The sequence below is a fragment of the Enterobacter sp. 50793107 genome (assembly GCF_001463365.1).
Taxonomy (GTDB): Bacteria; Pseudomonadota; Gammaproteobacteria; order Enterobacterales; family Enterobacteriaceae; genus Enterobacter; species Enterobacter cloacae.
In genome coordinates this window covers 57401-147854 of record NZ_LNII01000070.1, presented here as the reverse complement: position 1 = coordinate 147854, position 90454 = coordinate 57401, and the positions used below count along the sequence as shown (strand labels likewise).

General features: G+C 55.7%; 96 protein-coding genes, 2 pseudogenes and 1 other annotated feature (1 of these 99 only partly in view). Of the genes and pseudogenes, 50 read left to right on the top strand and 48 right to left on the bottom strand.

Annotated elements, in window-relative coordinates:
* A pseudogene (locus tag APU11_RS10260) lies at positions 1-183 on the bottom strand (cyclic diguanylate phosphodiesterase); the annotation flags it as partial.
* A gap of 260 nt (positions 184-443) precedes the next feature.
* Between APU11_RS10260 and APU11_RS10255 the strand changes: the two are divergent.
* Together APU11_RS10255 and APU11_RS10250 are read left to right on the top strand one after the other, a co-directional pair.
* Positions 444-1916 (top strand): sensor domain-containing diguanylate cyclase, encoded by a 1473-nt coding sequence (locus APU11_RS10255; protein WP_038420900.1) that lies wholly within the window; start codon positions 444-446, stop codon positions 1914-1916.
* 279 nt (positions 1917-2195) lie between these two features.
* Complete coding sequence (locus APU11_RS10250; RefSeq protein ID WP_008500746.1) at positions 2196-2444, top strand: GlsB/YeaQ/YmgE family stress response membrane protein; 249 nt, start codon at positions 2196-2198, stop codon at positions 2442-2444.
* A gap of 129 nt (positions 2445-2573) precedes the next feature.
* Here the strand turns inward: APU11_RS10250 and APU11_RS27955 are convergent, their stop codons facing one another.
* Positions 2574-2672: a YoaK family small membrane protein gene (locus APU11_RS27955; protein ID WP_014883431.1), complete on the bottom strand. Its 99-nt coding sequence runs from the start codon at positions 2670-2672 to the stop codon at positions 2574-2576.
* Positions 2673-2717: 45 nt separating this feature from the next.
* Complete coding sequence (locus APU11_RS10245) at positions 2718-3746, bottom strand: sensor domain-containing diguanylate cyclase (RefSeq protein WP_058651472.1); 1029 nt, start codon at positions 3744-3746, stop codon at positions 2718-2720.
* A 307-nt stretch (positions 3747-4053) separates the two neighbouring features.
* Between APU11_RS10245 and APU11_RS27685 the strand changes: the two genes are divergently transcribed.
* Both APU11_RS27685 and APU11_RS10235 read left to right on the top strand, forming a co-directional pair.
* A complete protein-coding gene (locus APU11_RS27685) occupies positions 4054-4308 on the top strand; it encodes a DUF333 domain-containing protein (RefSeq protein ID WP_038979863.1) in 255 nt (84 codons plus the stop codon).
* Between the two features lie 80 nt (positions 4309-4388).
* Positions 4389-4694 carry a hypothetical protein gene (locus tag APU11_RS10235; protein WP_013097068.1) on the top strand — a complete coding sequence of 102 codons (306 nt, stop codon included), beginning with the start codon at positions 4389-4391 and terminating at the stop codon, positions 4692-4694.
* Here the strand turns inward: APU11_RS10235 and APU11_RS10230 are convergent, their stop codons facing one another.
* Positions 4695-5039 carry a DUF488 domain-containing protein gene (locus tag APU11_RS10230; protein WP_060578453.1) on the bottom strand — a complete coding sequence of 115 codons (345 nt, stop codon included), beginning with the start codon at positions 5037-5039 and terminating at the stop codon, positions 4695-4697.
* 101 nt (positions 5040-5140) lie between these two features.
* Here APU11_RS10230 and APU11_RS10225 point away from each other — a divergent pair, with 101 nt between their 5' ends.
* Positions 5141-5848, top strand: a complete 708-nt coding sequence (locus APU11_RS10225; RefSeq protein ID WP_014831497.1) for a CTP synthase — start codon at positions 5141-5143, stop codon at positions 5846-5848.
* A gap of 33 nt (positions 5849-5881) precedes the next feature.
* On the opposite strand, the gene APU11_RS10220 is transcribed toward APU11_RS10225, so the two are convergent.
* A complete protein-coding gene (locus tag APU11_RS10220; protein WP_058651474.1) occupies positions 5882-7057 on the bottom strand; it encodes a CynX/NimT family MFS transporter in 1176 nt (391 codons plus the stop codon).
* A gap of 99 nt (positions 7058-7156) precedes the next feature.
* On the opposite strand from APU11_RS10220, the gene APU11_RS10215 reads away from it, so the two are divergent.
* Positions 7157-7948, top strand: a complete 792-nt coding sequence (locus APU11_RS10215; RefSeq protein WP_038979869.1) for a helix-turn-helix transcriptional regulator — start codon at positions 7157-7159, stop codon at positions 7946-7948.
* Here the strand turns inward: APU11_RS10215 and APU11_RS10210 are convergent.
* The gene (locus tag APU11_RS10210; protein ID WP_045261610.1) at positions 7932-8378 is read right to left on the bottom strand and encodes a DUF441 domain-containing protein; all 447 of its coding nucleotides are present in this window, start codon (positions 8376-8378) and stop codon (positions 7932-7934) included. The two genes, APU11_RS10215 and APU11_RS10210, sit on opposite strands and share 17 nt — an antisense overlap.
* A gap of 145 nt (positions 8379-8523) precedes the next feature.
* Between APU11_RS10210 and yoaI the strand changes: the two genes are divergently transcribed.
* Complete coding sequence (gene yoaI / locus APU11_RS28830; protein ID WP_020690334.1) at positions 8524-8628, top strand: small membrane protein YoaI; 105 nt, start codon at positions 8524-8526, stop codon at positions 8626-8628.
* A 21-nt stretch (positions 8629-8649) separates the two neighbouring features.
* Here yoaI and APU11_RS10205 read toward each other — a convergent pair whose 3' ends face one another.
* The 3 genes from APU11_RS10205 to yeaG all read right to left on the bottom strand — a co-directional run bounded on the left by APU11_RS10205 (position 8650) and on the right by yeaG (position 12557).
* Entirely contained in the window at positions 8650-9150 is a 501-nt protein-coding gene (locus APU11_RS10205; protein ID WP_013097062.1) for a YbaK/prolyl-tRNA synthetase associated domain-containing protein, read from the bottom strand.
* A 114-nt stretch (positions 9151-9264) separates the two neighbouring features.
* A complete protein-coding gene (locus tag APU11_RS10200) occupies positions 9265-10548 on the bottom strand; it encodes a YeaH/YhbH family protein (protein WP_013097061.1) in 1284 nt (427 codons plus the stop codon).
* Between the two features lie 74 nt (positions 10549-10622).
* On the bottom strand, positions 10623-12557 hold the full coding sequence (gene yeaG, locus APU11_RS10195; protein WP_013097060.1) for a protein kinase YeaG: 1935 nt from the start codon (positions 12555-12557) through the stop codon (positions 10623-10625).
* Positions 12558-12988: 431 nt separating this feature from the next.
* On the opposite strand from yeaG, the gene APU11_RS10185 reads away from it, so the two are divergent.
* A complete protein-coding gene (locus tag APU11_RS10185) occupies positions 12989-13735 on the top strand; it encodes a MipA/OmpV family protein (protein ID WP_013097055.1) in 747 nt (248 codons plus the stop codon).
* Between the two features lie 97 nt (positions 13736-13832).
* On the opposite strand, the gene APU11_RS10180 is transcribed toward APU11_RS10185, so the two are convergent.
* Together APU11_RS10180 and gapA are read right to left on the bottom strand one after the other, a co-directional pair.
* Positions 13833-14717: a D-hexose-6-phosphate mutarotase gene (locus tag APU11_RS10180; protein ID WP_013097054.1), complete on the bottom strand. Its 885-nt coding sequence runs from the start codon at positions 14715-14717 to the stop codon at positions 13833-13835.
* Positions 14718-14789: 72 nt separating this feature from the next.
* Positions 14790-15785, bottom strand: a complete 996-nt coding sequence (gene gapA, locus APU11_RS10175) for a glyceraldehyde-3-phosphate dehydrogenase (protein ID WP_013097053.1) — start codon at positions 15783-15785, stop codon at positions 14790-14792.
* A gap of 341 nt (positions 15786-16126) precedes the next feature.
* On the opposite strand from gapA, the gene msrB reads away from it, so the two are divergent.
* Both msrB and APU11_RS10165 read left to right on the top strand, forming a co-directional pair.
* A complete protein-coding gene (gene msrB, locus APU11_RS10170; protein ID WP_058651475.1) occupies positions 16127-16540 on the top strand; it encodes a peptide-methionine (R)-S-oxide reductase MsrB in 414 nt (137 codons plus the stop codon).
* Positions 16541-16581: 41 nt separating this feature from the next.
* Positions 16582-16860, top strand: a complete 279-nt coding sequence (locus tag APU11_RS10165) for a YeaC family protein (RefSeq protein WP_013097051.1) — start codon at positions 16582-16584, stop codon at positions 16858-16860.
* Positions 16861-16920: 60 nt separating this feature from the next.
* On the opposite strand, the gene APU11_RS10160 is transcribed toward APU11_RS10165, so the two are convergent.
* The 4 genes from APU11_RS10160 to sppA all read right to left on the bottom strand — a co-directional run bounded on the left by APU11_RS10160 (position 16921) and on the right by sppA (position 21936).
* Positions 16921-18177, bottom strand: coding sequence for a glycoside hydrolase family 18 protein (locus APU11_RS10160; protein WP_013097050.1), 1257 nt, complete (start codon positions 18175-18177; stop codon positions 16921-16923).
* A 171-nt stretch (positions 18178-18348) separates the two neighbouring features.
* Positions 18349-18990, bottom strand: coding sequence for a bifunctional nicotinamidase/pyrazinamidase (gene pncA, locus APU11_RS10155; protein ID WP_058651476.1), 642 nt, complete (start codon positions 18988-18990; stop codon positions 18349-18351).
* A 9-nt stretch (positions 18991-18999) separates the two neighbouring features.
* Positions 19000-20016 carry an asparaginase gene (gene ansA / locus APU11_RS10150; RefSeq protein ID WP_013097048.1) on the bottom strand — a complete coding sequence of 339 codons (1017 nt, stop codon included), beginning with the start codon at positions 20014-20016 and terminating at the stop codon, positions 19000-19002.
* Between the two features lie 63 nt (positions 20017-20079).
* On the bottom strand, positions 20080-21936 hold the full coding sequence (gene sppA, locus APU11_RS10145; RefSeq protein ID WP_020690337.1) for a signal peptide peptidase SppA: 1857 nt from the start codon (positions 21934-21936) through the stop codon (positions 20080-20082).
* Between the two features lie 167 nt (positions 21937-22103).
* Between sppA and APU11_RS10140 the strand changes: the two genes are divergently transcribed.
* The 3 genes from APU11_RS10140 to APU11_RS10130 all read left to right on the top strand — a co-directional run bounded on the left by APU11_RS10140 (position 22104) and on the right by APU11_RS10130 (position 25727).
* Positions 22104-22655, top strand: coding sequence for an NAD(P)H nitroreductase (locus APU11_RS10140; protein WP_013097046.1), 552 nt, complete (start codon positions 22104-22106; stop codon positions 22653-22655).
* Between the two features lie 116 nt (positions 22656-22771).
* A complete protein-coding gene (gene selD / locus APU11_RS10135) occupies positions 22772-23815 on the top strand; it encodes a selenide, water dikinase SelD (RefSeq protein WP_014831513.1) in 1044 nt (347 codons plus the stop codon).
* A gap of 4 nt (positions 23816-23819) precedes the next feature.
* Positions 23820-25727: a DNA topoisomerase III gene (locus tag APU11_RS10130; protein ID WP_058651477.1), complete on the top strand. Its 1908-nt coding sequence runs from the start codon at positions 23820-23822 to the stop codon at positions 25725-25727.
* Positions 25728-25785: 58 nt separating this feature from the next.
* Here the strand turns inward: APU11_RS10130 and gdhA are convergent, their stop codons facing one another.
* Positions 25786-27129 carry an NADP-specific glutamate dehydrogenase gene (gene gdhA, locus APU11_RS10125; protein WP_020688396.1) on the bottom strand — a complete coding sequence of 448 codons (1344 nt, stop codon included), beginning with the start codon at positions 27127-27129 and terminating at the stop codon, positions 25786-25788.
* Positions 27130-27357: 228 nt separating this feature from the next.
* Between gdhA and APU11_RS10120 the strand changes: the two genes are divergently transcribed.
* Positions 27358-27630 carry a YnjH family protein gene (locus tag APU11_RS10120; protein WP_013097042.1) on the top strand — a complete coding sequence of 91 codons (273 nt, stop codon included), beginning with the start codon at positions 27358-27360 and terminating at the stop codon, positions 27628-27630.
* Here the strand turns inward: APU11_RS10120 and APU11_RS10115 are convergent.
* Complete coding sequence (locus APU11_RS10115; protein ID WP_045295809.1) at positions 27590-28006, bottom strand: pyrimidine (deoxy)nucleoside triphosphate diphosphatase; 417 nt, start codon at positions 28004-28006, stop codon at positions 27590-27592. The two genes, APU11_RS10120 and APU11_RS10115, sit on opposite strands and share 41 nt — an antisense overlap.
* Positions 28007-28081: 75 nt before the next feature.
* Here APU11_RS10115 and APU11_RS10110 point away from each other — a divergent pair, with 75 nt between their 5' ends.
* Both APU11_RS10110 and APU11_RS10105 read left to right on the top strand, forming a co-directional pair.
* Positions 28082-28651: a carboxymuconolactone decarboxylase family protein gene (locus tag APU11_RS10110; RefSeq protein ID WP_057071569.1), complete on the top strand. Its 570-nt coding sequence runs from the start codon at positions 28082-28084 to the stop codon at positions 28649-28651.
* Positions 28644-29261: a CDP-alcohol phosphatidyltransferase family protein gene (locus APU11_RS10105; protein ID WP_029881998.1), complete on the top strand. Its 618-nt coding sequence runs from the start codon at positions 28644-28646 to the stop codon at positions 29259-29261. The genes APU11_RS10110 and APU11_RS10105 overlap by 8 nt, the downstream gene beginning before the upstream one ends.
* Here the strand turns inward: APU11_RS10105 and APU11_RS10100 are convergent.
* From APU11_RS10100 to xthA, 6 genes are all read right to left on the bottom strand, one after another.
* Positions 29258-30565 carry a sulfurtransferase gene (locus APU11_RS10100; RefSeq protein ID WP_058651478.1) on the bottom strand — a complete coding sequence of 436 codons (1308 nt, stop codon included), beginning with the start codon at positions 30563-30565 and terminating at the stop codon, positions 29258-29260. The genes APU11_RS10105 and APU11_RS10100 overlap by 4 nt on opposite strands.
* A gap of 73 nt (positions 30566-30638) precedes the next feature.
* Positions 30639-31259 carry an ATP-binding cassette domain-containing protein gene (locus APU11_RS10095; RefSeq protein WP_058651479.1) on the bottom strand — a complete coding sequence of 207 codons (621 nt, stop codon included), beginning with the start codon at positions 31257-31259 and terminating at the stop codon, positions 30639-30641.
* Positions 31259-32788: a hypothetical protein gene (locus APU11_RS10090; protein ID WP_058651480.1), complete on the bottom strand. Its 1530-nt coding sequence runs from the start codon at positions 32786-32788 to the stop codon at positions 31259-31261. The genes APU11_RS10095 and APU11_RS10090 overlap by 1 nt, the downstream gene beginning before the upstream one ends.
* The gene (locus APU11_RS10085; RefSeq protein ID WP_058651481.1) at positions 32761-33930 is read right to left on the bottom strand and encodes an ABC transporter substrate-binding protein; all 1170 of its coding nucleotides are present in this window, start codon (positions 33928-33930) and stop codon (positions 32761-32763) included. The genes APU11_RS10090 and APU11_RS10085 overlap by 28 nt, the downstream gene beginning before the upstream one ends.
* Before the next feature lie 6 nt (positions 33931-33936).
* Positions 33937-34620, bottom strand: coding sequence for a TVP38/TMEM64 family protein (locus APU11_RS10080; protein ID WP_058651482.1), 684 nt, complete (start codon positions 34618-34620; stop codon positions 33937-33939).
* A gap of 6 nt (positions 34621-34626) precedes the next feature.
* On the bottom strand, positions 34627-35433 hold the full coding sequence (gene xthA / locus APU11_RS10075; RefSeq protein WP_013097033.1) for an exodeoxyribonuclease III: 807 nt from the start codon (positions 35431-35433) through the stop codon (positions 34627-34629).
* 433 nt (positions 35434-35866) lie between these two features.
* Here xthA and APU11_RS10070 point away from each other — a divergent pair, with 433 nt between their 5' ends.
* The 7 genes from APU11_RS10070 (at position 35867) to ves (ending at position 43565) form a co-directional block, all read left to right on the top strand.
* The gene (locus APU11_RS10070) at positions 35867-37087 is read left to right on the top strand and encodes an aspartate aminotransferase family protein (RefSeq protein WP_029882003.1); all 1221 of its coding nucleotides are present in this window, start codon (positions 35867-35869) and stop codon (positions 37085-37087) included.
* Entirely contained in the window at positions 37084-38118 is a 1035-nt protein-coding gene (gene astA, locus APU11_RS10065) for an arginine N-succinyltransferase (RefSeq protein WP_040019660.1), read from the top strand. Before APU11_RS10070 ends, astA begins: the two co-directional genes overlap by 4 nt.
* Entirely contained in the window at positions 38115-39602 is a 1488-nt protein-coding gene (astD, locus tag APU11_RS10060) for a succinylglutamate-semialdehyde dehydrogenase (protein ID WP_058651483.1), read from the top strand. The genes astA and astD overlap by 4 nt, the downstream gene beginning before the upstream one ends.
* Positions 39589-40914 (top strand): N-succinylarginine dihydrolase, encoded by a 1326-nt coding sequence (astB, locus tag APU11_RS10055; protein ID WP_058651484.1) that lies wholly within the window; start codon positions 39589-39591, stop codon positions 40912-40914. Before astD ends, astB begins: the two co-directional genes overlap by 14 nt.
* A gap of 10 nt (positions 40915-40924) precedes the next feature.
* Positions 40925-41890 carry a succinylglutamate desuccinylase gene (gene astE / locus APU11_RS10050; RefSeq protein WP_058651485.1) on the top strand — a complete coding sequence of 322 codons (966 nt, stop codon included), beginning with the start codon at positions 40925-40927 and terminating at the stop codon, positions 41888-41890.
* Between the two features lie 337 nt (positions 41891-42227).
* Complete coding sequence (gene spy, locus APU11_RS10045; RefSeq protein WP_014831529.1) at positions 42228-42719, top strand: ATP-independent periplasmic protein-refolding chaperone Spy; 492 nt, start codon at positions 42228-42230, stop codon at positions 42717-42719.
* Between the two features lie 288 nt (positions 42720-43007).
* Positions 43008-43565 carry an environmental stress-induced protein Ves gene (gene ves / locus APU11_RS10040; RefSeq protein ID WP_013097026.1) on the top strand — a complete coding sequence of 186 codons (558 nt, stop codon included), beginning with the start codon at positions 43008-43010 and terminating at the stop codon, positions 43563-43565.
* Here the strand turns inward: ves and cho are convergent.
* Together cho and nadE are read right to left on the bottom strand one after the other, a co-directional pair.
* Positions 43543-44421: an excinuclease Cho gene (gene cho / locus APU11_RS10035; RefSeq protein ID WP_013097025.1), complete on the bottom strand. Its 879-nt coding sequence runs from the start codon at positions 44419-44421 to the stop codon at positions 43543-43545. The two genes, ves and cho, sit on opposite strands and share 23 nt — an antisense overlap.
* 149 nt (positions 44422-44570) lie before the next feature.
* Complete coding sequence (gene nadE / locus APU11_RS10030; protein WP_013097024.1) at positions 44571-45398, bottom strand: ammonia-dependent NAD(+) synthetase; 828 nt, start codon at positions 45396-45398, stop codon at positions 44571-44573.
* 232 nt (positions 45399-45630) lie between these two features.
* Here nadE and osmE point away from each other — a divergent pair, with 232 nt between their 5' ends.
* From osmE to chbG, 7 genes are all read left to right on the top strand, one after another.
* Positions 45631-45975: an osmotically-inducible lipoprotein OsmE gene (gene osmE, locus APU11_RS10025; protein ID WP_003857836.1), complete on the top strand. Its 345-nt coding sequence runs from the start codon at positions 45631-45633 to the stop codon at positions 45973-45975.
* Between the two features lie 281 nt (positions 45976-46256).
* On the top strand, positions 46257-46574 hold the full coding sequence (gene chbB, locus APU11_RS10020) for a PTS N,N'-diacetylchitobiose transporter subunit IIB (protein WP_013097023.1): 318 nt from the start codon (positions 46257-46259) through the stop codon (positions 46572-46574).
* A 79-nt stretch (positions 46575-46653) separates the two neighbouring features.
* Positions 46654-48012, top strand: a complete 1359-nt coding sequence (chbC, locus tag APU11_RS10015; RefSeq protein WP_014831533.1) for a PTS N,N'-diacetylchitobiose transporter subunit IIC — start codon at positions 46654-46656, stop codon at positions 48010-48012.
* A 48-nt stretch (positions 48013-48060) separates the two neighbouring features.
* On the top strand, positions 48061-48408 hold the full coding sequence (gene chbA, locus APU11_RS10010) for a PTS N,N'-diacetylchitobiose transporter subunit IIA (RefSeq protein WP_058651486.1): 348 nt from the start codon (positions 48061-48063) through the stop codon (positions 48406-48408).
* A gap of 29 nt (positions 48409-48437) precedes the next feature.
* Positions 48438-49256 carry a transcriptional regulator ChbR gene (gene chbR, locus APU11_RS10005; RefSeq protein ID WP_013097020.1) on the top strand — a complete coding sequence of 273 codons (819 nt, stop codon included), beginning with the start codon at positions 48438-48440 and terminating at the stop codon, positions 49254-49256.
* Positions 49257-49366: 110 nt separating this feature from the next.
* Positions 49367-50722 (top strand): 6-phospho-beta-glucosidase, encoded by a 1356-nt coding sequence (locus tag APU11_RS10000; RefSeq protein WP_029882007.1) that lies wholly within the window; start codon positions 49367-49369, stop codon positions 50720-50722.
* A gap of 11 nt (positions 50723-50733) precedes the next feature.
* Complete coding sequence (chbG, locus tag APU11_RS09995) at positions 50734-51483, top strand: chitin disaccharide deacetylase (protein ID WP_058651487.1); 750 nt, start codon at positions 50734-50736, stop codon at positions 51481-51483.
* A gap of 89 nt (positions 51484-51572) precedes the next feature.
* Here chbG and katE read toward each other — a convergent pair whose 3' ends face one another.
* Positions 51573-53822 (bottom strand): catalase HPII, encoded by a 2250-nt coding sequence (gene katE / locus APU11_RS09990; RefSeq protein ID WP_060578451.1) that lies wholly within the window; start codon positions 53820-53822, stop codon positions 51573-51575.
* Positions 53823-54010: 188 nt separating this feature from the next.
* Here katE and cedA point away from each other — a divergent pair, with 188 nt between their 5' ends.
* Complete coding sequence (gene cedA / locus APU11_RS09985) at positions 54011-54259, top strand: cell division activator CedA (RefSeq protein ID WP_071829998.1); 249 nt, start codon at positions 54011-54013, stop codon at positions 54257-54259.
* 53 nt (positions 54260-54312) lie between these two features.
* On the opposite strand, the gene tcyP is transcribed toward cedA, so the two are convergent.
* The 4 genes and pseudogenes from tcyP to hxpB all read right to left on the bottom strand — a co-directional run bounded on the left by tcyP (position 54313) and on the right by hxpB (position 58078).
* A complete protein-coding gene (tcyP, locus tag APU11_RS09980; RefSeq protein WP_038419159.1) occupies positions 54313-55704 on the bottom strand; it encodes a cystine/sulfocysteine:cation symporter in 1392 nt (463 codons plus the stop codon).
* A 127-nt stretch (positions 55705-55831) separates the two neighbouring features.
* Positions 55832-56422 carry a metal-dependent hydrolase gene (locus APU11_RS09975; RefSeq protein ID WP_013097014.1) on the bottom strand — a complete coding sequence of 197 codons (591 nt, stop codon included), beginning with the start codon at positions 56420-56422 and terminating at the stop codon, positions 55832-55834.
* 93 nt (positions 56423-56515) lie between these two features.
* Positions 56516-57277: pseudogene (gene kduD / locus APU11_RS09970) on the bottom strand (2-dehydro-3-deoxy-D-gluconate 5-dehydrogenase KduD).
* Positions 57278-57406: 129 nt separating this feature from the next.
* The gene (hxpB, locus tag APU11_RS09965) at positions 57407-58078 is read right to left on the bottom strand and encodes a hexitol phosphatase HxpB (RefSeq protein ID WP_013097012.1); all 672 of its coding nucleotides are present in this window, start codon (positions 58076-58078) and stop codon (positions 57407-57409) included.
* 148 nt (positions 58079-58226) lie between these two features.
* On the opposite strand from hxpB, the gene APU11_RS09960 reads away from it, so the two are divergent.
* Entirely contained in the window at positions 58227-58763 is a 537-nt protein-coding gene (locus APU11_RS09960) for a YniB family protein (protein WP_013097011.1), read from the top strand.
* A 33-nt stretch (positions 58764-58796) separates the two neighbouring features.
* Here the strand turns inward: APU11_RS09960 and APU11_RS09955 are convergent, their stop codons facing one another.
* From APU11_RS09955 to pfkB, 3 genes are all read right to left on the bottom strand, one after another.
* On the bottom strand, positions 58797-59657 hold the full coding sequence (locus tag APU11_RS09955; protein ID WP_013097010.1) for a fructosamine kinase family protein: 861 nt from the start codon (positions 59655-59657) through the stop codon (positions 58797-58799).
* Between the two features lie 105 nt (positions 59658-59762).
* Positions 59763-60053: a type V toxin-antitoxin system endoribonuclease antitoxin GhoS gene (ghoS, locus tag APU11_RS09950; RefSeq protein WP_013097009.1), complete on the bottom strand. Its 291-nt coding sequence runs from the start codon at positions 60051-60053 to the stop codon at positions 59763-59765.
* Between the two features lie 103 nt (positions 60054-60156).
* Positions 60157-61089, bottom strand: coding sequence for a 6-phosphofructokinase II (gene pfkB, locus APU11_RS09945; protein WP_020688369.1), 933 nt, complete (start codon positions 61087-61089; stop codon positions 60157-60159).
* Between the two features lie 295 nt (positions 61090-61384).
* Between pfkB and APU11_RS09940 the strand changes: the two genes are divergently transcribed.
* Both APU11_RS09940 and APU11_RS09935 read left to right on the top strand, forming a co-directional pair.
* Complete coding sequence (locus tag APU11_RS09940) at positions 61385-62143, top strand: YdiY family protein (protein WP_013097007.1); 759 nt, start codon at positions 61385-61387, stop codon at positions 62141-62143.
* Between the two features lie 261 nt (positions 62144-62404).
* Positions 62405-62614, top strand: a complete 210-nt coding sequence (locus APU11_RS09935; protein ID WP_023620708.1) for a hypothetical protein — start codon at positions 62405-62407, stop codon at positions 62612-62614.
* A gap of 107 nt (positions 62615-62721) precedes the next feature.
* Here the strand turns inward: APU11_RS09935 and yniD are convergent, their stop codons facing one another.
* Positions 62722-62829, bottom strand: coding sequence for a small membrane protein YniD (yniD, locus tag APU11_RS27945; protein ID WP_008500658.1), 108 nt, complete (start codon positions 62827-62829; stop codon positions 62722-62724).
* An 85-nt stretch (positions 62830-62914) separates the two neighbouring features.
* Positions 62915-63007 (bottom strand): stress response membrane protein YncL, encoded by a 93-nt coding sequence (gene yncL / locus APU11_RS26745; RefSeq protein ID WP_023620707.1) that lies wholly within the window; start codon positions 63005-63007, stop codon positions 62915-62917.
* A gap of 306 nt (positions 63008-63313) precedes the next feature.
* On the opposite strand from yncL, the gene thrS reads away from it, so the two are divergent.
* The 14 genes from thrS (at position 63314) to selO (ending at position 76009) form a co-directional block, all read left to right on the top strand.
* Positions 63314-65242 (top strand): threonine--tRNA ligase, encoded by a 1929-nt coding sequence (thrS, locus tag APU11_RS09930; RefSeq protein ID WP_013097005.1) that lies wholly within the window; start codon positions 63314-63316, stop codon positions 65240-65242.
* 3 nt (positions 65243-65245) lie between these two features.
* Positions 65246-65788 carry a translation initiation factor IF-3 gene (infC, locus tag APU11_RS09925; RefSeq protein WP_023616141.1) on the top strand — a complete coding sequence of 181 codons (543 nt, stop codon included), beginning with the start codon at positions 65246-65248 and terminating at the stop codon, positions 65786-65788.
* Positions 65789-65885: 97 nt separating this feature from the next.
* Positions 65886-66083, top strand: a complete 198-nt coding sequence (gene rpmI, locus APU11_RS09920; RefSeq protein ID WP_001124225.1) for a 50S ribosomal protein L35 — start codon at positions 65886-65888, stop codon at positions 66081-66083.
* Between the two features lie 50 nt (positions 66084-66133).
* Complete coding sequence (gene rplT, locus APU11_RS09915; RefSeq protein ID WP_000124850.1) at positions 66134-66490, top strand: 50S ribosomal protein L20; 357 nt, start codon at positions 66134-66136, stop codon at positions 66488-66490.
* Positions 66491-66668: 178 nt separating this feature from the next.
* Positions 66669-66793: a sequence feature (Phe leader region), on the top strand.
* Entirely contained in the window at positions 66674-66718 is a 45-nt protein-coding gene (gene pheM / locus APU11_RS28480; protein ID WP_001386830.1) for a pheST operon leader peptide PheM, read from the top strand. It overlaps the preceding feature by 45 nt.
* 62 nt (positions 66794-66855) lie before the next feature.
* The gene (gene pheS / locus APU11_RS09910) at positions 66856-67839 is read left to right on the top strand and encodes a phenylalanine--tRNA ligase subunit alpha (RefSeq protein WP_013097003.1); all 984 of its coding nucleotides are present in this window, start codon (positions 66856-66858) and stop codon (positions 67837-67839) included.
* A 15-nt stretch (positions 67840-67854) separates the two neighbouring features.
* The gene (pheT, locus tag APU11_RS09905) at positions 67855-70242 is read left to right on the top strand and encodes a phenylalanine--tRNA ligase subunit beta (protein ID WP_058651489.1); all 2388 of its coding nucleotides are present in this window, start codon (positions 67855-67857) and stop codon (positions 70240-70242) included.
* 4 nt (positions 70243-70246) lie between these two features.
* Positions 70247-70546, top strand: a complete 300-nt coding sequence (gene ihfA / locus APU11_RS09900) for an integration host factor subunit alpha (RefSeq protein WP_013097001.1) — start codon at positions 70247-70249, stop codon at positions 70544-70546.
* Between the two features lie 103 nt (positions 70547-70649).
* Positions 70650-71630, top strand: coding sequence for a vitamin B12 ABC transporter permease BtuC (gene btuC, locus APU11_RS09895; protein ID WP_038419164.1), 981 nt, complete (start codon positions 70650-70652; stop codon positions 71628-71630).
* Between the two features lie 22 nt (positions 71631-71652).
* A complete protein-coding gene (locus APU11_RS09890; RefSeq protein ID WP_020688363.1) occupies positions 71653-72204 on the top strand; it encodes a glutathione peroxidase in 552 nt (183 codons plus the stop codon).
* On the top strand, positions 72204-72959 hold the full coding sequence (btuD, locus tag APU11_RS09885) for a vitamin B12 ABC transporter ATP-binding protein BtuD (protein ID WP_058651490.1): 756 nt from the start codon (positions 72204-72206) through the stop codon (positions 72957-72959). Before APU11_RS09890 ends, btuD begins: the two co-directional genes overlap by 1 nt.
* A 74-nt stretch (positions 72960-73033) precedes the next feature.
* A complete protein-coding gene (locus APU11_RS09880) occupies positions 73034-73498 on the top strand; it encodes an NlpC/P60 family protein (RefSeq protein ID WP_023620702.1) in 465 nt (154 codons plus the stop codon).
* Positions 73499-73791: 293 nt separating this feature from the next.
* Positions 73792-74502 carry an EAL domain-containing protein gene (locus APU11_RS09875; protein ID WP_020688361.1) on the top strand — a complete coding sequence of 237 codons (711 nt, stop codon included), beginning with the start codon at positions 73792-73794 and terminating at the stop codon, positions 74500-74502.
* 64 nt (positions 74503-74566) lie between these two features.
* Complete coding sequence (gene selO, locus APU11_RS09870; RefSeq protein WP_058651491.1) at positions 74567-76009, top strand: protein adenylyltransferase SelO; 1443 nt, start codon at positions 74567-74569, stop codon at positions 76007-76009.
* Positions 76010-76048: 39 nt separating this feature from the next.
* On the opposite strand, the gene APU11_RS09865 is transcribed toward selO, so the two are convergent.
* From APU11_RS09865 to APU11_RS09845, 5 genes are read right to left on the bottom strand one after another with little or no spacing between them, the layout of a single operon-like run.
* On the bottom strand, positions 76049-76819 hold the full coding sequence (locus tag APU11_RS09865) for a 3-hydroxybutyrate dehydrogenase (protein ID WP_058651492.1): 771 nt from the start codon (positions 76817-76819) through the stop codon (positions 76049-76051).
* A 10-nt stretch (positions 76820-76829) separates the two neighbouring features.
* Positions 76830-78221, bottom strand: coding sequence for a GntP family permease (locus APU11_RS09860; protein ID WP_013096992.1), 1392 nt, complete (start codon positions 78219-78221; stop codon positions 76830-76832).
* A gap of 43 nt (positions 78222-78264) precedes the next feature.
* Positions 78265-79446: an acetyl-CoA C-acetyltransferase gene (locus tag APU11_RS09855; protein ID WP_038980282.1), complete on the bottom strand. Its 1182-nt coding sequence runs from the start codon at positions 79444-79446 to the stop codon at positions 78265-78267.
* A gap of 9 nt (positions 79447-79455) precedes the next feature.
* The gene (locus APU11_RS09850; protein WP_020688356.1) at positions 79456-80112 is read right to left on the bottom strand and encodes a CoA transferase subunit B; all 657 of its coding nucleotides are present in this window, start codon (positions 80110-80112) and stop codon (positions 79456-79458) included.
* A gap of 2 nt (positions 80113-80114) precedes the next feature.
* Entirely contained in the window at positions 80115-80822 is a 708-nt protein-coding gene (locus APU11_RS09845) for a CoA transferase subunit A (RefSeq protein ID WP_013096989.1), read from the bottom strand.
* A 140-nt stretch (positions 80823-80962) separates the two neighbouring features.
* Between APU11_RS09845 and APU11_RS09840 the strand changes: the two genes are divergently transcribed.
* The gene (locus APU11_RS09840; protein ID WP_013096988.1) at positions 80963-81874 is read left to right on the top strand and encodes a LysR family transcriptional regulator; all 912 of its coding nucleotides are present in this window, start codon (positions 80963-80965) and stop codon (positions 81872-81874) included.
* Here the strand turns inward: APU11_RS09840 and APU11_RS09835 are convergent.
* The 8 genes from APU11_RS09835 to ppsR all read right to left on the bottom strand — a co-directional run bounded on the left by APU11_RS09835 (position 81853) and on the right by ppsR (position 89996).
* Positions 81853-82632, bottom strand: coding sequence for a heme ABC transporter ATP-binding protein (locus tag APU11_RS09835; protein WP_058651493.1), 780 nt, complete (start codon positions 82630-82632; stop codon positions 81853-81855). The genes APU11_RS09840 and APU11_RS09835 overlap by 22 nt on opposite strands.
* Positions 82625-83617: an iron ABC transporter permease gene (locus tag APU11_RS09830; protein WP_013096986.1), complete on the bottom strand. Its 993-nt coding sequence runs from the start codon at positions 83615-83617 to the stop codon at positions 82625-82627. The genes APU11_RS09835 and APU11_RS09830 overlap by 8 nt, the downstream gene beginning before the upstream one ends.
* Entirely contained in the window at positions 83617-84438 is an 822-nt protein-coding gene (locus tag APU11_RS09825) for a hemin ABC transporter substrate-binding protein (RefSeq protein ID WP_058651494.1), read from the bottom strand. Before APU11_RS09825 ends, APU11_RS09830 begins: the two co-directional genes overlap by 1 nt.
* Positions 84435-85463 (bottom strand): hematinate-forming heme oxygenase ChuS, encoded by a 1029-nt coding sequence (gene chuS / locus APU11_RS09820; RefSeq protein ID WP_058651495.1) that lies wholly within the window; start codon positions 85461-85463, stop codon positions 84435-84437. Before chuS ends, APU11_RS09825 begins: the two co-directional genes overlap by 4 nt.
* A gap of 45 nt (positions 85464-85508) precedes the next feature.
* Positions 85509-87494, bottom strand: coding sequence for a TonB-dependent hemoglobin/transferrin/lactoferrin family receptor (locus APU11_RS09815; protein ID WP_038980292.1), 1986 nt, complete (start codon positions 87492-87494; stop codon positions 85509-85511).
* A gap of 76 nt (positions 87495-87570) precedes the next feature.
* The gene (gene hemP, locus APU11_RS09810) at positions 87571-87753 is read right to left on the bottom strand and encodes a hemin uptake protein HemP (protein ID WP_020688348.1); all 183 of its coding nucleotides are present in this window, start codon (positions 87751-87753) and stop codon (positions 87571-87573) included.
* A gap of 210 nt (positions 87754-87963) precedes the next feature.
* The gene (aroH, locus tag APU11_RS09805) at positions 87964-89010 is read right to left on the bottom strand and encodes a 3-deoxy-7-phosphoheptulonate synthase AroH (protein ID WP_058651496.1); all 1047 of its coding nucleotides are present in this window, start codon (positions 89008-89010) and stop codon (positions 87964-87966) included.
* Positions 89011-89162: 152 nt separating this feature from the next.
* On the bottom strand, positions 89163-89996 hold the full coding sequence (ppsR, locus tag APU11_RS09800) for a posphoenolpyruvate synthetase regulatory kinase/phosphorylase PpsR (protein ID WP_023620693.1): 834 nt from the start codon (positions 89994-89996) through the stop codon (positions 89163-89165).
* A gap of 335 nt (positions 89997-90331) precedes the next feature.
* Between ppsR and ppsA the strand changes: the two genes are divergently transcribed.
* Positions 90332-90454 carry the 5' end (the start) of a phosphoenolpyruvate synthase gene (gene ppsA, locus APU11_RS09795; protein ID WP_013096979.1) on the top strand. It continues 2256 nt past the right edge of the window, so only the first 123 of its 2379 coding nucleotides appear in the window; it begins with the start codon at positions 90332-90334; the stop codon falls past the right edge of the window.

The window sequence follows — 90454 nt, the reverse complement described above, 5'->3', positions numbered from 1 at the left end:
GGTTGTTACCTCTTTAAGGGCCAGCGCGATGCTTTCGGATAATCCTTCGGAATAGTGCAAAAGCGTCTGGGCGATCTCACGCTGTTTATCCTTCTGCTGGCTGATGATAACCGCATTCACCGCATACAGAGACAGAATGACCAGAATCGTTGATACGATAGCAACGGCAATGATTTTTTTCATTTTCCGGTTATCCTGTCAGCTCCCTGATGGGGTGAATCTTAACACAGCCGGGGCAGGGTACAAGCCTGGTACTCACGGGAGAGAGCGGCAGGCGCCAGGGGATCTCCGTAATAACCCTGACGCAAATTTTAGTGAAGCAAAATAATAACCGCTTCTTATTGTGCGCTTAAGTGCAATTTATTTTCCTCTTATCCTGACCTTTGTTACAGTGACACGAGTTGTCAGCCAGGGATGTCAGGCGTGATAAGGTGGAAAAGCTCGTGCATGTGAAAAATACTTTTTACACAACAACCATTACTGTCATCATTGTCTCGTTGATCATCTCGTTGTCGCTTGCGGTCCAAATTACCACGTCCAGACAGCAGTCAATTCAGCAAATTAATACCGGCGTTGCTAACCTGAGCCATACCCTGGATGTTTATACTGAGGGGATCATGCGTCAAAGCGAAATGCTGATCACCACCATTTCAGACATGATCGACATTTATGGTATGACCCCGGAACAGGCGACCAATATTCAACGGATAATAGAAAATCAGGATAATCTTCTTAGCCAGATTAACAATGTGGTTATTTACGATGTCAATGGTGACATCTTTACGGCATTGTACGGACGTTTTTCCGGGCCGCGAAAAGGGGCTGACAGATCGTTTTTTATCTATCACAAGGAAAATAAAAGTCAGCAGATTTTTATTGGCCAGCCGGTCGTGAGCAGAACGAACGGGAAATGGGTGATTACGATCAGTCGACGGCTTGAAACGCAGACCGGAGACTTTAACGGCGTTGTCGTGGTGACGCTTGGAATCGAAAATTTTCTGGCACTCTACGGGCAGATTAATATTGGCCATGCTGGTGTCATTGGCCTCACGACACAATCCGGCGTGTTGCTGGTTCGTTATCCGTTTAAAAATAACTACATTGGCGCGATTGTTTCAGACTCACCCCTGTTCAGAGAATACCTGAAGGTACAAAATTCAGGGATTGCCAGCTCGGTTTCGCGGTTTGATAAAGTCGAACGCATTTTCGCTTTTGAGAAAAACAAACGTTACGGATTGGTTACCACCGTTGCAGTGAGTAAAGAAGAAGCACTTGCAGCCTGGCGTAAGCAGGCCATTCAGCTCGCCGTACTCATTCTTATTTTTACCGTGGCGCTTATCGTCGCGTCTTATTTCCTCTATTCGGATCTGTCCAGAAAAACCAGAGATAACAAAGAGCTCAAGATAATAGCCTCTGAAGATGCGCTGACGGGGCTTTTCAACCGCCGCACGTTTGATGAAAAAATTCTGTCTGAAATCGCCACGTGTGCGGATAACGACACGCCAATTTCTATCCTCATTGTCGATGTCGATTATTTCAAAAAATACAATGATAACTACGGTCACCCAGAAGGAGACCGATGCCTTACCCTACTGGGGAATAGCCTCAGAGAGAGCCTCACCCGCAACAACCAGCTTGTGGCGCGTTATGGCGGCGAAGAGTTTGCGCTGATCCTGCCAGACGCCGATATTCAGGAAGCCATCCGCCTGGCCCAGACGATCATCCGCAATGTATTTTCACTGCATATTGAGCATGCCTTTAGCCCCTTTGGACGGGTAACGGTCAGCGTCGGGGTGTCAACCGCACGTGCCGTTGACATTGCAGGCAGCCAGCAGAACATTATTATTGCGGCTGACCAGGCGCTCTATCAGGCAAAACGCGCAGGACGCAACCGCTATGCCTTTATCGCCGTGTAAGCGGGCAAAAAAATGCCCACTAAAGCGTGGGCAAAAATACTGGAAGCAATGTGAGCAATGTCGTACTGAATACCTGAGCATTTAACTCAACTATTCAGTGTTGAGAAAGATAATCTTTCTCATCTTAAGTTGCAACCCCACATTTCGTGTGGTGCAGTTTTGGATACTAAATGCGCACTCTCTCGCTGTGATACTAATCACAAATTTCCTTTCCCGGATCCTGTGCTATCCTTTTTGTGTCGTTGATTTAATGACAAAAACCATACAGAGAGGAAAGTTATGGGAATTTTATCCTGGATTATCTTTGGGCTTATTGCGGGTATTCTGGCGAAGTGGATCATGCCGGGCAAAGATGGCGGTGGTTTTATCGTTACCGTGATACTGGGTATTGTCGGCGCGGTCGTCGGCGGCTGGATCAGTACGCTGTTCGGGTTTGGCAAAGTTGACGGTTTCAACTTCGGCAGTTTTGCTGTCGCCGTGATCGGCGCGCTGGTTGTTCTGTTTATCTACAGAAAAATCAAAAGCTAAGTTTGATAAGCGTTAAAAAAGGCTGCCAGATGGCGGCCTTTTTACGTTGCGGTGTTACCACCAGCCAAATTGCGTGCCAGCAACGGCGACGATTGCGACGAGCAGCATAATGAGGGTGGTTTTTCTCATTTATGCTCCCGGAGCCGCGTAACCACCGACAAAAAACCATGCTAAAAAAACCACCGCCGTTATAAAAATAACGACCGGGAAGAGGATCCCTATTCTCATGCCATCACCTGTTTTGGTTTTCAGAATGCCGTAGAGTGTACGGGGTTAATCCAAAACGTGAAAGCGCGTTTTGCCTTTACCCTTTTTATCCTGATACATCGCAACATCCGCGACGCGTAATGCGCTGTCCGGATCCATCCCGGCAGGATCAACTTCGACAACTCCCAGGCTTGCACCCGGGTACACAATACTCACACTGCCCAACCCGTATTGGCCGGCAATCCGGTCGCGAAGCCGCGCCCTGAGCTGGTTAATCTGGCCATCGTCAGCCTGATTTTCCGCTTTACTCAGGCAGGCTACCAGGAACTCATCGCCCCCCAGGCGGCCGATAATCTCGTCTTCGGTCTTTTCATCTGACAGACGTTTGCCGACTTCAATGAGGAATTGATCGCCTGCTTCATGCCCGTACTGGTCGTTAATCCGTTTAAAATCATCCAGATCGATAAAAGCGATAATTACGTTGCGTTTAAGGTGGCGGCCTAAAGAAAACAGAGTGTTGAGATCTTCAAAGATGGCGCGGCGGTTGGGTAAACTGGTGAGAACGTCGGTAAAGGAGTAGGCGATGAGCGCTGCATTCGCTTCTCGAAGTTGAGAAAGCAACGACTCTTTCTGAATATACTGGGCAATCAGCCCGGCAAAGAGTTTCAGCACGTGTTCGCCGCGTTCACTGAGCAGCTTCTTTTCCGTGCTGGTCGCACAGAGTGTGCCGTACAGGGAACCATCCGCCAGGTGAACCGGCACGCTCATGTACGTGGTAATACCGAGCGCTTTCGCGGCGTCGCAATCCGCCCAGCGTTCAGGAACCTCGTTACTGAAAATGGTGTCACTGTCCAGAGCGCGTTTGCACAATGTATCGCCCCAGGGCACGCTTAGTCCCTCCGGGATCTGCATCTGCTTACTGTTTCGGGCATACAAAATATGCTGAAGACGGGCATTGATATCGACCTTCGTCAGGTAGGTCGACTCCATTTCGGTCACAAGTTCCAGCATCTCCAGCAACTGGCGAACGAGACTTTCAAGGGATTGTTCCGTGGTGAGCGTTTCTGACACTCGGGCCAGGATGATATCTGACATGACGTAGGTTGACTCCCATGCACAAGACGTCTGCATCTGCATGTTATGCTGAAAATTTCGACTTCAGCCATAGTAAAACATGAATGGTGAGAATTTTATATATCCATCAGAAGCAGGCAGGGGAGAAAAAGGCCCCGTTGTTGAGACCGGGGCAAAGACATCTTGATTACGGAATGATGTTCTCTGGTCATAAGGAGAACACGCCTCACTATAGTGTTGAAAAGTGCAGTTAAAATGGAGAAATGATGGAGAAAGCGACGGCGACCCGTTACCCTTATCTTCTGATGATGTAAAAAGGATCAACACGATGAGATTTCTGCTTTTGGCTCTCGCGCTACCCCTGGCGGCCTGTACCACAAAAACGTCTCCACCTGTTGCCCCACCGCCGCCGCATAGGGTGGGGATGGCTAACCCTGCCTCTGTCTATTGTCTGGAAAAAGGGGGAGAGCAGATCCCAATCCAGAGCCCGCAGGGCGTGCGTACGGAGTGTAAATTGCCCGGTGGCGAAGTGATCGACGAATGGGAGCTCTACCGCCGCGATCATCCGCAACCCGCCAGGTGACAGCAGGACAAAGATTGCGATACACTTCTCTTTAGGATTATTCTTAGCCAGTTTCTGGCCACCGTTATCGTGAGAGAAGTATGTTTCAGCTTAAACCGGGCAGCATGGCGTTGATCATTGGTGCCCGCACGGCCTCAGGCCGTCGCAATGTGGGTAAATCCGTTGAGTTGTTTGGCCTTTGCCAGCCCGGCCAGCGCTTCGTTAACCCGGTCAATGGCGTGATGACGCAGCTGCCCGCGACAGCGGATCGCGCGCTCTGGCTGGTGACGGGCGATGTCTACGCCTTTGATAATCAGCACGGTTTTGCGTTTGTGCGCGCCGAACATCTGCTGCCGCTCACGCCGGATGAGGCACCGCAAACCTTCGATGCGCTGACGGCCAGTTAATCACAAATGGCGCAGCCAGTCGGCTAAGACTATTGCGTGATTCTGTTCGGTATTTTTCGCGGCGTAGAGAAGGGTTAAGGTTTGCTGTCTCGCGAGGGTTGCAAGACGCAAACCTTCGTCTTTATGCTGCGCCAGCTCTTCCCGATACGCCTGGCTGAAGGCAGCGAAATCAATGGTTTCACTGTGAAAGGCCTTACGTAACCCGTCAGAAGGCGTAAGCGCTTTGCACCATTCATTATGCACAAGGTCTGCTTTTTTCACCCCTCGCGGCCACAGTCTGTCCACCAGCACCCGATAACCATCCTCCGGGGCTGCCTGTTCATAGACGCGCTTGCACTGAATCATCATTTCCCCCTCCCAATTTAAGGTATTGTGATTATTGCAGAAGATCGGTAGTCTGAGGTTCCTTATGTTATCTGATAATACTCTGGCATAAGGAACCTTTCATGGAACACCTCCCGGTTAAAACGACGCTGCGCATTGCGCTGGTTGGCGATTACAATCCCGATGTGATTGCGCACCAGGCGATCCCGCTGGCCATTGATGATGCTGCTGCAGTACTGGATCTCACCGCTGATTACGACTGGCTAGCGACGACGGAGCTGACCAGCCCTGAAGACCTGGTGGGTTACGATGCCATCTGGCTGGTTCCTGCAAGCCCCTACAAAAACACCGAAGCCGCCTTTATCGCTGCACGCTACGCGCGCGAAAACAGCATTCCATTTCTCGGCACCTGCGGCGGTTTTCAGCATGCATTGATTGAGTATGCGCGTAATGTGCTCGGCTGGAGCGATGCGGCGCACGCCGAAACGGACACCGAAGGCTCAATGGTGATTGCGCCGCTGACCTGCTCGCTGGTGGAAAAAACCGATGCGATTGAACTGCGTAACAACACGCTTATTGCGAAAGCCTACGGCAAGCCGGAAATCGAAGAGGGATATCACTGCAACTACGGCGTATCCCCGGAATTTGCGCAGGAGCTGGAGAGCGGTGATATGCGCGTGACGGGCTGGGACGAGCAGGGGGAAATCCGTGCCGCAGAGCTGGTTACCCATCCGTTCTTCGTGATTACCTTATTCCAGCACGAGCGTGCAGCGCTGGCGGGGCGTCCGGTGGTGTTAGTACAGGCGATGCTGCGTGCGGCACGGGGATAAATAACAGGCAGACCGTCAGGTCTGCCACTGTTTTTAGCGGGGCGTGATCTCCCGGTCGCGCCCGGCAAGCATGCCGCAGATGGCCATCAACACCGAGGCAAGCGCGCAGGCCAGAAGGGGGATCTGCCAGTCACCGGCGGTATCGTGAATTTTCCCCATCAGCGGAGGCCCGCAGGCGGCCAGCAGATAACCAATCGACTGCGCCATACCGGACAGTGCCGCCGCCTGATGGGCAGAGCTGGCGCGCAGGCCGATGAACGTCAGACCGAGGATCATCGTTGCTCCGGTGCCAAAGCCAAACACCAGCGTCCACACGACCGCCAAAGCCGGTGCAAACCAGAAACCGGCCGCACTCACTGCGCACATCAGGGCTACGGCACCGGCGATCCCGCGTTGATCGTTCAGACGATGCAGGATCAGCGGCACGGCAAGGCCCGGAATGGCCGTGGCCAGCTGTAAGAGCCCGTGCATGGAGCCTGCCTGCGCTTCGCTGTAGCCGTGGCTGAGTAATATCGCGGGTAACCAGCCGATGATGACGTAGTAAATCAGCGAGTTAATGCCGAGAAAGAGCGTCACCTGCCAGGCGAGGACAGAACGCCATATGGCGCGGTTGTGCAGCGCCCCTGCACCGGTCACCGTAGCGACCTGCTTCTGGCGCCACTGCGGCAGCCAGAGCAGCAGCGCCAGCAGGGGAAAGATCATCAGCATTAGCAGCGCGCCATGCCAGCCTGCGGCTCCTTGGGCGAGAGGAACAATCAGCGCCGAACCGAGCGCCGCCGAAACGCCCATCGTCAGGGAATAGGCCCCGGTAAGGCGGGCAACCTGGCCGGGAAAGTCGCGTTTGATTAAGCCCGGTAATAGCACATTCCCGAGCGCGATACCGCAACCGATCACCGCCGTGCCGGTAAACAGCAGGGCCGCAGAGGGCAGAGAGCGCACGGCAATCCCGGCGCAGATCAGCAACAGGGCGAGGAACAGGCTGCGCTCCATGCCGATACGCCGTGCTACGCCCGCGGCAAGCGGCGAGACAAGGGCAAACGCTAATAGTGGCAGGGTGGTTAGCAGGCCGGTTTGCGCGGTGGTTAATCCATATTCAAGGCGAATGGTATCGAGCAGCGGCGCTGCGCCGGTAAAGGTGACGCGAAGCGTCGTGGCAATCATCAGAATGCCGGCGATCAGCAGCGCGCCTTTGCGAGTAGCAGTAGTCATTGTTTTCTCATACGTTCAGGCGAGCGCACACAATACCGATTTTCGCCGTGGTTGAAATCAGGCTAAAATGACAGTTTATCGCTAATATCGGACAACCTGATGAACGGTCTGGGACTCGACGGCTACGATCCCGATAGCCAATTCGATGCCGCGGTCGCGTTTCGCATCCGCGTGGTAGCGCAGGAGCAATATATTCCGCTCCATCAGCACCGCAAAGGGCAGCTGATTCTGGCGCTGGGTGGTGCAATCACCTGTGAGGTAGAAAATGCCATGCTGATGGTACCGCCCCAGTATGCCGTGTGGATCCCCGGGCAGATGCCCCATAGCAACAGGGCCACGCCAGGCGCGCAGCTCTGCTTTTTGTTTATTGAACCGGGTGCCGTCAGTCTGCCGGACCGGTGCTGTACCCTGAAAATATCGCCGCTGGTGCGGGAGCTGATTCTGTCGCTGGCGGGAAAAACGCGTGAGCAACTGCCGCTTGCCACCACCTCGCGTCTGGTGGATGTGCTGTTTGATGAACTGCCGCTCCAGCGACAGGAGCATTTACAGCTGCCCGTTTCCCCTCATCCAAAAATTCGGTTGATGAGCGAAAAGATGGCGGAAGAGCCCGCCGCGTGGCAGACGCTGGCGCAATGGGCGAACCACTTTGCCATGAGTGAGCGCAACCTGGCGCGGCTGGTGGTCAAAGAGACGGGCTTAAGCTTTCGCCGCTGGCGTCATCAGCTGCAGTTGATTGTGGCGTTGCAGCTGCTGATTGGCGGGAAGTCAGTTCAGCAGGTGGCGCAGTCACTTGGTTATGACTCCACCACCGCCTTTATTACGATGTTTAAAAAGGGGCTGGGGCAAACGCCCGCGCGCTATATTGCCAGCCTGACTACGACTTCCCAATAAACAGCGAAACCAGCCCGGCGGCAATGAGCGGGCCCACCGGAACGCCGCGAAAGAGCGCCACGCCCAGCACCGTTCCCACCAGCAGGCCAGCCACCAGCGAGGGCTGGCTGCTCATCAACGTGACGCCGCGACCACCCAGCCATGACACGAAAATCCCCACCGCGATAGCCACCAGTGATTTCCAGTTAACAAACGAGTGCAGCAGCGTTGAGGCCGGAAGCGTGCCGCTGGCAATGGGGGCCATCACCCCAATGGTCAAAATGATTATCCCGATCGTCAGGCCTTGTTTTTCTATCCACGGGAAAAAAGAGTTTAACGGGGTGACGCGCACAATGATCAACACCAGGATCGAGATGGCGACGGTGGTGTTATGGCTGATAAAGCCGAGTGCAGCGAGTGCCAGTAGAATAAGCAGAGTAGGGTCAAACATGAGGAGTCCTTGCCAGAATAGTAAGCCTGCTTACTTTACGCGGAAAAACGGCTAACGACAGTGTTTTAAAAAAAATAGGAGATTGTCATATCCTTGTCATTTTCAGGGGATAAAACGGCATCAGGCATCGCAAAGGGTCGCTAAGATGAACGATCACATGTTTGTTGAAACGCTGATTATCTCCTCATCGTTTTTCGCTATTGCGGTGATTTTGATCGCATCAGTTCTGTTTCTGGAAAAGAGAGGCTGACAGAGGCGTCAGCCATCACGGTCACGCTTTACGAAACGTCACCAGTTCAGGGCGGGCAATGCGCAGATAATCCTGGGTATCCATGATCACGGATTTTTCCAGCAGACCGGCATTGAACGCGATTTCGTCAAAACGCTCGAACAGGAGCGGGTCGGCGACCAGCGTCAGATCCGGATGGAAGCTAAACGGTGGGATAGCGCCAAACACGCAGGCGGTCAAATGATCGACTTCGGCCGGGCTTGCGAGAGAGGCTTTTAAGCCGCCGAAATGGCTGGCAAGCTGGCTCAGGTCGGCCTGCTGGTCAGCGGCCAGGATCGCCAGAACGTGTTTTTTTACGCCGTTTCCCTTCACTTTGCAGACCAGCGCTTTTGCGCCTTGCCCCAGATCGGTTCCGCGGATTTCGCTTACCGCTTCGCATTTTCCTACGGCCTCGTGCTCCATCACGCGAAAGCGCGCACCTTGCTGCGTTAACAGCGAAATGAGTTGCTGGTGGGTAGCCGTACCCTTAACCTCATCAGACATAGTCAGTTTACCTGTTATCTGCCAATACGCAGTTTCCAACAGTAACACAGATCATTTTGCGAAGGGGATGGACGAAGGGGAAAGAAAACAGCCAGCGTGTTGCTGGCTGTGGGGTCAGGCATTGCTGGTGGCCGATTGCTTGTGGAACAGCTCCCGGAACACCGGATAGATATCATCCTGGTCACGGATGTGTTGCATGGCGAAATTTTCGAACATCGATTGCAGATGTTCATATTCACGCCACAGCGTCTGGTGAGCACGACGCGTGATTTCGATATAGCTGTAGTAACGCACCACCGGCAAAATTTTCTTCGCCAGAATGTCGTGACACAGCGGCGAATCATCCGCCCAGTTGTCGCCATCCGACGCCTGCGCAGCATAGATGTTCCACTGAGCCGGATCGTAACGCTCTTTCACCACCTCATCCATCAACTTCAGGGCGCTCGATACGATGGTGCCGCCGGTCTCCTGCGAGTAGAAGAACTCATGTTCATCCACCTCTTTGGCCTGGGTGTGGTGGCGAATATAAACCACTTCCACGTTCTTATAGGTTCTGCTCAGGAACAGATAGAGCAAAATGTAAAAACGCTTCGCCATATCCTTGGTGGCCTGGTCCATTGAACCGGAGACGTCCATCAGACAGAACATGACAGCCTGGCTCGAAGGCTCCGGCCGTTTTTCGTAGTTTTTATAGCGCAGGTCGAAGGTATCAATAAACGGTACCCGCTCAATCTTCGCCCTCAGCTCGGCAATCTCTTTACGCAGGCGCTCCTCTTCCAGCAGTTGCGCCGGTTCTGTGTTTTCTACCACCTTCAGGCTGCTTTCCAGTTCGCGCAGCTCCCGCCGTTTACCGGCCGTCATGGCCGTGCGCCGCGCCAGCGAGTTCTGCAGCGAACGAACGACGCTGATATTGGCCGGTACGCCGTTCGCGGTATAACCCGCGCGATGGGTTTTGTATTCGTTAAGCTGACGGTGCTGGTTCTTTTTCAAATTAGGCAGCGCCAGATCCTCAAAGAGCAGGTCGAGATACTCATCTTTTGAGATCTGAAAGACGAATTCATCCTGACCTTCACCATCCTGACTGGCCTGTCCTTGACCGCTTCCTGAACCACCGCCGCCTCCTTGTGGGCGCTCGATTCTGTCGTTCTGAACGAAGTGGTCATTACCTGGGTGTACGCGATGGCGCAGGCCGCCACGCCCCTGATGAAACATCGGTTCGCTGATGTCATCGGTGGGGATGGAGACAGACTCGCCGCTGTCGACGTCGGTTACCGAGCGTTTGTTGATGGCCTCGGAGATCGACTGTTTAATTTGCGCTTTGTAACGGCGCAAGAAGCGCTGGCGATTCACCATGCTCTTGTTTTTGCCGTTCAGACGCCGGTCAATAAACCAGGTCATATACCCCCCGTACTGCATTTGCCAACTTGCATTTTGTCGGCCCGGTGAGCGTTAAACGCTACCGGGCACTTGTTTTAAGACGATTTCCGTACGCGCAGATACCATTCGCAAAGCAAACGAACCTGTTTGCGGGTGTAGCCTTTTTCCATCATACGGTCGACAAAATCGTCGTGTTTTTTCTGCTCGTCAGTTGAGGTTTTGGTGTTAAACGAAATGACGGGTAACAGCTCCTCGGTATTAGAGAACATTTTCTTCTCGATGACCGTGCGCAGTTTCTCGTAGCTGGTCCAGTTCGGATTACGACCATTGTTATGCGCTCTGGCACGCAGTACGAAGTTCACAATTTCGTTACGGAAGTCTTTCGGGTTGCTGATCCCGGCAGGCTTCTCAATTTTTTCCAGCTCCGCGTTCAGGGATTCACGGTCAAACAGCTGTCCGGTATCCGGGTCGCGGTACTCCTGATCCTGGATCCAGAAGTCAGCATAGGTGACGTAACGGTCAAAGATGTTCTGGCCGTATTCTGAATAGGATTCCAGGTAGGCCGTCTGGATCTCTTTGCCAATGAACTCGGCATATTTCGGGATCAGATAACCTTTCAGGAACTCAAGGTAACGTTCCGCCTGCTCCTGTGGGAATTGCTCGCGTTCAATCTGCTGCTCCAGCACATAGAACAGGTGGACCGGGTTGGCCGCCACTTCCGCATGGTCGAAGTTAAACACGCGGGAGAGGATCTTAAACGCGAAACGTGTGGACAGACCGTTCATGCCCTCGTCGACACCCGCGTAATCGCGGTACTCCTGATACGACTTCGCTTTCGGGTCGGTATCTTTCAGGCTTTCCCCGTCATACACGCGCATTTTGGAGTAGATGCTGGAGTTTTCCGGCTCTTTCAGACGCGACAGGATGGAGAAGCGCGACAGCGTTTCCAGCGTGCCCGGTGCGCATGGGGCATGCATCAGCTCACTGTGGTTAAGCAGTTTTTCGTAAATTTTGATCTCTTCGGAGATCCGCAGGCAATAAGGCACTTTAACGATGTACACACGGTCAAGGAACGCCTCATTGTTTTTGTTATTTCGGAAGGAGACCCACTCGGATTCGTTCGAGTGCGCCAGGATGATGCCGTTGAACGGCAGGGCAGAGATACCTTCCGTCCCGTTGTAGTTCCCCTCCTGGGTGGCCGTCAGCAGTGGATGCAGCACTTTAATGGGTGCTTTAAACATCTCGACGAATTCCATAATGCCCTGGTTTGCCCGGCACAGTGCGCCAGAGTAGCCGTAGGCATCCGGGTCATTCTGGGCGTAGTTTTCCAGCTTACGGATATCGACTTTACCGACCAGCGCCGAGATGTCCTGGTTGTTCTCATCACCTGGTTCCGTTTTGGCGATGGCGATCTGCTCCAGAATGGATGGCCACACTTTCACGACGCGGAATTTGGTGATATCGCCACCAAACTCATGCAGGCGTTTCGCCGCCCACGGCGACATGATGGTGCCGAGATAACGACGCGGAATGCCGTACTCTTTATCCAGAATTTGCGCATCTTCCTGCGGGTTAAACAGGCACAGCGGATGGTCGTTCACCGGGCTGCGTTCACCGTTGGCGCTCAGCACATAGATAGGCACGCGCTGCATCAGCGATTTCAGCCGTTCAGCCAGCGACGATTTACCGCCACCCACCGGGCCGAGTAAATAGAGGATCTGTTTCTTCTCTTCCAGACCCTGAGCAGCATGCTTCAGGTAGGAGACGATTTGCTCGATGGCATCTTCCATGCCATAGAACTCTTCAAACGCCGGGTATCGGGCGACCACCCGATTCGAAAAGAGACGGGAAAGCCGTGGTTCCTGGGCAGTATCAACCATGTTTGGCTCACCAATAGCCATCAATAGCCGTTCTGCCGCGTTGGCATAGGCACTGCGATCTTGCCGACAGATGGTAAGAAACTCCTGCAGTGTGAACTCTTCGTCCTTGGCAGCTTCATAGCGCTGGCGATAGTGATCGAATATATTCATGGCATGCCGTCCTTTCGTTTTTTAGCACAGGATAAGAGCCGTTCGTATGAGTAGTGGAGGCTCCCGGAAGAGAATCTCTCGCACCTCACTGCCAGAGCAGCAACCTGTGTGCCAGGTCAGACGCTAAGAACCGCGGGGCGTGCAGGAAAACTCTTCTTAAATTAAAGCGTAGATGGCATTTGCAAAACTTGCATGCTGATAAAATCTAATTTCAATGACATATCAATAACTCATCCAAAAATATCCATTGCCGTTATATGTCATACGGGCATTTTTCACCCTGCGGTCACAGAAGTGAAAACGGCCTGTCATCTGAAAAATGAAAAATAACGGGTTAATCAAACTGATTAGCAGGCAAAAAATTTGGGGAAGTACGGGTCTGGCGGTTACACTTCTCCCGCTGATTATTTGACTACAGGAAAGAATGGATTGTGACCAAACTCAAACTTCTGGCATTGGGCGTACTCGCCGCGACCGCAGTTAGCACCGCACAGGCGGAAAGCCAGTGGACGGTAGGTGCGGGCGTTGGCGTCATTAACAGCCCGTATAAACAGTATGATCGTGATGTTTATCCCGTTCCGGTTGTCACCTATGAAGGCGATAACTTCTGGTTCCGTGGACTCGGCGGCGGCTACTATCTGTGGAACGATACGGCCGATAAGCTCTCCATTATGGCCTACTACGATCCGACGCACTTCAAACCGGGTGACAGCGACAGCCACGCCCTGCGTCGACTCGACAAGCGTAAGAGCACCATGATGGCGGGTCTCTCTTATGTGCATAACACCGAGTATGGCTTCCTGCGTACCGCGCTGGCGGGAGACACGCTGGATAACAGCAACGGCTTTATCTGGGATCTGGCCTGGCTCTATCGCTACACGAACGGTGCGTTAACCCTGACGCCAGGTATTGGTGTGCAGTACAACAGTGAGAACTACAACGACTACTACTATGGCGTCTCTAAGAATGAGTCCCGTCGTAGTGGTCTGAAGAGCTACAGCGCAGATGATGGTTGGGATCCGTACCTGGAGCTGACCGCGAGCTACAACTTCCTGGGTGACTGGAACGTATACGGTACTGGCCGTTACGAGCGTCTGAGCGACGAAGTGAAAGACAGCCCAATGGTCGACAAGTCCTGGGCGGGTATTTTCTCTGTCGGTGTGACCTACAAGTTCTGATTGTGCATCAAAACAGTGCAATCTTTGCATTATAACGGGGCGCTTGCGCCCCGTTTGCATTGTGCTGGTGCGGTCATAACCATACCGCGTCAAAGGCTTAGCGCTTCACAATGCGAATAGTCTGCCCTAAGCGAGACGGTTTTTCTTCGCTGGCTTTTTGCGCCGTAGTGACGCAGGCCGTTTCAACGCAGACAAACGTTTTGTAACCGTCATCGGGCACGTCGGCCATGCTCACTGAGAGCGCCGGACCTGGGTTCCAGCCCACCACGTTGCTGTGATGATGGTGAATCACTTCGATGCCACGGTTGAGGGCACTGTCGTGGATCACGTTGCACGCTTCCGGATGCAGGTAAACGCGGTCGGTACGGTCAGGGAAGGTCTGCACGCCGTCGCTGAGTTTCCCTTCTTTTGCATTGTCCACTTTGTCGATATAGGTATCGCCAAGGCCGCTCACTTTTACCGCGCTGATATCACCCACGTTGAAGTAGGTGTGCAAGGCAGAGGTCGTTTCAAACTCGCCGTGCGCTTCCAGCTCAATCTCGCAGGTTTTACCCAGCTTGAAGCGGGCGTACAGGGTAAACTCGTGCGGCCACAGCGCACGGGTCTCGTCATTGGCCTGAAGCTCAAAGGTCAGCACGGCACCGTTATCATCTTCGTTATGCGCTTTCAGGGTCCACTGCTGGTTGCGGGCAAAACCATGAGAAGGCAGTCCCTGCTGCGCTGACGGCCCAAACCATGGCCAGCAGACAGGCACGCCGCCGCGGATCGCCGCTCCTTTTTTGAAAGAGGTCGCATCGCTCAGCCACAGCACTTCCGTTTCACCTTCCGGTTTCCAGGAGAGCAGGTGGGCGCCGTTCAGCGCAACGGAGGCTTTCACACGCGGGTGGTCAACGACGATAACATCAGCGCCATCAATCTGGCGACGGGAGAGCACAGGGGTAAGTTGTTCGACTACCGGAAGTGCAAAAATTTTATTAATCATTAAGCAATCCTCTGTCTTATAAATAAAAAAGGCGACCGAAGTCGCCTTTTTGGATCAAGCACTCATTCCAGTTTATTTGGAGATGTGAGCGATCAGGTCCAGTACTTTGTTAGAGTAGCCAGTTTCGTTGTCGTACCAGGATACCAGTTTAACGAAGTTGTCGTTCAGTGCGATACCTGCTTTAGCATCGAACACGGAAGTGCATACTTCGCCGTTGAAATCGGTAGATACAACGTCGTCTTCGGTGTAACCCAGAACGCCTTTCATTGGGCCTTCGGAAGCAGCTTTGATTGCTTTCTTAATGTCTTCGTAAGAAGCAGCTTTTTCCAGACGAACGGTCAGGTCAACAACGGATACGTTAGGAGTTGGAACGCGGAACGCCATACCAGTCAGTTTGCCATTCAGTTCTGGCAGTACTTTACCTACCGCTTTAGCAGCACCGGTAGAGGATGGGATGATGTTCTGAGCCGCGCCACGGCCGCCACGCCAGTCTTTGTGAGACGGGCCATCAACGGTTTTCTGAGTAGCGGTGGTCGCGTGAACGGTAGTCATCAGACCTTCGATGATGCCGAAGTTGTCGTTGATAACTTTTGCCAGCGGTGCCAGGCAGTTGGTGGTGCAGGATGCGTTAGAAACGATATCCTGGCCAGCGTAAGTTTCGAAGTTAGCACCACGAACGAACATTGGGGTGTTGTCTTTGGAAGGACCAGTCAGAACAACTTTTTTCGCACCCGCGGTGATGTGTTTACGCGCAGTTTCGTCGGTCAGGAAGATACCGGTTGCTTCAGCAACAACGTCAACACCGATTTCGTTCCATTTCAGGTTAGCTGGGTCTTTCTCAGCAGTAACGCGGATGGTTTTGCCATTAACAACCAGGTGGCCGTCTTTCACTTCAACGGTGCCGTCGAAACGACCGTGAGTTGAGTCGTACTTCAGCATGTACGCCATGTATTCAGCGTCCAGGAGATCGTTGATACCAACGATTTCGATGTCAGAACGTTTCTGAGCAGCACGGAAAACAATACGGCCGATACGGCCAAAACCGTTGATACCTACTTTGATAGTCATATATTCCACCAGCTATTTGTTAGTGAATAAAAGGTTGCCTGTAAAATTACAAAAACCTTACGCAGCGTCAAGCGGAATCGTGTCAATCATTGCGACAAATCAATCCTGTGACTAACGTTTGTGCGACTGACTCGCCTCACTTTCCCTTTGAGCTAGCAACCACATGGGGGCTGCGCCCGGAATTTTAAAGGCCTCGCAGGATAAATATGTGAGCATGATCACAATTGCCTGACCGCCTTTTCGCGACACATAAGTTTAGATCAAAAGTGCACGCAAGGGTGTTAATGTTTTGTTAGAATCCGGGTTAAAAGGTGTCTGTTTCTACAGCGAGATGTAAGCATATGTCGAACCAACGTAACCCTGACGATTTGAAAAAAAACCTCACAGAAATGCAGTTTTACGTGACGCAGAATCACGGCACGGAGCCGCCATTTACCGGGCGTTTACTGCATAACAAACGCGATGGCGTATACCATTGCCTGGTCTGTGACGCCCCGCTGTTCAATTCACAAACGAAATACGATTCTGGCTGCGGCTGGCCGAGCTTTTACGAGCCGGTGAGTGATGACGCGATCCGCTACTTAACTGACTCGTCGCACGGGATGGTGCGTACCGAAATTCGCTGCGACAACTGCGATGCGCACCTGGGGCATGTCTTCCCGGATGGCCCTCAGCCAACGGGCGAGCGTTTCTGCGTTAACTCGGCTTCTCTGAGCTTTAGCGACGATGAAAACGGCGACCAGATTAAAGGTTGAAAAAACGATTCAGCAAATTATTCCTTTGAAAGGGAGAGATCGTGAATATTGATGACATGATTAACGGTATGACGCCGGAAGTTTATCAGCGTCTGGTCACCGCCGTTGAGCTGGGGAAATGGCCTGATGGTGTTGCCTTAACCCCGGAGCAAAAAGAGAACAGCCTGCAGCTGGTCATGCTGTGGCAGGCGCGCAACAATACCGATGCGCAGCACATGACAATCGATACCAACGGCCAGATGGTGATGAAGAGCAAGCGTGAACTGAAGGAAGAGTTTGGTATCACGCCAAAGCCGATTGCGACGATGAAAATACAATAACGGTGTAGGTTGATGTCCTCACTCAACCCTCTCCTTGTGGGAGAGGGTTTGATTGCCTCACTACTTGTGCGAGATCCCGAGCGACTCTGCCAGCTGCTTCGCTAACTGGTTATTATCATCCGCCCCATACTCCCAGAACATTGCGCCTGCCAGACCTTTCTCTTTGATATAGTCCGCTTTGATAGCGACGGAACGTGGATTCTCATATGAGAGGGCAAACAGATCCTTCCCGTCGGCGCCCTTCACGGAAAGCCACGGCACTTTCGCCTGGTCGTCCCAGTGTTCAGTAAAGCGCTTTTGCGGGTCGTTTAGCAGTTTCTTCACGATATCGTTGTACTTCACGTAGGTATCTTTGGTCAGGTCATAACCGAGTGATCTGAACAACCCGATCTCCTGAGGGCCGAAGTAAGGCTGTGTCACCGGATTGTTTTGCGCATCGGGCTTGCTCCAGTCAATGCCCGGTTCTACAGCGCGTTTTGGTACGCGCCCATAGAAACCAATCCCAAGGTTCATCTGCTGTGGCTTCAGCCCCGCGGCCAGATAATTGTTCACCACAAAATCAACGCTGTATTTATCTGCTGCCGCCACGGTCGGCCAGGCGCTGGAGTCATACAGGTTCGCGTTAAAATACTGAGTGCCGTACGCCATGTCGTAGGTCATCAGGTTGATATAGTCGAGAAGGGGAGCAATGGCTTTCACATCGACCCAGCTTTTCGGACTTTCCGCATTGGCCCCAACCGCAATCGTGACCAGTTTTTTCTGCCCGAAGGCGGCACGCAGCTCTTTCAGCAGGAAGGTGAAGTTATCCCGGTCTGCAGGCGTGCTTGCGACCAGCCCCCATGCGCCGTTTACCGGGTACTCCCAGTCAAGGTCGATCCCGTCCAGACCGTATTTCTCAACAATCTCCTGCGCCGAGCGGATAAACACCGCGCGGCTCTCTTTGGTGGCTGCTGCGCCCGAGAAACCACGGGCACCCCAACCGCCGACGGAAAGCAGAACGTTTAAATTCGGGTTTTGTTTACGAAGCTGTGGGATAAGCGCCAGGTCGGACGCCACTTTCGGAGATAACCAGATCTGATGCAGCTTCGCCGGATCTTTCAGTGCGGCGTTGGTTTCGTCTTTTTCGTTATTGTAGATAAGGCCAAACGAATAGTTCAGGTGGGTGATCTGGCGGACATCAAGCGTATTGATATCGCCGCCGGGTCCGGCAGTGACATCACCACCGCCGTTGAAGTAGCCCACGGACATCAGGGGAGCGGCGTAAGCAACTGACGCGCAAAGCAAGGGTAAAGCTGCCAGCAATGGCAAACGTTTCATAGGTGTTCCTCTTTGACAGAATAAAAATAACCACGCCACAGAAAAAGCGTGGCGAAAAAACAGCCTGAAAAGCATAGCATTGCCGCTTCGCTGGTGATGCGAGGGAGTTCACTTTATGGGGATCGGAGTGGAAATGCCGGGAAAGGCGAAGCCGCCCCCCGGCATAAAAGACTACGCCTGCGTCTCCAGCCAGTCTGCCAGCGTATACAGCGTCGCGCCTTCAGCGGCCATATCCATAAACGCCTGCGCGCTGTCCTGCGGTTGAATGTTCACCCCGCGACAGCCGTCGGTGATGACGCTGACCGTATAAACCAACTGGAGCGCGTCCAGCACGCTAAACTTCACGCAGTAATCGGTTGCCAGACCCAGCACAATCAGCTCGGTGATTTCGTGGTGACGTAACCACGCGTCCAGCGCCGTTTTCTGACGATGTCCGTTATCGAAAAAGGCGCTGTAGCTGTCAATAGCCGGGTTTTCGCCTTTATGAAACACCGCGTCGATGGCTTTCTGATTCAGCAGCGGATGTAGCGCGGCGCCTTCCGTTTGCTGCACGCAGTGATCGGGCCAGAAGGTTTGCGCCAGACCGTCGAGCTCACCCTGGCTGAAGGGTTCAACGCCGTGCTGGCTGGCAAAACTGCCATGGTTGGCCGGATGCCAGTCCTGGCTTGCGACAACGGCTTCACCGCGCAATTTACACCAGTCAATCAGGGTATTGGCCACGTCGACCGTGCTGTCACCTTCTGCGACGGCCAGTGCGCCGCCCGCGCAGAAATCATTTTGCAAATCGACCAGTAACAGGGCGCGTTGCTTCATGAGGCCTCCTTATTCGTCCGGGGTCAGTTCGCCGCGCAGGTTTTGCATCATGGCGCTGCGAATGGACTGGATGTCCAGATCCTGACTCAGTAAATAATGAAGTTTAGTCAGTGTGGCCTCGACGGTCATATCGAATCCGCTGATCACCCCCGCATGCGCCAGAGCGTTACCGGTGGCATAGCCGCCCATATTGACCTTGCCGGACATACATTGCGTCAGGTTAACCACCACAATCCCGCGCTCGCTCGCTTCCTGCAGCTCTTTCAGGAATTCACTGTTCTGCGGCGCGTTACCCACACCGTAGGAGCGCAAAATCAGCGCTTTTACCGGCTGGCGCAGGAAGTTACGCACCACATCAGCAGAGATGCCCGGATAAATGGTTACCACACCGATCGGCTGCGGAGTGATCGGGTGAACGATCAGCTCGCCTGAGGTGGTCGGCGCAGGCGGCGTGCCCAGACGACGAATATGAATACCCGCTTCCAGCAGCGGTTGCAGGTTTGGAGAGGCGAAGGCGTCAAACCCATCGGCGTGCGCTTTGGTGGTACGGTTGCCACGATACAGACGGTTGTTGAAGAACAGCGAGACCTCGTTAATCGGGTAGTTCGCCGCCACATAGAGAGAGTTAAGCAGGTTAATCTGTCCATCCGAGCGCAGTTCCGCCAGCGGAATTTGCGAGCCGGTGACAATCACCGGTTTGCTCAGGTTTTCCAGCATGAAGGAGAGCGCCGAGGCGGTAAAGGCCATGGTGTCGGTACCATGCAGGATCACAAAGCCGTCGTACTGGTCGTAATGGGCTTTGATGTCATCCGCGATATGCTGCCAGTCTTCCGGCGTCATGTCGGAGGAGTCCATCAGCGGCTCGTACTCGTGGATGGTAAAGTCAGGCATTTCCGGGCGGTGGAATTCCGGCATCAGGGCAAGCTGACGTTGAAGATGACCGGACACAGGAATATAGCCGTTTTCAGAGCGCTGCATCCCGATGGTACCGCCAGTGTAGGCTACATAAATCGATTTCTTCTGCATGGTAGTGATTTCTTGTTCTTCAAAAGAAAAAAATCCCCTCTTCACCGGAAGAGGGGACGGGGTTTAACGTACGTTTGCGCAGGTCAGGCAAAACGCGTAACGACTTTGTGGATCATTAAACGCCGCGAGCTTATCGCTTTCCGCTTTCATCGCTTTAGCGGCCGTGGCGACAGGCGCTGGCAGATAAGCCTGCAGCGCTTCCGGCAACATGGCGCGCACGGAGACGGACATGCTGTCCATCACCATATCGAAGAACGACGGCTCATCCTGATAGTATTCAACATGCCACTGTTTGAGCTTCGCCAGTTCGGCGGCTTTCTTCACCGCGTCATCAAAGTCACCCAGGCTGTCGACCAGGCCGTTGCTCTTCGCATCCTGTCCTGTCCAGACGTGGCCCTGAGCAATTTCGTCGATCTGCTGCGGCGTCTTTTTACGCGAGTCAGCGACCAGCGTGATAAAGCGCTTGTAGCCATTCTCAATGCTGAGCTGCATCATCTCGGACACTTCAGGTGGCAGGGATTTGGTTACCGACACATCCGCCAGCGGTGAAGTGGCCACACCATCCGTATGCACACCCAGGTAATCCAGGCTGTTCTCTACCGTGTTGATCACCCCGAAGATGCCAATTGATCCGGTCAGGGTGCTTGGGTTAGCGACGATGTAGTTAGCCGGGGTTGAGATCCAGTAACCGCCGGAAGCCGCCATGCCGCCCATGGAAACCACCACCGGTTTACCTGCTGCACGCGCAGCGGCCAGCTCGGCGCGGATCACTTCAGAGGCGCTGACGCTGCCCCCCGGGCTGTTCACACGCAGCACAATCGCTTTCACTTTCGGGTCAAGACGCGCGTCACGGATCTGCGACGCGGTGGTATCACCCCCGACGTTCCCCGGAGTCTCCTGACCGTCCATGATTGCGCCATTGGCGAAGACGACCGCAACGCTGTCACCGCTCTCATCCGGTTTTTTCGCCGCGTAATCGTACATGCTGATCGCGCTGTAATTTTTATCCTCTTTGCTCCAGCCGAACTGTTTGCTCAGGGACTTTTCGATCTCCGCGCTGGTTCCCAGGGCATCGACCAGCTTGTTATCAAGCGCATATTTCGCGGTATCGCCGTCAACCTTGCGCAAGCCGTCCAGCACGCCCTGAGCACCAGGGAAGACCTGTGCAGGGGTAATCTGGCGGTTACTGGCAACTGTGGTCAGGTAGTTCTGCCACAGCTCACCAATCCAGCGGCTGTCCGCTTCACGGGCGGCAGGAGACATGTCATCACGGATAAATGGCTCAACGGCAGATTTATACGTACCGACGCGGAACACGTGGGTGGTGACCTTCAGCTTGTCGAGCAGAGATTTGTAGTAAAGCCCGTTCGTGGCAAAGCCGTGCAGGTCGACCGTACCCTGAGGTGAAAGCCAGATTTTATTGGCAAAGCTCGCCAGATAATATTGCCCCTGGCTGTAGCTGTCGCCTATTGCGATCACCGGTTTACCGCTGTCACGGAATTCACGCAGGGCTTTGCCGATGTACTGCATAGAAGGCTGGTCGGCCCCGGCAAAATCTTTCAGATCCAGCACGATACCCGTAATGTTGCGATCATCTTTTGCCTGACGAATGGTATCGACAATATCGAACAGGGAGTTTTCCTGCAGGCGGTCCGAGGTAGCGCCGAACAGCTGACGACCAATCACTCCCAGACGATTGCTGGTGGAAGGCTTATCGACAATCACGCCGGTGATGTCGAGCAGCAGCGCGCCGCGCGTCGAATGCTGTGACTGGTTTGCGTTACTGATGTGCATCCAGATGCCCGCGCAAACCAGCACCAGGAGGATGAAAACGAGGTTCATCACCAGGTTGCGGACGAAATTGAGCAGTCGCCACGTCCATTTAAAGAAACCGGCAAAGATTCGCCAAAGGGTTCGCATGTATTCTCCCTAACCAGAAAATGACTGTTTCCGTCGCCACTGGACGGTAATGTTGGGTTATCGTAATGACCCAACCGCCACTTGTCAGCAGGAATCGCCTGCCAGGCTGTAACAAAATCTGCCGTCGTGTTAATTTTGTGAGTAAATTTCAAGAAAGGAGTTAACCAATGGACGCACTTGAACTGCTTGTTAACCGCCGTAGCGCGTCACGTCTGGCGGAACCTGCGCCAGCGGGTGAGCAGCTGGAGAACATTCTGCGTGCCGGTATGCGTGCGCCGGATCACGGCACACTTCAGCCGTGGCACTTCTTTATTATTGAAGGTGAAGGCCGCGAGCGCTTCAGCCAGCTGCTGGAGCAGGGGGCGGTTGCCGCCGGTCAGGATGAGAAAGGGATCGATAAAGCCCGTAATGCGCCGTTCCGTGCGCCGATGATTATCGCCGTCGTGGCGAAGTGTCAGGCGGAGCATAAAGTGCCGGTATGGGAGCAGGAGATGTCGGCGGGATGCGCGGTGATGGCGATGCAGATGGCCGCTGTTGCACAAGGCTTCAACGGTATCTGGCGTACCGGGCCACTAACTGAAAGCCCGGCGGTGCGCGACGGACTCAACTGCGGCGAGCATGACAAAATCGTCGGTTTCCTCTATCTCGGCACCCCTCAGCTTAAAGCCTCCAGCACCATTAGCGTGCCGGACACCACGCCTTTCGTCAGCCGTTTCTGATAACGCGCGCTAAACTGTCTGGATTCTGAGCATCTGCCGCAGAATTCAGACAGTCATACTTACCTCTTTAAGGAATGAGCGCTACCATAGCGCGATTGCATTGACAGGAGATGTCCATGAGCGAGCAAACCATTCGTTTAACGCAATACAGCCACGGAGCCGGTTGCGGTTGTAAAATTTCCCCCAAAGTGCTGGAAACCATCCTGCACAGTGAACAGGCGAAGTTTGTCGACCCGAACCTGCTTGTTGGCAACGAAACGCGTGACGATGCAGCGGTTTATGACTTGGGTAACGGCACCAGCATTATCAGTACCACTGACTTCTTTATGCCGATTGTCGATAACCCGTTCGATTTCGGGCGCATCGCAGCGACCAACGCCATCAGCGATATCTTCGCGATGGGCGGTAAACCGATTATGGCGATTGCGATTCTGGGCTGGCCGATCAACACCCTTGCGCCAGAAATAGCCCGCCAGGTGATTGAGGGCGGACGCTTTGCCTGCCAGCAGGCGGGGATTGCCCTGGCCGGTGGTCACTCTATTGATGCGCCGGAGCCAATCTTCGGTCTGGCGGTCACGGGCGTGGTGCCTACCGAGCGCGTCAAACGCAACAGCACCGCGCAGGCGGGTTGCAAGCTGTTCCTCACCAAGCCGCTGGGCATTGGCGTGCTGACCACCGCCGAGAAAAAATCCCTGCTGAAACCCGAGCATAAAGGTCTGGCAACGGAAGTGATGTGCCAGATGAACCTGGCCGGTGCCGCTTTCGCCAATATCGACGGCGTGAAGGCGATGACCGACGTCACCGGTTTTGGCCTGTTGGGGCATCTCTCTGAAGTGTGTCAGGGCGCGGGTGTGCAGGCGCAGGTCTGGTATCAGGACGTGCCGAAGCTGCCAGGCGTGGAAGCGTACATTGCCCAGGGCGCCGTGCCGGGCGGTACTCAGCGTAACTTTGCCAGCTATGGTCATCTGATGGGCGAAATGCCTGAAGAGTGGCGTAACCTGCTGTGCGATCCGCAAACCTCGGGTGGTCTGCTGCTGGCAGTCACGCCGGAGTCAGAAGCCGAGGTGCAGGCAACGGCCGCCGAGTTTGGTATTACCCTGACGGCGATCGGCGAACTGGTGACCGCGCGCGGTGGCCGACCGATGATTGAGATCCGTTAATTCGATGCGGTTGTTTATTGCCGAAAAGCCGAGTCTGGCTCGTGCCATCGCCGATGTGCTGCCGAAGCCGCATCGCAAAGGCGACGGCTTTATTGAATGCGGTAACGGGCAGGTGGTCACCTGGTGCATTGGTCACCTGCTTGAGCAGGCACAGCCAGACGTCTACGACAGCCGCTATGCCCGCTGGAACCTCAACGATCTGCCTATCGTGCCGGAAAAATGGCGCCTGCAACCGCGCCCCTCCGTCACCAAACAGCTCAACGTCATTAAGCGCTTTCTGCATGAAGCGTCTGAAGTTGTCCACGCCGGTGACCCGGACAGGGAAGGACAACTGCTGGTGGATGAAGTGCTGGACTATCTGGAGCTGGCGCCGGAAAAACGCCAGCAGGTGCAGCGCTGCCTGATTAACGACCTCAACCCGCAGGCGGTGGAGCGGGCGATTTCACGTCTGCGCGCCAACAGCGAGTTTATCCCGCTGTGCGTGTCCGCGTTAGCCCGCGCGCGCGCAGACTGGCTGTACGGGATCAACATGACCCGCGCCTACACGATCCTTGGGCGGAATGCCGGCTATCAGGGGGTACTCTCCGTAGGCCGCGTGCAAACGCCGGTGCTGGGGCTGGTGGTGCGCCGTGATGAAGAAATTGAAAACTTCGTCGCCAAAGATTTCTTCGAAGTGAAAGCGCACATCGTCACCCCGAAAGAGGAGCGTTTTACCGCCGTCTGGCAGCCGAGCGATGCCTGCGAATCGTATCAGGATGAAGAAGGCCGTCTGCTGCACCGTCCGCTGGCGGAGCACGTGGTCAACCGGATCACCGGTCAACCTGCCATCGTCACCAGCTATAACGATAAACGGGAATCCGAACCCGCACCGCTGCCGTTTTCACTTTCTGCCCTGCAGATTGAGGCCGCGAAGCGCTTTGGCCTGAGCGCGCAGAACGTGCTGGATATCTGCCAGAAGCTCTACGAAACCCACAAGCTCATCACCTATCCGCGTTCAGACAGCCGCTACCTGCCTGAAGAGCACTTTGCCGGACGCCACGCGGTGATGAACGCCATCGGCGTGCATGCGCCGGATCTGCTGCCGCAGCCGGTCGTCAACCCGGATACCCATAACCGCTGCTGGGACGATAAAAAAGTCGATGCCCACCATGCGATCATCCCGACGGCGCGGGCCAGCAACGTCAACCTGACGGAGAACGAAGCGAAGGTCTATAACCTGATCGCGCGTCAATATCTGATGCAGTTCTGCCCGGACGCGGTGTTCCGCAAGTGCGTCATTGAGCTGGAGATCTCCAAAGGCAAATTTATTGCCAAAGCGCGTTTTCTGGCGGAAGCGGGCTGGCGTACGCTGCTTGGCAACAAAGAGCGTGACGAAGAGAACGACGGCACTCCGCTGCCGGTAGTGGCTAAAGACGACGAGCTGCTGTGTGAGAAAGGGGAAGTGGTAGAGCGCCAGACGCAGCCACCACGCCATTTCACCGATGCGACGCTGCTCTCCGCCATGACCGGGATTGCCCGTTTTGTACAGGACAAAGAGCTGAAAAAGATCCTGCGCGCCACTGACGGGCTGGGAACTGAAGCGACCCGCGCGGGGATCATCGAGCTGCTGTTCAAACGCGGCTTCCTGGAGAAAAAAGGGCGCTATATTCACTCCACCGAGCCGGGCAGGGCATTAATCCACTCCCTGCCGGAGCTGGCCGCCAGGCCGGATATGACGGCGCACTGGGAATCGGTGCTGACGCAAATCAGCGAGAAACAGTGCCGTTATCAGGACTTTATGCAGCCGCTGGTGGGGACGCTGTACCAGCTGATCGATCAGGCACGCAGCACGCCGGTGAAGCGGTTCAGAGGAATGGTGGCACCGGGTGGTGGTGCGAAGAAACCGTTTAAAAAGAAAAAGAGCGCGGCCTGATACCCTCGTTTTTTTCCCCTCTCCCAAAGGGAGAGGGCACCCGGCCGCACGTTAAAACTTAAATCACACCTTGTCCAATCATCGCGTCCGCCACCTTCACGAACCCGGCGATATTCGCACCACGCACGTAGTTGGTTTGCGAGGCCTCACCGCCGTACTCTACGCAGGCGTGGTGAATATCCAGCATGATGTGGTGCAGACGGGCATCCACTTTCTCTGCTTTCCAGCCCAGACGCGCGGCGTTTTGCGCCATCTCCAGACCGGACGTTGCCACGCCGCCGGCGTTGGCGGCTTTGCCCGGTGCAAACAGTACGCCTGCTTCCAGGAACAGATCGGTCGCCTCGATGGTGGTTGGCATATTCGCCCCTTCGGCTACCGCTTTTACGCCATTGCTGATTAAGGTGCGGGCGGCTTCAACGTCCAGTTCGTTCTGGGTTGCACACGGCAGGGCGATATCCACCGGCACGCCCCACGGTTGTTTACCCTCAAGATAGGTCAGACCAAACTCGCGGGCATAATCGGCCACGCGGCCATCGCGACTGGCTTTGATTTCACACAGACGCGCCAGTTTCTCAGCCGTGAAGCCGGCTTCATCCACGACGGTACCGCTGGAATCAGACGCGGTGACCACGCGGGCACCAAACTGCATTGCTTTTTCGATGGCATATTGCGCCACGTTGCCGGAGCCGGAGACCGCCACGCGCATGCCTTCGAAGCCTAAGCCGTGGCGTTTCAGCATCGCTTCGGTGAAATAGACCAGACCGTAGCCGGTCGCTTCCGGGCGGATCAGGCTGCCGCCAAAGGAGAGTCCTTTGCCGGTAAAGACGCAGGCGCTGTTGTTTGAGAGCTTTTTCATCATTCCGGCCATAAAGCCCACTTCACGCCCGCCCACGCCGATATCACCAGCAGGGACGTCGGTGTCCGGGCCAAGGTGGCGATAAAGCTCGGTGATCAGCGCCTGGCAGAAGCGCATCACTTCGCCTTCGCTTTTGCCTTTCGGGTCAAAATCGCTGCCGCCTTTACCGCCGCCCATCGGCAGGGTAGTGAGCGCGTTTTTAAAGGTCTGCTCAAAGCCAAGGAATTTCAAAATCGACAGGTTCACTGAAGGGTGGAAGCGCATCCCGCCCTTAAACGGCCCGATAGCCGAGTTAAACTGCACGCGCCACGCGCGGTTCACCTGCACCTGATTGCGGTCGTCCACCCACGCCACGCGGAACTGGATCACGCGCTCAGGTTCGACGAGGCGCTCAAGCAAAGACATCTGACGATAACGTGGGTTTTGTTCCAGGAAGGGCCACAGGGTGGTCATTACTTCACGTACGGCCTGCGCAAACTCGCTCTGATGCGGGTCGCGCTGCTGAACATGGGTGAGAAAACTTTCCAGAGTGCGTGTCTGATCCATAGATATAAGAACCTCTTATGATAATTTCCGTATGTGTCTTATACGATTTGTGTTGTTTTTTTGACTATACCACCCGTACCGCTTTGCGAAGCAAGCAGAAATTTATGTCGAAAGGGAAATTAATGACCAGTGCGGCGTCATAACCAAAAGCGATGACGAGATAAATTAAAGGTTCCGCGATGATTAACCGTTATAGTCATTATCAGGACACAACAGGAAGAGAAGTCTATGAACCGTTACGTGATGACCGCGTTATGTTTGATGCTGAGCGCTGGCGCGCAGGCTGACCGCATTCGCCCGGATGTGGAAGTGAACGTACCGCCGGAGGTCTTTAGCTCCAGCGGCCAGAGAGCGCAGCCCTGTAACCAGTGCTGCATCTATCAGGATCAGAACTACTCAGAAGGGGCGGTGGTGAAAGCGGACGGCATCCTGCTGCAGTGCCAGCGCGATGAACGCACCATCAGTACGAATCCACTGGTCTGGCGTCGCGTAAAAGAATAAAGGCTTCCAGCAGCGGAATATCCGCCGGGGCTAAGGGGTAGTCAAACGCCTCTTCAGGCGTACACCACACCAGGGCGCTGTGGTAGTGCGCCGTTAGCTCACCACTGAAGTGGGGCACGTGCCAGGCGTGTAAATGGATTAACCGCTGTGACACTTCCCGCTGGTGGCTTGCCACGTAGTACGACGGTCGCGCGTGGATCCCTAACTCCTCCTGCAGCTCGCGGATCAGCGCTTCGGGCTGCGTTTCTCCGGCTTCCACCTTTCCACCGGCAAACTCCCACAGGCCCGGCTGATCGGCATGCATGGGGCGCTGCGCCAGTAAAATTTTATTGTCTTTTTCGATGATTGCCGCAACGACATCGAGTGTTTTCAGCATGGTCGTCAATACTTGATAGCGAAAAACACCATATTATCGTGCCCTTTCCAGGAGTCCAGTCATCAGGAGAATCACGTGAAAGAGACATCCACCTGGGTTGCCCCGGTTGAATCCCTTCCCGCCAGCCTCAAACCTATTGCCGCCATGCAGAAAAAACACTTTGGCGCAGTGCTTAACCCCACGCGCTGGTGGGGACGTATGCCGCGCCTGTTCTGGCTGGTGGCGCTGTTTGTCGGGTTTCTGGAGCGACGCAACGCCCGCCTGACGCCGGTGCTGCGCTCGCTGCTGATGACGCGGGTATCCCAGCTCTGTCACTGTGCATTTTGTATTGATGCCAATAGCCTGCGTCTTGCCGAACGCGCGGGCGCGTTGGATAAAGTGCAGGCCGTGAGTCAGTGGCGTGACGCCGCGCTTTTCAATGAGCAGGAGCGCGCGGCGCTGGCCTACGCGGAGGCCGTCACCGCCACGCCGCCGCAGGTGGATGAGGCGCTCAAAAGCGAGCTCAAACGCCTTTTTACCGATGAGACGATTAGCGAAATGACGGCGCTGATTGCGTTTCAAAACCTTTCGGCCCGCTTTAATGCCGCCCTTGATATCCCGGCGCAGGGACTGTGCGACACGTTTAAAGGAAAGCCGCATGCTTGATCGACATATTCATCCCCGGGTAAAGCCCGCCCTTAACCGGCTGGCCTCCTGGCTGGATAAACCCGGCATCACGCCCGATGGCTTAACGTTAACCGGATTTGCCGCAGGCGTGCTGACGCTACCGTTTCTGGCGCTTGGCTGGTATCCGGCGGCCCTGGTCGCCATTGTGGCTAATCGCCTGCTGGATGGCCTGGACGGCGCACTGGCACGCCGCAGAGGGCTGACGGATGCGGGCGGGTTTCTGGATATCGCGCTCGATTTTCTGTTCTACGCGCTGGTGCCGTTTGGTTTTGCCCTCGCGGCTCCCGCTGAGAATGCGCTGGCCGCGGCCTGGCTACTGTTCGCCTTTATCGGAACCGGCAGCAGCTTTCTGGCCTTTGCCGCTCTGGCGGCGAAACACAATATCGATAACCCCGGCTATGCGCACAAGTCGTTTTACTATATCGGCGGATTAACGGAAGGGACGGAGACCATCGTGCTGTTTGTGTTGTGCTGCCTGTTTCCGGCGCACTTCACGCTTCTCGCGTGGGTATTTGGCGCGTTGTGCTGGCTGACCACCACAACGCGCATCTGGAGCGGGTATCTGACGCTGCGTTCACTCACGCCCTAGCGCGAACTGTCGGGTCCGCGTTCGCCAGACGACACCGGGTTTTGCGGGTGGCTGCTCCATTCGTACCAGCCACCGTCATAGACGGAGATGTTTTTCCAGCCCATCGCCCGGGCATACATAAAGCCCTCTGAAGCTCGCCAGCCGGTACCGCAATAAAAGGCCACGTGCTGTTCCGGCAGGATGTTCCAGCTTTTCCACATGGCGGCGATGTCATCGGCGCTGCGCATGGTGCCGTCCGGGTTATGGAAATCTTCCATATGGGTGGCATCGCTTCCGGCATGACCCCAGCGGGCACCGGCAATTTCACCTTTGGGTTTGATGTAGCTGTAGCCGCTGGTTTCGCCAGTAAACTCCGGCCACGAGCGAATGCTGACCAGCGAAGCATCCTGGCGATGCAGCATCCCGCGCGCCTGCGCCATATCGATCATCAGCTGTGGCTGACCGGGGAGCGGCGCGCCGAAATCGGGAGCGGGTTTGACATCAGCAGGCATCCCTCTTTCCACCGGCAGGTTGGCCTCTGACCACGCTTTCCAGCCACCATTAAGAATACGCACGTCCTTCACGCCCGCGTAGAGCATAATTTGCGCCACGCGGGCGGCGGCATAGACATCGCGACCATACAGAATGACGGTGGTATCGTGACGGATCCCGTGTTTTGCCAGCATCGCTTTCAGTTTGTCGTCAGAAACCTTATTCCACAGCGGCTCGCTTTCCACTTCGTTGGTATCAATATAATCCGCGCCGGGAATGTGGTTCAGTAGATAGAACTTCGGCGCACCCCAGGCGGCTTCAATCACTTTCCAGTCACCGGCCGGGGCGGCTGCCACCGGTTTGCCCTGCGAAAGCTGATAAATCCACTGCGGGTAAACGAGCTGTTCAAAGTGCGGCAGGCGCTGCAGACGCTCAGGGGACTGCAGGGCATCACTGAGAACGGAAACCCGGGGATAACCGGCTTTCTTCAGGCGGGCGCTCACCGCCTGGTTGTCAGCGTCACTGCCGTAGAGGGCGATAGTCGTTGTGGGGGTAAGCTGATGCTGTTTTGCCCAGCGGCCAATCTGGTCGTCGCTCATCGCGCTCAGCCAGGTGGTAGAGAGGTTAAGCGCAGCGGGCTCGTGCCCGGAGGGGGCGCTCAGCGTTTGCGGCCAGCCGTTATAAAACGCACTGGCACGGGTATCGATCGCCGCGCCGTGCTGTTCCTGAAGCTGAGCCAGTGTGAGCGAATGGGGCATATCAGCGGCCATGCAAGAGAGTGAGGCGAGGCCGCAAAGCAGGGCCAGCGCGGTCAGTTGAGAAACACGTTTCATCGAATAACCTGACGTCAGTAAAAGAGGGGGGCATTGTCGTCTCTCCTGAAAGGTAAAACATTGCGTTAGCACATTATTGCCAGCGAGAAATCTCAATCACCTCGCCACCCGGCGGAATATCTTCATCGTCATGCGTGACCAGCACTACCGGGATATTGCGTGCGCGCAGGGCATCAAACACCCATGTCCGAAAGGACGACCGCAGTGATTTATCAAGGCGGCTAAACGGTTCGTCCAGCAACAACGCCTGTGGCTCGGCAAGCAGAGCCCGCAGCAGGCTCACCCTGGCACGCTCCCCGCCGGATAGCGTGGCCGGATCGCTGGCATAGTGGCGATTTAGCCCGGCTGAATCCAGAGCCTGTTGCACCTTTTCCCGGCGTGCGCGTCCGGTTATTCGCGCCGGTAACGCCAGCAGCAGATTTTGCCCGACGCTGTACTGGTCAAACAGCAGTGCGTCCTGAAAGAGAATACCGATCCCGCGTTGCTCGACAGGCAGCCCGTCACAGCGGCGATCGTCAAGCCACAGCTCGCCCTGCGCCTGAAAGTCGTCAGACAGTGCCCCAACCATCCATGAGAACAGGGTCGATTTCCCGCTGCCGGACGGCCCCATCAGGGTGACAATTTCACCGCGAGGGACATAAAAGTTAACTTCACGGAACAGCAGCGCAATGGTGAGATTGTTGACCTTCAGCATTAACGTAATCCTCGTCGATAATGGCCTGCGAGCCGGGATAACAGTGCGGCAACGCCGAAGACGGCCCCTGTCACCAACAGAAGCCACAGCGCCCGGTTAGCCAGAATCGGGATGCTGCCGCCGCTGCTGAGCGCCACGGTTTCGGTGGTAAGGGTGCTGAAACGCCCCGCGCCGAGCCAGAGTGTTGGCATGTATTGCGCCATGCTGACCGAAAATCCGGTTGCAAACGCCAGCAGCGCGGGGCGCAACAGCAGGGGACATTTGATCAGGCAGAAGACTTTTGTCCGCCGCCAGCCAAGCGTTCTGGCCGTGAGGAGAAGCCGCGGATCGATGCGCCGCCAGGCGGGTTGCAGTATCAGCAGCATCCACGGCAACACCCACAGCAGATGACTCCAGAGCACGGCGGCGTACTGCCCGTCGATACCCAGCCATAACGCCACCCTGTATTGCCCGGAAACCAGCGGCAGCGCAGGAAGGGCGAGAGGGAGCCAGACCCACAGTGCACCACGCCGCGGCCCCCATTCCAGCCAGAGCAGTATCATGATCAGGCCTATCAGGCTGGCGAGCAGGCCGAACGATAAGCTGGCACGCACGGCGCTAACATCATCCCACTGGGCCAGCATCAGCAGCACGCCGGCGCAAAGCATGCCGCATGCGGGGAGGATTCCGCTGAGCATACGGGCGGGCGGCGCGAGGGGGAACGTGCGTCGCACCCCTGTCAGCGCAGGCAACGTGCGACGCCACGCCTTCCAGATACCGAACCCCAGCGCCGAAAGCGCGGCCAGCAGCGCGAGCATCAGCAGGCAGAGCAGCATTCCTTTCGTTTGCTGCTGCACGTCGCCCTGGGTCAGCCACTGCCAGGCCAGTACCGCCAGGGTAGGCGGATTCCCCGGCCCCAGGATGATGGCGACATCCACAACAGAGAGGGACCAGGCGAGCACCGCCAGCATTGTGGCACCCAGCGCCGGCGCGATCTCCGGGATCACCAGCCAGCACAGTCGCTGGAACCGCCCGTATCCCAGGGTTTGCAACACGACATTCTGGCGGGCCAGTATGGTTTCAGGTAACACCGCGTATATCGCCCACAGCACGAAGGCGCTCTCCTTGACGGCGAGAGTTAGCCCCAGCCCAATCCCGTAGCGATCCAACATCGGGGAGCAGCGTGTACAGAGCTGATAAAACAGACCGCCTTCGGCAAAAGTCAGCAACACGCTGGTGGCGAAAGCAACGTGGGGAACGGCCAGCAGCCACGGCAAACGGGTGCACAGAAGACGCCAGCGCTCACCGGGCCAGAGCGTGGTGACGAAAATCAGGGCGATAAACAGGGCGCCGAGAGTGGCAATCAGCGTGGATACCAGGGTGGCAGCGAGCGCCTGCGGGATCTGCGGGTCGTCAAACAGGCGTTGCCAGTTTTCTGCCGACAGCGCCGGCGTCAACAGCATGGCGGCGGCGGGAACAAGCGGCAGATACACTGCCGCCATCGCCAGCCAGATGAGTGCGCTCAGCGGGTGCCGTAACGACGCAGCCATTCCTGCTCCAGCGCGTTAACCCAGGCTGCGTGTGGCTCCGCAAGCATCTGCGGAAGCCCTTGTGGCGTGTGGGCCTGAAGCTGTTTTGCTTCATCTGCGGGCAGCGTGTTCGCCTGCAGTACGCTCGGATCGCCCCAGATAGCCGGGTCGGCTTTGCGGATCTGCGCCTGAGGTGAGAGCAGGAAATTGGCAACCACCCTGGCCCCCGCACTGGCGCTGGCGTTCGCCGGGATGGCAACAAAATGAACGTTACCGATCATCCCGTTGTGAAAACCAAAGCTGTAGCTGTCGGCAGGCAGTTCACCGCTGGCCACTTTTTGCAGCGCATGTGCCGGGTTAAAGGTCAGCGACAGGCTCAGACTGCCGCGAGCGAGCAGGGTATCCATCCGCGCAGGTGAAGGCGGGAAATCTTTTCCTTCTCGCCACAGCAGCGGGTGGAGTTTGTCGAGGTAGTCCCAGAGCGGCGCGGTAACCTGTGCAAAGGTGTCATCGGGCGCGCGTTTCAGCGCATCGGGTCGGGAGGTGAGCGTGAGAAGCAACTGTTCCAGAAACGCGGTGCCGGTAAAATCAGGCGGACGAGGATAGCTGATTTTACCCGGATGCTGCTGGGCCCAGGCCAGTAATCCCTGCGGGTCTGACGGTGGAGTCGGCATGCTCGCTTTGCGGGCGATAAAGGTGAGCTGCGCGCCACCCCACGGAGATTCTGCACCCTCGGTTGGCAGGGCGAAATCTTCCGTGACCGGTTTGCCCGTGTCGACATAACGCCAGTTAGGCAGCGTCTGTGCCCATCCGGTTTGCAGCAGGTTAGCCTCTTTCAGCGTGCGGAAATTCTCACCGTTAACCCACAAAAGATCCACCGAGCCATGGGTCTTACGCCCGGCGGCAGCTTCTGTCTGGATCCGTTTTACCGCATCCGCCGCATCGGCCAGGTGGACAATGTTGAGGTTGATTGCGTAGTGCGTTTTCATCTCGCCGCTGACCCAGTCGAGGTAGCGGTTAACCGCCTGATCGCCTCCCCAGGCGTTAAACCAGACGGTCTGGCCTTTGGCCTGTTGTTGGATAACGTGCCAGCTGTCGGCGGCACACAGAGGAGTGGTCAGCAGCAGACCGGTCAGAAACGCGCAAAAACGCACACGGCGCATAATGCCTCACTTTTTAAACGAAGAGGGGAGTCGGGAAAACAGCCATCGGCTCATCAGCGGTAATAACCCCAGTAGTGTAAAGGCTAACAGCATGCCCGGCGACAGAATATCGCGCAGCGAGGTGATTTTTCCCAGCTCGCGGCCGGCGTTGAGGAAGATAACCGTTGCGGGCAGCATGGCGAGCTGGCTGACCCACCAGTACCGACGCACCCCAATGCGGGTCAGCCCCATCAGCAGATTGACCAGAAAAAACGGGAACAACGGCATCATGCGCAGGGCGAATAGATACCCTGCGCCGTCACGCGCCATCCCGGCGTTCACCGTTTTCATCTGTTGGGCAAACCGTCGCTGAACCCAGTCGCGCAGCAGATAACGGCTGGCGAGCATCGCGAGCGTGGCGCCGAGCGTGGAGGCAAACGACACCAGCAGCGTCCCCTTCCACAGCGTAAATAGCGCGCCGCCCAGCAGGGTCAGTATCGCGGCACCGGGGATAGACAGGGCGGAAACCACCACATAGAGGGCAAAAAAGATCAGCGCACTTTGCTGCGGGGCGTGTTCGACGCAGGCGAGCAAGGTCTGCTGATGCGTTTTGACGGTTTCAAGAGAGAGCGTGCCCGGAGTAAGAGTGAGCCACGTCAGCATAAAGGCGCCCAGCAGGGCGCACAGTACGACAATTTTTCGAATGTTCACACGGGGTTACAGCTTGAATTTCGCCCACACCGGCGCGTGGTCCGACGGTTTTTCCATGCTGCGGATATCGTAGTCGATCCCGGTTTCAATGCAGCGTTCCGCCAGCGGGGAGCTTGCCAGCAGCAGGTCTATGCGCAGCCCGCGGTTGTCATCAAAGCCTTTTGAGCGGTAATCGAACCATGAGAAGCGATCCTGGGTGTCCGGGTTAGCCGTGCGGAAGGTATCCACCAGACCCCAGCTCAGCAGACGATCCATCCACTCGCGCTCTTCCGGCAGGAATGAACATTTGCCGGTGCGCAACCAGCGTTTGCGGTTCTCTTCACCAATGCCGATATCCAGATCGGTCGGGCTAATATTCATGTCGCCCATGATCAGCACCGGATTCTCTTTTTTCAGTTCGGTGGTCAGATAATCCTGCAGATCCTGATAAAACTTCGCTTTCGCCGGGAATTTGGTCTCATGGTCACGGCTCTCCCCCTGCGGGAAATAGCCGTTGATCACGGTGATATTGCCGAGCGCTGAAGGAATTTCCGCCATGATGATACGGCGCTGCGCTTCTTCGCCATCACCCGGGAAGCCGCGGCGGACGGAAACCGGCGTCTCTTTGGTCAGCAGGGCAACGCCGTAATGCCCTTTCTGTCCGTGATAAAAGACGTTGTAACCCAGTTTCACCACCTCTTCGAGGGGGAACATATCGTCGTGAACTTTTGTCTCCTGCAGGCCGATCACATCAGGCTGATGTTGTTCAACAATCGCTTCAAGCTGGTGAGGGCGGGCACGCAGGCCGTTGATATTAAAAGAGACAAATTTCATAGTCGCTGCCAGTGCAAGGTGAATAGTGCATGGATGGTAGCAGAATTTGCGTCGTCTGTTACGGGGATTGACCAATAACTGCGACAGATAATGCCAACGGTGCAATATTTGCACCATTCTGACGCGCTTCGCCCTTAAAAGGGGCGTAAATGGCCAATAAATTTCGCGAGCGATCACAATTCCAGAATTATATTTGGCCTCTGCATACTCTTTCTGATTTTCATGCGGCAAAGCGCCGCTTGTCGTAAAAATATTCACTTTTTATGCACTAAAAGTGAATAACTCCATATTGTAACTTATTGATATTCTGTTACCCCCACCCGTTTATGCATTTTTATCGCTGGCTGGCACGAAGGCTGCAATCTACATTCACAGTGCAAACACTCAATTATTTAACATTCAAATAACCTTTTATTTACCGGATGAGGTCGCTATGTCTCTGTCAATTACGCGTGAAAATTTCGATGAATGGATGATGCCGGTTTACGCTCCGGCGGCTTTTATTCCGGTTCGTGGGGAAGGCTCGCGCCTGTGGGATCAGCAGGGTAAAGAGTATATTGACTTTGCGGGCGGGATTGCGGTTAACGCGCTGGGCCATGCACACCCGGCGCTACGCCAGGCGTTAAACGACCAGGCGGCGAAGTTCTGGCATACCGGGAACGGCTATACCAACGAACCGGCGCTGCGTCTGGCGAAAAAACTGATCGACGCGACGTTTGCGGAGAAAGTCTTTTTCTGCAACTCGGGCGCGGAGGCGAACGAAGCGGCGCTGAAGCTGGCGCGCAAATATGCGCACGATAAATTCGGTGTGCACAAGAGCGGGATTGTGGCCTTTAAGAACGCGTTCCATGGCCGCACGCTCTTTACCGTCAGCGCAGGGGGGCAGCCGTCCTACTCGCAGGACTTTGCGCCGCTGCCGCCGGATATCCGCCACGGGGTGTATAACGATCTGCAGTCAGCCCGCGAGCTGATCGACGACACCACCTGCGCGGTGATCGTTGAGCCAATGCAGGGAGAAGGCGGTGTGCTGCCCGCACAGAAAGCGTTCCTGCAGGGGCTGCGCGAACTGTGCGATCGTCATAACGCGGTACTGATTTTCGACGAAGTGCAGACCGGCGTTGGCCGTACCGGTGAGCTGTATGCGTATATGCACTACGGCGTAACGCCGGACGTTCTCTCAACGGCGAAAGCGCTGGGCGGCGGCTTCCCGATTGGCGCGATGCTGACCACCGATAAATTCGCCAGCGTAATGGTCGTGGGCACGCATGGCACCACCTATGGCGGTAACCCGCTGGCAACGGCCGTGGCCGGACAGGTTCTGGATATCATCAATACCCCGGAAGTGTTGAAGGGGGTTAAACAGCGTCACGACTGGTTTGTGGAGCGTCTGAACGCCATTAACAGCAAGACCGGTCTGTTTAAAGAGATTCGCGGCCTGGGGCTGTTAATTGGCTGCGAACTGACGCCGGAGTTTGCCGGAAAAGCTAAACTTATTTCACAGGAAGCGGCGAAACAGGGCGTGATGGTGCTGATTGCCGGTGCCAACGTGGTGCGTTTTGCCCCTGCGCTGATTGTCAGCGAGGAAGAGGTGAGCACCGGTTTAGACCGTTTTGCGCTGGCCTGTGAACGTGTGAAATCCGGGGTGTCATCATGATGGTCATCCGTCCCGTTGAGCGCGGCGATCTCGCCGGGCTCATGCAGCTTGCCGGTAAGACGGGGGGCGGGCTAACCTCGCTTCCTGCCGATGAAAAAACGCTGTCGGCGCGCATTGAGCGCGCCCTGCTAACCTGGCAGGGGACGTTGCCAAAAAGCGAACAGGGCTATGTGTTCGTGCTGGAAGATACCGACACGGGGACCGTAGCCGGGATCTGCGCCATCGAAGTGGCCGTTGGTCTTAATGATCCGTGGTACAACTACCGCGTGGGCACCATGGTTCATGCCTCAAAAGAGCTGAACGTCTATAACGCGCTGCCGACGCTGTTTCTCTGTAATGACCACACCGGTGCCAGCGAGCTTTGTACGCTGTTCCTTGATCCGGCGTGGCGTAAAGAGGGCAACGGGTATCTGCTCTCCAAATCGCGCTTTATGTTTATGGCCGCTTTCCGCGATCGTTTTAACGAAAAGGTGGTGGCTGAAATGCGCGGTGTGATCGACGATAAAGGCTATTCGCCGTTCTGGGAGAGCCTGGGCGAGCGTTTCTTCTCGATGGAGTTCAGCCGGGCAGACTATCTGTGCGGCACCGGACAGAAAGCGTTTATCGCTGAGCTGATGCCGAAACACCCTATCTATACCCATTTCTTAACCCCGGAAGCACAGGCGGTGATTGGCGAAGTCCATCCGCAAACGGCGCCTGCCCGCGCGGTGCTGGAGAAAGAAGGCTTCCGCTACCGTAACTATGTCGACATCTTTGACGGCGGGCCGACGCTGGAGTGCGACATCGACCGCGTGCGCGCGATCCGTAAAAGCCGACTGGTTGACGTCTCTGAAGGTCAGCCTGCGCCGGGTGACTGGCCGGCGTGCCTGGTGGCGAACGAAAATTACACCAACTTCCGCGCCATGCTGGTGCGTACCAACCCGAAATGTGAACGTCTGGTGCTGACGGCTGCAGAACTGGATGCCCTGAAATGTAATGCCGGCGATACGGTTCGCCTGGTGCGACTCTGCCCTGAGGAGAAAACAGCATGACTTTATGGATCAACGGAGACTGGGTAACGGGCGAAGGCGAACAGCGAGTGAAGACCAATCCGGTCGGCAACGAGGTGCTCTGGAAAGGTAATGATGCCAGCGCCGGGCAGGTTGAACAGGCCTGCCACGCCGCGCGCCGCGCGTTTCCGGCGTGGGCGAAACAGCCGTTCACCGTGCGCCAGGGGATTGTCGAAAAGTTTGCCTCTCTGCTGGAAGCGAATAAAACCGAGCTGACCCGCACGATCGCCCTGGAGACCAGCAAGCCACGCTGGGAAGCGGCGACTGAAGTGACGGCGATGATCAACAAAATCGCTATCTCGGTAAAGGCGTACCATACCCGCACCGGCGAGCAGCATACCGAAATGGCTGACGGCGCGGCCACGCTGCGCCATCGCCCCCACGGCGTACTGGCGGTGTTTGGCCCCTACAACTTCCCGGGGCATCTGCCAAACGGGCATATTGTGCCTGCACTGCTGGCGGGAAATAACGTCATTTTCAAACCGAGTGAATTAACGCCGCTGACCGGTGAGGTGGTGGTGAAGCTCTGGGAGCAGGCGGGTTTGCCGCCGGGCGTGCTGAACCTGGTGCAGGGCGGGCGTGAAACCGGCCAGGCGCTGAGCGCGTTAAGTGATATTGATGGCCTGCTGTTTACCGGCAGCGCCGGGACGGGCTATCAGCTGCATCGCCAGCTGGCCGGGCAGCCGGAAAAAATTCTGGCGCTGGAGATGGGGGGGAACAACCCGCTCATTGTTGAAGATCCTGATGATATTGATGCGGCAGTCCACCTGACCATCCAGTCGGCCTTTATTACTGCCGGCCAGCGCTGCACCTGTGCGCGTCGTCTGCTGGTGAAGCGCGGGGCGCAGGGCGATGCGTTCCTCAGGCGTCTGGTTGAGGTGAGCGCGCGTCTGGTGCCTGCGACGTGGGATGCCGACCCGCAGCCGTTTATCGGCGGGCTCATCTCCGAACAGGCGGCGCTGAACGTTCTGAAAGCCTGGCAGGACCATGTCTCACGCGGCGCGAAAACCTTGCTGGAGCCGAAGCAGGTTCAGCCGGGCACGTCGCTGCTGACGCCGGGCATTGTTGAGATGAGCGGCGCGAGCAACGTGCCGGATGAAGAGGTCTTTGGGCCGCTGCTGTGCGTCTGGCGCTATGACGATTTTGACAGTGCCATTGCGATGGCCAACAACACCCGCTACGGCCTGTCGAGCGGTCTGATTTCACCGCAGCGCGAGAAGTTTGATCAGCTGCTGCTCGAAGCGCGCGCCGGGATTGTTAACTGGAACAAACCGCTGACCGGTGCCGCGAGTACCGCCCCGTTTGGCGGCGTAGGGGCTTCCGGGAACCATCGCGCCAGCGCGTGGTATGCCGCAGATTACTGCGCGTGGCCGATGGCGAGCCTGGAAACACCCGCGCTGACGCTGCCGGAAACGCTGAGTCCGGGTCTGGATTTTAGTCAGGGAGATCGCCATGAAAGCGCGTGAAGTCAATTTTGACGGCCTGGTGGGACTGACGCACCACTATGCCGGGCTCTCCTTTGGTAATGAAGCCTCGACGAAACACCGTTTTCAGGTCTCCAACCCGAAACTGGCGGCAAAGCAGGGGCTGCTGAAAATGAAGGCGCTATCGGACGCGGGTTTTCCGCAGGCGGTGATCCCGCCGCAGGAGCGTCCAAACGTGGCGGTGTTACGTCAGCTTGGTTTTAGCGGCACTGATGAACAGGTGGTGGAGAAAGCGGGAACGCAGACGCCACACCTGCTCTCGGCGGCGAGTTCCGCCTCCTCAATGTGGGTGGCCAATGCGGCGACCGTTGCGCCCTCTGCCGATACGCTGGATGGCAAGGTCCATTTGACGGTGGCGAACCTGAACAACAAATTCCACCGCGCCACCGAAGCGGAGACCACGGAGCGCGTGCTGCGCGCCATTTTCCATAATGACGCCCATTTTGCTGTCCATCCGGCTCTGCCGCAGGTGGCGATGTTTGGTGATGAAGGTGCTGCCAACCATAACCGTCTGGGCGGCGATTACGGCGAACCGGGGTTACAGCTGTTTATTTACGGGCGGGAAGAGGGCGGCCATTCTGCGCCAACCCGCTACCCGGCCCGACAGACGCTGGCGGCAAGCCAGGCCGTGGCGCGTCTGAATCAGGTCAATCCGTCGCAGGTGATTTTTGCCCAGCAGAACCCGCATGTGATCGACCAGGGCGTGTTCCATAACGACGTGATTGCCGTCTCTAACCGCCAGGTTCTGTTCTGCCACGAGCAGGCGTTCGCCCATCAGGAGAAACTCCTCGCCACGCTGCATGAACGCGTGCCCGGGTTTACGCCGATTCAGGTGCCGACGCAGGCGGTGAGCGTGCAGGATGCGGTTGAGACCTACCTCTTCAACAGCCAGCTGTTGAGCCGGGACGATGGCAGCATGATGCTGGTGCTGCCGCAGGAGTCCAGCGATCACCCGGGCGTGTGGCGTTATCTGACTGAACTGGTGAAAGCCGATAACCCGATTGCGGAACTGCGCGTCTTTGATCTGCGCGAGAGCATGGCAAACGGGGGCGGTCCGGCCTGTTTACGCCTGCGCGTGGTCCTGACGCCCAACGAAATGCAGGCCGTTAACCCGGCAGTGATGATGAATGAGACGCTGTTTAACATCCTGAACGACTGGGTGGACCGCTACTATCGTGACCGGTTAACGCAGGCCGATCTGGTTGACCCGCAGCTGCTGCGCGAAGGCCGCGAGGCGCTCGACGCGTTAACCTCAATCCTGCAGCTGGGTTCGGTTTACCCGTTCCAGCGCTAAAGGAGGCGCTATGGAAAATTTACTGGCGCTGACGCTGACTGACGAAACGCCCTCACAACGTGAGGGGGAGGGGCCCTCATTCCACTGGCGGTGGCTGGGGCGCGGTGTGCTTGAACTGACACCGAGCGCCAGGAGTGAACTGTCGCTTCTGCTCTCAACCGGCATTCACGGCAATGAAACGGCGCCCGTCGAGATTGTCGACCTGCTGCTGGGCGCGTTGTATAGCGGGGAGATCGCGCTGCACTGCCGTCTGCTGGTGGTTCTGGGAAACCCGCCTGCGCTGGCGCAAAACAAACGCTATCTGGTGAGCGACATCAACCGCATGTTCGGTGGTCGCTGGTCGCAATTCCCACAAAGTGATGAAACGGCACGGGCGCAGTGGCTGGAGCAGATCGTCACCTCCTTTTTCACCGACGCGGGGCCATTGCGCTGGCATCTCGATCTGCATACGGCGATCCGCGCCTCGTATCACGTACGTTTTGGCGTACTGCCGCAGCGTAATCAGCCCTGGGAGGAAGATTTTCTGAGTTGGCTGGGGGATGCGGGGCTGGAAGCGCTGGTCTTCCATCAGTCGCCGGGGGGGACCTTCACGCACTTTACCTGCGAACGCTTCGGCGCGCTGGCCTGCACGCTGGAGCTGGGAAAAGCGCTGCCGTTTGGGCAAAACGATCTTACGCGCTTTGCCCCGACGCATCTTGCGCTGCATGCGCTGCTGGGGGGGAAGGAGCCGGAGCACACCAGCCAGCCCGTCGAGTGTTATCGGGTTGTGCAGCAGATCACCCGCCGTAGCGAGGCTTTCCAGCTACATATGGCGGCCCACACGCTCAATTTTACGCCGTTTCGCAAGGGGGCATTACTGGCGGAGGACGGCGACGAGCGCTATGAGGTGCAGAAAACAACCGAATATGTGCTGTTCCCCAACCCGTCTGTGGCCTTTGGTCTGCGGGCCGGGCTGATGCTGGAAAAAGTGTCCTGATCGTGTCCCCTCCTGTCTGCGGGAGGGGAATATTAAAACTATATTCTTAGCGATTAAGGCGATCGCATTTTCTTTGCAGAATATTCCTGGATAATTGCTTTATTATTAAACGGCAGTTGGTTATACTTCTGCACAATCTCTTAATAATCAGCTTATTGCATATTTTAGTTGCAACTCTCCACGCTTTATCCTTATTTCCTCCATATTTGGCGAAAATTTGTTTTTTACACTTTCATTGTTTTACCGTTGCTCTGACTAATTGACGATAAACCCCGTAAAGTTAATCTCGTCAACACGGCATAGCGCCGAAGAATAACTGAAAGTAAGGAAATAAATTATGCGTAAGTTTACTGCACTGTTTGTTGCTTCTACCCTGGCTCTGGGCGCTACCAGCATGGCGTTCGCCGCAGATACCGCAACCACCACTGCCGCGCCTGCTGAAGGCAAAATGATGATGCATCACAAAGGCAAGCCGGGTATGCACGAGATGATGATGTTCAAAGATCTGAACCTGACGGATGCGCAGAAACAGCAGATCCGCGACATCATGAAAAGCCAGCGTGACCAGATGAAACGTCCTCCGTTGGAAGAGCGCCGCGCGATGCATGACATTATCGCCAGCGACAGCTTCGATAAGGCAAAAGCCGAAGCGCAGATCGACAAAATGGCTGAGCAGCATAAAGCCCGCATGCTGGCTCATATGGAAACCCAGAACAAGATCTACAACATTCTGACGCCGGAACAGAAAAAACAATTTAATGCCAATTTTGAGAAGCGTCTGACAGAACGTCCGGCAATGGAAGGTAAAATGCCAGCACCAACCGAATAAACGGTTCACTCTCTTAAGACCGCCGGGATCCTGTCTACAAAAGCGCAAATGCTGTGGACAGGACCGGCGGTTTTTTCTTTCTTACCCTCTTGTCTGCCGCAACAGGCGCGGTATTCTCCTGTCATCGCTTCAGAGAATTCATGACGTTAGATTTTTTATCAGCGTCCCGCTAAGGCTTGCCCGCTCTGCTGCCGATACTACGTCTGTAACTATTCAATCATAACAAACAAGACAGCAACGATAGCGATATCCTTGCCCTGGCGCTCGTTGCGCCATTCAGGAGTGGTGATGGAGTTCTTTGATATCCGTAAAATGCCGGTCAGTCTCTGGCGCAATGGTGCTGGTGAGACGCGCGAAATTTGTTGTTTTCCTCCCGCGACGCGCGATTTTTTCTGGCGTGCCAGCATTGCGACGATCGCCAGCAATGGCGAATTCTCCTCCTTTCCCGGTGTTGACCGGGTTATCACCCTGCTGGAAGGGGGGGAAGTGACGCTCGATGCCGGTCAGGCGTTTTGCCATACCCTGAAGCACCATCAGCCCTTTTGTTTTTCCGGCGACCAGCCGGTAAAAGCGCTGTTAAGCGACGGGCAGATGTCGATGGACTTCAACATCATGACCCGGCGGGATTGCTGCCAGGCGAAAGTGCGGGTGGCGGACCGCACCTTCACTACCTTTGGCTCACGCGGGGGTGTGGTCTTCGTCTTAAGCGGTGCGTGGCAGCTGGGGGATAAATTGCTGACAGCCGATCAGGGCGCGAGCTGGGAGGAGGGAACCCACACCCTGCGTTTGCTGGAATCGCACGGCAGGTTATTATTCAGCGAAATCAACTGGCTGCCTGGTCATTAAGCACAATAACGTCAAACTCGCCGGTCAGCACGGGCTTACAGAGAATTTTGTAGCCATCATGGTCGAAGCCGGCGGGTGTGCGTAACAGGGTGGCGGCCTCCTGCAGATTATCGACCGCCCCCAGCCAGAACCAGTTATGAACAATGTGGTACTGTGTCATTGTCTCTCCCACCTCTTTTAGCGCAACGGCCCCTTCCCATGGCCAGCACTTCACGCTGATGGCCGCCAGCCCGCCAAGAAGCCGGGCGTGATGATCCTCGACGCTCTCTTTGCCGCAGCAGGCACCCGCACAGCGTTTGAGCGCAGAGCGGAAACAGGCGCGTCCACGAGTGGTGGCCTCCAGCCCCAGCAGGCTGTAGCAAAGCTGCTGCTCGTCCGCCAGCGTTTGCAGCGCCTGTAGCGCAGCACGTTTGTTGGCGAACAGGCCGTACAGATTCGGTGCGTGCGAAAAATCGACGTCGCGCGCATAGACAACCTGCGGTTTGCCCGCGGTTATCTGCAGCGAGCAGAGCTGACGATTGCGGCGCAGACGCTTATTAAACAAGGGCTGTTGCTCTTTGATCAGCCGGGCTTCCAGTAAGAGCGCTCCCATTTCCCCTGCCGTCGGATACCAGCTGATGCGTCGCGACTGGCGGAGCATGGCGGCTTCGTCCGGCGTGCGCAGATGGGACAGCACCCGGCTGCGAATATTCACGCTTTTGCCGATATAGAGCGGCAGAGTGTCGCTTTCGCCATGAAAGATGTACACGCCCGGCTGTTTAGGCAATTCCTCAAGCCAGGGGCGGAGATGTTCGGGATATTCATAGATAGCCGCCGCTTCAAACTCCAGACGCGGGGCAGATTGACGCCTGCTCACATACGACTCCATATACTGTTCAGCTATACAGTGTAGCAGGTGTGGGGTGGTTAAAAAAGAGCCGGGTCGCCTGATGCTCTCACCCCAACCCTCTCCCTCGGGAGAGGGCGCAAACACTAAAAACGGTAACCTGGGTTACCGTTTTGCTTTTATTTCTTCCAGAAATCGTCAAACACGGTAATGGGTGGGCGGCGTTTGTGCTCGGTTTTCAGATACCAGCCTTCGATAATCTTCGCGATACTCTCGTCCAGTTTCTTGCCTTCCAGATAATCATCGATGTTGTCATAGGTCACACCGAGCGCCGCTTCATCCGGCAGGGAAGGGCGATCGTCTTCCAGATCCGCCGTTGGCGCTTTCTTGTATAAATGCTCCGGGCAGCCCAGCGCAGCCAGCAACTGTTTACCCTGACGCTTGTTTAAACGGAAGATAGGGTTAATGTCGGTGCCCCCGTCGCCATATTTGGTGAAGAAACCGGTGATGGCTTCTGCCGCGTGATCGGTCCCGACAACCACGCCTTTGGTCATGCCTGCAATGCTGTACTGCGCTTTCATACGTTCGCGCGCTTTTTCATTGCCGCGCACAAAATCGCTCAGCTCAATGCCCGCTTCACGCAGCGCCTGCTCACTCGCCAGCACCGATCCTTTGATATTGACCGTCAGTACGCGGTCTGGCTGGATAAAGGCGATGGCATCCTGACAATCCTGTTCGTCTGCCTGCACGCCATACGGAAGACGCACGGCGATAAACTGCAGCGCTTCATCTCCCGTCTCTTCGCGCAGCTCTGAAATGGCCATCTGGCAGAGTTTGCCGGTCAGCGTCGAGTCCTGTCCGCCGCTGATGCCCAGTACCAGCGTTTTCAGAAACGAGTTCGTTTTTAAATAGGATTTTAAAAAATCAACGCTTCGGCGGATCTCTTCATTTGCATCTACCGCAGGCTTCGCGCCCAGCGCCTGAATAATCTCGTGTTGCAGAGCCATCACGCCCTCCATATGCAGACCATAAACAGAATGTGTTAACTGTTAAAACTAACCCTTCAGGCGTAAAACGACAAGGATCACAGTTTCGAGTGCGCTATTTTGCGGCGTTTTAGCAGCTTATCGTTGTTTTATTAGAATTTTCCGAAATTCGTCTGGCGTAACTCGCAAAGTTGAACAATAGTACTTTTTATCCCATGCTTAGATAACACGCTGATAAACAAGAGGACGGAATATGAACAAGAACGTAGCAGGAATTCTTAGCGCAGCGGCGGTACTGACTATGCTGGCAGGGTGTACGGCTTACGATCGCACCAAAGATCAGTTTACACAGCCGGTAGTGAAAGATGTCAAAAAAGGCATGACCCGTTCGCAGGTGGCTGCGATTGCCGGTAAGCCTTCGTCAGAAGTGACCATGATCCACGCGCGTGGTACCTGCCAGACCTATATCCTGGGTCAACGTGATGGTAAGGCAGAAACCTACTTTGTTGCTCTGGATGACACCGGTCACGTCATCAATTCCGGTTACCAGACCTGTGCGGAATACGATACCGATCCGCAGGCACCTAAGGCGCAGTAACCCTGCTTGCCTGAGGATGTTAACAAGCCGGCCTTTGGGCCGGTTTTTTTATGCATACGTAAATCTTATTTCTTTGCGCGAATTATTTGCCTGAAATGTGAAGGTAGTCAACAAGCCAGGTCAATGAGAGACAATTTAGGCCTGTGCAGAATTATCCCCCCTCTGTACCATTACGTATACTCACTCCAACGATAAACAACAGTCAGCACATTACCTGTCAGCCAGGAGAGCGAGTCGAGTGATAGCAAGACGGCAGGTAGTCATAAAAGAGGGAAATCATGATGGAAAAGAAACATATCTACCTGTTCTGCTCTGCAGGCATGTCAACGTCACTGCTGGTGTCGAAGATGCGTGCACAGGCCGAAAAGTATGAAGTGCCGGTGGTGATCGAAGCGTTCCCGGAAACGCTGGCGGGTGAAAAAGGCCAGACCGCAGATGTTATTTTACTGGGTCCGCAGATCGCTTACATGTTGCCAGAAATTCAACGTCTGTTACCGAATAAACCGGTCGAGGTAATCGATTCAGGGTTGTACGGTAAGATTGATGGTTTAGGTGTACTGAAAGCTGCTGTGGCAGCAATTAAAAAAGCTGCTAATTAATTTTTATTTTTCCCGTCAAAGAGTTATTTCACACACAATACGCCGCGACATACGTTGCGGCATTTAAGGGTATTTTCCTATGAGTAAAGTCATCGCTTCACTTGAAAAGGTACTCCTTCCTTTTGCTGTTAAAATAGGAAAGCAGCCTCACGTTAACGCCATCAAAAACGGCTTTATTAAATTAATGCCGTTGACGCTGGCCGGGGCAATGTTCGTTTTAATTAACAACGTTTTTCTGAGCTTTGGTGAAGGTTCCTTTTTTTATTCATTAGGAATTCGGTTAGACGCTTCAACCATTGAAACCCTTAACGGTTTTAAAGCCATCGGCGGCAACGTATATAACGGTACGTTGGGTATTATGTCGCTGATGGCGCCTTTCTTTATTGGGATGGCATTAGCCGAAGAACGTAAGGTGGATCCACTGGCCGCGGGGTTATTGTCCGTTGCCGCCTTTATGACCGTCACCCCATACAGCGTGGGTGAAGCTTATGCTGTGGGTGCCAACTGGCTGGGTGGGGCAAACATTATTTCCGGTATCGTTATCGGTCTGGTGGTTGCCGAGATGTTCACCTTTATTATCCGCCGCAACTGGGTAATTCGCCTGCCGGATAGCGTACCGGCCTCTGTTTCCCGTTCATTTTCCGCGTTGATTCCAGGCTTCATTATTCTCTCCATCATGGGGATTATTGCCTGGGCGCTCTCTCACTGGGGCACAAACTTCCACCAGATCATCATGGACTCTATCTCTACGCCGCTGGCGTCGATGGGTGGCGTGGTCGGTTGGGCGTACGTGATTTTCACCTCCCTGCTGTGGTTCTTCGGCGTACATGGTTCACTGGCACTGGCCGCGCTGGACAGCGGTATCATGACCCCATGGGCACTGGAAAACGTTGCACTTTATCAGCAGTACGGCTCCGTTGATGCGGCGCTGGCAGCCGGTAAAACCTTCCATGTGTGGGCGAAGCCGATGCTGGACTCTTATATCTTCCTGGGGGGTACCGGGGCGACGCTGGGTCTGATCATCGCGGTCTTTATTGTCTCTCGTCGCGCTGACCATCGTCAGGTTGCGAAGCTGGCGCTGCCGTCAGGCATCTTCCAGATTAACGAGCCGATTCTGTTTGGTCTGCCTATCATCATGAACCCGGTGATGTTCATTCCATTCGTCCTGATTCAGCCGCTGCTTGCGGGGATCACTCTGACGGCCTATTACCTGGGCATTATCCCGCCTGTTACCAACATTGCGCCGTGGACCATGCCGGCGGGGCTGGGGGCGTTCTTCAACACCAACGGTAGCGTCGCGGCCTTCCTGCTGGCGATATTCAACCTCGGGATTGCAACACTGCTCTACATGCCATTCGTGGCGATAGCCAACAAAGCCGCGACCGTGATTGATGAAGAAGAGAGCGAAGAGGATATCGCCCTCGCACTGAAATTCTAAATATTGCCTGGCGCGGGGTAACCCGCGCCAGCGAAAAGGAGCTTAAAGATGTTAGATTTGGATAGTATCGTAGCCGAAGACGCCGTAGAGAGCGATCTGGAAGAAGTGGTGATGGGGCTTATCATCAACTCCGGGCAAGCACGTAGCCTGGCGTATGCCGCCCTGAAGCAGGCCAAGCAGGGCGATTTTGCCGCCGCTAAGACCATGATGGATCAATCCCGTATCGCGCTGAATGAAGCGCACCTGGTGCAGACTAAGCTTATCGAAGGCGACCAGGGGGAAGGGAAGATGAAAGTCAGCCTGGTGCTGGTGCATGCACAGGATCACCTGATGACCTCGATGCTGGCACGCGAGCTGGTGGCAGAGTTAATTGAGCTTCACGAGAAGCTGCAGTAAGTCAGACTGAGTAGCAGGAGGTCAGCACGATGGAAATTAAAACCGCACTTGAACAGCAGCTGTTTAATGGCAAGAATTTTCACGTGGTTATTTACAACAAGACGGAGAGCGCCAGTGGTCTGCATCAGCATGACTACTACGAGTTCACGATTGTTCTGACCGGCCGCTACTATCAGGAGATTAACGGCAAGCGTGTCCTGCTGGAGCGCGGTGATTTTGTTTTCCTGCCGATGGGATCTTATCACCAGAGCTTTTACGAATTTGGGGCCACCCGTATTCTGAATGTTGGCGTCAGCAGACGTTTCTTTGAGAAACACTATCTGCCGCTGGTGCCGTTCTGCTTTGTGGCGTCACAGGTCTATCGCGTGAAAAACGAATTTATGACCTGGATCGAAACGGTGATCGCCTCGCTCAACTTCCGCGACAATGAGTTCGATGAATTTATTGAAACCGTGACGTTCTATGTGATGAACCGCCTTCGCCATCACCGCGAAGAGCAGCAGGTGAGCGACGACATTCCGCAATGGCTGCGCAGTACCGTCGAGTTGATGCACGACAAAGGGCAGTTCAGCGAGAATGCTCTGGAAAATATGGTGTCACTGTCCGGAAAATCCCAGGAATACCTGACCCGGGCGACACAGCGTTATTATCGTAAAACACCCGTGCAAATTATTAATGAAATCCGCATTAATTTTGCCAAAAAACAGCTGGAAATTACCAACTACTCTGTCACCGATATTGCTTATGAGTCCGGTTACAGTAGCCCCAGCCTGTTTATTAAAACCTTTAAGAAATTTACCTCATTCACACCAAACAGTTACCGGAAGAATTTGACGGTAATTAATTAGTGCCTGGCGAGTTTATTCGCCACGAATATTGACTTGATTGCTTGCCCAAATAGCGGGAAGAGTCCGCTATACCTTGCAGGCGATTAACCTGATACGCTAAGGGAGATGTTATGCAAAAGAAATTAAAAGTCGTGACCATTGGCGGCGGCAGCAGCTATACCCCGGAATTACTGGAAGGTTTCCTGAAACGTTATCATGAATTACCGGTCAGTGAATTATGGCTGGTGGATGTTGAAGAAGGGCAGGAAAAGCTAAATATTATTTTTGACCTGTGCCAGCGGATGGTAGAAAAAGCCGGTGTGCCCTTAACCGTGCATAAAACCCTCGATCGTCGCCTGGCATTGCAGGACGCTGACTTCGTTACCACTCAGCTGCGCGTGGGCCAGCTCAAAGCGCGTGAACTGGACGAACGCATTCCGCTGAGCCACGGCTATCTGGGACAGGAAACCAACGGCGCGGGCGGCCTGTTTAAAGGTTTGCGCACCATCCCGGTCATTTTCGACATCATCAAAGATGTGCAGGCGATCTGCCCGAACGCATGGGTGATTAACTTTACCAACCCGGCCGGGATGGTCACCGAGGCGGTCTATCGCCATACCAACTTCAAGCGTTTTATCGGCGTCTGCAATATTCCGATTGGCATGAAGATGTTCATCCGCGACGTGCTGGAGCTGACCGACAACGACGATCTCTCTATTGATCTGTTCGGTCTCAACCACATGGTGTTCATCAGAGATGTGATAGTAAACGGCCAGTCTCGCTTTGCTGAACTGCTGGACGGCGTGGCTTCCGGCCGCCTGACCGCAGCATCCGTAAAAAATATCTTTGACCTGCCGTTCAGCGAAGGGCTCATCCGTTCCCTGAATCTGCTGCCATGCTCGTATCTGCTTTACTACTTCAAGCAGAAAGAGATGCTGGCCATCGAAATGGGCGAGTACTATAAAGGCGGTGCCCGCGCTCAGGTTGTGCAGAAAGTTGAAAAGCAGCTGTTTGATTTGTATAAAGATCCAAACCTGAACGTGAAGCCGAAAGAGCTTGAACAGCGCGGTGGAGCGTACTATTCCGACGCGGCGTGCGAAGTGATCAACGCCATTTACAATGACAAGCAGGCTGAGCACTACGTCAATGTGCCGCACCATGGCCATATCGACAATATCCCGGCCGACTGGGCCGTAGAGATGACCTGTATCCTGGGCCGTGAGGGGGCAAAACCGCATCCGCGTATTACCCACTTTGATGACAAAGTGATGGGGCTCATCCATACCATCAAAGGGTTTGAAGTGGCGGCCAGCAACGCTGCGCTGAGCGGTGAGTTGAATGACGTGCTGCTGGCGCTGAACCTCAGCCCGCTGGTGCATTCCGACCGCGATGCGGAAGGGCTGGCCAGCGAGATGATACTGGCGCATGAAAAATGGCTGCCAAACTTTGCCGCCACGGTTGAGAAGCTCAAGCATCAACACCGTTAAGAGGACGTGCGATGGAAAACCTGCTGATCGTCAATGCTGATGATTTTGGCCTGTCTAAGGGGCAAAACTACGGCATTGTTGAAGCCTGCCGACGGGGTGTGGTGACCTCGACCACCGCGCTGGTGAATGGAGAGGCGATAGAGCACGCGGCGCAGTTGAGCCGTGAAGCGCCTGAGCTGGGCGTGGGCATGCACTTTGTGTTGACGCTGGGGAGGCCGCTTTCAGCGATGCCGGGCCTGACGCGTGACGGGCAACTCGGGAAATGGATTTGGGAACTGGCGGAGCAGGACGCGCTGCCGCTCGAAGAGATTGCCCGCGAGCTGGACTGTCAGTACAACCGTTTTGTTGACCTCTTTGGTCGCGAACCAACCCATATCGACAGCCATCATCATGTGCATATGATCCCGGCGATTTTTCCGCTCGTTGCGGATTTTGCTCAGCGTAAAGGCGTGGCGATGCGTGTGGATCGTGACGTGCGCGGGTTGCCGGACTTTGCCGTGACCACATCGGAGGGGTTCAGCAGCGCATTTTACGGTGAGGAGATCGACGAAGCGCTGTTCCTGAAGGTGCTGGATGATTCCGCAGCCCGGGGGGAACGGTCGCTGGAGGTGATGGCGCATCCTGCGTTTGTCGATAACACCGTCCGTAAGAGCGCCTACTGCTGGCCGCGCCTGGCGGAGCTGGAGGTGCTGACGTCGCCGTCGCTGAAATACGCGATTGCCGAGCGCGGGTATCGGTTGGGGACTTTCGGGGATCTTTAAGACAAAGCCCAGTGGCGGCTTCGCCTTACCGGGCCTACAAAACCAGTCGAAATGTAGGCCGGGTAAGCGCAAGCGCCACCCGGCTTTTTTTACGCCGGTATCTGGTCAATCTTGCTGCTGCGCGACCAGACGCGGTGCGCGGCTAGCAGATCAAACAGCTTCGTCATAAACGCGTCGTCGACGTTATCGCCTTCCACAATCCCGTCTTCACCCTGATCGGCCACGTTCAGGCGTGCTTTAAACTGTCGCGCATCACCGGAAAGGGCGATCGGTTTCAGATGCTTATAGGCTTCAAGCAGATAATAGACCGCGTCACCGTTGCTCAGCAGGCTGGCAATATCGCCGCACGGCACAATCACCGCGTCCACTGTCAGGGATGGCGCACCGGCAAAGGTGGCGGCAACCGGCAGCACTGACCCGTCATCGGCAGTCACTTCACCCATTCGGGAGTAGAGCAATTTGGCGTGTACGCCTTTGGTTTTCAGCGCCTGCATGATCCCCAGCACGTCGCTGGCGCGAGTTTTGTCGTTAAGCAGGATCGCCACCACCCGGCCTTTAATCGAGCCTCCCGGCACCGCGTACAGGCTGAGCGCCGGATCTTTTTTCACCCCGTTGACCTCTTTTGGCGGGGCAAGATTGCGTTGCTCATCCGTCAGCGTAATGCCGAGGTTATCGGCCACGCTCTGGGCGAGTTGAATATCAATGTGTGCCAGCTGATCGACCACGCGCTCGCGGATGTAGGTCCGCACAACCTTGCTCAGTTCAAAGCTGAAGCCGCCGATAATATGCTGCTGCTCAATCGGTGTCTGGCTGTTCCAGAACAGGCGAGGGTGGGCGTAATACTCTCCAAATGACGGGCTGCGCTCGCGGATTTTGTTGCCGTCCACACGTTCCTGATACGACTCAAATCCACCCCGTATCGGGCCAGGAGGCGTTTCGCGCGGCCAGTTATCGTTGATGGAGTTCGGCTCATAGTTGGCCGGGTTGGTATCAATATCCTGACGATGCATCCCGTCGCGCTGGAAATTGTGGTACGGACAGGTGGGGAGGTTAATCGGAATTTCATGGAAGTTCGGCCCGCCGAGTCGGCTGATCTGCGTATCGGTGTAGGAGAACAGTCGCCCCTGCAGCAGCGGATCGTTGGTGAAATCCAGGCCCGGGACGATATGCCCGGGGTGGAAGGCCGCCTGTTCGTTCTCGGCAAAGAAGTTATCCGGGTTGCGGTTAAGCACCATTTTGCCCACCAGCTGAACCGGTACCAGCTCCTCGGGGATCAGTTTGGTCGGATCCAGCAGGTCAAAATCGAATTTGAATTCGTCCTCTTCCGGGATCAGCTGTAACCCCAGCTCATATTCCGGGAAGTCGCCCGCTTCAATGGATTCCCACAGCTCGCGGCGATGGAAGTCCGGATCGCGCCCGGTCAGCTTCTGGGCTTCATCCCACACCAGCGAGGCTTTCCCGGCGACCGGTTTCCAGTGGAAACGGACAAACGTCGCTTTGCCCTCGGCGTTGATCATCCGGAAGGTATGAATGCCAAACCCTTCCATGGTGCGATAGCTGCGCGGGATCCCGCGGTCAGACATCGCCCACATCACGTTGTGTAACGTCTCGGGTTGCAGGGAGACATAGTCCCAGAAGGTGTCATGCGCACTTTGTCCCTGCGGTATCGCCCAGTGGGGCTCCGGTTTTACCGCATGGACAAAGTCAGGAAATTTATGCGCATCCTGAATGAAAAAGACCGGGGTGTTATTGCCGACCAGGTCGAAGATACCCTCTTCGGTATAAAACTTGGTGGCAAAGCCGCGAATATCTCGCACGGTATCAGCCGAACCTGCGCCACCCTGCACGGTGGAAAAGCGCACAAACACGGGGGTGATCTTATCCGGGTCTGAAAGGAAGTCAGCTTTGGTGATTTCCTTCAGGCTCTTGTAGGGCTGGAAATAGCCGTGAGCGGCGGAACCGCGCGCGTGCACGATACGCTCCGGGATACGCTCATGGTCAAAGTGGGTAATTTTTTCCCGCAGGATGAAGTCTTCCAGCAGAGTCGGTCCGCGGGATCCCGCGCGCAGGGAATTCTGATCGTCAGCGATGCGCACCCCCTGATTGGTGGTCAACGCATAGCCTTCTCCGCCTTTGCGGTGTGGCTCGAGTGATTTTAGTTTCTCATTGCCGGTGTCCGGCGATTTCATACTACCGGGCGCGGTCGGCTGCTCGCCAGGGGCTGAGGGACCCGGTGAAGGGCGATGAGAGCCATCTTCAGGTGCAAGGGAGTCCATACCCGGCTGTGATTCTTCAGTGCCATGAATGGGTGATTGATGTGTGTTATCTTTGTTCGACATTGCACGCTTCTCCTTTATTCATTCCTAAAAAACCCTGTTAACTATAGAACAATGTACGGAAAGGGCAGGCGAACTCAGCTTTTTCAGACACCGCCTTAGTAAAAGAGGCGGTCCACCACACGCAAGACGCGACGCGTGGGGGCAGGATCGGCTATCATAGAAATTTCCTGCTTTCAGAATGTGCTTTAATGAACCAGTCGCTTATGAAACCTCTTCGTCAACAAAATCGCCAGGTTATTAGCTACGTGCCCCGTGTCGAACCCGCTCCCCCTGAACATGCGCTGAAGGTGGATGGCTATCGCGATGTCTGGCAGTTACGTGGCAAATATGTGGCCTTTGTGCTGATTGGCGAGCATTTCCGTCGTTCCCCGGTGTTTACCGTGCCGGAAGCGGCCCAGCGGTGGGCGGTACAAATTCGACAGGATGAAGAAGTTTGAAAAATAACACGTATAAAAAAACCGCCTGATGGCGGTTTTTTTATTTTCAATGATTAACGGTGCGCCAGCTCGGCGTCGTCTTCACTATCCAGGATGGCTTTGTCGGTCTGCTTCAGCCACTGGCTGGTCAGCGTACCGGCCGTCATTGAGCCGCTCACGTTCAGTGCGGTACGCCCCATGTCGATCAGCGGTTCAACGGAGATCAGCAGGGCCACCAGCGTCACCGGCAGGCCCAGCGCAGGCAGAACAATCAGCGCGGCGAAGGTAGCACCGCCGCCCACGCCCGCAACGCCTGCGGAGCTAATGGTGACAATACCGACCAGCGTAGCAATCCAGACCGGATCCAGCGGGTTGATCCCAACCGTTGGCGCAACCATCACGGCCAGCATCGCCGGGTAGAGACCCGCACACCCGTTCTGACCAATCGTGGCACCAAAGGAGGCCGAGAAGCTGGCGATAGACTCAGGTACACCCAGGCGACGAGTCTGCGCTTCGACGTTCAGCGGAATAGATGCGGCGCTGGAACGGCTGGTGAAGGCAAAGGTCAGCACAGGCCAGACTTTACGGAAGTATTTCAGCGGGCTTACGCCGTTCACACCCAGCAGGATGCCGTGTACGACAAACATAATGCCCAGACCCAGATAAGAGGCGACAACGAAGCTGCCCAGCTTAATGATGTCCTGCAGGTTAGAGCCAGCAACCACTTTGGTCATCAGTGCCAGAACACCGTAAGGGGTCAGTTGCATCACCAGACGAACCAGCTTCATCACCCAGCTTTGCAGGGTATCGATAGCGGTCAGCACGCGCTCGCCTTTCGGCGCATCGTCTTTCAGCAGCTTCAGTGCCGCCACGCCCAGGAAGGCAGCGAAAATCACCACGCTGATGATGGAAGTTGGGCTGGCGCCTGTCAGGTCAGCAAACGGGTTCTTCGGAATGAAGGAGAGCACCATCTGCGGCACCGTCAGGTCAGCGACTTTACCCACGTAGTTGGTCTGAATTGCGGTCAGACGCGCGGTTTCAGCGGTACCCTGAACCAGACCCTCGGCGGTCAGGCCGAACAGGTTGGTCACCAGCACCCCCACCAGCGCAGCAATCAGCGTGGTAAACAGCAGCGTACCAATGGTCAGGAAACTGATTTTACCCAACTGCGTAGCGTTATGCAGACGAGCAACAGCGCTCAGAATAGAGGCAAATACCAGCGGCATGACGATCATCTGCAGCAACTGGACATAGCCGTTACCGACAATATTGAACCACTGAATGGAGTCTTTCAGTATCGGGCTATCGGAGCCGTAGACGGCATGTAAGGCCAGGCCAAACACGACACCCATGACCAGACCCACCAGCACTTTCTTCGCCAGGCTCCACTGTTTGTGGCGCGCCTGGGCGAGAAGCAATAGCAATATAACGAACACGACAATGTTCGCGATGAGTGGAAAATTCATCCCCGTTCTCCTGATTTATTATGTGGCCGGTTTTTACCGGTCCTGTTGGCGCAAGGTTAGCAGAAGTGTGATGTCGCGCTTATATCCAAATGGAATGGGTTATGACAAATGCGATAATTTTGCTGGTTTACTGTTCAATCTGGTGATGAATAAAGCGATTGAACTGAAATTGCAGCGAATTGATCATCTGAGATGACCAGCGCACTGCACTGTTTTCGGGCAATGTCTGCGGCATCCAGACGGCATAGGCGAACAGAGCCATGCACAACACGCGCTCAAGCTGATTCCCTTTCTGGGGAACGAGAACAGGCAGGCGGAAACGCCAGCGGCAGGGCCACAGCAGCGGCACGCCAGCAGGCGTCAGCATATCGGCGAGAATATGACTCAAATAGCCCAGCACCATGCCCTGAATGGCATCGGCGGGCACTATCCAGCTTTCAGGTACTTTTAAATAGAACAGCGTCAGCAGGGCAAACACGGCCAGCAGGCTGTGCGTAAACCCGCGATGGCCAAACGCACGGGCGATAGGTTTTGAGATCCACTTCAGGCGTTGCCCAAGAAAAGATTTAGGATGGTCGATGTCGGGCAACAGGCAGGTCAGCACGGCAGAAGGAACAATATGCCACCAGTCCCCCTGTGCAAGCACGGGGGTAAGCTCAGCGTTTTTGGCAAATACTGCGCACGCAATGGAAAAAAGCAGGTGGCCTTCCGCCGTCATGATAAAACCCAGGAAACTGTCAATTCATACAGTATAGGGTTTTTATACAGTAGGCGAAAGAGGTGACGGTGTAACTCTTTGTCACAAAGCGGGTCAACGCGCCAGCCAGCCCCCGTCGACGGCCAGGGTATGGCCGTTCACGTAGTCTGAGGCGGCGGAGGCCAAAAACACCACCGGGCCCTGCAGATCTTCCGGTACGCCCCAACGCCCGGCAGGAATGCGGTCAAGGATTTCCTGGCTACGCTGCTCGTCATCACGCAGCTGCTGCGTATTATTAGTCGCCATGTAACCCGGTGCGATAGCGTTGACGTTAATACCATGCGCCGCCTACTCGTTCGCCAGCAGACGCGTGATCCCCAGCACGCCACTTTTTGAGGCGGTATAAGAGGGCACGCGGATACCACCCTGGAAGGAGAGCATTGAGGCGATGTTGATGATTTTCCCACCCTGACCTTGGGCGATAAACTGCTTTGCCACGGCCTGTGAGAGGAAAAAGACGGATTTCAGATTGAGGTCGATCACCTCATCCCAGTCCTTTTCCGTGAACGCCAGCGCATCTTCCCGGCGAATCGTTCCGGCGTTATTCACCAGAATATCGACGCGCCCCATCTCAGCGACGGCACGCTCCACAACGCCCTGAAGACTCGCCTGCTGGCCGAGGTCAGCCCGAATGGCCGTAAACCGTCTGCCGAGCGCCGTCACGATGGCCGCTGTTTGCTCAGGCGCTTTACGGTTGACGCCCACGATATCGCAGCCCGCCTGTGCCAGCGCGATGGCCATGCCTTGTCCCAGACCGGTATCGCATCCGGTGACGATGGCCACTTTTCCTGAAAGAGTAAAGGTATCCAGTATCATTCGCGCCTCAGAAGCAGGTGATTGTCGTTCTGAAACTTAGAATAGGAGTCGGGCGTGAGAAATGCAACTGAAATGGAACGGTGTTTTATTTTATTTTCAGGCAGCACGAGGCTGCCTGAAACAGAGCGTTTATTCGCCTCGCAGGTGTTGCACCGTCAGGTCAGCCAGGGAGTTTAGCTTCACGTCGGCAAGCGCAAAACGGGGATCGTGTCGGCCCTCTTCAGCAGGAACGACAATGGAACGCATCCGCGCAGCTTTTGAGGCCACCATGCCGTTAACGGAATCTTCCAGCGCCACGCAGGTTAGCGGATCAAGACCGAGCTTAGCGGCACAGTCCATATACACCTGGGGATGGGGCTTACTGTAGGGGAGCTTTTCCGCAGAGGCCAGCGCATCGAAACTGTCACGCAGCTCGAACATGGTGAGCACTTTTTCCAGCATGTGCAGCGGGGAGGCGGAGGCCAGTCCCACCTTCAGCCCCTGCGCCTTGCACAGGGCGACAGCTTCACGGACCCCCGGCAGCAGCGGCCTGGACTCTTCCACCAGCGCAATGGCGCGGCTGATAATGCGGGCGGTGACCTCATCGCGATCCGGGCCCACCCATGGCTGATGGGCATACCACAGGTCAACCACCATATCGATACGCAAGCCCAGCGTATCCGGAAGTTCATGGCGGCGGCTGATATCGACGCCGAGGCTGGCCATGACGTCCAGTTCAGCACGATCCCAGAGCGGTTCGGAATCGATCAGTAATCCATCCATGTCAAAAATAGCGGCAAGAATTTGGCGCGGTGTCGACATCACAACGTCTCCTTATTAAGGGTGTACGACAGACGATACGTGCTAAGTACAATCTGCAATTTAGCATATTGCCTTTAAAGATCGGGCGAAAATGACGGTCAGGAGGTAGACTTAGCCACAAATAACGCGTCTTTATGAAGAGGAACTGATGACGTACCAACAAGCTGGACGCATTGCTGTCTTAAAACGGGTTGCTGGCTGGGTGATTTTTATTCCTGCCGTTATTTCTACGCTGATTTCTGTGCTCAAGTTTATGTACGATCACAGCGAAAAACAGCCGGGTATCAATGCGGTCATGCTTGATTTTGCGCATGTCATGATTGAGATGATGCGTTTTAACACGCCATTTTTGAATATCTTCTGGTTCAACTCGCCCACGCCGGACTTTCACCAGCAGCTGAATATCGGGTTTTGGGTGATTTATGCGCTGATTTTTATCGCCATGGCGTTACAGGCGTCAGGCGCACGCATGAGCCGTCAGACCCGTTTTTTACGTGAAGGGGTGGAAGACCAGATGATTCTGGAACAGGCCAAAGGCCCGGAAGGGATGACGCGTGAACAGATCGAGTCCCGCATCGTGGTGCCACGTCACTCTATCTTCCTGCAAATCTTTCCGCTCTATGTCCTGCCGGTGATCATTATTGTGGCGGGCTACTTCTTTTTCTCACTGCTCGGCTTTTTATAATCACAGGGTGGCCTGAGGCCACCCGTCCTGCCTTCACGCGGCCAGTACGCGCTCAAGCGCCCGCTGTGCGTTCACCAGATGCTCACCCCCAAACAGGATTGCGCGGTTCATCAGGGTATAAAGCTGATACACCGGCTGGCGGTCGAGGAAGCCCTGCGGTAAGGGGGAGATTGACTGATAGCCGTCATAAATTTGTGGCGGCTGCTCGGGGTGGAGGGGCAACATGGCGAGGTCGCACTCTCTGTCGCCCCAGTAGCAGGCCGGATCGTATATATAAGGCCCATTGGGGCCCAGCGCGCAGTTATCGGACCACAAATCGCCGTGCAGCAAAGAAGGCTGAGGCTGATGAGAGGCCAGGCGCTGCTGTATATGCTCGACGATGGCATCAATGTTGCCAAATTCGAGGCCTTTCTCGGCGGCGAGCTCAAGTTGCCAGCCGATACGCTGCTCGGCAAAAAAGGTTGACCAGCGGCGTTGCCAGGCATTCGGTTGTGGTGTGGTGGAGAGATCGTTATCAAAGTCGAGACCAAACTGCGGCTGGTCGCTCCATTGATGCAGGCGCGCTATCTGCTGTCCCAGAATAAACGCATTGTGGGCATCCAGCGGACGGGCAGGGAGATATTCCATCACCAGAAAGCTGTAGTCGCGGTCGCTGCCCACGGCCAGCACCTCCGGGACGGTGACCGTTTTGCTGCGCGACAACAGTTCCAGTTGATCGGCTTCGGCGGTGAAAATCGGGAGCAACTCTCGCTCGTCGCATTTTACGAAGAGATCGCGCCCTGAGTAGCGTATATGCCATGCGGCGTGGATCTCTCCGCCTGGCAGTTCGTTACGCAGTTCAATTTCACCTTCGCCCAGTTGTTCACGTAAAAGATGACTGATAGCCTGCCACATGATCTCTCTCCCATGTTGTCTGCCAGATCATAAAGTTAGCGCATAACTGCGGTAAAAAAATACGAACTAACGCACACCTGAGCGGTTTACCTTCATGCAGGGCACTTATTGTTCTTTTTTCTGCCAGGTTTCCCAGGTATCCACATCAATTTCGGCAGGTTTATCTGTCACGCTCTCAGCCAGGCTTTCCGCCAGCGCGCGGACCTCCTCTTCGCTGAGGGCGCTTATCAGGCCGAATGCCAGCGTGCCTAAATCATGAATATTGCCTTCTTCATCCGTCAGCGTGAGCAGGAAATTGGCCCGGGTAAAGGCGTTGTTAAGCTCATTCAGCTCGGTCAGCGACGCTTCATGAATGTTGACGGTAACGACGTAGCGGGTGATGTCACCACTGCTCATAATTCACCTCATTGTTATCATGAAAGTTTTCTTAGCATAGTCGATAGTGTGTGTTTGGCGACTTTGCACTGCATTTCCCCTTCAGCGCGAAGGGGAAAGCGGGTTAATTTCGGGACAGGTAATCGACAATTTTTTGCGTATCGGCCAGCGAACACAGCCGCGTTCCCTGGTTGATGGTTGCCGCGCTACCTGCCGCCACGCCGTAGCGTGTCATCTCTAACAGCGTCGCGCCCTGCGCCAGTTTTAGCGTCATTGCCCCAACCATGCTGTCGCCTGCACCTACGGTACTCTGGCTTTTCATCGGCGGCGGGACAACCTGCACTGACCCCGTTTCATCCACGGCCAGCGCCCCCTGCGGGCCAAGAGAGACCACTACGCGCCGCGCTTTACCCGTGCGCACCAGCTCCTGGGCCGCGCTGCGCACATCATCTGGCTGAGTGAGTTCGCGGTTTACCAGCGCGCTCAGCTCTTTCTGGTTTGGTTTTACCAGCTCAAGATTGCCCGGCTCTAACGCTGCCTGCAACGCCTCGCCACTGCTGTCTACAATACAGCGGATGCCGCGCTGCTGTGCGGCCCGAATGAGCGCCGTCAGCTTTTCCGTACTGACACCGGGTGGCAGACTGCCGCTGATGACCAGCAGTGAACCGCTTTCAATCGTCAGCACTTTCTCTTCAAGCTGACGGAACTCATCGTCGCTCAGTCTGGCGCCTGGCATCACAAAGCGATATTGCTCTCCGCTGGACTCCACGTGCACGTGCAGATTTTGACGTGTCCAGTCTTTGGCCTCGACCGTCTCCACGGCGACCTGTTCATCTGCCAGCAGAGAGACGAGATGTTCGCCGGTGGCTCCGCCTGCGGGGAATATCGCCGTGGCTTTCCCACCGAGATGGGTGATGGCGCGTGCCACGTTGATCCCTCCGCCGCCGGGCTCAAACACCGGGGCACTGCAGCGGAGTTTACCTTCCGGGTAAATCTGCGGCGTGAGGGTGGCGGAATCGAGGGAAGGGGAGAGCGTCAGAGTGTAGATAGAAACCATCATTACCTCCTTTTAGCGTGGGTTCCTTTTAGTCTGGCACCATTTGGCAGGAAGGCAATGTAAATAACAGTATGATTTTCAATATGAATAATGACAAAGCGAAGGCTAAGCGATATATAAAATAAAACGCATTTTGGGATCGTTCTTATTCAAAAAATGAAATAAGAAAACATTGCTATGTTATTTGCGGCTTTTTATAATTTGTTACCTTTCTCTGGACGCCTTGTCATTGATCCTCAAGAAAGTTTCCGGGACCGTGTGGTCTCTTTTTCTGTTGTACGGACTCCTTAATAAAATGAAGCTTTTGAAGACAGTGCCCGCTGCACTGATGCTGGCGGGTGGCGTGTTTGCGGCTATGAGCGCAACCGCTGATGATTCCGTTTTTACTGTCATGGACGATCCCACCGCGGCGAAAAAACCTTTTGAAGGTAATTTGAACGCCGGGTACCTGGCGCAATCCGGTAACACGAAAAGCTCCTCTCTGACGGCGGATAGCACGTTGACCTGGTACGGTAACACCACCGCCTGGTCTCTGTGGGGAAACGCCAGCAACACCTCCGCTAACGATGAACGCTCCTCCGAGAAATACGCGGTAGGTGGACGTAGCCGTTACAACATGACTGACTATGACTACCTGTTTGGCCAGGCAAGCTGGCTGACTGACCGCTACAACGGCTATCGTCAACGCGATGTGTTCACCGCAGGTTATGGTCGTCAGTTCCTGAACGGTCCGGTTCATAGCTTCCGCTTCGAATTCGGTCCGGGTGTCCGTTATGACGAGTTCACCGACGGCGATACCAAAACGCAACCGCTCGGCTATGCGTCTGGCACCTACGCCTGGCAGATGACCGACAACACGAAGTTCACCCAGGGTGTTTCTGTGTTTGGCGCCGAGGACACAACGCTGAACTCTGAGACAGCGCTGAATGTGGACATCAACGAACACTTTGGCCTGAAAGTGGCCTATAACGTGACCTGGAACTCTTCGCCTCCAGAGACTGCGCCGGATCATACCGACCGCAGAACCACCGTTTCACTGGGCTATAAGATGTAATGCAGACGGGCCGATTATTTCGGCCCGTTTTTTATTTTCAGAAACTGTGCTGTTTTATATTAAACGCCGTTTTAAAATAATTGGTCCTCAAAAATCTTCTTAATTTCTTCATAATTCATCCTGGCCAGACCGCATTCTGTTTATTTGACACAAATTGACAATAACCAGGCGAGGCAAAAGGATGAACCAGCGTTATACTCAATACACAGGCATTTATTTGCCTTGAGAAGTATTGCATGTCTTCAGAAAGAGAATAATAGTATGAAAAAAATCAAAAATACTGCTGCAGCCATGGTGCTTTCTGCACTTTCGTTTGGTGTATTCGCTGCAGATGATGCCAGTCAGGTTGGAATGACTCACGCTTCTGACGTTGAAGCCGGGTCAAACATCGCGCCGGGCGCGCCGTCTACCGGTCAATCAATGAATGACGCGTTTGATGTACATAAACTGGTAGCAGGTGAATGGTCCTGACAGGTAATTGTGTACGCCATTATTCCACCTGTATTTCGCCTTGACGAAAAACAGGTGGAATATCGATAACGTGTTTTATTCTGTACGCCGTTGCGTCAAATTCCCGCTTAGCCCCAAATCATCGCCGCCCAACGCAATAGCAGCATTGCACCGCAGATGGCAATTAAGACCAGCACCATTTTCCAGTGTTTGACGGCAAATCGTTTTGTTGGCATAACCTAATCCTTGTCTGTTGATGCCTTCAGTCTATCAAAATACGCGCTGTCGGGGACAGAAGGTTATGCCACATCATCGGTTGGGCTAGAACCAATGAAATCTCTCGGCAAGGATCAACGCTAAACCGGCAGCAGAAAGTATATTCAATATCACTACGGTTCTACTGGATACATTCATGTGATGCCTCATGGCTGTGTCAGGACCTGTTCAAGAATAGCTCAACAATCGGGTATTGCGAGCTCTGGCAGGCGATCGTGCCCTCATACGTTCAAACTGGTCGCAGAGGGTGCATACGCCCTGTCATTAGTGTTACCATTAGAAAGCCTGCCGTAAACCGGCATTATTCTGATTTTGGCAGGTGCAGGATGACGAGCCAATTTGACGATTGTTGGTCAGATGGTGTCGTAATCTCTTGTTAAACTATGATTATTTTCTTTGTATATGCTCTTATGTGTGGGGCATCACTGCAAATAAGGATATAAAATGCCTGTAATTACTCTTCCTGATGGCAGCCAACGCCATTTCGACCACGCCGTTAGCCCAATGGATGTTGCCCTGGACATCGGTCCTGGACTCGCGAAAGCGACCATCGCGGGCCGTGTGAACGGTGAGCTGGTTGATGCATCCGATCTGATCGAAAACGACGCGCAACTCTCTATCATCACCGCAAAAGATGAAGAAGGTCTGGAGATCATTCGTCACTCCTGTGCGCACCTGTTAGGTCATGCCATCAAACAGCTGTGGCCAAACACCAAAATGGCGATCGGCCCGGTTATCGACAACGGCTTCTACTACGACGTTGACCTTGACCACACCCTGACCCAGGAAGATATCGACGCGCTCGAGAAACGTATGCACGAGCTCGCCGAAACCAACTATGACGTCATTAAGAAGAAAGTCAGCTGGCACGAAGCGCGTGAAACCTTCGTGAAGCGTGGCGAGAGCTATAAAGTCTCTATTCTTGATGAGAACATTGCTCATGATGACAAGCCTGGCTTGTATCATCACCAGGAATACATCGACATGTGCCGCGGGCCGCACGTGCCGAACATGCGCTTCTGCCATCACTTCAAACTGATGAAAATTGCTGGCGCCTACTGGCGTGGCGATAGCAACAACAAGATGTTGCAGCGTATTTATGGTACCGCGTGGGCAGATAAAAAAGCCCTGAACGCCTACCTGCAGCGCCTGGAAGAGGCGGCAAAGCGTGACCACCGTAAAATCGGTAAACAGCTTGACCTGTACCATATGCAGGAAGAAGCACCGGGTATGGTCTTCTGGCATAACGACGGCTGGACTATTTTCCGTGAACTGGAAACCTTCGTGCGTTCCAAGCTGAAAGAGTACCAGTATCAGGAAGTGAAAGGTCCGTTCATGATGGACCGTGTGCTGTGGGAAAAAACCGGCCACTGGGACAACTACAAAGATGCGATGTTCACCACCTCTTCTGAGAACCGTGAATACTGCATCAAGCCAATGAACTGCCCGGGCCACGTTCAGATCTTTAACCAGGGTCTGAAATCTTACCGCGATCTGCCGCTGCGTATGGCAGAGTTCGGTAGCTGCCACCGTAACGAGCCATCAGGTGCGCTGCACGGTCTGATGCGTGTTCGTGGCTTTACGCAGGATGATGCGCATATCTTCTGTACTGAAGATCAGGTACGTGATGAAGTTAACGCCTGTATTCGTATGGTCTACGATATGTACAGTACCTTTGGCTTCGAGAAGATCGTGGTCAAACTCTCAACGCGTCCGGAAAAACGTATCGGTAGCGATGAGACCTGGGATCGTGCAGAAGCGGATCTCGCCGTGGCGCTGGAAGAGAACGGAATTCCGTTTGAATACCAGCTGGGTGAGGGCGCCTTCTATGGTCCGAAAATTGAATTTACCCTGTATGACTGTCTCGACAGAGCTTGGCAGTGCGGCACAGTACAGCTGGACTTCTCCCTGCCTCAGCGTTTAAGCGCCTCTTATGTTGGCGAAGACAACGAGCGTCAGGTCCCTGTAATGATTCACCGTGCTATTCTTGGTTCTCTGGAGCGCTTCATTGGCATCCTGACCGAAGAGTTCGCGGGCTTCTTCCCAACCTGGCTTGCGCCGGTGCAGGTAGTGGTCATGAACATTACCGATTCTCAGGCGGATTACGTTAAAGAATTGACGCAGAAACTACAAAATGCGGGCATTCGCGTAAAAGCAGACTTGAGAAATGAGAAGATTGGCTTTAAAATCCGCGAGCACACTTTACGTCGTGTCCCGTATATGTTGGTCTGTGGTGATAAAGAGGTGGAAGCAGGCAAAGTTGCCGTTCGCACCCGCCGTGGTAAAGACCTGGGCAGCCTGGACGTAAGTGAAGTGATTGAGAAGCTGCAACAAGAGATTCGCAGCCGCAGTCTTCAACAACTGGAGGAATAAGGTATTAAAGGCGGAAAACGAGTTCAAACGGCACGTCCGAATCGTATCAATGGCGAGATTCGCGCCCAGGAAGTTCGCTTAACAGGTCTGGAAGGCGAGCAGCTGGGGATTGTGAGTCTGAGAGAAGCAATCGAAAAAGCTGAAGAAGCTGGAGTAGATTTAGTTGAAATCAGCCCTAACGCCGAACCGCCAGTTTGTCGTATCATGGACTACGGCAAGTTCCTTTATGAAAAAAGTAAGTCTTCTAAGGAACAGAAGAAGAAGCAAAAAGTTATCCAGGTTAAGGAAATTAAATTCCGTCCTGGTACCGACGATGGCGATTATCAGGTAAAACTCCGCAGCCTGATTCGCTTTCTGGAAGATGGCGATAAGGCCAAGATCACACTGCGTTTCCGCGGTCGTGAAATGGCCCACCAACAGATTGGTATGGAAGTGCTTAACCGCGTCCGTGACGATCTGAGTGAACTGGCAGTAGTCGAATCCTTCCCTACGAAGATCGAAGGCCGCCAGATGATCATGGTGCTCGCTCCTAAGAAGAAACAGTAAGGCCTTCAAGCAGCAAAATCTGTGGAGCCTTCGGGCCTCATAGGTTTTGCTCGCCTATGTTTCGTTTATTTAACAATGCGAAGTGGAAGTTATTAAAATGCCAAAAATTAAGACCGTACGCGGTGCTGCTAAGCGCTTCAAAAAAACCGGTAAAGGTGGTTTTAAGCACAAGCACGCTAACCTGCGTCACATTCTGACTAAGAAAGCTACCAAGCGTAAACGTCACCTGCGTCCAAAAGCCATGGTTTCTAAAGGCGATCTGGGCCTGGTTATCGCGTGCCTGCCGTACGCATAAGTCGTTAACGTTTAACTTTTTTAACTTAGAATAGATACAGGAGAGCACACATGGCTCGCGTAAAACGTGGTGTAATTGCACGTGCACGTCACAAGAAAATTTTGAAACAAGCTAAAGGCTACTACGGTGCGCGTTCACGCGTATACCGCGTTGCCTTCCAGGCTGTTATCAAAGCAGGTCAGTACGCTTACCGTGACCGTCGTCAGCGTAAGCGTCAGTTCCGTCAACTGTGGATTGCGCGTATCAACGCAGCAGCACGTCAGAACGGTATTTCTTACAGCAAATTCATCAACGGCCTGAAAAAAGCCTCTGTTGAAATCGACCGTAAGATCCTGGCTGACATCGCAGTATTCGACAAAGTCGCGTTCACCGCGCTGGTCGAAAAAGCGAAAGCAGCACTGGCATAAGCCAGTTGAGAGAGGGGGCCTGGCTCCCTCTTTTCATATACCCGTCATACTTCAAGCTGTACCTGCGTTGGCTGCGTTCGTTCCGAATTATTTAGGGTATAACCTTATCAGAAGATTGACTTTTATCCGTTCAGGCTTTTCAATAAGGTCTTAACGGTTTTTACCACACAAGGTAACGCAAGCATGAATGCTGCTATTTTCCGCTTCTTCTTTTACTTTAGCACCTGACTTCAGGAGGCTAGCGCGTGAAAGATGAAACGAAAAACAGCGCCAGATAAGCCTCCCGATGGAGGCTTTTTTTGTGCCTGAATTTGAGAGAATACGTCCACCAAATCGGTGTCTGTACCGACATAATGAGGAAAATCATGTCACATCTCGCAGAGCTGGTTGCCAGTGCAACAGCCGCCATTAATCAGGCCTCAGATGTTGCCGCGTTAGACAATGTCCGCGTCGAATATTTGGGTAAGAAAGGGCATCTGACCCTTCAAATGACTACCCTGCGTGAGTTGCCGCCGGAAGAGCGCCCGGCAGCCGGTGCGGTGATAAACGAAGCCAAAGAGCAGGTGCAACAGGCTCTGAACGCGCGTAAAGCGGCGCTGGAAAGTGCCGTGCTGAATGCGCGTCTGGCGGCAGAGACGATCGATGTTTCTCTGCCGGGGCGCCGTATCGAAAACGGTGGCTTGCATCCGGTGACTCGTACCATCGATCGTATTGAAAGTTTCTTCGGTGAGCTCGGCTTTACCGTGGCGACTGGCCCGGAAATCGAAGATGATTACCATAACTTCGACGCTCTGAACATTCCAGGCCATCATCCGGCACGTGCTGACCACGACACTTTCTGGTTCGACGCCACCCGTCTGCTGCGTACTCAGACCTCTGGCGTACAGATCCGTACCATGAAGGAGCAGGAACCCCCGATCCGTATCATTGCACCGGGCCGCGTCTACCGTAACGATTACGATCAGACCCACACCCCAATGTTCCACCAGATGGAAGGGCTGATCGTTGATAAAAACATCAGCTTCACCAACCTGAAAGGCACGCTGCACGACTTCCTGAACAACTTCTTTGAGGAAGATCTGCAGGTTCGTTTCCGTCCGTCCTATTTCCCGTTCACCGAACCGTCTGCGGAAGTGGACGTGATGGGCAAAAACGGCAAATGGCTGGAAGTGCTGGGCTGCGGCATGGTGCATCCGAACGTACTGCGCAACGTGGGTATTGACCCGGAAGTTTACTCCGGCTTTGCGTTTGGGATGGGCATGGAGCGTCTGACCATGCTGCGTTATGGCGTGACCGATTTGCGTGCATTCTTCGAAAACGATCTGCGTTTCCTCAAACAGTTTAAATAAGGGCAGGACAGAACAATGAAATTCAGTGAACTGTGGTTACGCGAATGGGTGAACACCACGCTGGACAGCGAAGCGCTTTCCAACCAGATCACCATGGCGGGTCTGGAAGTTGACGGTGTAGAGCCGGTTTCTGGCGCCTTCACCGGCGTGGTCGTGGGCGAAGTGGTTGAATGTGGTCAGCACCCTAACGCTGACAAATTGCGCGTCACCAAAGTTAATGTGGGTGGCGATCGTCTGCTGGATATCGTCTGCGGCGCGCCAAACTGCCGTCAGGGTCTGAAAGTGGCCGTGGCGACTGTCGGCGCGGTGCTGCCGGGCGATTTCAAAATTAAAGCGGCCAAACTGCGCGGCGAGCCGTCTGAAGGCATGCTGTGCTCGTTCTCCGAGCTGGGTATTTCCGACGATCACAACGGCATTATTGAACTGCCGCTGGATGCGCCAATCGGCACCGATATCCGCGAATACCTGAAGCTCGATGACAACACCATCGAAATCAGCGTGACGCCAAACCGTGCGGACTGCTTAGGGATTATCGGCGTGGCTCGCGATGTTGCGGTGCTGAACCAGACCGAACTGAACGCGCCGGAGATTGTCCCGGTTGCTGCTACCATCAGCGACGTCCTGCCTATTCAGGTAGACGCGCCTGAGGCCTGCCCACGCTACCTCGGTCGTGTGGTGAAAGGTATCAACGTCAAAGCGCCAACCCCGCTGTGGATGAAAGAAAAACTGCGTCGCTGCGGTATCCGTTCTATCGATGCGGTTGTTGACGTGACCAACTATGTTCTGCTGGAACTGGGCCAGCCAATGCACGCGTTCGATAAAGATCGTATCGACGGCGGGATTATCGTGCGTATGGCGAAAGAGGGTGAAACCCTGGTTCTGCTGGACGGCAGCGAAGCAAAACTGAATGCCGACACGCTGGTGATTGCCGATCACGGTAAGGCGCTGGCGATGGGCGGGATCTTCGGTGGCGAACACTCTGGCGTGAACGATGAAACGCAAAACGTTCTGCTGGAATGTGCCTTCTTCAGCCCGCTCTCTATTACCGGTCGTGCGCGTCGTCATGGTCTGCACACCGATGCCTCTCACCGCTACGAGCGTGGCGTTGACCCGGCGCTGCAGTACAAAGCGATGGAACGTGCGACCCGTCTGCTGATCGACATCTGTGGCGGCGAAGCGGGCCCGGTTATTGATGTAACCAACGAAGACACCCTGCCGAAGCGCGCGACCATTACCCTGCGTCGCAGCAAGCTGGATCGCCTGATTGGCCACCACGTTGCCGATGCACAGGTCACCGATATTCTGAAGCGTCTGGGTTGCGACGTGACGGAAGAGCAGGACGAGTGGAAAGCCGTTGCGCCATCATGGCGTTTCGACATGGAGATTGAAGAAGATCTGGTGGAAGAAGTGGCCCGCGTCTACGGCTACAACAACATCCCTGACGAGCCGGTACAGGCCGGTCTGGTGATGGGCTCTCACCGTGAAGCCGATCTCTCCCTGAAGCGTGTGAAAACCATGCTGAACGACAAAGGTTATCAGGAAGTGATCACCTACAGCTTTGTCGATCCTAAGCTGCAGCAGCTGATCCATCCAGGCCAGGAGGCGCTGATCCTGCCAAGCCCGATCTCCAGCGAGATGTCGGCAATGCGCCTGTCTCTGTGGACCGGCCTGCTGGGCACGATTGTCTACAACCAGAATCGTCAGCAAAACCGTGTGCGAATTTTCGAAAGCGGTTTGCGCTTTGTGCCGGATAATCAGGCAAATTTAGGCATCCGTCAGGATCTCATGCTGGCTGGCGCCATCAGCGGTAATCGCTATGAAGAGCACTGGGACCTGGCAAAAGGCACGGTTGATTTCTACGATATGAAGGGCGATCTGGAAGCGATTCTCGATCTGACCGGTAAATTATCTGAAATTGAATTCCGTGCAGAAGCCATTCCGGCGCTCCACCCGGGCCAAAGTGCGGCTATCTATTTAGCGGGCAAACGCATTGGTTTTATTGGCGTTGTTCATCCTGAGCTGGAACGTAAACTGGACCTGAACGGCCGTACCATCGTGTTTGAGCTGGAATGGAGTCCGGTTGCAGACCGCGTGATTCCACAGGCGCAGGACGTCTCTCGCTTCCCGGCAAACCGCCGTGATATCGCGGTTGTGGTCGCTGAAAACGTGCCTGCAGCAGATATTTTGGCCGAGTGTAAGAAAGTTGGCGTAAATCAGGTAGTTGGCGTAAACTTATTTGACGTGTACCGCGGCAAGGGCGTAGCAGAAGGTTTCAAGAGCCTCGCTATCAGCCTTATCCTTCAGGATACCAGCCGTACACTCGAAGAAGAGGAGATTGCCGCTACCGTCGCCAAATGTGTAGAGGCATTAAAAGAGCGATTCCAGGCATCATTGAGGGATTGAACCTATGGCGCTTACAAAAGCTGAAATGTCAGAATATCTGTTTGATAAGCTTGGGCTTAGCAAACGGGATGCCAAAGAGCTGGTAGAGCTGTTTTTCGAAGAGATCCGTCGTGCTCTGGAAAATGGTGAGCAGGTAAAACTCTCCGGCTTTGGCAATTTTGATTTGCGAGACAAAAACCAACGTCCGGGCCGTAACCCGAAGACGGGGGAAGATATTCCCATTACAGCCCGCCGCGTGGTGACCTTCAGACCCGGACAGAAGTTAAAAAGCCGTGTCGAAAACGCAACGCCCAAAACAGAGTAATATGAACTAACTAAAAAGGCCGCTCTCGCGGCCTTTTTTCTTTGCTCTCGCTGGCAAACCCGCCGTAAAATCAATTACATCTCACGCTAATAAAACCGTACACATGCTTGATTTTGCCCATCGCCAACAGCGTTCCGATCGACGCCGCCTGCTTTTGCTGGTACTGCTGCTTTTTGTTGCCGCCGGTTTCAGCCTGTGTGCTGGCGACCAGTGGCTAAGCCCGGCACGCTGGTTTGGTCCTGAAGGGCAGCTTTTCGTCTGGCAAATTCGTCTGCCGCGCACGCTGGCGGTGATCCTGGTCGGTGCCGCGCTGGCGCTCTCAGGCACCATTATGCAGGCGTTGTTTGAAAACCCTCTGGCAGAGCCGGGGCTGCTCGGTGTCTCAAATGGCGCCGGTGTAGGGCTGATTGCCGCGGTGATGCTCGGCGGTGGGGCGCTTTCCCCCTGGGGCGTTAGCCTCAGCGCCATTCTCGGGGCATTGCTGATCACCCTTATTCTCCTGCGCTTCGCACGACGCCATTTATCAACCAGTCGGCTGCTGCTTGCCGGGGTTGCGTTGGGGATCATCTGCAGCGCGTTGATGACCTGGGCGGTCTACTTCTCCACCTCGTTCGATCTGCGTCAGCTGATGTACTGGATGATGGGCGGGTTTGGCGGCGTAGACTGGCGGCAGGGCTGGCTGATGGTGCTGCTGGTCCCGGTCATACTGTGGGCGGGCGTGCAGTCGCAGCCGCTGAATATTCTCGCTCTTGGTGAAACCTCAGCCCGCCAGCTCGGGATGCCGATTGGCGTCTGGCGCAATGCGCTGGTGATTGCAATCGGCTGGCTGGTGGGAGTGAGCGTGGCGCTGGCGGGGGCGATTGGCTTTATCGGGCTGGTTATCCCGCACATGCTGCGTCTATGTGGCATCACCGACCATCGAATCTTACTTCCCGCCTCGGCAGTGGCCGGTGCGGCAACGCTGCTGGTGGCGGATATCATCGCCAGGCTCGCCCTGAACGCCGCTGAGTTGCCCATCGGTGTGGTCACCGCCACGCTGGGCGCGCCGGTGTTTATCTGGCTACTATTAAAAGCTGGACGTTAAATCGATAACCTGAGGAAATGCTATGCAGTCTGATATTCTGAATACCGAAGTGACCACCATCGACGGGGACAAAACCACCCTGGAACGCTACAAAGGCAACGTGTTGCTCATTGTGAACGTGGCGTCTAAATGTGGTCTGACGCCGCAGTACGAGCAGCTGGAGAACATTCAGAAAGCCTGGGAGAAAGACGGCTTTACCGTGCTGGGCTTCCCGTGCAATCAGTTCCTGGGTCAGGAGCCGGGCAGCGAAGAGGAGATCAAAACGTTTTGCAGCACCACCTATGGCGTGACGTTCCCGATGTTCAGCAAAATTGATGTGAATGGCGAAAATCGTCACCCGCTGTATGCCAAACTGGTGGCCGCCGCGCCGACCGCCGTGGCACCGGAAGGCAGTGGCTTTTACGAGCGTATGGCCAGCAAAGGGCGAGCACCGCTCTATCCGGACGACATCCTGTGGAATTTCGAAAAATTCCTGATTGGTCGTGACGGCCAGGTCGTTCAGCGTTTTTCTCCGGATATGACGCCTGAAGATCCTATCGTCATGGAGTCAATCAAGCTGGCGCTGGCGAAATAATGACGCAGCTGATGCAGCTCACGGACGTTGCCGAGACGGGGCGTCTGGAGCCGGTGACGGCGGCCATCCGTGCAGGTGAAATCCTGCATCTGGTGGGGCCGAACGGGGCAGGGAAGAGTACGCTGCTGGCGCGCATGGCGGGGCTGACAGTCGGGCCAGGCTTGATCACCTTGCTCGATAGCCCCCTGAGTGACTGTTCGGCGGTCGCGCTGGCGCACCGGCGGAGCTACCTTGTTCAGCAGCAGGTCCCGCCGTTTGCGATGCCGGTCTGGCACTATCTGATGCTGCATCTGCACGATAAACAGCAGACCGCGCTGCTCACCGAAGTGGCGGCAGCGTTGGGGTTAGAGGACAAACTTTCCCGGCATGCCAGCCAGCTTTCCGGTGGCGAGTGGCAGCGCGTCCGTCTGGCGGCGGTGATCCTTCAGATCCATCCGGCGGGCAACCCTCACGGGCGACTGTTGTTGCTGGACGAGCCGATGAGCGGTCTGGACGTGGCGCAACAGGCGGCGCTGGACACGCTCCTCAGCGCACTGTGTCGACAAGGCATTGCCGTGGTGATGAGCAGCCATGACCTTAACCATACGCTGCGCCATGCGCACAGCGTCTGGCTTCTGGCGCGCGGGAAGATGATCGCCAGCGGCACGCGCGATAGCGTCCTTACGCCGCCAAATCTCGCTCGTGCTTACCATATGCCGTTCCGCAGGCTGGATATCGAAGGGCATAAGATGCTGATTTCTACCGCACACGAGTAACCGTTTCTTGCCTGTTAGCGCCATTGCACGCTAAATTACGAAAAGAATAAAAAAAGCAGAGGATTCGTCTGGACATGCGATTCTGGTTTCTCATGGTGGCAGCGTTATTTCTTGCGGGATGCAGTAGCCATCGCGCACCGCCGCCTAACCCACGACTTTCAGATTCAATCACCGTGATTGCCAGCCTGAACGATCAGCTGAGCAACTGGCGCGGGACACCGTATCGCTACGGTGGCATGAGTCGCGGTGGGGTGGATTGCTCCGGCTTCGTGCTGATGACGTTCCGGGATAAGTTTGATTTGCAGCTTCCACGCGAAACGCGCAAACAGGCTGAAATCGGTACCGAAATTGATAAAGATGAGTTGTTACCCGGCGACCTGGTTTTTTTCAAAACCGGCTCGGGTGAAAGTGGTCTGCATGTTGGCATTTATGATACGGATAACCAGTTTATTCATGCCTCGACCAGTCGTGGGGTGATGCGTTCTTCGCTCGATAATGTTTACTGGCGTAAAAATTTCTGGCAGGCACGACGTATTTAGTCCGCCACCGACCACGCATTTCTGACGGCATGGCACAATTAAACCATGCCGTTTTTTTGCAAATAAGATGATTAAAGTTAAATTTACAACAAATTACTTATGTCCTTATGTGTCTGTTTTATCTAAAACTGGCTATTACGCAGCAACCAGGATAAGATTATTTTAGATTCAGGGATAAATCTGAAAATTAATACGGATCTAATGAAATTAAACTTATTAAAATCAAGACAGTGGAATTGTGTCAGCAATTGCTCCAGGATGTCCTCTCTCATCTTTAATGCGGGGCGAGTGCAATGATTATTACGTTAGATAATGCCTACCAGTCTGAACTGTTGCTCCAGCCTGCCCGCAATAATGCCGGTGAGCTTAAAGGATTAGAGGTGACGGTTAACTTTACTGGCGTCGGCAGCGATGTACGGATCCCCACTGAACTCGTTATCCCACGTCTGACACCGGCAGAAGAGTTAGCGCTGTTTCAAGAAAAACTGCAATTGCTTGATACCTGCAAACTGTTTTTTATTCAGCATCAGTTAATTGCATGGATCAATATTACACCTGTAATAGTTGAGTTTTTATTAAGTAATGGAAACGCTGTTTCAATACTTGAGCGTTATCCGTTTCTTGAGTTTACTGTTAATGAGAATTATCCAGGTTTAAATAACGGAAAGGACGATCCTGAACTGGCGAGAATGGCGATTCATTTTCCGCTGGTGCTGGCAAACTTTGGTGCCGGTGAAGCCTCGCTTAAAGCCGTTTATGATGGTTTGTTTAAACGTGTCATTCTGGACAAAGGGTTTATCCAGCAGCACGCGGCAGCGCTTTCTTTTGAGCCCTTTATGCGTGCTATTCTGTGGCAAATAACGTCACATTGTCAGTCTGTGCTCGTCGCCGGTATTGACGATCATGCCCTGTTGCAGCGCGTTTTATCCTTCAACTTTGGTGCCATGCAGGGGGCGCTGTGGCCTGCCGTAACTGCAGAGCGCGTCACCACGCTGGTTCAGTGATAACCCTTTCTTTCGCCCGTGTTTAAGTCCGGGTAAACCCTCTACACTAAAAGCAGGAGGACTTATGACCCTGTCTTTTACTGCGCACTGGCATGACGAGTTGCCGGGTTTTTATACCGCACTCAAACCAACACCATTACATCATTCCCGTCTTGTCTGGCATAACGATTCGCTGGCGAACGACCTGGCTATCCCACCGGAAATGTTCCAGCCTTCAGACGGCGCGGGCGTCTGGGGAGGGGAAACGCTGCTCGATGGCATGCAGCCCCTCGCTCAGGTCTATAGCGGACACCAGTTTGGCGTCTGGGCGGGACAGCTGGGGGACGGCCGTGGGATCCTGCTCGGCGAACAACAGCTTCCCGGCGGAGAGACGGTCGACTGGCACCTGAAAGGGGCGGGTCTCACACCCTATTCACGCATGGGCGACGGGCGCGCGGTACTGCGCTCAACCATTCGTGAAAGTCTGGCGTCGGAAGCGATGCATGCGCTGGGTATTCCCACCACGCGCGCGCTGACGATAGTGACCAGTGACACCCCGGTGGTCCGCGAAACGGTAGAAAAAGGCGCGATGCTGATGCGCATTGCGCAAAGCCATCTGCGTTTCGGCCATTTTGAACACTTTTATTATCGCCGCGAGCCGGAAAAAGTACGCCAGCTTGCCGATTACGCCATCCGACGGCACTGGCCGCAGTTACAGGACGAGGCCGACAAATACCACCTCTGGTTCCAGGATGTGGTTGCCCGCACGGCAATCATGATTGCCCGCTGGCAGTCCGTAGGCTTTGCTCATGGCGTGATGAACACCGACAACATGTCAATTCTGGGGCTGACCTTTAATTACGGTCCGTTTGGTTTTCTCGATGACTATCAGCCGGGGTATATCTGCAACCACTCGGACTATCAGGGGCGCTACAGCTTTGACAATCAGCCGGCGGTGGGGCTGTGGAATCTGCAGCGTCTGGCGCAATCCCTGTCGCCGTTTATCGACGTTGATGCCCTGAATGATGCGCTCGACGGCTATCAGGAGACATTGCTGCGCGAATACGGCACGCTGATGCGCAACAAGCTGGGGCTGATGACGCAGGAGAAGGGCGATAACACTATTCTGAATGGCTTGTTTGCGCTCATGGCGCGTGAGGGCAGCGACTATACCCGTACCTTCCGTATGCTCGGCCAGACAGAGCAGCATAGCGCTGCCTCACCGCTGCGCGATGAGTTTATCGACCGACAGGCGTTTGACGACTGGTTTGCCACTTACCGCGCGCGCCTGCAACAAGAGCAGGTGGATGACGCGACCCGGCAGGCGCAGATGAACGCGGCGAACCCGGCGATGGTTTTGCGCAACTGGCTGGCGCAGCGGGCGATTGAGCAGGCGGAGCAAGGTGAATATGCGGAATTACACCGGCTGCACGTAGCGTTGCGCACGCCGTTTGCCGACCGGGACGACGATTATGTCAGCCGCCCGCCTGACTGGGGCAAGCGGCTGGAGGTCAGCTGCTCAAGCTAATGTTATGGCCGGGAAGCACAGGCTTGCCCGGCCGATACGTCACTGGGCGACCCACCCGCCGTCCATATTCCACGCCGCGCCCCGCACGTGCACGGCGCTGTCACTACATAAAAACAGCGCCAGTTCACCCAGCTGTTCTGGCGTAACAAACTCTCCTGATGGCTGTTTCTCCGCAAGCAACTGCTCGCGCGCCCGATCCGCAGGCACCCCTTCTGCGATACGTTTGTCGATCTGCTGCTGAACCAGCGGCGTAAGCACCCATCCCGGGCAGATGGCGTTAGCGGTAATACCGGTGCGGGCAGTCTCCAGCGCCAGGGATTTTGTAAAACCGACTACCCCATGCTTGGCGGCGACATAGGCTGACTTCTCTTTTGATGCCACCAGCCCATGCACGGAGGCGATATTAATGATGCGTCCCCAGTTTTTCTCGCGCATTGCAGGCAACGCCAGTCGGCTGGTGTGAAACACCGACGACAGGTTAATGGCAATAATGTCGTTCCATTTCTCCACCGGGAACGCCTCAACCGGGGCGACATGCTGTATCCCGGCATTATTGATAAGAATATCCACTCCGCCGAACTGCGTGTCGGCGTAGCGCATCATCGCGTCGATTTGCAGGGTGTCACGCAGATCTGCATCGTGATAGCCCGGTTTTTTCCCCTGCCGGGCGATCTCTTCTCTTGCTGCGTCACTGTCGCCAAAACCGTTGAGGATCAGCTGCGCTCCGGCCTTTGCCAGTACGCGGGCGATGCCCAGACCAATCCCGCTGGTCGAGCCGGTCACCAGCGCCGTTTTACCGTTCAGATTCATTTTATTCTCCTTACACAATGCCGGTGAGATAGAACACGGCAATGACAAAAAGCACCGCCAGACTTTTGATGATCGTGATGGCGAAAATACCGCCATAGGCCTGACGATGGCTAAGACCGGTGATGGCCAGCAGCGTAATCACCGCGCCGTTATGGGGGAGTGTATCCATGCCACCGCTGGCCATAGAAGCCACCCGGTGCAGGACCTCCAGCGGAATATTCGCGGCATGGGCGGCGGCGACAAAGCTGTCTGCCATGGCCGCCAGCGCAATGCTCATCCCACCTGAAGCCGAACCGGTGATCCCGGCGAGAACGGTCACGCTGATCGCTTCATTCAGTAACGGGTTCGGAATAGCCGCCAGCGCGTGGGATAAGACCAGAAAGCCGGGCAGGGCGGCGATAACTGCACCGAAACCATATTCCGAAGCGGTATTCATCGCCGCCAGGATCGCGCCGCTCACTGCCGTCCGGCTGCCTTCCGCCAGACGTCCCCGGATGTTGCGAAAACCAAAGATCAGCACCAGCACGATACCGGAAATCAGCGCAGCTTCCACGGCCCAGATGGCGGTGATCTTGCTGACCTCGGTCACAATCGGCTTTGCCAGCCCGGGCAGGGTCAGCTCGTGGCTGGTGCCATACCAGCCGGGGATCCAGCGGGTAAACAGCAGGTTGAGGATCCCCACCACCAGCAGGGGGGAAATCGCAATCAGCGGATGGGGAAGGTTAATGTTATCCGGCGTTTCCGGTTCGTTTTTCAGATCCGTGCCGTAACCTTCATTGTTATTGAGCGCTTTCCGCCGCTGGCGCTCCAGCCAGAGCAGGCCAAAGCAGATAATAAACAGCGAGCCAATCAGCCCCAGCCAGGGGGCAGCCCAGGCATTAGTGCCGAAGAAGCTGGTGGGGATAATATTCTGGATCTGCGGCGTGCCGGGCAGGGCGTCCATGGTGAACGAGAATGCCCCCAGCGCCACGGTCGCCGGGATCAGCCGTTTGGGGATCCCGCTCTGGCGAAACAGTTCGGCGGCGAAAGGATAAACGGCAAACGCCACCACAAAGAGTGACACGCCGCCGTAGGTTAACAGTGCGCAGACCAGCACAATCACCGGAATGGCGTGGCGGCGGCCAAGGATTTGAATGGCTGCGGCAACAATGGATCGTGAGAAGCCGGAGAGTTCAATCAGCTTGCCAAACACGGCGCCCAGCAGGAACACCGGGAAGTAGAGCTTGACGAAGCCCACCATCTTTTCCATAAACAGGCCGGTAAACGTCGGGCCGACAGCGCCCGGGTCGGTTAACAGCACGGCACCCAGCGCCGCAATGGGCGCAAAAAGAATAACGCTATATCCGCGATAGGCCGCCAGCATCAGCAGCGCCAGCGCCGCCAGGGCAATTAACACACTCATTGCGACTCCTTACTGTTGTTATATTCGGGTACTCACGAGAGGTTTAACGCTCGACGGTCAGCGCAATGCCTTGCCCGCCGCCTATGCACAGAGTGACCAGCCCTTTTTTGGCGTCACGGCGCTGCATCTCATGCAGCAGCGTCACAAGGATCCGACAGCCGGATGCACCAATCGGATGGCCCAGCGCGATAGCGCCACCGTTAACATTCACCTTGCGCGCATCCCAGCCAAGCAGGTTACCAACCGCCAGCGCCTGCGCGGCAAAAGCTTCGTTGGCTTCGATGAGATCCACCTCATCCAGCGTCCAGCCTGCCCGCGCCAGCGCGGTCTGGCAGGCGCTGACGGGGCCGATGCCCATTACGGACGGGTCGACCCCGGTAACGGCGTAGCTCACGATCCGGCCCAGCACCGGTAGTCCGCTCGCCCGCGCTTTTTCTTCGCTCATCATCAACACCGCGGCGGCGCCATCGTTCAGGGTGGAGGCATTCCCCGCCGTGACCGTGCCGTCCTCCTGGCGAAACGCGGGGCGCAGTTGCGCAAGCTGTTCTGCGGTGGTTCCTGGCCGGGGTTGTTCGTCATGACGAATAACCAATGGCGGCTTCTTGCCCTGTTTCACCGTTACCGGGGTAATCTCGGCCTCAAAGCGAGCAGATTCGATGGCAGACGCCGCCTTTTGCTGTGACCCGGCGGCGAAGGCATCCTGCTGTTCGCGTGAAATGCCGTACTGCCGGGCGACGTTTTCCGCAGTGATCCCCATGTGGTAATCGTTAAACGCATCCCACAGGCCGTCGACGATCATGCTGTCCTGCAGGCCCGTGTGGCCAAAACGCAGCCCGGAACGGGCGCCATCCAGCAGGTAAGGGGCATTGCTCATGCTCTCCTGACCGCCCGCGATCACCACCTCTGCGTCTCCACAGCGGATAGCCTGTGCCGCAAGCTGTACCGCCTTCAGCCCCGCGCCGCAGACCAGATTGACCGTGGTGGCAGGGGTACTGACGGGCAGCCCGGCGGCGATAGCCGTCTGACGTGCCGGGTTTTGTCCGCAGCCTGCCGTCAGCACCTGCCCAAAAATCAGTTCGTCTGTGTCACCTGCCGAAAGCGAGCTCTCCTCAAGCAGGCGGCGCACCGCGACAGCACCAAGTTCAACGGCGGAAAGGGGAGAGAGCGAACCGCGAAAACTGCCAATCGGCGTTCGCGTTGCCCCGACTATCATGACGTTTTTCATGTTGAGTCCTCAGCTAAAGCGCATTTCGCGAACGTCGTCCGCCACGATGATTTTTCCGGCAGTTTTGCTGACGATCTCGTCAATGCCGACGCCGGGGGCGTATTCACGCAGAATGAACGCACCGTCTTTAATTTCCAGCAGGGCCAGGTCGGTTAACACCCGGCGGATGCAGCCCACGCCGGTGAGCGGTAGCGTGCAGCGCGACAGCAGTTTGGACTCACCGCTCTTCGACGCGTGGGTCATCACGACAATGATGTTCTGCGCCCCGGCGACAAGATCCATGGCGCCGCCCATGCCTTTCACCATCTTTCCGGGGATCATCCACGAGGCGATGTTGCCTTCCACGTCCACCTCAAACGCCCCGAGCACCGTGAGGTCGACGTGACCCCCCCGGATCATGGCGAAGGACTGGGCCGAGTCGAAAATGGCGGCACCGGTTCGTGCGGTAACGGTCTGCTTACCAGCGTTAATCATGTCGGCATCAAGGCTCTGCGCATCGGGAAATTCCCCCATCCCCAGCAGTCCGTTCTCTGACTGGAGCATCACGTCCATGCCGGCGGGGATGTAGTTCGCCACCAGCGTCGGGATACCGATCCCCAGGTTGACGTAGTAACCGTCGCGCAGCTCGCGGGCGACGCGCATGGCCATCTGTTCGCGGGTTAACATGGTCAGACTCCCTCTGCGCGCAGCGTGCGCTGTTCAATGCGTTTCTCAAACTGGCCGACAATCAGCCTGTCGACGTAAATTCCCGGGGTGTGAATGGCGGACGGCGGCAGCTCACCCGGCGGGACAATCTCTTCCACCTCCACCACGGTTATCCGTCCTGCGGTGGCCATCAGCGGGTTGAAATTTTGCGCGGTGTGGCGGTAGATAACGTTGCCGTACCAGTCCGCTTTCCAGCCTTTGATCAGCGCAAAATCGCCGGTAATAGCTTCTTCAAGGATGTAGTGCTTACCGGCAAACTGACGTACCTCTTTCCCGGCGGCCACGGGCGTGCCATAGCCGGTGGCCGTGTAAAATGCCGGAATACCGGCCCCGCCCGCGCGCACCTTTTCGGCCAGCGTGCCCTGGGGCGTCAGCTCAACCTCCAGCTCGCCGCTCAGCACCTGCTGTTCGAACAGCGCGTTCTCGCCGACGTAAGACGCCACCACCTTCCGCACCTGGCGCGTCTCCAGCAGCAGCCCGAGCCCGAAACCATCCACGCCGCAGTTGTTCGATACCACCGTCAGGCCCTGCACCTGACGGCGTTTGACTTCCGCAATCAGATTTTCAGGAATACCGCACAGGCCAAAGCCGCCCGCCAGCAATGTCATCCCGTCCGCCAGCCCCTCCAGCGCCTGCGCATAGCTGCCGACGCGTTTATCCAGTCCTGCCATAGCCATCCCTCCTGTTGTCCGTGGCGGTATCATTGGGGGCGACGACTCTTTTGTTAATTTTGAATTTGTGACTCACTCATTTGGTTTTTTTATTAATTTCCTGTTAACTAAATTTTTTCAATTAGTTAACAGGATGAAAAATGAGAATGAGTGTCAAACAGTTACGCGCGTTTTTAGCGGTAGCTCACACTCTCAATTTTGCGCACGCCAGCGAACGGTTAAATCTTTCTCAGCCTGCCCTCAGCCTGACGATTAAAGGGCTGGAGGATGCGCTGGGGGGCCCGCTGCTGCAGCGAAGCACGCGTAAGGTCACCCTGACGCAGGAGGGCGAAACCTTTTTACCGATGGCGCGGCAGCTGCTGGCTGACTGGGATAACGTGGAAGAGGCAATGCACCAGTGCTTTACGTTGCAGCGCGGCAAAATCTCGGTCGCGGCCATGCCGTCGTTTGCGGCTAACGTCCTGCCGGAGGTGCTGAAAGCGTTTCGCGATCGCCATGCCGGGATCAACGTCACCGTGCATGATGTCATCAACGAACAGGTGATTGAGATGGTGCGGGAAGGGCGGGTCGAGATGGGGATCGCCTTTGAACCAGCGCCGACGCATAACCTGCTGTTTACGCCGCTGGGCCTCGACCGGTTTGTCGCCATTGTGCCGAAAGCGTCCCCCCTTGCGGTGAAAAAACGCCTCTCCTGGAATGAACTGCTGACGCTGGATTTCATTACCCTGCAGCGCCCCTCGGCGGTGCGCCTGATGATGGAAGAGGAGCTGGCCCGTAGCGGCCGCAAGCTGGAGGTGGCGCTGGAGAGCCATCAGCTGGTGACGGTAGGAAGGATGGTCGCCAGCGGGCTGGGCGGCAGTGCCGTACCGGCGCTGTGCGAGGCGCAGATGACATCGCTGGGTGCGGTCTGCATTCCGCTGGACAGCCCGCCGATAGAAAAATGTATCGGGGTGATCCATCCAGGGCACACGCAGCTCTCAAAAGCGGCGCATGCCCTGCTGGAAACCCTGAAAGATTTTTATCAGCCCGATCAGGGGGCGAGAAATACCTGAGGTGCAGCATGAGCCGGGTGTCGGCCAACCTGCACCTGCGCGCCGTACCAGCGCGTCAGCGTATCGGCCTGCAGAACCGCCTCCGGGGCCCCCTGAGCGACCATTTTGCCGTTATGTAACAGCAGGATCCGATCCGCCCACAGCGCCGCCAGATTGAGATCGTGCAGCACCACACAGACATGCAAATGCCCCCGACGGGTCAGGGAAGAGAGCAGGCGCAGCAGATGCTGCTGGTGGTAAAGATCCAGCGCGGACGTGGGTTCATCCAGAAACAGCCAGCCGCGCGGCGCACCGTCGCACCAGAGCTGTGCCAGCACGCGGGCGAGTTGGACGCGTTGCTGCTCCCCGCCGGAGAGCGCCGCAAACTGCCTGCCCGCCAGCGGTAAACAGCCGGAGATAGCCATCACCTCCTCAATCACCGACGCCTCAGGGCGTCGCGTCCACGGCGCTCGCCCCATCCCGATCACCGCTTCTACCGGCCAGTCGAATCCGAGCTGGGTATTCTGGCGCATGACCGCCCGGTAGCGGGAGAGTCTGTCCGGCGGCCAGGCCGTAAGCGGCGTTCCCGCCAGACTGCACCGTCCGCTCGCGGGTTTGAGATAGCCGGTAAGCAGGCGTAACAAGGTCGATTTCCCGGCACCGTTGGGGCCAATCAACGCCACCAGTTCGCCCTGAGAGAGGGTCAGCGACACGTCGTCGATCAGCGTCCGTTGCCCGGCGTGAAAGACAATATTTTCCGCACAGTAGCGTTCAGCCATGCGCACCTCCGCGACGAAAGATAAGCCACAGGAACCACGGCGCACCGAGAAGACTGGTCAATAAACCGACCGGCATTTCCGCCGGGGCGACCAGGGTACGTGCCAGCGTATCGGCAGCCAGCAACAGTAACGCACCGGCCAGTACTGAGCCGGGGATCACCGCCCGGTGGTCGGCCCCCAGCCACATGCGCACCAGGTGTGGCACCACAAGGCCAACAAAGCCGATGACACCGCTGACGGCCACCGCGGCGGCCACCAGCAGGGCGCTGCACAGCAGCAGGAGCCGCTGTACAACGGCCACCTCCACCCCGAGGTAGTGCGCCTCTTCCTCGCCAAGCTGCAGCAAATTAAGTGCGCCAGCCAGGCGCCAGATAACCAGCACGGTGGGAACCATCAGTGAGCAGACGGCCAGCAGCGTTGACCACTGGGCCTGGCCGAGGCTGCCCATGCCCCAGAGTGAGAGCTGGCGAAGCTGGGCATCATTACTGAGCCATGACAGCACGCCGACGGCCGCCCCGCACAGGGCATTTATGGCAATCCCCACCAGCAGCAGTCGCGACAGGGAACTGTCACGTTGCCGGCTAAGCAGGAAAATGACGAATGTGGCGGCCAGCGCGCCGAGAAACGCCGCCAGCATCGGGGCGTACAGCATCACCAGCGCGGGCAGCGAGAGCGGAATAACCACCCACAGCGCAACAGCGAGTGCTGCGCCGCTGCTGATCCCCAGCAGGCCCGGATCGGCCAGCGGGTTACGAAACAGTCCCTGCATCACGCAGCCAGCCAGCGCCAGCGAACCGCCGATCGCCAGCGCCAGCAGCACGCGGGGCAGGCGGATTGTCAGCCAGATCTGACGCAGCGCGTCGTCGCTGCCGCTCCACAGCAGGCTGACCGGCAGGCGCAACGCGCCCACACCGCTGGCCGCCAGCGTCATGACGGCCAGGAGCGCGGCCAGCAACCACAATGCCAGTACGGCGCGTCGGGACATCAGGGCAGTTGCTCCGCTTTACGGCGTAACTGCTGGATCGCCTGTGGCGTTCGCACGCTAAAGCCCAGCAGCGCCATATCGTCGATGGCCAGCATCTGCCGGTGACGTCCCGCTGGAGTTTGTGCCAGACCGGGCAGTTGCCACACCGCATCCGCCCCACCCAGAGCGTTCACGCCATCCTGCGAGATCACCACCAGGTCGGGCTGACTGGCGATAACGCCTTCCTGAGACAGCGGCTGATAGCGAGTGAAGCCCTGCATCGCGTTCTGCAGCCCTGCCGCACGAATGGCAGCATCCGCCGCGGTTTGTTGCCCGGCGGCCATCGCGGTCATCCCGCCGTGGTTGAGAATAAACAGCACCCGTTTATTGAGCGGTGACGCGGGAAGCGCCGACAGCGCCTGACGCAGCGAGTTGCGCAGGGTTTTCCCTTCTGCCTCGCGGTGTGTCGCCTCAGCGATAACCCGAACCTTTTCATCGATAACACTGAGGTCATTGCCTGCCGGAACGGTGATCACCCTGACGTGACTCTGCTCTACCTGTTTTAACGCCAGAGACGGCTGTGCCTGTGCACTGGCCAGCACCAGCGTGGGGCGCATGGACAAAATGCCTTCGGCATTTAGCTGGCGCAGATAGCCCACGTCCGGCAGCGTGTTCGCCGCCTGTGGCCACTGGCTGGTGCTGTCGCGTGCCACCAGCGAAGACGCCGCGCCGAGCGCATAGACAATCTCGGTAACGTCGCCGCCGAGCGCGACGATTTTCTCCTGCGGCGCAGCAAATGCCAGCAGCGGCAGAGCGCTGATCAGGGCAAGCCATTTTTTCATGCGGCCAGCCCTTTTGCCGTTAAGGCGTCGATCTGGCTGCGCCACTGGCTCTGCTCGGGTTCGCCTTCGCTCCGCTGGCCGTACAGCTGGGCAATCTGCGTGCCGTCGGCGGCAAACAGCTCCAGGCTGGTGACATGCCCGTCAGCCGTCGGTTTGCGCGTGACCCAGGATTCTGCGATGGCGCCTTCCAGCAGATGGAGGGTGAAAGCCGGGTTGAAGATGTTCAGCCAGCCCTTCATCGGCATCAGTTTTTCCACCACGCCGGTGAAGATCTGCACGCAGCCGCGGTTGCCGACGAAAATCATGATTTCGTTCCCGTCCTGGCGCGCCGTTTCCAGCAGCTGGGCCAGCGCGGTGTTGTCGACCCTGCAGGCCAGATCGTCGCCCACCAGGCGAAACGCCTGCTGGCGGCTGAGGTTGTGGCGCTTGAGCAGGCTGAAGAACTGATGCACGTCGGTCATGGCACGCCACTCTGTGTCCACGAGCGAGGCGTCCGGGTTTTCAGCGTGAGCCGGGACATCGGCCGTTTTCAACGCCAGCGGCGGATTCCCGGCAAAGATAAAGCGGGTGAGCAGATCGCCCCAGGCGGTGAGGTCGGTGTTATCCGTGGCGTAAACCTTCAGCAGGGCGTCGCCCTGGTGGTCGAAGAACTGAATGCTCTGCCGCTCACCGCGGGCGGTGGCCTCGCTGATGTGAAATACGCTCGCCCACTGGTTAAGGAACAGGCGCAGATCCAGCGCGCGCGGGTTGAGGATCAGCCCGGCGTGGCCGCTCAGGTGTTGATGTGTAAAGGCGCCGACCTGCTCGTGAACGGCGTAGTCGTTGCGGCAGATGCATTTGGTTTCGCCCACCGCTTCCAGCGCGGCCAGGATCTCGCGGGCATCACCGCGCAGGCGCCAGGCGTCATGGCCCACACGGGCGAAGGTCAGCTCGGCTTCGCTGATGTTCATTAAACCTGCAATGTCGCGCGCGTACTTACCCGGATTTTCTTCTTTTAGCTCAAGCCAGCGTGTGTAGTGATTCATTGTCTTTTCCTCTCAAAGCATTGCCCCGGCCAGCCGGGGCGGGGATTACCATTGATAACTGACGAAAATCTTCCCGTTTCGGCCATCCTGCGGAATACCCTGTGGCGACCAGTATTGTTTGTCGAAGGCGTTGCCCAGCACCAGCGTCGTGGTGACGCCTTTAAGCTGCGCCTGGCCGGTGTAGCTCACGTAGAAATCGTTAACCGCGTAGCCGGGCTGCTCGCTGTAGCTGCTGCTGATGTGCGTTGAGCGATCGACAAAGGTGCCGATCCAGCCGACGGAGAAGCCGCTTTGTGCCAGCGGAATATCCAGCTTGCTGGTGACGGTATCCGGGTTAATGCTGGAAATGTACTCGCCCGTGTCGGTATCTTTTCCGCGCGTGCGGTTATAGGCGAGGTCGAGGTTGAACAGGTCGGCGGAGTATTTCGCCATCACGTCCCAGCCCCAGATTTTGGCGTTCGGGACGTTATATGACATGGTGGTCGCCGCCGCAAAATCGACGGTGGTGGAGATGTAGTCTTTGGCGTTGGTATCGAAATAGCTGGCTTTAAACTCCAGCGCATCGTTGGCCAGCATCAGATCATCAAAGCGCAGACCAAAACCATACTCCTGCGTTTCGTTGGTTTCCGGGCGCAGATTGGGGTTGGGCACCCAGTAGTTGGTATAGAAGCGGCCAATGGAGAAGTGTTTGGCGTCGTTATACATTTCGCCCATGGTTGGCGCGCGGAACGCCTGCGCGTAAGAGCCGAACAGCATCAGCCAGTCGGTCGGGCTGACGGTTAACCCGGCACGGGAGGACCACTTATCGGCATCCACATCTTTGTAGCCGTCGCTGCTGCCGCGGTAGTTGTCGTAGCGCGTGCCGCCAAGAAGGGTCACGGGGAGGTCGCGCAGGGTGATTTCATCCTGCAGCCAGCCGGAGCTGAAATCGATTTGTGCCTGCGGGAAGCCCGTTGTTGCCCCGCCCGGGCGTTGCTCCTGACGATAATACTCACCGCCGTAGGTCAGCAGATGTGAGGCAAAGGAATCGCTGAACAGGCGGGTGCGGTTCTCCACTTTGCCGCCTTTGGTGGTCTGTTTGCGAAATTCACCGCTGCCGTCGATGTTCTGGGCGTTGATACGCGCTTCGGACCAGTAAATTTTCGCGTCGGCGTTCAGCCAGTCGTTACCCTGTGGGGCAAGGTGATAGCCGAGCTGTGCGTCACGCTGGATGGTGGAGCGGTCGGTCAGCGGGTTACTGCTGCTGTCTGCTGCACTGGTTTGCGGGTTTTTCGGCTCCTGTGCGGCGTTATTGTAATAGCGCAGGGAGCCGCTCAGGCTCTGGGCCGCGTCGATTTTCCAACTGCCCTTCGCCAGCATGTTCTGAATGGATTCGTCGTTCGGGGCGGTGGTGCCGTCACTCTGGCGCAGATCGCCACGATCCCGGCTAGACCAGGAGAGCAGCCCGTCCAGGGTATCGGTGCGGCCATAGGCGCTGGCCCCCATGCCGATGCTGTGATCGCCCGTCGCACCGGTAGCGAACACCCGATAGCCGCTGTTTTTACCCGGCTCAAGCAGATCTTTGGCATCGACGGTGTCATAGGCAATCACACCGCCCAGCGCGCCGCTGCCGTACAGCAGGGCCGACGGACCGCGCACCACTTCGATACGTTTAATCAGCGCCGGATCGAGGAACGTGCTGTTCAGGTGGCCGGTGTCGGTTCCCTGGCGCACGCCGTCAACCAGTACCAGCACGCCGCGACGGTCATAACCGCGCAGGTTAACGTCCTGGCCGTTGGTGCGTCCGGTGCCATCGAGCGTCAGGCCGGGGACGTTACGCAGCAGGTCGGCTGCCGAGCTGGCAGTTTGTTTATCCGGTGTGCTGGCGTCAATCACGCTCACCATCATGGGGGCTTCGAAGGCGCTACGGGCGTTACCCGTGGCGGTCACGGTCATTTCATCTGTGGTAGCAAACGCGACGCCCGGCAGGGTGCTGACAATCGCCAGCGCCAGAAGTGACGGACGTAAAGGCGCGGAAGGCAGGTGTGGCATAGCAACTCTCCATTAAGAATTGAAAGCGCTGGCTGCCTGGGGTTCACCTGGGTGGCTGGCGGAGTTTTTGTGTTGTTTATTTTGTGAGGATCAATTTTCCGGCATGGGTCTGGCGCAGCAGGTAGCGTTGACCGTCATGCTCGATAATGACCCGTCCCTCATCGCCCAGCAGGGTTTTGCTGTCAATGCGACGCTCGGCGGGGGCGGATGCTGTGTCTGTTTTTGGCGGCGTTGCCGCAGTGTTATCCGTACGTGACATAATGTTTATAAATAACAATCAATGTAACAATGATAATCATTATCAATAAACTGCAAATTCGCGGCAAGCGTTTTTGTGAAAAAAGGGTGAGAGGATCAAATTTGGGGGTGAAGTGCGGTTTGATGCCCTCACCCCGGCCCTCTCCCACAGGGAGAGGGAGAAGGGCACGTATCGTAGGTCGGGTAAGCGCAGCGCCACCCGACAATAACATCAGAAGCGCGAATCTACCGCCGACGCCAGCTTCTCCAGCAGCAGTTCGCTGTCTTCCCAGCTCAGGCACGGGTCGGTGATCGACTGGCCGTAAACCAGCGGCTGACCCGACACGATTTTCTGCGTGCCTTCGCGGATAAAGCTTTCGGCCATAATGCCCGCAATGGCGCTTGAACCGCTGCGGATCTGCTGGCAGATCTCATCGCAGACATCCAGCTGGCGACGGTGCTGTTTCTGACAGTTACCGTGGCTGAAGTCCACCACCAGATGTTCCGGCAGATCGAACTCGGCCAGCGTTTCACAGGCCACGGCAATATCCCCGGCGTGATAGTTCGGTTTCTTGCCGCCGCGCATAATAATATGCCCGTACGGGTTGCCGCTGGTCTGGTAGATGGTCATCTGGCCGCTCTTATCCGGCGAGAGGAACATGTGGCTGGCACGCGCAGCGCGGATCGCATCGACCGCAATCCGGGTGTTGCCATCGGTTCCGTTTTTAAACCCGACCGGGCAGGAGAGAGCAGAGGCCATTTCACGGTGGATCTGGCTCTCGGTGGTCCGCGCGCCAATCGCGCCCCAGCTGATCAGATCGGCGATAAACTGGCCGGTCACCATATCGAGAAACTCGGTGGCCGTGGGAACGCCCAGCTCGTTCACCTGCAAAAGCAGCTTACGTGCTAGCTCAATCCCATGGTTAACGCGATAGCTGCCGTTGAGATCGGGGTCTGAAATTAATCCTTTCCAGCCCACCACGGTGCGGGGTTTTTCAAAGTAGGTCCGCATCACGATCTCAAGGCGATGCTGGTGTTTTTCCCGCAGCCCCTGTAGCCGTTTTGCATAATCCATCGCCGCGTCCAGGTCATGGATCGAGCAGGGGCCAATTACCACCAGAAGACGTTTGTCTTCACCATTAAGAATTTTTTCAATGCGTCGGCGCGAGGCCGTAACATGTTCCGCAACGCCTGCGGAAAGTGGATGCCGCTGTGCCAGTTCAGCCGGTGTAACCAGGCTGTCAATGCGCGCTGTGCGGAGTTCGTCGGTTTTATTCATGGAATGTCTCAGAAATTTTTTGCTTCATCGGCAGACTACCGGGAAGTGATGGGCATCACCTTAAACCAATCCCTGCTGATTTCAAGTTCGGGGCGGCTCCGCCCCGAGGATGTGGTGGATGATACCTGAATCTGAGCTAATGTACTAGCATATTAGTACATGCGGCGATTAAGACCCATGATGTCGAGAATTTTGGTGGCGATCTCTTCGACCGAATAGTTGGTGCTGTTCAGCCAAGGGATCTGGTTTTTGCGGTACAGTGCTTCCACTTCGGAGACCTCCATTCGACACTGGCGCATGGAGGCGTAGCGGCTGTTCTCGCGGCGCTCTTCGCGGATGGCGGCAAGGCGCTCCGGGTTAATGGTCAGCCCGAACAGCTTGTGCTGCAGCGGCTTCAGGGCGGCAGGCAGCACCAGATTGTCCATATCATCGGCAATGAACGGGTAGTTGGCGGCACGAATACCAAACTGCATCGCCAGGTAGAGGCTGGTCGGGGTTTTGCCGCAGCGCGAGACGCCCAGCAAAATGACCTGCGCCTGGTCGAGGTTTCGCAGCGAGATGCCGTCGTCATGCGCCAGGGTGTAGTCAATGGCGGCGATACGCGCATCGTATTTGGTCAGGTTGCCAGGGTTCAGCCCGTGGGTTCGGTGTGCGATGGGGGTCGGGTCGAGCTTCAGCTCGCTCTGCAGCGGGGCCACCAGCGCCTGCACGATATCCTGACAAAAGCCTTCGCTTTGCAGAATGATGTTGCGAATTTCCGGGATCACGATGGAGTAGAACACCAGCGGGCGTACGCCCGTCTGCTGGTAAATGGCATCAATCTGGTCCTTGACCGCCCGCGCGCGGCTCTCATTTTCCACAAACGGCAGCGTGATGCTGTTAATCGAAACGGGGAACTGTGACATCACCGCATGCCCCAGCACCTCGGCGGTAATCGCCGTACCATCAGAAATATAAAAAACGTGGCGATCGACAGCATTATCCATTTTATCCACCCTGAATATCGGACCTAATTGTCTGAAAGCATAAATTAAAAAAGTTAATTGCACAGCAAAGAAGTTATCTGAATTTAAAATGAAATGGTGTTTTTGATTTTCCTGAAAAGTGGATTTCATTTTTCAAATAGCGACGTCATTTTTGTGGTTTTTGGCTGAATATATAGGAATCATCGGCTTATCCGGTGGAGGGAAAGTATCCGAAAAGTTGAAAATTTAAATTGCTTACACGATTCACCGTTTTTTTAGCGTAAATAAATATGCCAGTATAAATACGTAGTCAGGTGTTTCTTACTCCGATCAAATATCATAAAAGGATTGTTTCGATGTCCAACAATGGCTCGTCACCGCTGGTGCTTTGGTATAACCAACTCGGCATGAATGATGTAGACAGAGTTGGGGGCAAAAATGCCTCCCTGGGTGAAATGATTACAAATCTGTCCGGTATG

Bases quoted from the DNA above. Each gene is read 5' to 3' on its own strand.
- APU11_RS10250 (WP_008500746.1), top strand. From the start codon at position 2,196: ATGGGAATTTTATCCTGGATTATCTTTGGGCTTATTGCGGGTATTCTG.
- APU11_RS27955 (WP_014883431.1), bottom strand. From the start codon at position 2,672: ATGAGAATAGGGATCCTCTTCCCGGTCGTTATTTTTATAACGGCGGTG.
- APU11_RS10245 (WP_058651472.1), bottom strand. From the start codon at position 3,746: ATGTCAGATATCATCCTGGCCCGAGTGTCAGAAACGCTCACCACGGAA.
- APU11_RS27685 (WP_038979863.1), top strand. From the start codon at position 4,054: ATGAGATTTCTGCTTTTGGCTCTCGCGCTACCCCTGGCGGCCTGTACC.
- APU11_RS10235 (WP_013097068.1), top strand. From the start codon at position 4,389: ATGTTTCAGCTTAAACCGGGCAGCATGGCGTTGATCATTGGTGCCCGC.
- APU11_RS10230 (WP_060578453.1), bottom strand. From the start codon at position 5,039: ATGATTCAGTGCAAGCGCGTCTATGAACAGGCAGCCCCGGAGGATGGT.
- APU11_RS10225 (WP_014831497.1), top strand. From the start codon at position 5,141: ATGGAACACCTCCCGGTTAAAACGACGCTGCGCATTGCGCTGGTTGGC.
- APU11_RS10220 (WP_058651474.1), bottom strand. From the start codon at position 7,057: ATGACTACTGCTACTCGCAAAGGCGCGCTGCTGATCGCCGGCATTCTG.
- APU11_RS10215 (WP_038979869.1), top strand. From the start codon at position 7,157: ATGAACGGTCTGGGACTCGACGGCTACGATCCCGATAGCCAATTCGAT.
- APU11_RS10210 (WP_045261610.1), bottom strand. From the start codon at position 8,378: ATGTTTGACCCTACTCTGCTTATTCTACTGGCACTCGCTGCACTCGGC.
- yoaI (WP_020690334.1), top strand. From the start codon at position 8,524: ATGAACGATCACATGTTTGTTGAAACGCTGATTATCTCCTCATCGTTT.
- APU11_RS10205 (WP_013097062.1), bottom strand. From the start codon at position 9,150: ATGTCTGATGAGGTTAAGGGTACGGCTACCCACCAGCAACTCATTTCG.
- APU11_RS10200 (WP_013097061.1), bottom strand. From the start codon at position 10,548: ATGACCTGGTTTATTGACCGGCGTCTGAACGGCAAAAACAAGAGCATG.
- yeaG (WP_013097060.1), bottom strand. From the start codon at position 12,557: ATGAATATATTCGATCACTATCGCCAGCGCTATGAAGCTGCCAAGGAC.
- APU11_RS10180 (WP_013097054.1), bottom strand. From the start codon at position 14,717: ATGATTAATAAAATTTTTGCACTTCCGGTAGTCGAACAACTTACCCCT.
- gapA (WP_013097053.1), bottom strand. From the start codon at position 15,785: ATGACTATCAAAGTAGGTATCAACGGTTTTGGCCGTATCGGCCGTATT.
- msrB (WP_058651475.1), top strand. From the start codon at position 16,127: ATGTCGAACCAACGTAACCCTGACGATTTGAAAAAAAACCTCACAGAA.
- APU11_RS10160 (WP_013097050.1), bottom strand. From the start codon at position 18,177: ATGAAACGTTTGCCATTGCTGGCAGCTTTACCCTTGCTTTGCGCGTCA.
- pncA (WP_058651476.1), bottom strand. From the start codon at position 18,990: ATGAAGCAACGCGCCCTGTTACTGGTCGATTTGCAAAATGATTTCTGC.
- ansA (WP_013097048.1), bottom strand. From the start codon at position 20,016: ATGCAGAAGAAATCGATTTATGTAGCCTACACTGGCGGTACCATCGGG.
- sppA (WP_020690337.1), bottom strand. From the start codon at position 21,936: ATGCGAACCCTTTGGCGAATCTTTGCCGGTTTCTTTAAATGGACGTGG.
- APU11_RS10140 (WP_013097046.1), top strand. From the start codon at position 22,104: ATGGACGCACTTGAACTGCTTGTTAACCGCCGTAGCGCGTCACGTCTG.
- selD (WP_014831513.1), top strand. From the start codon at position 22,772: ATGAGCGAGCAAACCATTCGTTTAACGCAATACAGCCACGGAGCCGGT.
- APU11_RS10130 (WP_058651477.1), top strand. From the start codon at position 23,820: ATGCGGTTGTTTATTGCCGAAAAGCCGAGTCTGGCTCGTGCCATCGCC.
- gdhA (WP_020688396.1), bottom strand. From the start codon at position 27,129: ATGGATCAGACACGCACTCTGGAAAGTTTTCTCACCCATGTTCAGCAG.
- APU11_RS10120 (WP_013097042.1), top strand. From the start codon at position 27,358: ATGAACCGTTACGTGATGACCGCGTTATGTTTGATGCTGAGCGCTGGC.
- APU11_RS10115 (WP_045295809.1), bottom strand. From the start codon at position 28,006: ATGCTGAAAACACTCGATGTCGTTGCGGCAATCATCGAAAAAGACAAT.
- APU11_RS10105 (WP_029881998.1), top strand. From the start codon at position 28,644: ATGCTTGATCGACATATTCATCCCCGGGTAAAGCCCGCCCTTAACCGG.
- APU11_RS10100 (WP_058651478.1), bottom strand. From the start codon at position 30,565: ATGAAACGTGTTTCTCAACTGACCGCGCTGGCCCTGCTTTGCGGCCTC.
- APU11_RS10095 (WP_058651479.1), bottom strand. From the start codon at position 31,259: ATGCTGAAGGTCAACAATCTCACCATTGCGCTGCTGTTCCGTGAAGTT.
- APU11_RS10090 (WP_058651480.1), bottom strand. From the start codon at position 32,788: ATGGCTGCGTCGTTACGGCACCCGCTGAGCGCACTCATCTGGCTGGCG.
- APU11_RS10085 (WP_058651481.1), bottom strand. From the start codon at position 33,930: ATGCGCCGTGTGCGTTTTTGCGCGTTTCTGACCGGTCTGCTGCTGACC.
- xthA (WP_013097033.1), bottom strand. From the start codon at position 35,433: ATGAAATTTGTCTCTTTTAATATCAACGGCCTGCGTGCCCGCCCTCAC.
- APU11_RS10070 (WP_029882003.1), top strand. From the start codon at position 35,867: ATGTCTCTGTCAATTACGCGTGAAAATTTCGATGAATGGATGATGCCG.
- astA (WP_040019660.1), top strand. From the start codon at position 37,084: ATGATGGTCATCCGTCCCGTTGAGCGCGGCGATCTCGCCGGGCTCATG.
- astD (WP_058651483.1), top strand. From the start codon at position 38,115: ATGACTTTATGGATCAACGGAGACTGGGTAACGGGCGAAGGCGAACAG.
- astB (WP_058651484.1), top strand. From the start codon at position 39,589: ATGAAAGCGCGTGAAGTCAATTTTGACGGCCTGGTGGGACTGACGCAC.
- astE (WP_058651485.1), top strand. From the start codon at position 40,925: ATGGAAAATTTACTGGCGCTGACGCTGACTGACGAAACGCCCTCACAA.
- spy (WP_014831529.1), top strand. From the start codon at position 42,228: ATGCGTAAGTTTACTGCACTGTTTGTTGCTTCTACCCTGGCTCTGGGC.
- ves (WP_013097026.1), top strand. From the start codon at position 43,008: ATGGAGTTCTTTGATATCCGTAAAATGCCGGTCAGTCTCTGGCGCAAT.
- nadE (WP_013097024.1), bottom strand. From the start codon at position 45,398: ATGGCTCTGCAACACGAGATTATTCAGGCGCTGGGCGCGAAGCCTGCG.
- osmE (WP_003857836.1), top strand. From the start codon at position 45,631: ATGAACAAGAACGTAGCAGGAATTCTTAGCGCAGCGGCGGTACTGACT.
- chbB (WP_013097023.1), top strand. From the start codon at position 46,257: ATGGAAAAGAAACATATCTACCTGTTCTGCTCTGCAGGCATGTCAACG.
- chbC (WP_014831533.1), top strand. From the start codon at position 46,654: ATGAGTAAAGTCATCGCTTCACTTGAAAAGGTACTCCTTCCTTTTGCT.
- chbA (WP_058651486.1), top strand. From the start codon at position 48,061: ATGTTAGATTTGGATAGTATCGTAGCCGAAGACGCCGTAGAGAGCGAT.
- chbR (WP_013097020.1), top strand. From the start codon at position 48,438: ATGGAAATTAAAACCGCACTTGAACAGCAGCTGTTTAATGGCAAGAAT.
- APU11_RS10000 (WP_029882007.1), top strand. From the start codon at position 49,367: ATGCAAAAGAAATTAAAAGTCGTGACCATTGGCGGCGGCAGCAGCTAT.
- chbG (WP_058651487.1), top strand. From the start codon at position 50,734: ATGGAAAACCTGCTGATCGTCAATGCTGATGATTTTGGCCTGTCTAAG.
- katE (WP_060578451.1), bottom strand. From the start codon at position 53,822: ATGTCGAACAAAGATAACACACATCAATCACCCATTCATGGCACTGAA.
- cedA (WP_071829998.1), top strand. From the start codon at position 54,011: ATGAACCAGTCGCTTATGAAACCTCTTCGTCAACAAAATCGCCAGGTT.
- tcyP (WP_038419159.1), bottom strand. From the start codon at position 55,704: ATGAATTTTCCACTCATCGCGAACATTGTCGTGTTCGTTATATTGCTA.
- APU11_RS09975 (WP_013097014.1), bottom strand. From the start codon at position 56,422: ATGACGGCGGAAGGCCACCTGCTTTTTTCCATTGCGTGCGCAGTATTT.
- hxpB (WP_013097012.1), bottom strand. From the start codon at position 58,078: ATGTCGACACCGCGCCAAATTCTTGCCGCTATTTTTGACATGGATGGA.
- APU11_RS09960 (WP_013097011.1), top strand. From the start codon at position 58,227: ATGACGTACCAACAAGCTGGACGCATTGCTGTCTTAAAACGGGTTGCT.
- APU11_RS09955 (WP_013097010.1), bottom strand. From the start codon at position 59,657: ATGTGGCAGGCTATCAGTCATCTTTTACGTGAACAACTGGGCGAAGGT.
- ghoS (WP_013097009.1), bottom strand. From the start codon at position 60,053: ATGAGCAGTGGTGACATCACCCGCTACGTCGTTACCGTCAACATTCAT.
- pfkB (WP_020688369.1), bottom strand. From the start codon at position 61,089: ATGGTTTCTATCTACACTCTGACGCTCTCCCCTTCCCTCGATTCCGCC.
- APU11_RS09940 (WP_013097007.1), top strand. From the start codon at position 61,385: ATGAAGCTTTTGAAGACAGTGCCCGCTGCACTGATGCTGGCGGGTGGC.
- APU11_RS09935 (WP_023620708.1), top strand. From the start codon at position 62,405: ATGAAAAAAATCAAAAATACTGCTGCAGCCATGGTGCTTTCTGCACTT.
- yniD (WP_008500658.1), bottom strand. From the start codon at position 62,829: ATGCCAACAAAACGATTTGCCGTCAAACACTGGAAAATGGTGCTGGTC.
- yncL (WP_023620707.1), bottom strand. From the start codon at position 63,007: ATGAATGTATCCAGTAGAACCGTAGTGATATTGAATATACTTTCTGCT.
- thrS (WP_013097005.1), top strand. From the start codon at position 63,314: ATGCCTGTAATTACTCTTCCTGATGGCAGCCAACGCCATTTCGACCAC.
- rpmI (WP_001124225.1), top strand. From the start codon at position 65,886: ATGCCAAAAATTAAGACCGTACGCGGTGCTGCTAAGCGCTTCAAAAAA.
- rplT (WP_000124850.1), top strand. From the start codon at position 66,134: ATGGCTCGCGTAAAACGTGGTGTAATTGCACGTGCACGTCACAAGAAA.
- pheS (WP_013097003.1), top strand. From the start codon at position 66,856: ATGTCACATCTCGCAGAGCTGGTTGCCAGTGCAACAGCCGCCATTAAT.
- pheT (WP_058651489.1), top strand. From the start codon at position 67,855: ATGAAATTCAGTGAACTGTGGTTACGCGAATGGGTGAACACCACGCTG.
- ihfA (WP_013097001.1), top strand. From the start codon at position 70,247: ATGGCGCTTACAAAAGCTGAAATGTCAGAATATCTGTTTGATAAGCTT.
- btuC (WP_038419164.1), top strand. From the start codon at position 70,650: ATGCTTGATTTTGCCCATCGCCAACAGCGTTCCGATCGACGCCGCCTG.
- APU11_RS09890 (WP_020688363.1), top strand. From the start codon at position 71,653: ATGCAGTCTGATATTCTGAATACCGAAGTGACCACCATCGACGGGGAC.
- btuD (WP_058651490.1), top strand. From the start codon at position 72,204: ATGACGCAGCTGATGCAGCTCACGGACGTTGCCGAGACGGGGCGTCTG.
- APU11_RS09880 (WP_023620702.1), top strand. From the start codon at position 73,034: ATGCGATTCTGGTTTCTCATGGTGGCAGCGTTATTTCTTGCGGGATGC.
- APU11_RS09875 (WP_020688361.1), top strand. From the start codon at position 73,792: ATGATTATTACGTTAGATAATGCCTACCAGTCTGAACTGTTGCTCCAG.
- selO (WP_058651491.1), top strand. From the start codon at position 74,567: ATGACCCTGTCTTTTACTGCGCACTGGCATGACGAGTTGCCGGGTTTT.
- APU11_RS09865 (WP_058651492.1), bottom strand. From the start codon at position 76,819: ATGAATCTGAACGGTAAAACGGCGCTGGTGACCGGCTCGACCAGCGGG.
- APU11_RS09860 (WP_013096992.1), bottom strand. From the start codon at position 78,221: ATGAGTGTGTTAATTGCCCTGGCGGCGCTGGCGCTGCTGATGCTGGCG.
- APU11_RS09855 (WP_038980282.1), bottom strand. From the start codon at position 79,446: ATGAAAAACGTCATGATAGTCGGGGCAACGCGAACGCCGATTGGCAGT.
- APU11_RS09850 (WP_020688356.1), bottom strand. From the start codon at position 80,112: ATGTTAACCCGCGAACAGATGGCCATGCGCGTCGCCCGCGAGCTGCGC.
- APU11_RS09845 (WP_013096989.1), bottom strand. From the start codon at position 80,822: ATGGCAGGACTGGATAAACGCGTCGGCAGCTATGCGCAGGCGCTGGAG.
- APU11_RS09840 (WP_013096988.1), top strand. From the start codon at position 80,963: ATGAGAATGAGTGTCAAACAGTTACGCGCGTTTTTAGCGGTAGCTCAC.
- APU11_RS09835 (WP_058651493.1), bottom strand. From the start codon at position 82,632: ATGGCTGAACGCTACTGTGCGGAAAATATTGTCTTTCACGCCGGGCAA.
- APU11_RS09830 (WP_013096986.1), bottom strand. From the start codon at position 83,617: ATGTCCCGACGCGCCGTACTGGCATTGTGGTTGCTGGCCGCGCTCCTG.
- APU11_RS09825 (WP_058651494.1), bottom strand. From the start codon at position 84,438: ATGAAAAAATGGCTTGCCCTGATCAGCGCTCTGCCGCTGCTGGCATTT.
- chuS (WP_058651495.1), bottom strand. From the start codon at position 85,463: ATGAATCACTACACACGCTGGCTTGAGCTAAAAGAAGAAAATCCGGGT.
- APU11_RS09815 (WP_038980292.1), bottom strand. From the start codon at position 87,494: ATGCCACACCTGCCTTCCGCGCCTTTACGTCCGTCACTTCTGGCGCTG.
- hemP (WP_020688348.1), bottom strand. From the start codon at position 87,753: ATGTCACGTACGGATAACACTGCGGCAACGCCGCCAAAAACAGACACA.
- aroH (WP_058651496.1), bottom strand. From the start codon at position 89,010: ATGAATAAAACCGACGAACTCCGCACAGCGCGCATTGACAGCCTGGTT.
- ppsR (WP_023620693.1), bottom strand. From the start codon at position 89,996: ATGGATAATGCTGTCGATCGCCACGTTTTTTATATTTCTGATGGTACG.